Genomic DNA, 107,701 nt, shown 5'->3' with positions numbered 1-107,701 from the left:
TTACTTGTTACTTGTTACTTGTTACTTGTTACTTGTTACTTGTTACTTGTTACTTCTATTATCGGTAGGAATAGCTTTATTTTTTGATGTTAAGATATTTGAAATTAGGATATTACAGCTTATATATCATTAAACTAAAAAGCCTTCCATAACGCTGGAAGGCTGAGGTGATAGGGGATTATTTTGATTTTAGACTGTTAATACTTTTTCGATAGCTTCGATCACGTCGGATGTGAGTTGAATGCCGGATGCGCTTGCGTTTTGTTTGACTTGTTCAGGACGGCTGGCTCCGACTAGGGCGCTGGATACATTTTTTTGACGAAGAATCCATGCTAATGCTAGATGTGTCAACGAAATACCTGCTTCATCAGCGATGTTTTGTAATTGTCCGATTTGAGAAAGTTTTTCATCACTGAAGCGATCGTCGTCCCATTTCAGCTTCGCAGCGCGACTATCAGCCGGGATATCGGTTTTGGATGTGTATTTACCTGTTAATAGCCCTTGAGCAAGTGGTGAATAGACCACTTGTCCGATACCGTATTTTTCACCAAGTGGAATCACTTCTTCTTCAATATAACGGTTGAACATATTGTAGACCGGTTGATTAACGACAATCCGATCCAGCAAGTAACGATCAGCTACACCAACAGCAGCTTGCATCTGAGCAGCTGTCCATTGACTGACGCCTACATATAATACTTTGCCCTGACGCACCAGATCATCCAGTGCACGTAATGTTTCTTCGATTGGTGTCTCTGGTGAAAAGCGGTGGCAATAATAAAGATCAATATAATCATGTCCAAGACGCTTCAGACTAGCATGACATTGTTCAGTGATATGTTTGCGTGATAGCCCTTTATCGTTCGGCCCGTCTCCCATATCGCCAAATACTTTAGTCGCCAGCACATACGATTCACGGGGATAGTCTTTCAGTGTAGCACCGACTACTTTTTCCGCTTCTCCACGTTCATAGACATTAGCTGTATCAAAAAAGTTGATTCCCAAATCATAAGCTTCGCGAATCGATTGAACCGCATTTTCCTTTTCCACATATCCTCCGTAAGTTAGCCAACTGCCCAGACTAATTTCACTTACTTTCAGCCCACTACCACCTAATCTGCGATAATTCATTGTCATTATAGATACGCCTCCTTGGATATGTAGCTATTTAATAACGCTTACAAATGATTCCTTTTTTATTTTACCTCTCTACAAAGATTAAGCAAGCATCTTGAGGTTTATATAGTAACATAGACCCAAAGAAGAACTTTCACTACACTTCTATTGATGCATCCAACTCACTACTTTGTACGTATGAGTAAATAGGGAATATACCACATTTCTACATAATGACTATTTAAGATTTTGGAGGAGGATTTTTTTATGCTACAAAGACGTTTTTTTCGTATAGGTGCAGGGATTGCGCTTATACTCCTGATTGTCTACTTAGGGACATTGGTTGATTTTATTTTCACACCGATCGCTTCCTTAATTAGCCTCACGATTGTTCCACTTTTAATTACAGCTTTTCTCTACTATCCGCTACGTCCTGTTGTGAATTATATGGAAAAGAAGAAGTTGAAACGTTCTTATTCTATTTTACTGATGTACTTGATTGTCATTATTATTCTGGCGATTTTCTCTATTATCGGTTGGCCTACATTACGTGATCAGGTGACAAGCTTTATCGAAAATGCACCTAGATTTACACAAAGTATTATTACGCAGATTCAGCTATTACAACAGAACCCAACCATTCAACAATATATTCCTGCTGAAAACAATCAAGAAATGATTGCCAAATTAACTGAGTATTTAAATACAATCTTTGATTGGTTATCGGTTCATATTTCAAGTATGTTCTCCTTTATCTCGAACTTTGTACTGGTTGTTGCTACTGTGCCTATCATGTTGTACTACTTGCTAAAAGATGACAAACGTTTATCTCCTCAATTGCTCAAACTTTTCCCTGCTGGACACAAAGAAGATGGAAAAGCGATGCTAGATGAGATGGATGATTCATTAAGTAGCTTTATTGCAGGTCGAGTACTGGTTAACTTAGCACTATGCGTACTGCTTTATATTGGATTCTTGATTATCGATTTACCTTATTCGTTATTGCTTGTCTTTTTAGCTTTCTTCCTCAACTTTATTCCTTATATCGGAGCTATTTTATCAGCGGTTCCGGTAGCGATTGTAGGCTTAATTGAATCACCTGCAATGGGAATCTGGGCGATCGTGATCGTAATTATTGCACAAATGATCCAAAACAACTTGCTAGAACCTATTATTTTCGGAAAACAATTGGATATTCATCCATTTACAATCGTCGTCCTGCTACTGGTCGGTGGTGATATGGGCGGTATTCTCGGCATGTTACTTGTGATTCCATTGTATATGGTAGTGAAGATCGGAATTGTGCATATCTACGGTATGTATTTGAAAGATAAAATGAATCATAATTTTGATGATCATCAGAACAAACCCAACAATCCGAATAATCCTAATAACGATTCTATTTTCAAATTATAATAAAAGAATACAACTCAAAAACGAGCTCCCGATTCGAGGGATGCTCGTTTTTTTGTATTTCTACTATAATAAAGAGATTATTTTATGCGTTAAAAGCAGTAGTTACCGTTTCTTCAACTTGACGTAATACATTTTCAAGTTGAGCTTCATCTGCGTAAGGAGCACCACCAAAGATCAAATGCCCTACACTTTCAATACCTACAAATCCGAAAATACCAGTGGTAGATGTGATTTTTAGACCATCTGTCATACCAACTTGATCGTAAATCTCGTTAGTCTGACCATGTGTATTAATAATTAATCCTTTTTTACCTGTAAGCAATTGAGCAACCCCTGTTTCTCCATATCCATAAGCAAATCCGTAAGCAAACACGCGATCTACATATCCTTTCAAAATAGCAGGCAGACCTGTCCACCAAATTGGATAAACAAACGTTATCGCTTCAGCGGCTGTAATGTATTCTTGCTCGGCTTTGATATCTGCTGGTGTATTGCCAGCTTTCATTGCCTCTGTATCTGCTTCTGTAAGTACAGGTTGAAAATTCAAGGCATAGAGGTCACGAACAACAACTTCATGTCCTTGAGATTCTAAAGTCTGTACCATTCTTTTCAAAATAGCTTGATTGGTTCCTTCTTGATGCGGATGAGCAAATACGATTAGATGTTTCATGAATAACATTCTCCTCATTTAGATAGATATCTATATATTTTTATAAAAAAAGGCTCTCACTCACTCAAAGCCCGGAATACACACGTTCTAACAAATACTCAAATTGCTCTTGTTCTTGTTCATTCAGATGACCATAAACTTTTTGATTCACAGCTTCAGACACTTGATTAAAGATCGGCTCTAACTCCCAACCTTTATCGGTCAAATGAATCATTGTGATCCGCTGATCGACTTCGTCTTTGCTCCGCTTAACATAACCAAGCTTCTCTAATTTGTTGACTAATACTGTAACCGTTGGTTGGGTACGATGTACTTTTTGTGCTAACGTATTAACAGATAATCCACATTTTTCACTATACAAAAAGCAAAGAATGTCTCCATGAGAAGGAACAACTTCTGTAACATTGTTCTTTTCTAACTCTGTGATAATCAGTTTATTAACGTCATCACGTATCTTCGAGATAATGGAACACGCGTTGTAATTTAGCATATTTTTATAATACATAGATATCTATATATTTGCAAGTATTATATTTTTCTATTTTAGTAAAATGAATTATTATGAAGAAGGAGTGTAATATCCGTCAGACTGGGTAATAATACAGTAAATACTAAATTGCTAAGATGAGGGGTCGACTACAAATGGATAACGAATCTACAAAATCAATTATTACAGGTGCAATCGCTGGAGCATTAATTGGTGCAGGAGCAGCACTTTTGTTCTCTACTCCACAAGGTGACAAAATCCGTACTCGTGTAGCAGAATTGACTGATCTTGTTGTTGAGAACGCTCCAATGTTGAACGAACGTGGACATGTTCTTGCTGAAAAAGGTCAAGAAGTTGTAGGTATGGTCAAAGAATCCCTTGATGGTGTGAAAGATTTGAAAGACGAGGCACAATCCGCTACTAAAGAAGTTAAAGGTGAAATTCAAGGATTTAAAGACTCACATAATAATTAATTGTACTTTATACATTTCTTCAAAAGTAAAAGCTTTGCTGATATTCTGGCAAAGCTTTTACTTTTTTTAGTTTACTATCTACTATTTTGATCAAGAAAAAATATCTACAAGTTGTTCAATAAAAGATGTAGCGTATATTCCATCACGATCCAGATGAGGATCAAATACAGTAATTTCAAGCCCAACAACTTGAGGATGAGATACCAATGGTCGCAATAGCTGAATAAGTTCTACATAATCTAACCCGTCCGTTTGTCTGCTATCTACCGCAGGCATAATCAGATCATTTAACACATCTACATCGAAATGAATAAAAAATCCTTCTAATTGTTGATGCTCCACCATATCTAGAAATTGCTTCACAATATGTTCTATACCTGTCTTACGTAATGTAGGTAGATCTATATAACGAATAGCAGAATTCAATATAGGTTGAACATAAGAAGCATCAAATTCTCGATTACCTACACAAAATACATGTTCCTCAAGAACATAAGGTTTAAGATCATTTAGATTTGTTATGCGATCATCTCCTAACCCCGTTACAATAGCTAAATCAAGACCTGCAACTGCTCCACCTGTATGAGAAGATGAAGTAGGTAAATAATCGGTATGTCCATCCAAAAAGAACAGTCCGTAAGTACCTTTCTGCTTTAGAGCCATCATATTGCCAACCAAAATACTGCAATCTCCACCGATCATTAATTTAAAGGTCTTTTCTTCAAGTGCTGTTGCTAATAGTTCTGCTTGTTGTAACGCATAATGAGCAACAGCTTCTATATTAAGGATGCCTGATACTGCATCTTTCTTTATCTCATAAGGCGGAGCTAGTAACGTGTATCTATTTTGTATCGGTAGTTGATCATACAACCCATATGTTTTGAAATGTTCTGGCAATACATAAACACCTGGTTGTTCATCTTCTTCTTTCTTAGTTAGACCCAAATTCGTAGGAAATTCAAAAACATCTATCGGATAAATAGGCATATGTTCTGCTCCTTCTGCTCATCATGAGTATAAATTGAATATTATAGATCATTTATAAATGATTATGAGTCGATTTCTCTATTTTAACAAATAAAACCCCTTCTAATTATACAGAAGGGGAGTGAATGATATATGTTAAGTATTAGCCGTCATTAACGAAAATAATGCCCTTGTTCTAAATCCTCAAGTAAGGAAGGATGTACAGGTTGCCAGCCCAACTTTTGTTGAGTGGATTGACTGGATCGTGGAATATCTAAGGCTGCCAATGCTCCTAGAAAACCAAAGTGATCTTGTGCTTGATCCTGTGGGATGCTAACAACAGGTACATTCAGATGCTTACCGATTACGGTAGCGATATCACGAAATGCGATACCTTCGTCTGCGACCCCATCTAATCTTGAACCTGGTTCTGCTTTTTCTAAAGCAAGGCAATATAAATGAGCAGCATCTAAATGATGAACAGCAGGCCAGCGATTCATCCCTTCTTCTATATACGCTGCTACACCTTTTTCTTTAGCGATTGCAATTAATTTCGGGATAAAGCCGGTATCTCCTTCTCCATGTACAGACGGACAAAGTTCTATAATCGATGTACGCACTCCGCGCTGAGCTAACGATAATGCGACTTGCTCTGAAGCGACTCCGTTAAAATGAGCTGTCGTTATAAAAGGCTTATCCGAACCTTCCAGTACCGCTCCTATACTCTCCATCACCTGCAAATCAGTCGCAAGCGCCCCTTCAAAATCTGAAAAATCGTGTTTGAATGCTAAATGAATAACACCGTCTGCTTGAGCAACACCTTGCTGAAGACTAGTAACGTTATCTATATCACCTCGATAAGCTTCTGCTCCTAGCTTTTGCAACCATTCAGCACTGTGATCTGAGCGAGCCAACCCTACTACGGTGTGACCGGAATCTATAAGTTCACGAACGACAGCAGAACCGATATAACCTGTTGCTCCTGTTACAAATACACGCATAATAAAAGCCCACCTTATCATAGAAATGAATTTTAAAAAAAGTAGCTTATTACCAGGCTACCGTACCGTTCTCATCTGAAAATGTACCTGTTGGACCATCCGAACCAATCATAGCAAGGCGAACTGCTTCCCGAGCCCCTTCTTCTACACTACGTGTACCAGCAAAATTATTCAGAGCTGTCGAGGTAAATCCAGGACAAGCAATATTGACTTTGATCGGAGTGGATTCTAACGCAAATGCAAACGCAAGTGTAATCGCATGAAGTGCAGATTTGGAAGAAGAATATGTTCCGAACATAGCACGATGAGGATTATCGGGATTAGAATTCCAAGTTAATGATCCGCCAGAGCTTCCTATATTCACAATACGCCCTGCCGGAGATTGGTGTAGCAGTGGTAACATCGCTTGCGTAAGAGCAATCACACCGAATACATTCGTTTCAAAAACAACACGTATATCTTCCATAGGAGCTACAGTTAATAGACCGGATTGCACACTTTCTGGAAAATCCCCATCGGATCTGCCTGCATGTGAAATACCTGCATTATTGATCAGTACATCCAGACGACCATATTCTTGCTCAATATGTTGTGCTGCGGCTGTAATAGAATGTTGATCCGTTACATCCAGTTGTAGAGCATGAGCGCCTTCACCTATATCATTTACAGCTAGCTTGCCGTTTTCTAAATGTCGTGATCCTACAAGTACAGTAAATCCTTTGGCGACAAGATCTTTTGCAATCTGTAGACCTATGCCCTTATTCGCTCCACTAACCAAAGCAACCTGTTTGTTATCCATAATGATCTCCTTTGGAATAATAAATGTATTTTTCAGGTTGACGCGTCAACCTAGATACAATCTAACACGTTGAAGTTGACGTGTCAACCATGCTATTATATGTTTATGGATAATCATGAGATCAATCAAGAAGAAATGAAAATATGGCATATGTGGAAAGGTACATTCCACACGATTTTTGGTCGTATTGTCAAAGAAATGTCGGATCATACGGGATTATCAGAAAGCGATTTTGGCATATTGGATCGGTTGGTTCTTTTTGGAGAAGGAAAACTTCGTCAGCAGGAATTGGCAGACTATATGAATTGGGATAAAAGCCGACTTTCTCATCATCTCAAACGTATGGAAAAGCGTGGATTGGTGATGCGTACTCCTTTAGATACCGATCGCGGTGTTCAGGTAGGGATTACATCGGAAGGTCAATCAGCTTTAGATAATGCTCGCCCTATTATTTCTCAAGCGATGCGCAAACATTTTTTTGCACAATTGACTGAACAAGATATCGAATTAATTACACGATTAGCAGAAAGAACCAAATAACACTTGATGTAGTTCAAAAAAGTGTAGATCAAAAAAAGCGCAAGCCAAAGCACATTCAACCAGCCGCTTTTGCTTGCTCTTTTGATGTTATGATTGATTTCGATGAGCGCTAAATAGAGCACACAGAAAGGACTATATGATGAGTATTAATCCCAATATTGCTGAACTCGCTTCTTTGTTAGCCGAGCCTTCACGAGCTACTATTTTGACCAGTCTAATGGATGGACGTTTTCATACTGCTAGTGAACTGGCATTGATGACAGGCATTACACCGCAGACTGCTAGTTTTCATTTGTCCAAATTAATCGAAGGTCAACTCATCACGTTTGAGAAGCACGGTCGACATCGTTATTATCAGTTAGCTAATACAGATATCGCTTCTATGTTAGAGTCATTTCTAACGATCTCTGCTCCGCCCAAAGTACGGTCGTTACAACAATCGACTCAAGTTCAATTATTGCGTGAAGCACGTACATGTTACGATCATTTAGCTGGCAAATTAGGTGTAGATCTAACCGATTCGATGCTAGCTAACCAGTACATCACTACAGGCGATACTGAATTTGTAATCACTGCTAAAGGGGAGACCTTTTTTACTCATTTCGGGATCGACTTACCTGTCCTCAAGCGTAAACGCCGTTCTTTTTCCCATGCTTGTCTGGATTGGAGTGAACGTCGACATCATTTAGGTGGCGCATTAGGACAAGGGCTAATGAATCATTTGTTTGATATCGGCTGGATTGTACGAGTCCCTTCGATTCGAGCGGTTAAAGTGACTGAACTCGGAACAACCGGTTTGCACACTGTATTCGATCTTTGATCATATAGCTGTACGTTTTTCCTTTCCAGATGTTTATTCTTGATCTTCATGTATAGGAAATATTCACAACGTACAGTAATATGTCTGGATCGATTCTTAGGTGTTGATAGATTCCTTTTTAGACTGAAATTGACGATTGACCAGATAAATTCCTACTATAATACATAATCCTCCTACAATACTGGAAAGGTATAACGTTTCTCCAAGCAGTAACCAACCTGACAATACTCCGAAAAAAGGCGCTAAAAATAAAAATGAGCTCGTTTTCCCCGGATCACCATGTTGCAACACATAGTACCAGACAGCAAATTGAATAATAGAAGAAAAAATACTTAACCATAGCAAAATCAATATCGATTCATGGTTCCAGATAAAAAATGGCTGTTCTAAAGTCAGACTAAGTAATAATAAAATGATCCCTCCGCATAACATCTGATACGCAGACAATACCCATGTATCAAATAGCACACCCCATTTTTTCACTAACAAAGTAGCTGTCGCCCAGAATATCGCTGAACATAATCCCCATACGATACCTATTTTCCATTCTACCTGTGCGCCTACGGTGATAGAGACACCGATCACTCCCAATAACACACCAACCCACTGATACCATTTATAGCGTATCCCTGAAAAAATCGTCCCCAACACTACAACCAGTAATGGATTGGTAAATGTCAAAATCGAAGATTCGCTTGCTGTAATCGTACGTAGACTGATAAAAATACAGCCCATTACACCTGCTGTCTGTAAAGCACCGATCACCCCTATTTTCGCCCAATTCCGTTTTCCAGTTGGACGTGGTCTCCGTAAAACAATTACCACTATTAACATTACGACTCCTGCCACTATAAAACGTAAAGCTGCCAAATATAATGGCGAAGCATACGTTAGCCCTATTTTACCTACTGCAAAAGAAGAGCCCATCAAAAAAGTCGTTAACACAATCAACACGATAAACGTCCACTTCTTCATCTCAAATCTCCCTATTTTGTTCTTTTCGCTTTGCTGTTCTGATTATAATTGCAAAATAGTTCAATACTGATCGAAGTATGGAATACAATATTTCGTATAATTTTAATACAGAGTTTACAAAACTCGGACTTACACCTAACATTGCCCCCCTACAATAAGTGAGTAGTCAAAAATAAAACATAAACGTATGGTCCTTTAATTAGGGGGAGGAGATTTAAACGATGTCTAGAAAACTGCCAATTTTATTATTTACACTGACGATGATTCTTGTGCTTGCTGCTTGTGGGTCTAACACAGGTACTACAGGGTCAGGGTCAACAACTGGTACTACAGGAGAAGCTTCCACAGGTACAGAACTTAGCGGGTCCGTGCTTGCTGTAGGATCGACTGCATTACAACCATTGGTTGATCAAGTCGCTCAGAAATTCATGGCAGATTCAAAATATGCTAACATCTCCGTTCAAGTACAAGGCGGCGGTAGTGGTACAGGATTGACTCAAGTATCTGAAGGTCAAGCAAACATTGGTAACTCTGATGTATTTGCAGAAGAAAAATTAGATGCTGATAAAGCAAAAGAATTGGTTGATCATCAAGTAGCGGTTGTTGCGATTGCAACAGTAGCGAACGAAGCAGCTGGTGTTACAAACTTAACAAAACAACAATTAATCGATATTTTCACTGGTAAAGTGAAAAACTGGAAAGATGTTGGCGGTAAAGATCAAGCAATCGTTATCGTTAACCGTCCAAGCAGCTCAGGTACTCGTGCAACTTATGAGAAATTTGCTCTAGGACAAAAAGTAGAAGATTTGGCAGGTTCTATCCAAGAAGATTCTTCAGGAACAGTTAAGAAATTGGTAACTGAAACTCCAGGTGCTATTGGTTACTTGGCTCTTTCTTACCTTGATGATAGCCTTAAAGCGATTCAATACGATGGTGTTGATGCTAACGTAGAGAACGTTGAAAGTGGTAAATACCCTGTCTGGGCTTATGAGCACATGTATACAAAAGGCGAGCCTGATGCAGCAACAAAAGCTTTGCTTGATTACATGTTGACTGACGAAGTACAGAATGGTGATGTAAAAGATCTTGGGTATATCTCGATCTCTGGTATGCAAGTAAAACGTGATGTTGATGGTAAGATCACGAAGTAATGAATAACCATACTGTGAAAAGAGGAAACTCACGTTTCCAAGGCAATAGCTGGAAGAGGCGGACTATCCGCCTCTCTTTTCACGTTTACTATAGCTCGAAAATTTCTAATCATTACCATTTAAGTTGAAGAAAAGAGGTTTTAACGTATGGAGCAATCCAACACAACTCCAAGAGAAGCACGGAGGCGCGCCTGGCCTATGGAAAAGCATCGCGTAGAAGACTGGATCGGTAAAATTTACACGTCTATCTGTGTCGTATTTCTGATTGCTGTTATTATATCGATTGTTTATTTTGTAACATCTAAAGGTGTGGCTACCTTTGCGGTCAATGGCGTAAGTCTAAAAGAATTTTTCTTAGGCACGAATTGGAATCCTCAAGCAGATACGCCTTCTTTTGGAGCATTACCGTTTATTACAGGTTCATTTATGGTTACTGTGCTTGCAGCATTAATCGCTAGCCCGCTGAGTATCTCGGCAGCTTTATTTATGACAGAGATTGTACCTAGCTTTGGTAAACGTATCCTTCAACCAGCGATTGAATTGCTATCAGGTATTCCTTCGGTGGTGTACGGATTTATCGGTTTGAGTGTAATTGTACCGTTTCTACGTGAACATGTAGGCGGACAAGGAATTGGGATCGGCGCAGGAGCACTGGTATTGTCTATTATGATTTTGCCAACGATTACGAGTGTTGCTGCGGACGCTCTCGCTTCTCTTCCACGCGGATTACGTGAAGCTTCGTATGCGCTAGGTGCTACACGCTGGCAAACGATTTATCGTGTAGTGTTGCCAACAGTAATGCCTGCATTATTAACAGGTATCGTACTAGGTATGGCTCGTGCTTTTGGTGAAGCATTGGCTGTACAGATGGTTATTGGTAACTCACCACATATCCCTACATCCTTACTGGAATCTGCTTCGACTCTGACCAGCGTAATCACACTGGGTATGGGTAACACAGCGATGGGATCTATTCAGAATAATGCGTTGTGGAGTATGGCGCTTGTCTTGATGTTGATGACATTTGTCTTCGTCTTGATTATTCGTCTACTTGAAAGGAGAAACCGGTTATGAGCACAGTAAAAGTCAATCACAAAGCAAGAAAACGCGCGAAAGCCACTGATAAAGTGGCGACTGTGCTCATCGTTACTTTTGCAATGGCGATTGTAGCGATTCTAATTGGTTTACTTGGATTTATTTTATTTCGTGGACTTGGACATATCAGTTGGAGCTTTTTAACAACGGTTCCACAGACGATGCGAGCTGGCGGAGGAATTGGGCCTCAGTTGTTTAACTCCTTATTCTTATTATTCTTAACGATGTTGATTACTGTTCCACTTGGTCTTGGAGCAGGTATCTATATGTCTGAATATGCCAAACCGGGTAAGTTAACTAACTTTATTCGTTTGGTCGTAGAAGTATTATCTTCTTTCCCTTCTATCGTTATCGGTTTGTTCGGTTTGTTGTTAATCGTAAATACATTTAATCTTGGATTCTCTTTACTATCCGGTGCACTTGCCTTGACGATCTTTAACTTACCGTTAATGGTACGGATTACCGAGCAAGCTTTTGCAGGTGTTCCCAAAGAGCAAAAAGAAGCAGGTCTTGCACTCGGTCTATCCAAGTGGAAAATCATCACTTCGATTATGCTACCGGTTGCTATTCCTTCTTTAATTACAGGTACCATTTTGGCATCTGGTCGTGTATTTGGTGAAGCGGCAGCTCTATTATTTACAGCAGGTATGAGTACACCACCACTTGATTTCTCGAACTGGAATCCACTGAGTCCGCGTTCGCCAATCAATCCTCTTCGTCCGGCTGAGACATTAGCGGTCTATATTTGGAAAGTAAACAGTGAAGGTATTGCTCCAGATGCTACGCAGATTGCAGCAGGCGCTTCAGCTGTACTTGTAATTATGGTGTTAATCTTCAATCTATTAGCTCGTTTCTTAGGACGTACTCTTTATCGTTATATGACCGCTTCAAGACGAATGAATTAATAGTTGATCTGCTTTTGGAGTGAATTTAAGGAGGAATTTCTCAATGGCATTACCTTTTAGTACAGAAGATTTGAGCATCTATTATGGTGAGTATCAAGCCGTTAAAAATATAAGTATGTCTTTCCCGGCACAAAGTGTTACCGCACTGATCGGTCCTTCCGGTTGTGGTAAATCTACATTTCTTCGTTCTTTGAATCGGATGAATGATGAGATCGCGGGTTCTCGCACAACAGGCCATATCTGGATGGATGGCATTGATCTGACTGCCTCTTCTACAGATGTAATTAAGCTTCGTCAACGGATCGGTATGGTATGGCAACGTCCTAACCCATTTTTCAAATCGATCTATGAAAATATTGCGTTTGGCCCTCGTTATTATGGAACCAAAAATCGCAAACAACTGGATGAAATTGTAGAGTCTAGCTTACGTAAAGCCGCACTCTGGGACGAAGTCAAAGATCGATTAAAAGAATCGGCTTTGTCTTTGTCCGGTGGACAGCAACAACGTCTATGTATAGCGCGTGCGTTATCAGTAACACCACAGATTTTGCTACTAGATGAACCCGCTTCTGCACTTGATCCGGTGTCTACAGGTAAAGTCGAAGAATTGATCAGTGAACTGAAAGATGAACTACGCATCGTTATTGTTACCCACAACATGCAACAAGCAGCACGGGTATCGAATTATACAGCATACTTCTATTTGGGTAAATTGATGGAACATGGTGAAACCGATACAATTTTCACCAATCCAACTCAACAATCAACTCAAGATTATATTATGGGACGCTTCGGATGAAGCGTCTTTTTTTATGTCTATGGATATTAATACATACGAACAGAACCTTAAATGGCATGTAAGGAAAGTTTAAGGTAAATCGATAGTTACATCATACGCCTGTCCTTTATGCTTGAGCTATCTATTAAAGGACGGTGACTGATATTGTCTACACTAACACTTCATAAAGGAATTACACTCAATCATTTTCAACTTAAGTTACTAGGGATACTGTTGATGGTTTTTGATCATGTGCATCAATTTTTTTATATCGATGGAATACCGATGTGGTTTACATGGTTGGGTCGCATTGTTGCGCCTATCTTTTTATTTTTAAGTGCAGAAGGATTTCATTATACACGTAATCGATTCAAGTATTTATTACATTTGTATATTGGTTTTGTAGGGATGAATATTGTGAGCCAAATATTACAAACTACGTTTCCTTCAGATAATGTGATCATGAATAATATTTTTGGGACGTTATTTCTAGCTGTGCTTTATATGCTGTTTATTGATTATTTGGTGCAAAGTATTCGTCAACATCACTGGTGGCGGATGTTAGGGGCTATCGGTCTGATGATCGTTCCTGTTGTATTAAGCTTTGTCATGATAAGCCTGTTATCGCAAGAACATATTCCATCATGGAGCTTGTATATCATGTATGTATTACCTACACCTATATTGGTTGAAGGTGGTTACTTATTTATTTTGCTCGGTATTATGTTCTATCTATTGCGCAAATATCGTCTGGGGCAACTGATTGGTTTGATCTTATTTTCGCTAATGATTGGTGTATTATCCGGTTCTTCTCTACTTGATTTGGATACTAATTTTCAGTGGTTGATGATTCTGGCTGTTATTCCTATCTGGTTATATAACGGGGAAAAAGGACGTAGTCTGAAATATTTCTTTTATCTATTCTATCCTGCTCATATTTATTTTCTTTATCTACTCGCTTATTGGATACAACAGTAACAAAAGTCGATACAAAAAACAGATATCGTTCGTCTTATCAATAAGAACGATATCTGTTACATACATTGCTTGTCTGTATAATCAACGAATGGTGTTGCTATTTATAACGTAGGAGATGATCTTATGGCTGATCGCTTTATTTTTGCAGGTGTTATTATTGTAGTCGTTGTGATTGCACTTTTTGTGGTTGCTGAACTGCCTATTTATCAATTTAATCATGAGCCACGATAGTTATTGTTGTATAGCTTTGTCTGCGCACAATGAACCTCTATTGCCGATTATGATCCAAATTGAAATGTAGAGATTCGCACCCCTTTAGCAAGCTTGATATAGACATCATGCTTCCCTGTAACGCCTGTGATGGCTGTTTGCTCTGTGCTCCAGCTTTGCTCACCTGATGCAGTGTTAAGCACTATAGCGCCTACACTGGCTTGGTCTACTTGATCCAATACAATCTCGATCTTCGCTTGATCTTCGGTCGTAGCGATACGAGCCTCAAAATGCTCTACCCCTGTACCAAAATCTACATCTTGGAATAGTATCCATGCCCCGTCTGTAATAGCTTCTACGACAGCGCCACCTTCTTTGGATTCACCAAGCCATACTTGATGATAGTTATCATAATTTTCAGCTCGTGTGCTCACCGTCAGGTCACGCGCAGGAATAACTTCTCCATTGACTTTGATACCGATATGCTGAGTAATATCTGCTGAAGAACGCCCAATCATCAAAGTATACGTGCCCGACTCCACACAATATTGATCACGTGTGACATCCCAGAATGCTAATTCTTTCACAGGTATTGTAAAATGTACGATCTGTGATGCTCCTGCTGCTACATGAATACGGCGGAACGCTTGTAATGTTTTGAGCGGACGCTTTACACGAGAATGATCAGCACGAGTATACAATTGCACTACTTCTTCGCTATCAACCTCACCGATATTAGCGACATGTACAGATAATTCAATCACTTCATCTGCTTCTAATTCAGACGAGACTACTTGAATATTACTGTATTGGAAATTCCCATAAGTTAGACCATGACCGAAAGGATACAACACATCACCTTCAAAATACTGATATGTTCTACCTGTACGAATAATATCGTAATCTCGAATATCACTTAGCTGTTCTTCAGAACGATACCATGTCATATTCAGACGACCTGCTGGAGCATAATCTCCATATAATACATCAGCTACCGCATTGCCTAACTCTTGCCCTACATGAGAAAGATAAATAATCGCAGGAATATGTTCTTCGACCCACTCCATCGCAAATGGATAACTTCCGACAACCACTACCACTGTGTTCGGATTCACTTTGTATACTTCTTGTACCATTTGAAGTTGAGAAGCAGCTAATTCTAAACTAGGACGATCGATTTCTTCTTTACCATTAATCAAAGGGTTATTCCCTACAAATACGATAGCAGTATCTGCTGATTGAGCCGCAGCGATGACTTGCTCTAATCCATTTTCTATCACTTTTTTCTCAAAAGAAGACTGCTCATCGATCGATTCTGATGATTCTGTTACTGTTAATTGACCGGAAGTTGGATCTACTGAAACGATTTTGCCATTCCATGTGGTAATGGTTGTTTTACCATTTGCTTGAGATTGAAGTCCAAAGACTTCTTTTACAAACCAACCATACGCTTCATCAGCAGATGCGGTTACGATCGCTTGCTCATCATTAGTTGTCCAATATTTCTGCTCTGGAGAACGTAACGTATAACTGCCGAATCCCCAGTCAGACAATTCAAATACATGCTGCTCTGTAGTGGATTCACTCGATGCGCTCAGTATCCCTGTAATAGGTTTATTGAGATTTAATTCATTCGGATTGACTGATTTTTCTGGCTGACTGCCTGCTTCTATTACTGGATCAGGTTGGATCGACAATGGCGCTCCTGTTGCTGTAGAAGTGAATGTAATCCGATCATTACCATCTTGATATACTACTTTTCCAGCCGTTTTGCGCTGAATTCCTTCTACCGCTGTAACTGCATAAGGCAAAGTACCTGAATACCAATCTCGATACACTACATTACCAAGTTCTCCGATTACAGCTACATTTCCAGTAGTCGTTTTGGATAATGGTAAAGTCTGATTGTCATTTTTGAGCAATACTATTGATTTACGTGCGGCTTCTAGTGATAGCGCTTGAGCTTCTGGAGTCATCATCGCTTCTTCACCGATATGAGCATACGGATTCAGTTCCGCAGGATCGAATTCACCTAATAGAAAGCGAACACGAAACGTATTAAATAAAGCCCCATCAATATCTTCAAATGTAAGCTGACCATTAGCCAAAGCTTCACGCAAAGCTGTTTTGGATAATTCTGCATCATCGGTAATACTGTCTATTCCAGCTTTGACAGACTCCGCAACACCTGGTGTATGAGAATCGTAATAATGATGATCATTCATAATTCCCATAACATCGCCTGCATCGCTAACGATAAATCCATCCATTCCCCATTCGCCTTTGACGACTTCATTTACAAGCGGATGAAGAATAGCTGGCGTGCCATTGATCGAATTATATGCGGTCATCATCGACTTGGCTCCACCTTCTACAAAAGGCTGTTCAAACGCTTTTAAATAATATTCACGCATATTTCGCGGATCAATACTCGATGAACCACTACCCCGTTCCACCTCATTATTGTTACCAAGAAAATGTTTTAATGTCGCTACTGCTTTGAGGTATGTAGGATGATCGCCTTGAATCCCTTGTACAAGATGACTGGTCAACTCACCGGTCAATTTGGGATCTTCACCATATGCTTCTTCGTTACGTCCCCAACGCGGATCACGTTCCATATCTACTGTAGGCGCCCATAATGTTAATCCATTCACTTCTGGATTACGTTTGTACACTACCCGAGCTTCATCTGAAATGACATTACCGATTTTTTTCATCAAGTCAGCATCCCATGTACAAGCCAATCCTGTCGGTTGCGGGAAAAAAGTAGCTTCGCCTAGCCATGCTATACCATGTGCCGCTTCTGTACCATGCTTATATCCTGCCAGTCCCAGACGCTCGACAGCAGGCTGATACTGCAACATCGATTCGATCTTTTCTTCCTCTGTTAAATGCGATACCAAATCCTTTACACGAATGTCTATATCTACGGTATGATCTTGAAATACGTATTTTTGATTTTGTTCCATATTATTATATCTCCTTTAAGTTTATCGTTATTTTATGGATATGTAGAAGGTTATCGTTCTATCCACTTCTCTTACGCTTTATACCTCATTGTTATATTAAAACAATACATATTCAAAAGAAAGCCCTTACATACCAAATCACCCATCACTAATTAGCGTAATAATTAGTGATCAGAATAAACAAAAAAAGAACAGTCTCCCCTGTAAAGGAACACTGTTCTTGATGGTATTATTTTTATTTTAATAAATCGGCTAATGGATCGCGTGAAGGTGATGAGCTTGGTGCCGATGATGGCGCAGAACCAGTTGTAGAACCTGTAATTGATGCGATCGGATCATTCTTTGCATCTGCACTATCTAATCCAAGACGCTTGGTCATCATATCGTTGATACCGGATAATTTTACAGTATAGTCTTTACAACTAGCAATAATATCGCGGTTCGATTGTTCCGAGTTATCCAGGGCAGACATCAGATCATTGATTGCTTGATTGACCGATTCCAGAGACATCGCTGGCTTTTTAAGCAATTCTGCGGAACGTTCACTGTTTACTTTGAGCATTTCTGCATTACGTTTGAATTGATCTTCGATTGTCTGATTTACACTTTCAACGGCATTTGCTACACGTTCTTGATCTTCTATAGCAAGTGCAATCATCGCTGAAATTTTGATTAAATTCGCTGCTTTGTAGACAGAGTCGTTGACTGAATCGATCAACTTATCATTCGTATCATTGACGATATCAGTTGCCGCGATTGCTTGATTAAACAGCATAATATTTTCAGTCATTGATTGAATACGGGTGACCACTTTACGTAGACCACGTTCTAAGTATACTTTTCGGGGCGCATTCTCAGGCTTCTGAATTTCTTTTTCAAATAAATCTTTCAGCTTGTTGCCCATTTCGATCTTATATTGGAGTTGATAAATTTCTTCTAATGAATTGCGTTTGAGTGTACGCATACTAATCATATTTTCTTCGAGATTATCTTTCCCATCGCGAAGCCCGATCACGATCGCATCGACATTTGTTTTGACAGATTGATATTTGTAGACATAATTTTTGATCGGTGATTTACGTAACAATTTACCGAATAGTCCTACATTTTTACTTTGTTGTAATTCTTCACACTCATTACGAAGCGATAGGATTAGGTTAGACACTTCTTTGGATTTGCCACTCATAAGATCATTCACCGGACGGTCTAGCATCTGTAGCGTCTGTCCTGCGCGCTCTTGTGTCTGCATTCCAAGCTTACCAACTTCATCCATCAATGTATCTAACTGCATCTGATCTGCTTGCGATACCCGCTGAATGATCATCGATGCTTCCTGCATCACTTTGTGTTCATCTTCTTTTTTTAACGTAATTGGTTGACTTGCCATAAGTTCTTCCTCCTTATTATCAATAAACATCTTCTTCATACTGAAATAGATATTGTACCGTCAATCAGGAGTAGCGTTGGTGAAGAAGTTCTGCTCTTGTCTGTAACTCCATCAAGTCTTTATGTTCAATCGTTTTGACGATATGAGTAATCCGGCTATCTACATCTTTGATCCCATCCAACAATACACGTCTATTTTTGGATTTGGCTTCGCCACTCAGTCTTAGAAATGGATTGATAATACTATTCAAATCTTTGAGCACAAGACGCTTCACCGTATGATTGATCTCATCGTTATGAAGCTCGCCTAACATCGGCAATACCCGTTGTAATCGCAAAAACAACGAACAGGACTTTTCAACAATCTCGTTATCCAGATTATTCTTTTGTCCTTCAGAGATAACCATATCTTCCAATACAGCCAAATACTCAAGCACAGGCTGGAAAATAGGAGGTACAGCTTCTTGTTCTACAACAGGAGCAGGACTAGATGAAGAAAGACGATTGACAGGACGATCTTCGGTAAGGGTGGACGCAAGAGGTCGATCGGTTGCCATTGATTCTTGGATATGAACAGGTTCTGCCAGTGGTTTGTCTAGATTAGCGGTAGGATTGCTGCTGAGCTTTGCCCAGACCACACCGGATAACGTCCCCACCACCGGGAAGATCAATGTAATATAATCTTCTGTAAACCAAAATCCTGCTAATATGCCTGCCAGATATCCTACGATACCACCTACAGTCGATTTTCCAAACGTTTTCCAAAACGTCATTACGGTTCGCCTGCCTTTCGTCTAAAATCATACTACTCTATTCTAATAACATACGATCTATGATCAGGATTGTTCCAATTTACGAATCAATACCGGCTGTTCTACATAGCTTGCCAGAATACCAAACTCTGGATTTTGCTTTTCTACGGGATATCCTAATGCTAATTTTACAGCGAGGTAAGGGAAATCGACACCACTGAGACAAGAAATATGCAATCCGCCAGACATGCGAGGATTAATCTCTAATACTTTCGGAGTATCACCTTGATATTTCAGTTGTAAATTATAATTATACGGAATCTTATAGAACTGCGCCACTTCCTCCGCCAGCTTAATCAATTCCGGTACATTCTCAAGTAAACGGGCACGTCCACCATCGGCTTTGCGACGAGGAACTGCTGCTAACAATTCTCCGGTCGGTGAAGCCAGACAATCAATACTATATTCATGCCCTTCTAGTACTTCCATAACCATAAGCTCAGGGAAAGACTCAACTGACGACAAGATCTGAACCGTCTGCTCATACGAAATATTTACATTAGGCACATCCAGCAATTCTTGCAAAGCATTATAATTCGATTGGATCACCCGAAATCCAAGTCCACCTTCAGAGCGTGTCGGCTTAAAGCATACCCCTAATCCTTTGCTCATCAGATCATGATATGCTTGCTTGAATTGTTCGACATTGTGCACCAGGTGATACTCAGGTACAACCATTAGACCATTTTGCTCGACCGAACGGTAAAAGTTTCCTTTATCTTCGATAACATCAAGCAATTCTAGATTGGTACAAGCAACGACTTTAACTCCGATCGCTTCAAAAGAATGAATCGCTCGCACAATATTGATCATACGCCAGCGTGGAACAAATACATCGATCTTATGACGCTTACAAAAATCTAGACAATACGCCACATACTCATCACCCGGCAATGCCGGTTCAATCTCGGTGTAATCACATGCTTGAAACGAAACATGTTCAGCATCCCGATGTGTACCATAGATTTCAAATTCCAGTCCATCTGGGTTATGACGAATATTGTTCATATAATGATATCCGACAGCAAACCAACGATTGAACCAGACACGTACCTTATGACTCATAGCTGACTTTCCCTTCTTGATCTAACGTAGCTACCACATATTGCAGAATCTCATCTGCTGCCAAAATACCAGAAGTTGATGTAAACGAATAATGACGCAGTCTAGGTTCTGCTATCGATTCACGATACAGTTCACCATGTGCTGGTGCAATCGAATAGTCTGCTACATCAAGCAAGCCACGATCCAAAATCGAATCGCCAGACGCGATCACTTTTGAAGCGCCTACTCTTTGTTTCACTTCTGCCATTGCTCGATTTTTACTAACTGGAAAAGGAACCAGATACACTTTGCGACCTTGCACCGACATCCCCCAGCCTAACGCTTCTAATTGCGGTTGAAGAGCAAGTACTGTATCCAGTGGCATCAATGCACGATCCACCACAATCGAATAAAATGTACTTTCCCAGAAATGTTCAGCAACGATCCAGCTTGGATCAGATACCGTATGAAATAACGCTAATGCTTCTGCCGCAGGAGCTGACTTGGTATACACATCCGCCAAAATCTGCTTGTGCCACTCTTCATCCACTACACCGTTAACTAGAATATTTGCTCCATTACTGGTGATTGCGTATTGGGGAATGACTTTATTTTGAAAAATATGAATACGCGCATATTGATCCAGTGTACGGGTCGTTACCGGGACAAACGTAATCTGCTCGGCCACTTGTTGTAACTGTTGCAGTGTAGCTATCGAAATATAAGAAATAATACGTTCTTTATACGTTTCCGCAGGTTGCATCACCGATAGATCGATATCCATTCCCATCGAACGTACAGAATAAATTAACGTCTGATCCAGATCACTCGCATAGATCATTCGCTCTCCCCCTGCCTCGGCTTAATAATGCCACAGCAAGAATAGGTTAGATTCGGATAGACTTCTACAGGAACACCGCGATCTTGAGCCAACAGCAAGATATGACGCAGATTCGGATTGTCTTCACGATCCACAAGAATTTTCCAGGGTACACGACGTAACAACACACGTGTCGTCTCGCCTACACCTGGTTTGACCAGATTGATATCTTCAATCCCATAATGATCTTGAATCGAACGAATATCAGCTAACCCTTGCCAGCTTATCGCTACAGGAGAATCTAATAACTCCTGTGCTTGTCGCTTCGCTTCTTCCGCAATCGCCGGGAAATACGAAGATACCTGATCGACAAATACATTAGATAGATCGCTATCTAACCATTCTTTATAGAATTTGGCTCCATGAAAATCATGCTCACCGATTAGATCATCACGCAACACCGTTCTACTCATCAATCCAGATACTGTTGAATTTAGACAAGCACTTGGAATCAAAAAGTCTTCGCGTGTGCCATATGTGTCCGAGCAGAATCCCGGATCAGCTAATACTGCTAGATCATCATTTAGACGAATACCGTAATCTTTTTCAAATTGATCACAGGCTTGAATCAATACCTGACGGATCGCACCTTTACCTGTCCACCCATCGACAAATTGTAATTCTTGCTCTGCACCATGTTGTTGGAAAATGTATCTTAGTGCATTTTCGTCGATCCCTTTGCCACGAATAATCGAGATACTATAATGTGGCACATCTAATCCATATTGTTGCATCAAGTAACGCTTCATCAGAATTCCAATCGGCGTACCTGCTCTAGCTAGTGAAGCCAATACAAGATTCTTCCCACGTTTATGCAAAATCAGTTCACTCACTACACCCGCAGCCAGAGCCACTTTTTCAGCGGATTCTGCCAGCGTTTCGTGAAATAACTGAATATATTCAGGAGTCGGTTGGTATTCTACAGGCAACATTTCAGAATAATGCGTTCCCGTCTGGATCGCTTCTTCACGTTCTTCTGTGCCTCGCTCTAGATTCACATTGCTCAAATCTTTCAGTAGAAAAATCACATCAGATGGACTGTAGCTTCCAAGAGGTTCTGGATGTGGTAAGGGGAATGCTAGCAATTGCTCTTGTTTATGTTGATTCATGTTCTATCCCTTTCTCTTGCACCATTTGAGGACCACAGATTACGATATGAATCTGCTGGAACAGCTTGGAGCGCAATACATCGATTAATGGTTGGATACGTTCTTGAGGGACATCACGTTCTAGAAACACAAAGACATCATCATAATGCCCTTCCGGAATGTTATATACAAAGTTGGTCACACTACTATCTTCGGGAGAAGGGAAGGTATCTCCTGTTTGAATACTATAATGCGGCATATTCGAACGGTAAATTGGGCTACGAGTGGTTGAATGAAACTTGATTCCATCGCCCATTTCACTACTGATTCGCATCGGAATATACATAAATTCTTCAGTACCCAGACACAATGTGTGCTGACCGGTTCTATGCTTACTCAGTAATTGTGCCGCTATTTCGATACTAAGGTTATTACATAGATTATCATGTGCACTGATACCGAACCGACCTGTGCCTGTCATCAATGAAGCTTGATTCTGATGACCGTATCCATCGATAGAAGCGTATCCTTCTTGCTGTGCAAATAGATGATCCAGATAGATTGTATCTACAGGAATATCTGCTAATTGCTCATGCAACGTCATCGGATCATGTGTAAGACTGGGTTGTCCATGAACTGTAATCTGACCTTTGATCAGAGATAGCACTGTAATCGTTATATTTAATTCTTGTTCCAAATCTGCAAACCGCTGTACATGAGCGTCTTCTCGCCAATCGAGTAATGAAGCAACATAATACGTATCACGCGGATATTGAGCATGAATTTCACGAATAATATTAAGAGCTGTTTTGCCAGTTGTGATCTCATCGTCTACCAGAATAATAGGATCATTGCCTGTGATCATACCTTCTGATTGGGCATAACAGCGATGAGCTGTAGCATGGGAATGTTCTTCTTCAAATGTAATCGCCGAGGATAGACCGGCTATATCATGCCGTGTCGTATGTACATATTGAGCTCCCCGATCAAATACTTGATACATACTATGACCTAATGCTGTCGCGGTCTCGGCAAACCCGATAAACGATACAGGCATAGGTAAAACAAGCTTCAGATTCATCAATTCATGATAGGCTTCTGCCAAGCCTTCACCCGATGACATCGCTTGTAAAATGCGAGGAAGTAACGCTGTGATCTTCGGATCGGATTGTTCACGCATATCATTGTAAAGTAATAATGACAATACTGCTCCACTCAACAATGACAAATAAGGATCAACCGCCAGATGTTTGCCCAGTACTTTGCTGACAAATAAAAACGAGCGCTTGGGATTAATACGTGCTGCCATCGTAAATAAGTGATCTAACTCTAATTGAAAAGGATTTTGCTGCACTTCTACGTTTACCGTTAAATCTTCCAAAATCTTATACGTATATACGTTGTTCTTGTTCTGAGAGAAGAGAGATGAAATGTTGTTGTTCATGTAGCACCCCATAAATTTGTGATCTTGCTATAATTTTTTGCGCCCAATTTAAATGAGGTTTGATTTCATTCATTTTGTTAGCGTAGCCACTTTTAAATACACCGAGTTCGCCATTGTTGTTGCGAATAATACTTTCCGCATCTTCAAATTCTTCGCGAGTTACGGTATACAATGATTGTACCAGACCGATATGTGTAGGATGAATAATCGTTTTGCCTACAATCCCGTTTTCTTTATCCATAATCACTTCACGAATCAAGCCATCCACATGACGGTTAATATATTCTTTGCGCAATTTACGTCCATCATCACCCAATGCTTCTTCAAAAGGAGACTGACGCAACATCGGTTTGAGTACCCGTTCTCCATTAGCAAAGTATTCCCATACCGGCCCTGAGATCACATATGGTGAATCCATACGACCGAATAAGTTAATAATATCAGACATACAGTCCCGAATAGGCGCAATATCGTAAATCGTCATATCAGGACTACGACGTAATCCAAATAGACTTGAAAAATCAGTTGCGCCAATACGCACATTCAGTACATACGATTTGTACGTATCCAGTATTTTTTTGATTGCTAATAGATGTTCTACACGAGTTTCGCGGTAGATCACAGCAGCCGTTTCAAGTATAGGTAATCCGTATAAAATAGGAGCATTCAGATCTTTCTCCTGATTATAACGTGCAATCGCTTGGAAATACTGTAATCCCTGCTCCGGATCGAATTTGGGTAGCATAAAGCCTGTAATCAATATCATCATTTCGTCTAACTGATCAATCATTCGCTCCAACTGCCCGATACTGCGTACACGAATAAATAACAGTGGTAACTGATCCCGGTGCACTTGTTCTTGCTTTAGTTGAACATACAATTGGGTCAGTTGTTGGATTAATGATGCTTCAGCCATCTCTACCTGCTGATCTCCAACTGCATCTTCTAGATCCAATACCCATGAGGTCAGACCTTGATGTCGCTCTGTCAAAATATCTCTAGCAATTGTGGGACGTGTAGCAGGACAATAGAGTGCTGCGCCTACGGCATACGCCAATAGTTCCTGTTGGGAAGAGTTATTGTAATGAATCGGTGCCGAATAGAACAATTCTTGTTCTTCTTCAAGCGATAAATAGTTAAAGTAACGCATAAGTCTCCTCCTTTGATGCACCGAAACTTTGGCTTGCAAGCCGCCGTATAATAAATAAATCCCTCCTATTGTGCAGGCAGGAGGGATCATCCAATCTGTTGTAGCAACAATTCTGATTAAGACTGTTCTTTTTTACGACGAATCGAACTAATGACCATCGTTCCTACAAACACCACAATAAGAATTGCAAAAAATAACACTTGAGAAATTTCAAAACCAAATGCGCCGACAATCATTTTCACTGCAATAATCGCAATTAAAATAAATGCTGTTTTCTCTAGTTCAGGGAACTTATTAATCAGTTTCAAGAACAATTGAGCTACGCCACGCATCATCAAAATCCCAATAATACCACCCAGGAATAATACCCAGACTTCGTTACTGATACCAAAAGCCGCTACAACGCTATCAATACTGAAAGCAATATCCATCATTTCAACCATTAATACGGTTTTCCAGAAAGACATTGGCTTGTTCTGTACTTCGTCTTCGTCTCCGCCTTTGAATAATCCTTTGTACGCAATATAGAACAGATACAATCCGCCAATGACTTTGACTGCTGTAAATGTAACCAGATACGTTCCAAGACCAATCGCCAGAAAGCGGAAAAGATAAGCTCCAAGAATACCGTAGAACAAAGCTTTTTTCTGCTGTTTCGGTGGCAAATGTCTGACCATAACGGCTAACACAAGCGCATTGTCAGCGGACAATAATCCTTCTAATAGTACAAGACTTGCAATAACTCCCCAGCTCACTGGATCGGATAGAGTTGCAGCAATCTCACTCCATGAGAAGAAGTGACCGTAGTTATCAGCAATACTTTGAAAAAAATTACTGAACCAGTCCATACATCGTCCTCCATATACACTTCGTGTGTTAAGCGTGATGTCCACATTCTAATTATTTTAGAGGGGTATCAACACTTATAATACCGAGTTTTGTAAATTCTGTGTATGTTCAAGATCACCATATGCATCGGTAGCCTAATCTTTGCTACCGGCTTTCCAGCGCATGCCCCAATTGAAAGCACGATCCATATCGGAATGACCTTTGAAATACTGAACCAACTTTTCGATACTAAATGTTTCATTACCCACATTTTGGATCATTGCAATCGCGCACATCGGACTACGATTATCAGCTTCATCCAAACGCACGATAATATCAGGTCCATTTTGTTGCGAAATGGTTACTACACCATCCGCATCCGTCCAACGTGTAATGCCTTCGTAAATAAAAGAAAAGACCAGAATACGCTTGATTTCAGATATTTTGTTACCGTTAATCCGCATATTTTCGCCACCTGCGACAGCACCGGTACGATCATCACCGTCTAGTGCAACAAACGGCCAACTTGTCAAAGAACCAAATGAATTACCCAGTGCTTGAACAACACCTTTATCACCATCTTTTAATTCATACAGACAACCTAGATCCAGATCGACTCCTGAACTACGTTTAAATAATCCTTTTTTCTCCTGACGATTCCAGTTCAGATTAATCAATAGTTCACCTAGTGAACCACCTGATTTTTTCTGAAGATTAATCACATCGCCTTTTTTCTTCAACTCAATCTTGGATAGATTTAAGTTCACTGAAGGCGTAGGAGCCGGTGTTGGCGCTGGAGGAGCAGGAGGTGGAGTCGATGGACGGTTGAGATTCATCGGCTTCGCAGGGGTTGGTGCAGGCGTTGACGGCGGTGTTGGTGTTGGAGCAGGCTTAGGAGGTACTGGCGGCGCTGGGGTCGGTGTTGGCGCTGGTGTATCTTCTACCTCTACTCCATAACTACCACATAATTCTTTGAGTCCGCCAAAATAACCTGCCCCGACCGCAGCAAATTTCCATTCTGTCTGATAACGGTACAATTCCCCCACTACAATCGCAGTTTCTGATGAAAATTTAGAATCCAGATCATAACGGAAAATCTCTGCACCTGTAGCTTCATTTGCACAGCGTAAGTATGTGCGGTTCACCTGACTAAAATTTTCTGTCGGCTTCTCGCTATTGTAAATCGTAAGCGTGATCGCAATTTTTTGAATATCTTGCGGAATCGCGCCTACATTCACTTTGAATTGACGGGCATCGTTACCTGTCGCATTTTCAATATAAGTAATAAAAGCATTACCTGGATTACCATAAAAAATAAGATCGTTATCGCTTTTTACTTTTCCATTTTGCTGTAGTAAAAAAGCAGAAGTATCTAATTCTAAAGAAGCTGGTGCTTCCCATCCCAGTGAAATAATGAGTTGTTGAAGCCCTGGCGTTGTTTTGGTTACGTCTGTTTTTTGCCCTTTCACAATAGCTACACTCATAATTAATTAACCCCGTAATGTATGACGTAAAAGATCCACTGTTCTTCTCTATTTTAGCATTAAATCCCAACGACAAGTGAAAAAAAATAGGGCAGGAAACCCACCCTATTCATGTATAGTTCATGCTTTTGCCTTATTTGATATCACCGTAAAATTATACAGGTAAGCCGTAGTTCTGACACAATGCAGCTAACCCACCTGAGAATCCACTACCGATCGCCTGGAACTTCCAATCCGTGCCTTGACGGTAAAATTCACAGAATACGACTGCTGTTTCGGTAGAGAACTCTTCGCCTAGATCGAAGCGCAAAATTTCACTGCTGTTATCTTCATTTACTACACGTACAAAAGCAGCACTTACCTGTCCAAAATTCTGTCCACGTGCGTCTGCATCATGGATTGTTACTGTGATACCTATACGTGAAATGCTAGCAGGAACTTTGCTGAAATCGACAACGATCTGCTCGTCATCTCCATCGCCTTCACCTGTACGGTTATCTCCAGTATGCGTCACCGCGCCATTATATGTGGTCAGATTGTTATAGAATACAAAATCTGCTTCTGTTTTGGCTTTGCCATCTTCATGCAATAAAAATGCAGAAGCGTCCAAGTCAAAATCACTACCACCGCTGTATTTATTAGTATCCCAGCCTAGACCTACCACAACTCGTGTTAATCCCGGGTTTGTTTTCGTGAGGTCGATACGTTGCCCCTTGGATAAATTAATCGTCATCCTCTGTTCACTCCTTACCATCACTATATTTTGGTGATACCTATAACACTGAAACAAAACGGAGCTATGCGCTCCGCTTTGTTTACCACTTATTGATAATCAGTTTTTCATTGAACTTGCGTTTATGTTGCCAAACGCTTATTGTAAGATATTTTGCTTTGCAAAAATCACTTTTTTATTTAACTTTGTCGCGTTTATGTTGCCAAACGCTAATACCAAACGCTTATTGCAAGCCGTAGTCACGTGTCAAACCTGCAAGACCATCTTTGTAACCATTACCGATCGCGTTAAATTTCCACTCAGCGCCATGACGGTACAATTCGCCTACAACTACACCTGCTTCGATAGAGAAATCTTCTCCTAGATCGAAACGGATCAATTCTTCGTTGTTATCATCGTTTACGATACGAACGTAAGCGTTAGATACTTGACCGAAGTTTTGGTTACGAGCTGCTGCTTCATAGATTGTAATTGTAAATGCAATTTTGTCTACATCAGCAGGTACGTTAGGGATGTCTACTTTGACTTGCTCATCGTCGCCATCGCCTGCGCCTGTACGGTTGTCGCCTGTATGTACGACAGAACCATTTTCATTTTGAGGATTGTTGAAGAAAATAAAGTTTTTCTCGCTAGCTACTTTACCTTCAGCATTCGCGCAAAATACAGATACGTCCAAATCGAACTCTCCGCCGCCATCATATTTATTTGTATCCCAACCAAGACCTACTGTGATTTTAGATAATCCTGGATTACTTTTCGTCAAATCTACTTTTTGTCCTTTAGATAAGTTAATTCCCATGTTCAATTCCTTCTTTCCATGTGTATGATTTGAGTTGTGAATAACGTATAATTGACTCTTTTTCATTGTTGGAAGATAACGCTTACCGATTATGAATATTGGCGAGCCAAAATATCGATATGCGCAGCCTGTTTTCCTTGACCAATTGCGTTAAATTTCCATTCTGATCCATTACGGTAGATTTCACCTGTAATCAATGCTGTCATACCGGAATAATCATCTGTTAGATTAAAGCGAACCAATTCCTGTTGATTCTGTCCATTTACAATACGAATGTATGCAGACGAAATCATACCGAAATCTTGTTTGCGTTGTTCTGCTTGATAAATATTAACCACAACGAGCACTTTATGCACATCAGCAGGTACTTTAGAAAGATCGATATGGATTTGCTCATCGTCTCCTGCACCTTCACCTGTGAGGTTATCCCCGCTGTGTTTGACAGAACCGCAACCACTAGTCAAGTTATGAAAGCAGACCAAATTTGTAGCTTTGGTCAATTTATCATTTGCGTCCAAAAGAATCGCTGAAGCATCACAGTCGATATCTGCTTTGGCTTTTTTCATACCGAAGAATCCTTTAGATTGTGTCTCCGCGGGATCCCAACCCAAACCAACCACCAGTTGATTCAGACCGCTATTGCCTTTGGTTAAATCAATTTTTTGACCTTTGACTAAGCTGATACTCATAAAATGATATGACCTCCTTTGTAATACTGATATGTAATACTGTTATTACCGGAGAATCGTTTCAACTTTTTTTAAAATTGTCTTTATTCTTACCCGAATTACAGTCCAAACTCGGAAGCGTTCAAGCCCAATACAGTAGCAATCTCACGCACAACTGCTTGCTCTTGAGGATCAAAATCACCATCTGCTGAACCGATTGCACTACATACGCCGATCAACAATCGACCTTCTTCTGGTTTGCTTTTGAATTTGCTGATCGCTTTAAGCGCTTCTTGCTTACCGATGATCGCGTCAAATTCAAAATTTTCTACATAATGATTAAAGCGAGCGATAACCAGACTCATATCAAACACTTTTAATTGTTCATTGCGTCCGATATAACCTGCCATTTTTTGCTTCTCATCTGCACTGATATTTCCATCTGCTGCCGCTACAAGAGCACAACCTGCTACGATCGCTTCTAAAAAGTCCTTATTTTTGAACTTTTTCATCTGATCATTCAAGTTGTTTTTCGTACTGTTTAACCATGATTTGAATGCACTCATATCGATCACCTCCTATTTATCATAAACCAATTTGAAGCAGACCTCTAGTTTTGCAAATATACAGAGAGTACAGAGCTTTCTCTATGCCTATATTTTCCCACAAGTTATCAAAAAAACCAAATTTCCCTTTTGAGTTTGCAGGTCGATCTCAGTAGAAAAATACTCTCTCCTCTCATAATAAGCTACAGTGCACATACTGAAACAAAAAGCACCTCAATCCCGAGTTTTTCCGAGACAAAGGTGCTATCTGTAATCATTCATATGGATCGTTCCTAATCTTTACGGTGCACAGTTCTACGTGGGGCGCATAACCGAGCAGAGTAACAGGTTAACGTGCTACTCTTGCCCCTGATTATGACACATGTTTGTAAAACAGCGTTTTTTGCTTTTTTGTAAACAACGATTTATTTTAAATCTATTTGAAGATATCACATATCCAAGCGATTAATGAGTAGGATGATTAGAATTGGTGGCATTGAAGGTATCGCCAAAAAAGTAACTGGAAATCATATCACCAACAGTCAGTACAACCACTGCGATAACAGCAGATGCTACAGCTTCATACACACTTACATGAATACCATACATCCACACCAAAAAGATAATCATCGCCGGGATTAGATTCCAAATCATTTTCTTTTTGACACAATCCGTAAACACGATACTAACTCTGTTCATTCATAAGCCTCCATATTAGAGATATAAAATAACAACCTATAGAATATAACACAAAAATATCCAATATAAACCATTTTCGCGATGTTTTTTTGGAAATATTTTGAAAATGTAATAAACGATCAATAAACGCCAGAAAAGAGCGTGATCTGTAGGCGATCATGCTCTTTTCTGGTCTTCTCTATTCATTTAGGGAATGTTGGGTGTTCTATGATATAAACTAATTTACTACTTATGTGGTATGTTGCTAAAGAATTCTTCGGACTCACTACGTTTACTTGCTAGAGTGTTTCTATTTATTTCCATATTTCTATAGGACAGCTATTTACATCTACAAGCTACTTTACTATTGGGTATTACTATAAAGCTTATAAGCTATTGGTATATAGGATTGTAGTGAGATCCTGCCAGCCAACATTTGTACTTCTACGTGTCCGTTTATATGACAGTAGTGAAGTAACTTGTATCTTTATTATTACAGGAGTTTTCAAAAAACGGATTCTTTTATTTTGTAATCACAACCTTTTTTTGTAATCCGTGAGTGTTTACTCCCAAATTGTATAGGTCAATAGAACCCTTATACTAAGTTACTAAAAAAGCTACTCTGACATTTTAAGTAACTTATAGAATAATAAAAACTATCATTTTCTGGAATCGTATAAGGAATATTGTATTTTTCGGAGGTGCTTACCGTTTATGAGCACACTGGATACAGTCCGCTCTCATATTGAGCAAGAACTTCAACGCAGACAAATCAATTTAACACAGTTTGAAAAGATATCTGGTATTAATCGTGGAGTACTCAGTGCAACGCTCAACAGCAATCCACCTCGATCGATATCGATCAACCAGCTAGATCGTATGGCTGCCGCTCTCGATCGACCGGAAGGCTGGTTATATGAACAATATATAGAAGAATGTTTTGCAAGCAGCAAAGTCAACTGGCGACGTATTCGTGCTTTATTTCTGCGCTGTATTGAATTAGATCGAAACGTTTTGATTGAACATACGTTAAATTTGCTGATGGAAGATTATCGGTATGTCCCTCATGTGTTTGATTTAGCAGAAGAATTGGTGCTTAACGGTCAACTGGAACAAAGTGTTCCTTTCTATACCTGTGTGATCGAAAACGAACGTCAGCAACATGCAGAGCGTCTAGCGATCAGTCAATACCGGCTATTTCGTGCTCAATTGAGTGAAGATATAGAACGTAACAAATCAGCAGTAACTTTGTTCTATCCTTATCGTGATCGCATCCCTGATCATTTGAGATTAGATGCTTTATTACAAATGGCAAATGTGTATTACACCGTACAGGAATGGGATCTGATGGAACAAGTAACAGATGAAATGAGCGTATTGGTTCATCGGGTGTACAAGGAAGAATGCAAAAAAATGGATCAGCAAGGTGCGGATTATGTCCCCCTGTCAACCGAAAGACATTTGGTCTGGTATTACGGACAAAGTTACTTAATAAAATCCATTTTTTTCGAATATACAGGTAAATATAAAGAAGGCTTAAAGTACATTGACGGTTATAAAGATTTGAGTTGGTTCAAATCACTGAATGAAGTTGGACATCTTGAAGTTCATAAATTAAAAATAGCAGCTGAAGCCAATCTATATAATTTACAGCTAATGCTTGGCAATACAGAATGCTTAGAAAATTATATTACTTTTTTAAAAGAAAATCTGTTTGAACAATTACCTAGTTTATTAACTATTTTAAAAGCCGCTAACATTAATCATTTTTGTATCGATTCTGTTCTTAATACATTTGTACCTCATCCTGATAATAATATTAAATTTGAAATTGGCTATTACAAAAATAACATTACTTTTAATACAATGCTGACTGATTTTTACTATGAATTAGCTATTTATCAAGCAAAAAGAGGCTATCCTCTGGAAGAATTTAAAAATACATTGAATACATTTGATATGTCATTACGTAGATACAATATGAGCCGTACTATGGACTATACGTCTTTGATACAACATTTTATTCGTTCAATGCCTTAATACAATAGTCAAGAGGTGATCTGTATGGACAACCGAATAGCCTTATGTACGGAGTTAGAAAATGAGATTTCTAAGCAAGGTTATTCTCTTAGTCGTTTCAGTCAAATCTCTGGAATCAATCGTGGCATTTTAAGTGCCACTTTGAACGGAAATCCTCCCAAACCTATGTCAATTAATCAACTGGATACAATGACCACTGCTTTGGGGAAGCCAGAAGGTTGGCTATATGAACGGTTTGCAGAACAATGCTTTGACGAACAAGGTAAAACCAACTGGCGTCGTGTTAGAGCGCTTCTTCTGCGTTGTATTGAACTAAATCGAAACGTTTTGATTGAGCGTATTTTATGTTTGTTGCTTGAAGATATATCCTACTTAAATCAAGTGTTTGAACTGGCGGAAGAACTAATTGCAGACAATCCGAGTGAGAGTGTTATGCAGTTGTATGAATGCGTGGTGAGTAATGAACGCAACTACCAAGCAGAACGGCTTGCAATCAGTCATTACCGCATTTTCCGCTATGCGATTAAGCGAGATATTAAGCAAAATTTTATAGCCGCTGTCACTTTCCAACCTTTTTGCGAGCGTTTGCCTGATGACTTGAAATTAGAAGGTTGGACACAACTAGCAATTATTTATTACACCGTTCAGGAATGGAAAATGATGAGGCAATGTGCTGATCTTTTAATAGAATTAACTAAGAATTTATACAATTCTAAGCGCTATATTCATATCAAAGCAGAACGCCCTTTTATCAAATATTATGGACAAGGATATTTATTAAAAGCCACTTTTTATGAAAAAACAGAAGAATATGATACAGCGATCATGTATACATCAATCTACTCTGATTTAAGCTGGTTTATTTGCAATGATCCTCAATCTAAAATAGAAATCGAAAATTTCAAAATGTTTGCTGAAGGTAATATGTATTGTTTTGAATTATATAAAGGTAATCTTGAAGTAATAGAAGATTATGTCCTGTATCTTCAACATCATAAAGGAGAAATCATTTCAGGTATTTTGACTATTCTTACTGTAGCTAATAAGTTCGATATGAATATTGATCACATACTTAAAACATTTCATTCCTATATTACTAGCAATCCGTACGTTAATTCTTATCAAAATAAGTATGTTATGGATAATCAGTATACCAATGTGTGTTATCAACTTGCTTTGTATCAATCTAAACATCAAAAAGAGCCTTTAGAATTGCATAAAACAATTGAACACTTTAAAAATTCTTTACAAAAATGCAATATGAGCCTCAATTTAGACTATACCTCTTTACTTCAAAATGTCATTCGTTCGATGCCTTAAAACTACCCTACTATATCGAGGTGATCTGCATGAAACATCGAATAACCCTAATTACTGAACTAGAGTCCGAAATGCATAAGCAGGGTTATTCGCTTAGTCATTTTAGTAAGGTTTCTGGAATCAATCGGGGGATTTTGAGTGCTACATTGAACGGAAATCCTCCCAAACTCATGTCTATTACTCAATTGGATACTATGGTTAAAGCTCTTGGCAAACCTGAAAGCTGGCTATATGAATTATTTATAGAACAGTGCTTCTCAGAAGAAAACAAAGCCAATTGGCGACGTGTTCGTGCGCTGTTGCTTCGTTGTATAGAACTTAATCGTGATGATCTTATTGGCGATATTTTAAATTTGCTGATGGAAGATCCTATTCATGTCGCTCATGTGTTTAATCTAGCAGAAGAATTAGTAGAGCAGAATCAGACTGTAGTAGCTATGCCTTTTTATGAATGCGTTATTGAAAATGAGCGGAATTATCATTCTGAGCGATTAGCGATCAGTCATTATCGACTATTTAGAGCCAGGATTAGTCCAATTATTGAGAATAACCTTAGACTTGCGATGGTATTTCATCCTTTCCGTAATCGCTTACCCGATCATTTTCGGCTAGAAGCCCTATTAGAATTAGCTAATATCTATTACACGGTGCAGGACTGGAATATGGTTATAGCCTGTTCAGACGAACTGAATATATTATCTAATATCATTTACAAACAAGACTGTAAAAGAAGAAAAAAGAAAATAGCTGTGTCGACACCTAGCTTCACAAGACCTCTTGTTACTTATTATGCTCAAAGTCATTTGATGAAATTTGTAGCCTTAGAACATATGGAAAAGTACGATGAAGCTCGCCCTTATTTAAAAGAGTTCTCGGATTTAAGTTGGTTTGAAGGTCTAGATGATCTAGGAAAAGAACATGTCGAAAAATTTAAAATCTATGCGTTGTTTAATGAATTGAATTTAGAATTGTTAACTGGACATACAGACAAATTGGTAGATTATTTTGAATTATTAAAAACTCATCCCGGCGAAGCGTTACCTAGCTTACTGATTATTTCAAAAGCAGCCAACAAATATGATATGAAGATTGACCATATTCTTACGTATTTTGACGATATTATTTATCCGAACGATATTTTGGATTATATTCACCAAGCTAGATTTCTACGAGACCATTATAAAAATATTCCTATTGGAATTAGTCGTTATATTAATATTTACTATCAATTGGCTCTTTATCAATGTAATCGTAACGTCTATGATGAAAAGCTCGAAAAAATTCTATTGGCTCTAGAAACATCTGTAGAGAAATACAATCGTGGACGTATTATGGATTGTCTGGAGTTATTTAAAAAGTTACGCGAGATGCCTAGAGAACATAAAGACTAATCGACATATCATGCTAACTATTTAACTTCATATGGCTGACATATAAACAGAGGTGAAATCGATGAATCATCGAATAACTGTACGGGATGAATTAGAAAAAGAGATTACTGCTCAAGGACATTCTCTTAGCCATTTTAGCAAGATATCAGGAATCAACAGAGGGATATTAAGCGCTACGTTGAACGGCAACCCTCCTAAACCAATATCAATCAAACAGTTAGATCAAATGACTCATGCTTTGGAAAAAGAAGAAGGCTGGTTGTACGAGCAATTCATGAATGAATGTTTCGAGGATGGTAAAGCCAATTGGCGACGTGTTCGGTCTTTGCTAGTTCGTTGCGTAGAGTTGGGAAATCAACTATTAATCGCACAAACCCTACATCTTTTAATGGAAGACATTTCATATCTTACAAACATATTTGAATTTGCAGAAGATTTAACTCAAGAAGGAAAAACATTATCTGCGCTACCCTTTTACCAATGTATTATAGAACATGAACGACAATCGTATAGTGAAAGAATGGCGATTAGTCATTATCGTATATTTAGACAATCGATTAATAAAGATATTGAGAATAATTTACTTTTGGCTATACAATTTAGTCCTTATCGTGACAAGCTTCCTCTAGCTTTGACAATAGATGCACTATTACAACTTATTATTATTTGTTACGGTACTCAAGATTGGATACTAGGTGAACAATATGCTGATGAATTAATTTATTTAATCCAAATCACAATCGAACAACAAAAAAAGAAAAATACTTTCAACTCTTTAGATACTCCACTTACTTTAGTCTATTATTATGCTCATTCGTATTCTATGAAATTTGTTGCCAAAGAGTATACAGCAAAATATGATGAAGCTCTTCTATGTATAGATAAATTTGCTGATTTAAGTTGGTTTCCAGGGCTAGATGAAGCAGGTCTTCATGAAGTAGAGCGATTTAAGCTGTTCGCTATTTTCAATAGACATAATATTGAATTATTACAAGGAGACTTCTCAAGATTAGATCAATATATTGAGTTGACGGAGCAACATCCTAAGGAAATGCTAGCAAGCTTGCATATGGCACTCAAAGCCGCAAATATGCATAATTATAATGTTGATTTGGTCATTAATAAATTTAGCAATATTATTTATCCAGACGATCTGATTCAATATATTAATGAACATACTGAATATACAGAACAGACAGGAGTTAGTCGTTATATTAATCTTTATTACCAACTAGCACTTTATCAATGCAATAAAGGAACGTATGACGATAAGCTTGAAAAGATTCTGCTAGCCTTAGAATCGACTGTAACCAAATATAATAAAAGTCGAATATTAGATTGTCTTGAACTATTTAAAAAGCTTCGACTGATTTCTAAAAATGGAAACTGAGTACCCAATAAGACATAGAAACCATAACTTCCCTTGTATGGTAACTATGTCTTTTGTGATTCCTAAATTTTGAAGATTTGATTAAAAGTAATTGACCCCTGTTCAAAGCGTAATGTATAATGTAATAAATTTGAATTTCATGGTCTTACTGGGGCGCAACAACGGGAAACTTTCAACATAAAGGGGTGTGTTCGGTTATGATTACCAACACCACAACCATACGGCTTGAGATTGAAAAAGGAATTCGACAAAAAGGACATTCATTAAGCAGCTTCGGTAAACAGGCTGGAATCAACCGCGGGATCATCAGCGGAATCTTAAATGGTAATCCTCCAAAATCGATTTCTATTCGGCAGTTAGACTTAATGGCAGAAGCTTTGGGTCATGCAGAAGGCTGGATGTATGAGTATTATGTGGACGAATGTTTTATTAATGAAAAAGCAGACTGGCGTCGGATAAAGGCATTTTTATTGCGTTGTACAGAAATTGGTCGGTACGATTGTATTCAAGAAGTTCTTGATCGTTTGATGGAGGATTTGAATAATACAATATCGATCTTTGGTTTAGCAGAGGAACTATATGCTGAAGGCAAAGTACAAGAATCATTGCCATTCTATGAATGTGTGATTGAGAACGAAAAGCATCAACATTCTGAAAGATTAGCGATTTCGCATTATCGAGTGTTTAGAGCTTCGATTGGTGAGAATATAGAAAAAAGCTTTAGGGCAGCTATTAGATTTGAACCTTATCGTAATAGATTACCTGAAAATATAATGTTAGATGCGTTATTACAACTTTCAAATGTCTATTATACATTACAAGACTGGAAAATTATGGAATATTGCGCTGACGAATTACAATTATTGAGCAAAGCAATTTATGAGAGTAGCAAAGATAATATTAATATTAAGTCAGTAATAGGAGACACAGAGCGTCATTTAGTTGTGTATTATGGTCAAGGTTATCTCATAAAGTCTGTTGCTCTTGAATTTCAACAACGATATGAAGAAGCAAAAAATTATATTAAGTGTTATGAAGACCTAAGTTGGTTTGAAAATTTAAATGATCTAGGTATGTCTGAAGTTAATAAGTTCAAAATGTTTGCAATTGCAAATAAGCATACTTTGAATTTGCTTATGGGTAACTTTGGACATCTAAAAGAATATGTTTCTTTTGTAAAAGACAAACCTGATGAAATCTTACCTTGTCTTATAACGTTAACAGAAGCTGCTAATAAATATAATTTTGATATAAATGAAATTATTAATGGCTTCCCTGAATATGTTAATCAAGAAACTTTAAAAATTGATGATACAGAATCATTAAATATAAGTCGTTATTTAGTATTGTATTATCAATTATCTATTTATTATTTTCGTAATAATCAATATAAAGTAGGAATTAATTATATTCTAAAAAGCTTTAAAATTTCGATCCATATTTATAATAAAAATAGAATTATCGATTGTATTTCTTTGTTTGAAAGATTTAAATCCTATGCTTCTGAAGAACAAAAGAAAGATTATGAACTTACAGTTATGGAGGTGAATAAAGATGCAGAGATTTTTTCTCTCAATGGTACTAACTGTTAGTTTGTTAATTATCACTTTGCCAACTACTTTACCTGAAAATTCTAACATATATTCCACTATGGGACATGGTATAGGAGCGTAAATAAAAAAAGATGAGCTAAGCTCATCTTTTTTTATTTATAATATTATTTAATCAAACCTTCTCCTTCCACTCTCTCCAATCCTCATAATTCCCTATATTTACACTCAATTCTCCACCATTCAGACTCCAAATCTGATCTGCTATCCGATTAATAAAGTATCGATCATGCGATACAGTCAGTATCGTTCCTGGAAATTCTTCTAATGCTTCTTCCAGTGCTTCTCTGGCAGAAATGTCCAGATGATTGGTCGGTTCATCCAGAATCAGCAGATTCGGGCGTTCGTGCATGAGGATCGCTAGGCGGAGACGGCTCCATTCGCCACCGGATAGACCGGAGACTTTTTTGAATACGTCTGATCCGTAAAATAAGAACTTCGCTAACTGCCCTCTCGCTTCGCCTTCTTCCATCTTCGCCGCTAGCTTGAACCATTGTAGTACCGTTTCACCCAGATCAGGCGGAGCGGCTTCTTGTGCAAGATAGCCTACTTCGGTACGTGAACCTAGCGTGAGTGTACCACTGTCGATCGGTTCTTGTTGTAAGATCATGCGTAGTAAGGTCGTTTTTCCTGCTCCATTGCCACCAATAATCGCTGCATTTTCTCCATAACGTAATAGCGCTGAAGCTTGATCTAGCAGTACTTTATCTCCATAACGCTTATTCACTTGATCCAGAACCAATACACGATCTCCCGAACGATCTTTTTGCTTCAAATCCAGCTCCATCTGTGCGCGATCCATAATCGGACGCTTGACTTTTTCCATCCGATCTAATGCTTTCTGCATCGAAGCAGCTTTGCGGTGGAATGATGGGTTAGGCGGATTGGAGCGATTACCCCACTCGATTAGACGTTTGATTGATTCTTTGATCCGCTTAATCTCTTTTTGCTGATCTTTGTAATCTTCGAATTGTCTGACCAGACGACGCTGTTTCTCTTCGCGATACGCCGAATAGCTCATCGGGTAAGTGGTGGCTTCTCCGTCCTCTAGTTCTACAATTTGATGAACGACTTTATCCAAAAAGTAACGGTCATGCGAAATCACAATGACTGTCGCTGGCGATTGACTGATAAATTGCTCCAACCAGACCACTGCATCCATATCTAGATGGTTGGTCGGTTCATCTAATAGTAAGATATCTGGATCGGTCAGCAACAATCTTGCAAGACCGACCTTGGTCTTTTCTCCACCGGATAGTCCTTCGAACAAGCGATCATAATGTTCGGCAGGAATCCCTAGTCCATTTGCTATCCGATCGATTGTAGCAGACATTTCATAACCACCACCACGCTCGAATGTATCCAGTGCTTCCCCATACTGCTGAAGGACACGTTGCATCTGCTTTTCATCCAGATGTTCGTCTGCCATCTGTATACTCAGCTGCTCCATTCGTTCCTGTAATTGGGTCAAATGGGCAAAGCTTTCTTGCAACACTTCCAAAATCGTAATATGTGGATCATATACAGGCATCTGTTGTAGATAGCCGACTCTGGAACCTTTTTGAATATGGACTTCGCCTTGAAACGGTTTGTCTTGACCGGATAAAATACGGAACAATGTGGTTTTGCCGGCTCCATTCATTCCGATCAGCCCGACTTTGGCTCCACTATGAATTTCAAAAGTAACTTCGGTTAATACATGCTCGGCACCATAATATTGTTGAACCTGCTGACAGGCGATCATAATAGACATATTGTTCATTCTCCTCTGAGTGTATAAAGTAGAGGGAAATGCGCTTCTGCCTTGCGATCTCATCTGTGTGCGTAGTATAAAAAAGCACAAAAAAGCCGCAGGGAAATGTCCCTGCGACTTCTCTGTTTTTGCTTGCATCAGAGCAGACGCTTTATATGCCAGCAGGTATAGAGTGTTACATGTGGCTTGCTAAGAAGTACGAATTGATTGATCGGAATAGCTTTCCGTTGCACCGATTCATCGTAGCTTCGTTTCTTGTACAAGCTTACACTCTGTATCCGTCTGGAGATAAAGGCAGGAGCGGCATTTCGCCATAATAAAGATATTCATTTTTGGACAGACTTCTCCCGTTGTCGCCAAATGAATGAACAATACTACAGCTACCAAGCGGTCTGCGCTCAAGCGTAATTGATAATGGGAAATACAACATCCTGCCTCACCTCCTTCTCCATTTCAAGTCATTGAATCTTCCTGCTTCTATCCCGTAGATTACAGGTTCAACAGACTCGGGTATAATTAATATATTTTTAACATAAATAGGTAGTCGATAGCAAGATATTTTTTAAGTACCTTATTTGTTTGGTGTATACTCAGTATTTTTAATGATTTGATTTACGATATATATAAGATCATCATCATTAATCTGACTATCTTCTGTTTGGTCGGCATCATGAATATCTCGATTTGTTTCAGTTGAAGCCATACCAAAGTAATAAGCATCTAATGAAAGATCTAACAATGTATATTGTCCAGATCTATCTACGTCCAAAAAACGAGGTTTTTCAATCAACACTGTATCTTCAAGCACATTTTGTACTTCAAGATCGAATTCTTTATCTGTATCAGCAATACGAGCTTTTAAAGCATCTACTTTTGCAGAACCAGCAGCAATGGCTTTGAATTTTAATTTCACAATAACTGTGTCGTTTTTGATAGCAAATTCTTTACCTTTACTTGCAATAATAAAACGCAAATTGCCTATAGCATCTTTGTTTTCGTTATATACTTTATAACCAGTGACTTCATCATAACCAACATATTCAACTAATTTTGGATCATAATTAATAGTAAAATCTTCAGCATAAATATTTTGTACATTTTTCAAAGCAATATCAGCTGTAAACGTATCTCCTATTGTAACCTTCTCTGGTGCTATAACTACATCAAGCACTGGGATACGTGGTGCTTCAAACATCACACTAACTGTATTAGAAGCTACACTTACTCCTGATTCACTAACTGCTTTTACATTATAATAATAAGTATTACCGGCTGTAACAGAAGCATCAGAATAAGTTAATTCTTTAATGTTTTTAGCTACTTCTTCAAATGGACCATCTTGGTAAACAGAACGAGATACAGTATAGCTAGTGGCTGTATCTGAATTGTCCCATGATAATAATGCGCTGTTATCTTTAGCAACTGCTGTAACATTTGTTGGTGCTAAAGGAGCATTTGATATATTATCTGTAATACGTACATAATTTAATAATACAGATGAATTGTTTACAATGTTTTCAATATTAAAAGATTGGCTTTTTGGAAGTTCATTTACTGTTCCACTTTGCAGTACAATTCCATCTTTATATAAAGTATACGTTTTGTCTGCTTTATATGCTAATCTCCAAATATGTTTATTTGTTGTTGTAGTAGCTATTTTCTTCCACGTTGTACCATCTTTAATAAAAACACCTTTAGCAATCCAATTTGTAACATCATCTCTGATATGGGCAATTTTGAGGATACCAAGATCTAGCTGAGCAGCATAATCTCCTGCTATATAGTATTCTGTGCTAATATCGTAATCTCTAGTGTTATCATAATTCCATGCAGTTTTCCATGTAGAAGTAGAAGTTGAACCACTGGGTGCACTGTCTTTCCATTCACCTGATACAATACTACCTTTATCAAATGGATTGCTATTCATTTCGTTAATCAACACATCTTTTGCAGATGCTGTTTGGAGCGAAAGAATAGTACTAATTAATAACATACTCATCAAACCTAAAACTACTTTAATTTTCATACTAAATAAAACCCCTTTTTTATATTTGAGCCATGAATAAAATCATGGGAACTCACTTGCAAATAAAGATCAACAATTCCATATATATCTTTTTTAAGAATAGACTAATTTATAAGGATGTTACTGGGACTTTTATGTATATTTATACTATCGGCACATTATATATAAATTATTAATGCTTGCTTGCTAACTTTATATTAAAAATTACAATTTTAAATATTTTTTTAACATACATACTTAAAAGAAGAATACTTTAATAAATATACAATTATGTATAATATCGAGGAAGAAAGGATATGATTAATAATGAGCAATACTATATTATCAGAACTATTCAATGGACAGCACTTACAGTCCAAACAGCAATTAGCAATGCCCCTTCTTACTGTTAATGAAGATGGTTATCCGCATCAGGCAATGGTTAGTGTAGGAGAAGTGATCGCTACAGATCACAAGCATCTCCGCTTAGCTCTCTGGGAAGGCACAACAACAACTGGCAATATTATACGCACAGGTCAAGCATTATTAACGTTAGTCTGGCAAGGTGTATCGTATGCTTTGCGCTTATCGCTTACACCTTTGCCAGCGTTACCTGAAGCTACATATGCTAGAGCACGATTTGTAGCTACAATCGAACATATTCGTGAAGATACTGCCAAATACGCTGCCCTTACTTCCGGGATCACTATTGAGCTTCATCAAGCAGAGGACGTATTAGAACGCTGGCAACAGACATTACAGGAATTACTCCAATAATTGCGATGATTATACTGATCCTAATTGCATGCAAATGCAGGTTACGATGTATAATTTATGATTTGGTATTCATCACGATGTCCATCAAGTCTTTATTATTAAATGCATCGTAGCTCACTTTCCATGTATCTGCGGACGGTTGTAATTGTAATTCGCCTTCAACAGGAATACTTGGTTCTCCATTCGCAAAAGCGATCTTCATCGTATACGAAAGTTGCAGAACTCCTTGTTTCGTTTGGGGTTCTTTTTTGTGTATTTCTAGATCTTGAGGGCTTAATGTACTTTGCTTTGTAACAGCTAACTGCATAGGTAGAGTGAGCAGTCTTGAAGTAGTCTGAGATTGTAATTGTGTTTCTGTAAGATAAGGCTCGTTTTTCTTCATTGCTAGTTCGATCATTTCTTCTGGTGAAGTATTCTGCTTGTATTCCTCGCCTACGGTATATTGATCTTTTTTGTACTTAGAAGCGAATTGGATCCCTTGCTCTACTTGCTCTTCTGCGAATGTAGATGTATCTGCTGTTGTGGAACTTGTTGAGGTGCTGTTTGTATTATTATTGCTAGTATTGTCGGTGGTCTGTGTAGTGGTAGTTACAGGTTGTTCACTGGTTGCTGGTGCAGCAGAATTACTTTGTTGGCACCCTGTCATCATAGCTAATAATAAAGCGATACTTCCTAGTACAACTACGCGTGATGGTCTACTTTTCATTACTTTGGTCATATGTATCTCTCCTTTATAGTTGATGAAGTGTTCTATTTTACCATGAAATTCCTGCTATACATAATATCACCTGTAACCAGACGCTTAGCGTCATCCATACGGTGGTAATAATGGAAATGGAAAACTATTGATTACAAATTACTGAGTTCTGACTACAGAATCGGACGGAGGACAACGATGCAAGAACCATCTCATGAAGAAACAACTCCAAATCTATCACCTCAAAATCTACCTGAATACCCATCTTCCTTATGGCGAGCTACTGTGGACTTGCCTACTTTTCCTGCTTTACAAGGAGAATTAGACACAGAGATCGTGGTCGTGGGAGCAGGCATCACAGGTATTACAGCCGCTTATTTACTGGCGCAAGAAGGCAAAAAAGTAGTGTTAGTAGAAAGTGGGAAAGTGCTAGACGGAACAACAGGCTATACAACAGCAAAAGTGAGTTCACAGCATGGCATGATCTATGATGAACTCATCAGCAATTTTAGCGAAGAAGAAGCTATTCTTTATTATGAAGGTGCACAAGAAGCGCTCCATTACATGCGCCGTCTGGTGGAAGAACATAATATCGATTGCGATTGGCAACAAGAGACTTCTTATATCTATGTAGAGTCAGATGATTCCACATTCAAAAAGTTAGAAAAAGAAATGGATGCTTATCGCAAGCTGGGTATTCCTGGTGAATGGGTCGATTCATTACCGATTCCGCTCACTGTTAAAGGTGCTATTGCTTTACCGGATCAAGCGCGTTTCCATCCGCTTCAATATCTTGTATTCTTGTTACAACAATTTCTATTGCTTGGCGGTACTGTCTATGAAGATACGATCATTGAAGAAGTCGAATCAGGAGATCGTCCCCGTCTGTTGATACAAGATCAGTCATACGGGATTACCTGTGACAAAGTGGTATCTGCTTCTCATTATCCAGTCACCGATCAGAATGGTTTTTACTTTGCTCGTCTGCATGCAGAACGTTCCTATACATTAGCTGTTCGTGCCGAGACGACTTTTGCAGGTGGAATGTATCTAAGTGTGGATGAACCGAAGCATTCTCTACGTTCGGCTACAATCGATGGACAAGAGATGCTGATCGTTGGTGGAAACGGTCATAAAACAGGGCAAGAAGATGAAACGATTACGCATTATGAAGGTCTGGAGAAATTTGTAGGGATGTTGCTCGGGATCAAAGAAATTCCGTATCGCTGGTCTGCTCAAGATCTATTTTCGCTCGATAATATCCCTTGTATTGGTTATATCACTGAAGATGAGCCTAATATTCTGGTAGGTACAGCCTTTGCCAAATGGGGCATGACTTCAGGTACACTTGCTGCTCATATGATGACTGATATGATTATGGGTCGAGATAACCGATACGCAGAACTATTTAACCCTTCTCGCAAACAACCGCTTTTGACAAAAATTAAAACAGCAGTTGTGCAAAATGCGAATGTCGCTAAAGAAATGATTACCGGTAAGTTAGACTTTAACCGTCGCAAAGCCGATGATCTGGACAATGATGAAGGTGGAGTGATCTGGCATCATGGCAAGCGTACAGGTGCTTATCGTGATCCAGAGGGTGCACTGCATATGGTGGATACAACTTGCACCCATATGGGCTGTGAAGTTGGTTGGAATGAAGCTGAACGTTCATGGGATTGCCCTTGTCATGGCGCACGCTTTGCTTATGATGGCGAAGTGATCGAAGGCCCGGCAACCAAAGCTTTGAAAAAAGTAAATCGGTAATCTATATTTACTTAGGTAATAATATACGATTAGTGTTATGAAATAGACAAAAAACCTCAACCTTTATCGGTGAGGTTTTTTTGGTGTATTTTGGTATAGTCCTCAGCTTGAAGTCTGGCTAAGTCGCAGGAACAAACATAGCATATGCTATTGATTGGTCAGGCTGACATATTACGTATCTATTATTTAGAAGTCGAAAAATAATCTTTTTCTTCTTCGATCCATTCCATATGAACACGTTGAATAATCGAGATAATCGCTCGAAGTAACGTATTGGCGTTACCGATAATAAACATGATTGTTCCTGTTTTCGTTTCGCTAGTAAAAAAGAAATAACTCCCTTTCAAAAAGCAAAGTGTTGTAAAAATATCGTTCAATAGTCGAAATAATTCATACCGATTATTGGTAAAAATACGTCGATGTGTTAGATCAACAACAAGACTGGTCTCATCTGGTTTACGTATACGCATACGACGTGATTTTCATGGTAGATTTTTCTTTCTGGCTGTATCACGTTTTCGCATTAAATCACCCTCCTTTTTTGGTATTACCCTCCATAAAGCAGCGTAAACTTCCAAAATAGAAAATGGATGTGATCAAAAAGCGACATCTATAAGATCATACTAATTATACGATATATAAAATTCATACTATTTTTATAGGAATTATAAAATTAACATTGAATATTCCATAAGATCATGCGAAAATAGGTAAAATTGAGAATGAATAACACCTCTGATTCGACAGCCTCTATTCACCTATTCTATTTGATTAAAGGAGATTTGAGCTTATGTCTGAACATCAACCTTTTTCATTCGAAACGTTAGCTATTCATGCAGGACAAGAAATCGATCCCACTACTTTTTCAAGAGCAGTACCGTTATACCAGACGTCTTCGTATGGATTCCGCGATAGTGAACATGCGGCTGATCTGTTTGCTTTGAAAGAATTCGGCAATATTTATACTCGCCTGATGAACCCTACCACCGATGTATTTGAACAACGAATTGCTGCCTTAGAAGGTGGGGCAGGTGCACTGGCTACCGCATCAGGACAAGCAGCGATTACCTTTTCTATTCTTAATATTGCAAGCGCTGGCGATCATATTGTATCTGCCGCTAGCATATATGGAGGTACATATAATTTATTTGCTAATACATTACCGAAGCTTGGTATTCAAGTGACCTTTGTCGATTCAGACGATCCTGAGACGTTCCGCGCAGCGATTACAGATCAGACGAAAGCGCTCTATGCTGAGACCGTAGGTAATCCGCTTGGAAATGTACTGGATATTGAAGCTGTAGCGGCTATTGCACATGAACATGGGATTCCACTGATTGTCGATAATACGTTCCCAAGCCCTTATTTACTGCGTCCGATCGAACATGGAGCAGATATTGTCGTTCATTCAGCGACCAAGTTTATTGGAGGTCATGGTACTTCTATTGGTGGTGTGATTGTAGATAGTGGAAAGTTCGATTGGACAGCGCATGGTAAATTCCCGGGATTAACAGAGCCTGATCCTAGTTACCATGGATTGGTGTACACAGAAGCGGTAGGGGCGATTGCTTATATTATCAAAGCACGCGTACAGCTCATGCGTGATCTAGGCGCTCCTATTGCTCCATTTAACTCGTGGCTTTTGTTACAAGGATTAGAGACGCTCCATTTACGAATGGAACGTCATAGTGAAAATGCTACTAAAGTGGCTGCTTTTCTAGAACAACATCCACAGGTAGAATGGGTCAGTTATCCAGGTCTAGCCAGTCATCCTTCTTATCATTTGGCACAGAAATATTTACCCAAAGGGCAAGGCGCGATTCTAACATTCGGGATTCGTGGCGGAGCAGAAGCAGGACAGAAATTAATTGAGCAAGTCAAATTATTTTCGCATCTGGCTAATGTCGGGGATTCCAAGTCACTTATTATTCATCCAGCCAGTACGACGCACCAGCAGTTAACCGAAGAACAACAATTGGCTGCTGGTGTACGTCCAGAATTGATTCGTTTATCGGTAGGAACTGAACATATTAACGATATTATTAGTGATCTGGAGCAAGCGATTACAGCAAGTCAGGCTTAACGTAATGCAGTGTGGCTAATTGTCCATAGGAACGAGTTTCTTTAAGTACCCATGATGAGGTCGGGTATCCTGCTGGGAACAGTGGGATGCCTGAGCCTAACATCACAGGCGCAACTGTAATGATCATTTCATCGATCCAATCTTGTTGCAAAAACTCGTGTACAAGCTGACCGCCACCCATTAACCAGATATGCTTACCTGATTGTGTTAATTGCTGCGGTACCCATGAAGATAGTTCTTCCTCAACATAAGTGACATACTCATCTGCTGGATGAGAAGAACGAGAAAATACATAACATTGCTTATCTGGATATGGAAAAGGCATATCAAACCCTTGAACAACTTCATATGTCTGTCTACCCATAAAAATTGTATCGATCTGCTCTATAAAATTGCTATACCCATTATCGCCTTCGCCTTCTATCTGTTCTAACCACTCTACACTTCCTTGCTGATCTGCTATGTACCCATCTAAAGACATGGCGATAAACAAAATAATACGACGCTTGGATTGATCTTTGGACTTCATAAATGCACCTCCTAATTTGTATTGATTGTAACAAAAAAAGATAAACAAGTACACATGTTCGTGTCACTAATTTATCTTTTTACTATTGCGTATTGGTAGTTCTTTGAGCATAAGTTCATGCGATATTTCCTGTCTGATGAGCGGTTAACGCATCATAATAAGCTTCAAGCGAACGGTCTAGAATCGTCTGGAAAATAAAAGGTTCTACTTCTGGTAATAAATCACGTGCATATTCCCAGGCATTTTCTTCGATCCGTAGAGAAATACGGGCAGATTGCAAAGAATCTGAACACCGCTCCAGTTCATCCGCAAGCATCTCTAACATAGGATCATGCGCATGACCTAATTCGTGAGCAAATATAATTTGAAAATACTGTTCAATATACTGTAATGATCCAAATAATTCAGTGCACTGCTCTTCGATCTCATGAATATATAAAGTAATCGTACGGCTGTTCATTCCGAACTTGCCACCTACCGAACGATCTCCTGGAAAATGTTCTTGGGTCAGAACATGTACATTACTATGCGCGCGCTGTAACAACTTTTCGATCACAAGCTCATGGTATAGATTCAAAAGGCATCCCTTCACTTTCTAGGAATTAAATTCCACAATATATCAGTATATAGGAGTTGTCGGAATTTGTAACTGATTTTATTACATTTTCTCAAAAGTAATCTGTTTCATTTTGCCCGTATGGCTGTAGAAGAGTATAATAAGTACGCAATCTATCATACGATTACTTGGGAGGATTTCATCTATGGATATTCATCATAAAACAGCTATTATCACAGGAGCAGGTAAAGGAATCGGTAAAGCGATTGCTGAAGCTCTTGCAAAAGAAGGCGTGCAATTAGGATTACTAGCACGTACAGCTTCGGATTTAGAAAAGGTAAAAGCAGAACTCACTTCGACTTACGATATTCAAGTATTTACAGCAACCGCAGATATCGGTAACTCGGAAGAAGCACGCCAAGCTGTAGCTTCTCTTGCGGCTTCTTTGGGACGTGTAGATATTCTGATTAATAATGCAGGTATCGGTAGCTTTGGCAAAATGGTTGATATGGACCCGGCAGAATGGGAAAACATTCTACGCGTCAATCTAATGGGTACATATTATGTCACTCATGAATTGTTGCCTGCTATGATCGAACAACAAAGCGGAGATATTATCAATATCGCTTCAACTGCGGGTGAGCGTGGATTCGCTACAGGTTCAGCTTATTGCGCTTCTAAATTTGCTGTACTTGGTATGACAGAATCGTTGATGCAAGAAGTACGCAAATTCAATATTCGTGTAACTGCTTTAACACCAAGTACAGTAAACACACCACTTGCTGTCAATGCAGGTCTACCGATCGGTGACGAAGATCGAATGATGCAACCGGAAGACTTAGCTGAATTGGTTGTAGCTGCTCTTAAATTACCTTCTCGTGTATTGCTGAAAAGTGCAGGTCTGTGGACGAATAATCCGCAATAACTTGCATTTTACTAGGTAGAATTGAATAAGATATCTTTTGTAAAATAAAGCCTTGGATATATTCAAGGCTTTTTCTTATATTGCGCTGATAAAGGGTATATATAATAGACAGAGGTATACCTTGCATAAGGAGTGAAGAGTATGAGATCAATATGTGTATTTGCAGGTTCAGGTACAGGATACAATAGTGATTATTTGCAGTACGCATCATTGTTGGGTCAACGTATTGCTGAACATCAGATTCATTTAATTTATGGAGGTTCCCGATTGGGATTGATGGGCGCTATCGCAGATGCCGCTTTACAAGCCGGAGGCAAAGTCACTGGAATTATGCCTGCTGGCTTGCTACATAGCGAAAGAGGGCATCAAGGATTAAGCGAATTGATTCGAGTCGATAGTATGCATGAACGCAAAGCAATGATGCAAGAAATGGCAGATGCTTTTATCGCTTTACCTGGCGGGCTCGGTACACTGGAAGAATTGTTTGAAGTATTGTGCTGGTCACAGATTGGGATTCATCATAAGCCGTTAGGATTGTACAATGTGAATCAGTATTATGAACCACTATTACAGTTGATTCAACATACAGTACATGAAGGATTTTCAGGCACTTCTTCGTTAAGCCGTCTAGTCTATTCTGACGATGCTGATACATTGTTAGAACAAGTAAGTCATGATATGCCAATCACGTCTGATCTACGCTGGGATCCTTCCGCCTGGACATAACTAGCCTAAGAGTACATTATTATAGCCGTCAAAAAAGGGAGACGATAATCTGTCTTTTTTGACGGCTATTGGTTGTGTCTCTATATTGTACTACTCTGAATGTTCTAGCAGATAATAGTATATTAAGCACATCTGATATACAAACTGTTCATGAGGATCATTGAGATCGAATCCGGTAATATCGCGAATACGTTCTAACCGATATTTGACGGAGTTGCGATGAATAGATAATTGACGGGCCGTTTCGATTAAGCTACTTCTACTTTCAAGATAGAAAAAAAGAGTACGTAATAAATCAGTCGTATGTTCTTCATCGTACTGTTTGAGCTTACCGAGCTTACGGTCGAACAATAGACCAAATCCTTTTTCATCCATTGTGCCACGTAGTAAATGATACACTTCGATATCTTTATAAGCAGTCAACGCTGTCTCTCCACTTAATCGACGTGAAATTGTCAGTGCATTACGTGCTTCACTAAATCCTTCATGAATATCCCACAACGCTTTGGGACGACCAATCCCCGAGCGATAACCTGCTAATTTGCCTTCCTGATCATTTAACCAGGATAAGACAATCGTTGCCCATGGAATCGAAGACTGTCCTGCATCAATAGCTGGAGTAGCTTTTACTTGAGGGGTAGGTAAAAACAAAATGGCTCGATTGCTACGAAATTCAATATGAGGACGAATATTATATTTTGCTGCTTCTTGATATAGTAACCTTGTCATCCATTCTTCATCCGGGGCTACACTGCCTTCAATAACAGCCACTTCCCATAAATGCAAAGGGTTCATACCTAATTGCTGTCCACGTTGTTCTACTTCATGACGGGGTGGTGCAGGCGGAGTCATCAATTCATCTATAAAATTGCCACGTAATCGATTTTCAGTGTCTTCGATAATTTTATTACGCATCAATTCAAGAGCTAATACCAATCGTGCTTGTTCGATACCTACTTCTTCCATCGCATTCCATTGTTCTTTATCGATTAATAAATAAGCTACACTTCGCTGATCGATATTGATATTGCGACGCACAGGATAACGCGCCTGACGAAAATCCCAACCGATTGGAGAGGAGACAATCAACGTTTCGCTATGATCAATAATAGCTACAGGTGCTTTTAACAAACCTGCTACATGATCACTTACCGCTTGAATACCGATATTTTCAAGAACCATTGCTGTTAATGTGCGATAAGTTTCATCTGATCGTTGTCGTAACTTTTCCTGTCGATATAATGTCTGTTCTATAGCGGCATAAGTGATATCCATATATGAAATATGTTCGGGTAACGAGATGATTGGTAATTCATATAAGTCACTTTGTAATATTGCTTCTGTGAGAATAGGATGTATCTTCTGTGCAGATCTGATCATCAATCCTACAGCTTCACTTGTATGCAGTTGCTCTATCATATGGATCAGCACTTCAGGCTGTTGTTGAATAGGATACGCATCGATAAAGATCAATGTTCCTTTGGGATAATCTTTTATAGTATAAGGCTGTTCGAGCATATCGATTTGCTTTACGAATCGCTCCAGACCTTTGGCTCCACTCATCACTTGTGCCTCTTGCAATAAAGGCATATTTAGCAACTCTTTTATAGTTAGTTCTACTGATCTCATTTTGCTCACCGCCGTATTTATCATGGTTGCTATGCTGTGCATTTTCAATATAGGGGCTATATTGTACTTTCTATTATAAGATATTATCTCACATAAAAAAGCGCACCCTTGTCTAACTTAGATCAGGATCACGCTTTTGAGCAATATGATGGTATGTTATCATTTATCCTTTGATGCTGAGAGTCACATTCATAATTGGCTTGTACAGCAATAAAAAAGAGCCATATTTCTTTGTATAGATCAAAGAAATATGACTCTTGAAGATAAGTTATGCTAACAATTCACCAGCACGCATAATCAGTACATCATCTAGATATACATCTGGCTTTTGAACAACAGCATCAATATGTACTCCTGCGGCAACTGTTCCACCAAATGTATTATTACTACCGAAAGCTACATGGATAGTGCCATATACTTTTTCATCTTCTAATACGATTCCTGTAATACGTGCTTTGTCGTTAGTACCAATTCCGAACTCTCCTAATAGGCGTCCATCTCCATCCCCTAGCATGAGCAACAATTCAGCGCCTGTATCCCCTTCTGCCGCTACCAGACGGCCTTCACTAATATTAAGCAACAATGGAGAATCTAAAGCACCTATTCCAGCGATAGAACCATCAATTACGATCTGCCCTTGAGCTGTTCCTTCCATTGGAGCAATATAAGCTTCACCAGAAGGTAAATTACCTGATTCTCCAGGATTGAGATACAGTCCAGTGCTCGGTACACCTTCACGTTCTTCTATCGAAAAGGATAGGCTATATCCTTCTTTTTCTATCCGTACGGTTGATGCTTTTGTAAGTAAAGCAGTCACATGTTCTGTTAATTCTTTGACTTTGGAATATTCTGCTGTAATCGCACCATGGGTAAACATATCTTCTGTAATACCAGGCATAGTTGCTACACGTGTACCTGCCGCAGCCGCTTGTTTGCGTGCAGCTGTATGAGTTAACGAATAGCGTGTCACACAGATCGCTACAGAAGCATTCATCATCGCTGTAGCGATAGAGGCTGGTGGTTCTTCTCCTGATTTGCTACGCTCTTGCATCACCATTAACATCGATTCTGCGCCTAATCGCTTGCCTGCTTCATATAGAGATTCAGCAAGATATTTACGACTATCGTCTGCTACAACGACCAGTGATTCGCCTGCTTTTAGTCCAAGACAATCGATCAATACATTTTTGCTAATTTCAATACGTTCTTCACTCATCCCTATATCCACCCTTTGATTACTAGATTATAAATAAGATCATTCACTTGCTGTATGTATTATATTGTTCCACAACTCTGTATAAAATACCAATCATATGTGTACGAGATCCATACTTTTCAAGGTATACTATAGATGCAAATAATACATAACCGAGCGGAGGAATCTGAATGAAGCAAGCGTTACTTATTATTGATATGCAAGAAATCTTTTTCGATCTGCCTGAAAATGCGCTTTATCAGCGTGATCAATTAACCGAAGATGTTAACCAACTGATCGCTCAAGCTCGCGCTGTTAATTGCCCGGTGATCTTTATTCAACACACCAGTTATACTCCCGGTGAAGAGTTATATGTCGATAAACCTGAGTGGGAAATACATCATAAGATCAATCGTCAGGCAGAAGATCCAGTGTTCAGCAAAACCAAATGGGATGCTTTTTACAAGACAGATCTATTGGCATGGTTACAAGATAATCAGATAGAACAGATTATTTTTGCCGGTGCACAGACTGAATTTTGTATCGATACTTCATTACGTGCGGCATACAGTCTAGGCTATCAATCCAATATTGTTATCCAAAACGGGACAAGTACACTGGATAGTCAGGTACTACGTGCAGATCAGATTATTGCTCACCATGAGAACGTCTGGAATGGGCGTTTTGCTACTGTGCAATCAGTAGAAGAATTATTATTTCAGCCGATAATAAGTAGCTAATTAGCAGATATATGAGTTTGTCGTTTATCCTTTTCATTTACCGATAACAAAGTACTACACTATATGATAGTGATGTAATCTATTCTTTATTTTTAGGAAATATTTGTATTTTCTAAAAAGTAAAGAGTAGATTTTTTTATTCTTATGTAACTTTATCTAACAAATAATGATTTATTTATTGAGCTATTTTGTTATTATTGGTAATATACTTATCATATAAAGTAAATTAATAGGGGGTTATGATTTGAAAAAGACTCATTTTTTACCGTTTATCGCATTGATTATGGTTATTATGTTATCTGCTTGTGGTACACCACCTGCGAAAGATCCTGTACCTGCGGCTTCAACCGATGCAGGCACAGCCTCAACTACTACAGGTGATGAGACGATCAAAGTCGCTACAGATGCTTCATATGCTCCTATGGAATTTATGGATTTGGATAAAGTCTCAGGATTTGATATTGATTTTCTAGCGGCTGTTATGGCAGAAGCTGGCTTGAAATACGAGGTTACTAATATTGGATGGGACACGTTACTAGAAAGTGTTAAACAAGGTACCGAGTACAAAGCAGGGATCTCTGCTGTCTCGATCACCGATGAGCGTAAAGAAACTTATTCGTTCTCTATCCCTTATTTTGAATCCACTAATATGATTATGGTTAAAGAAGGAAGCCCGATCAAAAGTGCAACTGACCTGAAAGACAAAACGGTCGCTGTGCAAAACGGAACAACTGCGGATATTTTGATGTCCAAAATTATGGGACAAAACAGTACTAATCTTAAAAAATTCGATAGTAATACGTTAGCTCTGCTCGAACTGGATAATGGTGGTGCAGATGCAGTAGTCGCAGATATTGCCGTAGTACGCGAATATATCAAAAACAATCCGAATAACAAATTAGTCGGCATCACCGATAATACGAATTTCAATTCAGAATACTATGGGTTGATCTATCCTAAAGACAGCGATCTTAAAGCCAAAATCGATCCTGCTATTCAAACTGTGATCGACAATGGAAAATATGCTGAAATCTATCAAAAATGGTTCGGTACAGCGCCTGATCTCACTAATTTAAAAGCCGAAATCACCAAAGCAGGCACATCTTAATTCTGCTGCGTCTAGCCATATTCGCTTAGTCCATGTATCACTCTACAAAGAAAGTATGCGTTATACAGCAATCACGCATACTTTCTTTGGTCTAAAAACCTTTTTGAATAGGAAGGGACTCTTCATGACAGACTTTAGATTCGATATTATTGCTTACTATCTCCCGATCTTATTAAAAGGCACTTTATTAACGATTGGTATTTCATTTGCAGGGATTATTTTCGGTTCAATGCTTGGGCTGATTATGGGATTTGGACGTATGTCCTCCAAAGCGTACTTTCATTTACCGACAGCGTGTTATATCAACTTTTTCCGTGGAACGCCGTTGCTCGTGCAAGTACTTATGGTGCATTTTGGATTGATTCCATTGCTGTTAGACCGAAGCGATCCGATTCTAGCCGCTATCGTAGCATTGACCCTTAATTCAGCCGCGTACACTGCCGAGATTTTTCGTGCGGGTATTCAATCGGTAGAAAAAGGGCAAACAGAAGCGGCGTTATCTTTAGGGATGACACGCCGCCAGACGATGCGTTATATTATTTTGCCTCAAGCAATCAAGCGAATGATTCCTGCATTTGGTAATGAATTTATTGTATTGATTAAAGACTCTTCCTTAGTCGCTATTATTGCGGTTCCTGAACTCATGTACTATGCCAACAGCATGCGTGGACAATATATGCGTGTATGGGAACCATATATCACCGCGTCAATTATCTACTTTATTCTTACCTATTCGTTAAGTAAATTATTGAATTGGTTCGAAAAAAGAATCAATTAGTCTACACTGAATGACTAATCAGTATATAAGCTGCGAATAAAACAATATAAGATGCAAAAGAAACGGCCATCATTTTTATAGGTTTACGAGTTAAATCGAGTACTCCTTTTATACCGGTATTCAAAAATATACTGATTAATATGCCTAAAGTTGTTGCTAATGCCAACATCGCCATACAGAACAAAATTGCTTCCATGTTTAGTCCTCCCTATCTATTTTGTATTCATATCTTAATAATTTCATCTTAATAGGTAGAGTTTAAAAAACAGCTTCTTTTGGTTTAAATTTGGTTTAAATTTGGTTTAAATATTTCAAAGCTATTCAAATCAAAAAGTCGTAAAATCATTAAGATTTTACGACTTTTGTTATATGTATCATATTTTATATTCATTTATTTAGTAATCATAATGACTGTTCCTTGTTCGTTACTGTTCATCGTATACCATAAATTCATTTGCTTACACATCATCTCAATAATAGAAAGCCCTATTCCTGCACCTTTATGATCTGACATACTATCCAATCCAGGACCATGATCTTGGATTCTAATTCCAGTATGCAGACTTTGTTGATACGTTTCTACTGAAATGTATTTTCCTACAGAAGCATGACGCAAAGTATTTTGAAAAATATTATCTAAAATTCGTTTAAACCACAATTCATCAATTTCCCAATGGAGCTGATGTTGAAGATCAATATGAATCTCAAAATGTTCTTTTTCAAATAGAGGATACCACGATGTAAGAGATGAACGAATAACTTTGACAACATCTGTCGACTGTATATGGATTGGTAATTTGCCTGCAGCCAGTAAAGAAAATGAAGATAAGTTGTCGATTAATTCGCCCATATGCGTGATTTTTTCGTTAATGATCTGGACAGAATGGCTTCCCTTTTCGCTTAATAGTTCATGATCTAATATAAACGCATGACTACGAATGACGGTTAATGGAGTTCTCAGGTCATGAGACAAATCAGCAACTAATTTTTTGCGAAGTTCTGTTTCTTCTTGTTCTTTATATTTACTTTGCTTAAGCTTATTTACCATCTGATTAAAAGAATGTTCTACTTGCCCTATTTCATCTTCATGACGAACGTTCATAATATTAGGAATACCATCTTGATCCACTTTCTGCATATGATCTTGCAGACGAACCAATCGTTTTTGAATTTTGGAAAAGAAGATCCAAGAATTAAAAAGAAAAAGTAAACAGATAAATAGAAAGCCAAGAAACCAAAATGGAGCATACTTTTTGCGCATAATCTCCCATTGAGATCCTACGATAGAATAAGGCGTTTCGAGAAAGCCATATCCTTGATGCTGACTTCCTTTGATATATCCACTAATGATAAGATTTTGTTGGCTCGCTTTTTGAGTCCACTCTGTAACTTCAGTCACATTAAGTGGCGACTTAGGAAGTGTTGTTGCTTTGGCAGACATATATAATACTTCACCATTATCACTAATCCAGATAATATTGGAATGTTTATATTGCTGATTATTTTGAAAATCTGTTAAAATCTCAGCATCTGATTGTCCACTCCAGCGATTCGCATCTTGTCGCCATACCGTTTCTAACTTTTCTTTTTCATAATAAATATGATTCTGCTGATCGATAATATACGTTAACGTAACATAATAAACAAAATTAACAACGATAAAAGCTAAAGGAAAAAACAACACAGACACAATAATATTAATGACATATTTAGTCGATAACTTCATTGCTTGATCCTATAACCTATTCCACGAATCGTTTCCAAAATAACAGGTTTATTTGGATTTTCCTCTATTTTTTGACGCAAATATCTGATATGTACCATCAATGTTTTATCCCCTTCCATATAATGTTGATTCCAGATATTTTCGTAGATCTGTTCTTTAGTCAAAATTTGATTAGGATGATTTAATAAAAGGATAAAGATTTTAAATTGCTTATCTGTTAAAAAGATTTCTTCTGCTGTATATCGATTAATAATTCTTTTTTCTTGCAAATGAATCTGTAAATGATGTAATACAAGTGCGTGCATAGGGTGTTTATTGAACCGCCTTAACAGCACTTCGATACGTGCTATTAATTCTTCGGGATGAAATGGTTTGGTTATATAGTCATCTGCAAACTCTAATCCTTTTAACTTATCTTCCATTGCTGTACGAGCCGTTAAAAGCAGAATCGGAATGTCTATATGCATTTCCTTGATTCGTTGCCCTACAGTAAACCCATCTAATCCTGGCATCATCACATCTAAGATTACGATATCTTTTGCTTCAATATGTTGCTCATACTGGTACGATGAAGTAAGCCATGTTACTCTATGCCCTTTTTGTTCTAATATGTCATAAACAAATTCGCCAATTTCGTGATCATCTTCAATATACAAAATATTGCTCATGACTGCTTTCACCACCTGCCCATAAATTGTAATTCAAGTCAAAAAAAGCTTATACCAAAAAAGTTTTAGTTGCAAATACATGCAAATTTCTTTTCGATATAAGCTTAATTATGATAGATCTATCTGTTAACCAATCAGTACCTTTTCTTCCGGGTAACTGAACTTGGCTTCTTTGTTTTTCTGTGCAAGGGCATAGGCTAGAGCCAGCGGGCCCAGACGGCCGATATACATCGTAATAATAATGATGATTTTGCCCGCAGGTGTGAGATGAGGGGTTAAGCCCATCGACGAACCTACTGTACCAAACGCAGAAACGGTTTCATAAAAAATGCTTAAAAATTGAGCGCCTGTTCCACTTTCCGTCAGTGTCAGTAAAATGGTCATCGTAAACACAATTCCAAGCGAGATCATAATAACAGCCAGTGCGCGAAATGCGGTATCAAAGCTAATTCTGCGATGGAACGCACGAATCTCACTACGACCACGTACCACACTGTATAGAGCCAGCATTAGAATCGCAAATGTATTCGTTTTGATCCCACCACCGGTTGAACCGCTGGCAGCTCCAATAAACATTAAAATAATAAAGACAAATTGTGTTGCCGCCATCAGACCACCGATATCGACAGTATTATAACCGGATGAACGGGGCATAACACCCTGAAATAGCGACGCCCATATTTTCTCAGTTATACTCAAATGTCCAAGTGTAGCTGGATTCCCCCACTCTACTACAAGGACAAATAATACACCGAACACTGTCGCTATCGCTGAAGTCATCAGTACCAATTTCGTATTTAACGAGAACCGACGCCATCTGCGCTTTTGCAATATATCGGTCACGACAATAAATCCAAGTCCACCGATGACAAATAGTGAAATAACGACCGTATTGACTACCGGATCACCAACATGACTGGACAAGCTATCTGGAGACAACGAGAATCCTGCATTATTAAAAGAAGATATGGCGTAAAAAGCACCTTGATACAGAGCAGGTGCCCAACCCATCGTTGGTCCCCAATGTAGCGTCAATGTGATCATTGCCACAAATTCCAATACAAAAGCGATCAGGAAAATATTAAGCGATAATTTCACTAATCCCTGTGTGGAAAAAGCATTGGTCGCTTGCTGAATCATTAAGCGATGCTTGAGTCCAATCTGTTTGCCCAGTAATACAGCAAACAGCACCCCGAATGTCATAAATCCCAATCCACCAATCTGGATCAGAACCATAATGACGAGTTCACCAAATAGTGAAAAGCTCGCTCCAGTATCAATAACTGCAAGTCCTGTCACACAGACAGCCGAAGTCGAAGTAAAAAAAGCATTCAGTAATCCTACACTGTGACCATTTGTGCCAGCTATCGGGAGACTCAGTAGTATCGTCCCGATCAATATCATCCCTGCAAATCCCAGTGGAATCAAGCGTGCCGGATGCACAAATCCTTTCATATGCCTTGCCATTTTATTCAAAATAATATTCCTTTCGTGTTAATGAAACGGACAGCCTCCTTGCGAAACAGAAGCTTTCGGTTCATATGCTTTATCCTGATAAAAGAAATTAGGGGTTACTACCCGATTATCATACGATTGATGAAAAATATGCGTAGTCGCAGGTGACATCGGCGGAATCAGCCATGTCCAGTTGCCTGTTACTGCTCGTCCTGCTTCCGCTTCCCGTTGTTCAAAACGCTGAAATTGTGAAGCTGCTGTATGATGATCTACTATACTCACACCTGCTTCTTTGAACGAATGCAATACGGCCAAATTCAGTTCAACTAATGCACGATCTTTCCATAATGTCGCTTTACTGCTGGTATCCAATCCCATGATTTTTGCCATTTGTGGTAACAAGTTATATCGATGTTCATCTGCAAAGTTACGTGCACCGATCTCTGTACCCATATACCAGCCGTTAAAAGGTGCTGCTGTGTAATGAATACCGCCAATCGTTAAGCGCATTTCAGATACGATGGGAACAGCGTACCACTTTAATTCCAATTCTGTAAATCCCGGAAAATCTGGATGGATCATCGGCACTTCCATTACATCTGCTTGCGGAATCTCAAACCAACGTGGAGTCCCATTGTGTTCACTAATCACTAAAGGAAGAACATCAAACGAAGTTCCTGCTCCTGTCCAACCTAACTTTTCACAAAATTGCGTAAAATCAAGTGAAGCGGGATCACCAATAATCCCTTGCTCTGTCTGATAACCTGCATAACGAATCAATTGATGATTCCAAATTCTCATCTCCGATCCGTCGATCGCACGTGGTCTAAAAATAGTGATCGTTGGACGAACTTTACCTCCATTTGTAGCATATCGGATATGCTCAAGTAAAGAGTCTGCAATCTGCTCTGTCCCCTGAATATGGCGCTCATCGCGCACTTGTAGATTGTCCCAAAATAGTCGTCCAATACAGCGATTACTATTGCGCCACGCCATTTTAGCTCCATGTTCTAATTCTTCAAATGTATGTTCATAACTTCCATTGTTTTGAATATCATGCTCCACCTGTTGCAAGCGTGCTTCTAACTCATCTTCACTTTTTCCAAGTTCTTGATAACATTGACGCAAAAATAATGTTGCTTCCTGCATTAACGGATGTGTAACGGCCATATATTCCACCTCATTTTATCTTATCCATTAGAATCCACTTCTACCACAATATAAAAACAGGCGACGCTCTGGTGGGAGCCCGCCTGATTGGTCTGCTTATCGTTATTAGGATTGTCCATATTATACGTTACAAAACAGCGCTTCGGCAGTGTTATGATACAATTGTCACAGAACGTGCACATCCTTGCTGTATAAGGGCTGAGAGACTTTCCATATCGTTCCATAAATAGAGGGCACACTCTAAAATACGCATCAATATTGCATTTGGATGACTACATTATATAATCCATTTTATTGTTTCAAAGGAACGCTATGATCGACTTCCGTCTATACTCACCACTTTCTATCTTATCGACAACAAAAGCCCTCCAGATGATACTCTGAAGGGCTTTACTATGAATAACTCATATGAACAAGATCGCTTGGATAGTTATTAGCTAGAAAACTTAATCTTAGCGACCAAGATAAGCGTTCAACATCCATGCTGCTTTTTCAATCTCACCACGAATACCGATCAATAGATCAGCAGTTGGTTGGTCACTAACTTGCTCTGCAAGAACAATCGTTTCTGTTAACTCTGTAGATACGGTTGCAATATCTTCTACAAGTGAACTTACCATTTGATTTGCTTGCTCTGTACCTGTTGCTTCAAGCAATGTAGACAATTCCAATTGCTCACGAAGTGTAGCTACAGGTTGACCACCGATTGCGAGCAAACGCTCAGCAATATCATCCATATACACAGTAGCTTGATCGTACAATTCTTCGAATTTAGCATGTAGTGTAAAGAAGTTTTCACCTTTGACGTACCAGTGGAAATTGTGAAGTTTAGTATAAAGCAAAGACCAGTTCGCAATTTGAACATTCAAAGCGTTATATAATGCAGTTGTTTGTGTAGTCTCAGTTGTAGTAGAAGTGTTTTGTAGAGATGTCATAGATAATTCCTCTTTTCGTTTTGTATTTTTAAATTTAGACTTATTCTAATTCCTGAATTAATCATAACAGATAGACTACCATTTGGCTAGTGTTATCTGCAAAAAATATTTTTTCGTATCGACAAATTGTGAGTTAATATTTCACTTCTTCTTCCTATTACGTACCAAGCAAACGCTTACTTTATTCATAACCTTTACATCTCTAGTTCTTTTCGTTCAGTTTTCTTTATATTGTCTTGAGGAGCAGAAATAACATAGGCTATCTAGCAAATTGACGGAGTGCTGTCTTATCTCATACTATGGAGTAAGCGTAAATTACATTTATAACTATGCTCACATTAAAAGGAGGTCCATTCGTGGATATTATTTCAGCGATTATTATGGGTATTATTGAAGGCTTGACTGAGTTCTTGCCTGTATCCAGTACCGGGCATATGATTTTGACCAGTTATCTACTGGGACTCGATCAGAATGCAGAACAGGTCAAAACGTTTGAGATTGTGGTACAGCTAGGAGCCGTACTTGCTGTGGTTGTATTGTACTGGCGTAAGTTTATTGATATTTTGATGACGATTCCTGATCTATTTAACGGGCGGCTCAAAAGTAAAAATGGAATAGCTCCTCAACGTCGGTTGAACATTTTGCATATTATTTTGGCAATGTTACCGGCGGTTGTCGTTGGACTGGTGTTGCATGACTTCATTAAAGAACATCTTTTTGGGCCTATGACGGTAGTCTACAGCCTTGTTGTCGGTGGTTTGCTGATGATCTATGCAGAATGGCGTAAAGGTCGCTCAGCGGGTAATATGACGGTTGATGATATTACATACAAGCAGGCGTTTGGTGTAGGGTTGTTCCAGTGTCTTGCTCTATGGCCAGGATTCTCTCGTTCAGGTTCTACGATCTCTGGTGGACTGTTACTTGGAATATCCCATACAGCCGCTGCTGAATTTACATTCCTTGTGTCTGTACCTGTTATGTTTGGAGCGACAGGACTGGATCTTGTCAAAAGTGCTCAGTACCTAAGTATGGATGACTTTGGATTTTTTGCTGCTGGATTTATCGCTGCTTTCCTTGTAGCTCTTGTCGCGATCAAAACATTCTTAAATCTGCTTAAACGTCTTCCATTGTATGTATTTGCGTACTATCGTTTTGCACTTGCTATTATCTTCTTTATTTTGCTTACTCGCTAAACGAAAAACGTTGTCTGTCACAGAACCTTGTTCTGATTCAATATTCGATATTCAGAGTTAATATATTTGTAATAATATGAATATATATAACTATAAATAATGGCGGCTTGCCGTCTTATTCAAATGGGAGATGCTACTTGGATACTTTACCCGCGCGAAGGCGAATGATGAGTGCTGTACTGATGAGTCTAATCATGCTGTTGTTCTGTATGCCATTTCAATCAGCTGATGAAGAAGATTATGACTTTGCCGTCACAACTGGAATCTATCCAGGTAAAATGACATATGGATCATCACGATATGCTAATAATGTAGATGGCGGTTGTAGTGTGCGGACATTACCACCAGTGATGACACTGGCTGCTTACTTTGCGATTCTGATTCGGTATGTGAATAGATCGTTCAGTCCCACTCATCTTCTCTCTTTTATCCCTCTCTTGCTCAAGCGCTTGTTGCTTGAAGCGCTCAAGTACCGGTCCAATTATATGGATATGGCTTCCGTACGACCTTAATCGTGTATAACACATCTGGTTATCGCCAGTGTGCATCATTTCAATTAATGGATCGCGGATGCTGACCACTATAGGATCGGCACGCATGAAGGGAGAGAGTTTGTTGTCTGACAGTATTAATATAGGACTTAATTTAACGTTATTTGTCATTTTAATTATCTTTACTGCTTTTTTTGTTGTGGTGGAGTTTGCAATTGTGAAAGTACGGGGTAGTCGGATTGATCAGCTTATCGCTGAAGGAAATAAAAATGCTCGCTATGCCAAAGAAGTCATTTCAAATCTGGATGGTTATTTATCAACCTGCCAATTAGGGATTACGATTACTGCATTAGGACTGGGTATGTTAGGAGAACCGACGGTTGAATATATGTTATCTCCTTTGTTCGCTAATGTAGGCGTACCTGCATCATTAAGTCATATTTTGTCTTATGCGATTGCATTGATTTTGGTTACTTATTTCCACGTAGTTGTTGGTGAATTAACACCGAAGACAGTTGCTTTGCGTAAAGCAGAATTAGTGACTTTGTATACCGCTCGTCCGATTATCTGGTTTAACCGCATTATGTATCCTTTTATTTTTATTTTAAATGGATCGGCTACCTTCTTAACCCGCTTGATTGGTCTACAACCTGCAAGTGAACATGAAGAAGCTCACTCGGAAGAAGAATTGCATATTATTTTGAATGAAAGCTATGAAAGTGGCAAAATCAATCAAAGTGAATATGGTTATGTCAGTCGTATTTTTGCTTTTGATGAAATGTTAGCGAAAGAATTAATGGTGCCTCGTACCGATATGGTGTGCTTATTTACCGAAAAGTCTCCTGAAGAAAACCGGATGATTATTCGTAAAGAGCAATATACCCGCTTCCCTGTTGCAGAAGGAAGCAAAGATAATATTATCGGGATGATCAATACGAAGCAATTCTTTCTAGCTGCTGAAGAGACACCAGATTTGAATGTGGCTCCTTTGATCCATCCGGTTATGTCTTTATCTGAGACTACCCCTGTTAAGCATCTGCTCAAGCGCATGCAGCGTGAAGGCACTCATATTGCGATTCTGGTCGATGAATACGGTGGTACATCCGGGATGATCACGATCGAAGACATTTTGGAAGAAATCGTAGGCGAGATTCGTGATGAGTTCGATGCCGATGAAGAAGACGAAATTCAACAGATTGCTCCGAATCATCTTATTGTCGATGGTAAAGTATTTATCAATCGTGTAAACGATCTATTAGGTACCGATCTAGACGATGAAGAGTTGGATACGATCAGCGGTTGGTTATACGGTCAACGTCCTGATCTAGCGATTGGAGCTACGTATGAATTCGAGGATCTAACATTCAAAGTATTACGTCGTAGTGCGCGTCGTTATCGCAAGCTGGAGATTGTCAAAAAAGTAGTCGAAACCGATGAGAATGAAGATACAGAATCATAAGTGAGTTCGATCTAGATAGTGAAGATCAGATGATTGGCTAAAAACATGAAAACCGCTTTTTCCTCAAAAGGAGAAGCGGTTTTTTTGTGGATTGATATGGGTGGCTACTGCAAATAATGATGATCTACAAACGACTACAACCTATTCCCGATCAACATATTAGGTTGTTCTCCACGCATTAACTGACCCCAATGTTGGTACACTTGATACGCCTTGCCACTTTCAAGTATCGATTTGGCGGTATAAACGCCTTCTTCGATTGAACCTGTTTTGCCTGTCAAAGCAAGCCGGTACGCACTATTCAGTAAGACTTGATTGGTAAACGCAAGATCGGCTTGTCCGCGTAACACCTGCTCGGTCACTTCAATCTGCGTAGACGCTGTCCACGACATTTCCGGTAAAGAGATATCCAATCCATAGACTTCCGGGTCTATAATCTCCATATGAGCTTCACCGCGCTCTACCCGATATGTACGTGTAGGACGATCGATAAATAAATCTTCTGATCCTTCTGCTCCCTGAATAATCGCTGCTCGCTGATAATCCAATCGTTGTAACACTTTAGAAATCCGTTCAAAAAACGTATTATGGAACACGCCATACACCAGATAAGGAGAATGACTATAATTCATTAGTTTTTCAGCGCTATTCAGTATCGTACGCACACCTATTTCTTCACGCAATGTACGCAAAGCACCTAATGGTGGACACCACTGCTCTGCCGCTACAAATAATAATCCTGTTTCCTGAGCAGCATATAAAGATTGATCTCTAGTTAGATGCTCGGTATTGACGCCCATTTCGCGCAACAATAGTGGTAACGTCACACCCCATTTAGGAGGCAAAGGTTCACTACCATGCAAGGTGACTTTCTGCCCTGTCGCTGCCAAAACAAATGAAGTTGCAAAGCTCGCTATAAATGAAGCTGTCCGTCCATCATAAGGAGCAGCACAATCCAGACTATTGATAGAGGAAGTACGTAACGCATATTTACGGCAGATATCGACAAAAGCATGCATCTCTTCTATATTTTCCATCTTCATTCGTTCTGCCATAAAAAAAGCACCGATCTGTACGTCAGACGCTTCTCGATTCAAAATCAGTTCGCCTACAGCTAGCGCTTCATCATACGTAAGATCTCTGGAACCTCTTTTGCCTCGACCTACTTCTTTCAGTATGTCTGTCATGTTCACGTCAGGTTCCTCCTTTGACTATTAAGATTGTAACAACTGATGTGCTTTGACAATAGCTGTAGCGACATCAACCAGGCGTTTACGATCATTCATCGCTTTTTTACGTAAAATATCATAGGCTTCCGCTTCTGATATTTTTTTCATATCTGCTAAAATACCTTTTGCCATATCGATCCATTTGCGATCTTCCAAACGGGATACTAATTGCTGACGCTCACTATGCCATTGTTGCCGTTCTACACATAATTTGGCTGCAAAATGAAGTGCCCAGTGAAGTTCTTGCTCTTTCATTGTGGGTGTCAAAATCCCATCTATCGCACTTTCCATTTCACAAGCTTGTACAGAAGAAGTAGCTGTATACGGGCTACACCACCACAACATCGGGATACTACGTGAATGCGTAAGAATGTGCTCTAATGCTGTAATCTCTTCTATCGGTAGATCAAGCACTACAGCATCGGCTTTGTTTAACAAAGGTTTGACATCATCAGCCCCAACTGAAATCGACGCCTGATACCCGTTATCTTCCAGCAAAGTCTCAGGTAACACAACAGACTCTAACTGATCCGGACCACAGATGATATTCTCCATACGGATAATCAGTAAAGAACGCATTGAGAGGTACTCCCTCCTCATAGACTTAATACTTACAATGAAATATATAATAGAAAATATCACATGAACAACTAGATTTAAAAGTGGATAAGCAGATTTTAGCTCTTTTTTAAGACAATCAAGATAATCGAGGGTGTTTTGATATTTATCATGTAAACATAATTAACTTCTAATTTCAAATAAAATTTTTATGTTATTTATATTGACATGTAATTATACATCTTTTATAGTTGGTTTATCGAAAAACACATATGATCAATTATCGCATCATCAACATATTATCTATCTGTTAGCGAAATGATAACTAGATACAATGGAGTATCTATTTTATAGACGGCAATGAAGCCTGTCTCAACTCTATATCAGAGCACCAAGCGTCTGGCACGCTTATCTCTGGTTGGAATGAGACAGGCTTTTTATATGTAGATCGAGATTATAGGAGGAGAGATCATCATGACAACAACCAAAAAATTAGTATTAATCGGAAACGGAATGGCAGGCGTATGGACGATAGAACATTTATTGAAGCTCGCACCACATGCATATGAAATTACTATTTTTGGAGCAGAACCTCATCCTAACTATAATCGTATCTTATTATCGACTGTACTTGCCGGTGGGGCTTCGATCAATGACATCATTATTAATGATCATGATTGGTATCGTGATAATCATATTACGCTGTACACCGGTGATCCTGTTATTCGTATTGATGCTGATCAGCGTCAGGTCATCTCTGCTTCTGGATTACATGTAGACTATGATGAAGTGATTATTGCAACCGGTTCGCGCGCCTTTATCCCACCTATTCCAGGTTCAGACAAAGACGGTGTGATCGGTTTTCGAGATATTAAAGATTGCGAGACGATGATAGCAACGGCTCAAACGCATCGCAAAGCGGCAGTGGTCGGTGGTGGACTGTTAGGGCTTGAAGCAGCTCGCGGACTATTAAACCTCGGTATGGATGTTACTGTGATTCATATCAATGAACATTTGATGGATCGTCAGCTTGATCTTCCAGCAGGTCTGATGCTACAAGAGCAGTTAGAAGCACAGGGTATGAAGTTCCTACTTGGCAAGCGTACAGTCGAATTAACAGGCAAGCGCAGAGTGACAGGGCTTCGATTCACTGATGGGGAATCGTTAGACGCTGATCTTGTCGTGATGGCGGTTGGGATTCGCCCTAATATCGATGTTGCTCAGTCCTCAGGACTAACAATCAATCGGGGAATCGTGGTTGATGATCATTTACACACCAATATTCCTCATATTTCAGCTGTAGGCGAATGTGCAGAACATCGAGGGATTGGATACGGGCTAGTGGCTCCTTTATATGAACAAGGGGCTGTGCTTGCCAAGCGTCTTGCAGGACTGGACACTGCCGGATATGAAGGCTCAGTCACTTCAACCAAACTTAAAGTAGCAGGTGTAGATGTATTTTCAGCAGGGCAATTTGCAGATACTCCACAGACCAAGTCGTTACGGATGCAAGATGATATCGACAGCATTTACAAAAAATTAGTGATTCAAGATGGGAAATTGATCGGAGCGGTATTGTTTGGCGATACGTCGGAAGGCAGTTCATTATTCTCACTGATCAAAAGTGGCGAATCGATTGTTGGACGTGAAAAAGAACTATTGACTGGCTATGCTGGTGGGGCGACAGCCGTTTCTCCACTACAACGATTAGAAAGTATGGCAGATGATGAGATTGTCTGTGGTTGTAATGGTGTGAGCAAAGCGGCAATTGGCGATGCAGTACTTCAACAAGGCTGTCATACAATGGGGTCGCTCAAAGCTTGCACCAAAGCATCTGCATCATGCGGAGGCTGTGCTCCACTGGTCGAAGGATTGCTTCAACTATATGCTGGAGATTCCGCTCAAGTGACTGTCAAAGAAGGCATGTGTGGATGTACTTCGCTACAACGGGATGAGATTGTAGAACAGATCAAAACGATGGGTCTCAAAACTGTCAAAGAAGTGATGAATGTACTGGAATGGCGCGAACCTGAAGGTTGTTCCAAATGCCGTCCTGCCCTCAATTATTATCTAGGCATGTTGTTCCCGGCTGAATATGAAGATGAAAAAGAATCCCGTTTCACCAATGAACGTTATCACGCTAATATTCAAAAAGACGGCACCTATTCAGTGGTTCCCCGTATCTATGGCGGAGTCACCTCCCCTGCTGATCTCAAAAAAATCGCCAATGTGGCTGAAAAATATAATGTCCCACTCGTCAAATTTACCGGTGGGCAACGATTGGATCTACTGGGGATTCGAAAAGAAGACTTGCCTAAAATCTGGGAAGAATTAGATATGCCTTCCGGTCATGCTTATGGCAAAACATTACGCACCGTCAAAACATGTGTCGGAAATACATTTTGTCGCTTCGGTACACAGGATGCGATGGCGATGGGAATCAAAATGGAAAAAGCGTATGAACGCTTAACCGGCCCTGCCAAAATTAAACTGGCTGTGTCTGGATGTCCCCGTAACTGTGCAGAAGCAACGATCAAAGATTTGGGGTTAGTCGCTATTGATGGCGGTTGGGAACTGCATGTAGGAGGCAACGGTGGGGTCAAAGTACGTGCGGCTGAACTGCTTTGTACGGTCAAAACAGAAGAAGAAGTGATGGAATGGTCTAGCGCGTATTTACAATATTATCGTGAACATGCTCGCTTTAATGAACGCACCGCAGCATGGATCGAACGTGTAGGCTTAGATCATGTGAAAGAAGCACTTGCTGATCAACAGACTCGCTTGGAACTGGTGAGCCGTATTGAAGAAACGCTTAGTTACACTTCTGATCCATGGAAAGAAATTATCGCCAAAGATGAATTACGCAAAAACTTTGAACCGCTACACCAAGCACCATTAACCGGATCGACCACATCTATCTATTAAGGGGGAACTGCGATGACGATGACTAAATTACATGTAGGGCATATTCAAGATATCGATAAAAAAGGATCACGTACATTTCTATTAGGCGAGACTGAGATTGCTCTATTCCATCTGAGCGATGGTAGTATTCATGCAGTCGAAAATAGTTGCCCCCACAAACAAGGGCGATTATCGGAAGGGATGGTGTGCGGAACAGCGATTCATTGTCCTTTACATGATTGGAAAATAGATTTGCGGAGTGGAAAAGTACAAGACCCTGATGAAGGCTGTGTGCATACGTACAACACCGAAGTTGATCCTGCGAGTGGAGCGATCTATATTACATTTTGAGCAAAGGAGTGGTGAAGATGAATAGAGCATATGGTACAGTCAGCATTATCGGTGCAGGCCCGGGCGATCCTGAATTGATTACCGTCAAAGCATTACGACGGATTCAGCAAGCCGATGTGATTATGTATGATCGTCTGGTGAATGATGAGTTGTTAACGTATGCCCGCCCAGATGCACAGAGACTATTTTGCGGTAAAGCGCCTGGATTGCATCATATGAATCAAGCCACTATTAATCGGATGCTTCTCTCTTATGCCGTAGCAGGTCATACGGTTGTTCGGCTCAAAGGCGGCGATCCCCTTGTTTTTGGACGTGGTGCAGAAGAAGCTCTATTTCTAGCAGAACATCATATTCCTTACGAAATAGTACCGGGTATCACGTCAGCAATCGGAACGGCTGCCAGTGCTTCTATTCCACTGACTCATCGCGGTGTAGCGACATCATTTGCTTGTATTACCGTATGCCGGGCTAATCCAGCGATTGAGCCAGCAACTATCGAAGCAGTATCTTCTGTGCCATCGATCTCGCCAGCTCCTGTGCGGTGGGATCTGCTTGCACATAGTGTAGATACTCTGGCGATCTATATGGGTGTCAGTCAGTTGGACGAAATCTGTAGTCAATTGATCCTGTGCGGTAAACCTTCTGTAACCCCTGTCGCTCTGATCGAAAATGGCACAACCGAAGCAGAACGGATAGTTACGGGTACACTGGCTGATATCACTCAGATAGCGACAGCCGCTCATATCAGTAATCCAGCGATGATTATTATCGGTGAAGTGGTTCATATACGGGAACAATTAATACAGATGAAGCATCAAGCTCACCAAATGATCGGATAATGCTTGTCTATATGTACAGCAATTGTTGGCAATCCGGCAAATTTTCCAATATTACGATCACGTATATAAAGACACCTCTTGAATAGGTATAATCGTATGATCTATTTGCACCCTCTCCAATAGATTCTATAAGCGTAGATACGAATCTAAAAAAAGCCATTTCCCTTCATATAGAGGAGAAACGGCTTTTTTGATATCACTATTTTTAACAATTATGATTTTTAGTATGTCATATAGAGAGCGTTTTAAAAATGATCTATTTTTGGTCTGAATTATTTATTTGATCTCGAGTAACTCCTGTTAGTAAAGGTACTACTTCTCCTTTATTCACATCTATTAGACCATAATCCGTAATTTTGAGTGCAGGGCTAACAGGTAACGAATGCGTACTGATCGACATAATCGGATTGTAATGCTTGTATCCTAACTCGCGCATAGCTGTAACCAGTTGATCGACAGCAATTGCTGTTTCTTCCAGAGGGGCTTCTGTTAAGATACCGCCTACAGGTAAGTGCAGTGAAGCAATCACTTTTCCGTCTAACACAACACAGAAGCCGCCTTGCTTGCTAATGACTTCATTCGCTGCTATTGCCATATCTTGTGGATTACGACCGACAACAAGTAAATTATGATTGTCATGTGAATAGGTTGTCGCTATCGCACCATGTGTAATCGTATCCCCACCGATCAGACCATACGCATGATTGCCATTTTTTCCATACCGTTCAAATGTAGCGATCAATCCATACCCACTCTGTTCCCACATCAACTGCTGATTACGCACACTTACATCGGTAAGACGTTCTTCGGTAAATGTTGATCCGTCTTTGACCATCATGACCCGACATTCATAAAGACCATCATTGTTAGGAACTGAAACTTGAAAATGTTGTTCGTTCAGCAATTCTAACTTCACACTGTTATAAAAGTGAGCTGGGAATTGCGGTTCGGAAGAAGGCTGTACATACGGCTGATCTTGCTGATACACACATAATCCTTTTTTATACACTTCATCAATCTGGAACTGCTCGATATCGGATAGTAAAATAAAATCGGCTAACTTACCGGGTGCTATAGCTCCACGATCACTCATTTTCATCCGTTTTGCAGGTGTAAAAGTAGCCGCATAGATCGCCGCTTCAGGTGTCATACCCATCTGAATCGCTTTACGCACGATATAATCGAGATGCCCACGCCACGCTAGACTATCTGTCATTACATCATCGGTCACAAAGCAGAAATGCTCTGCCACATCGTGATTGATCATATAATCGATGATTTCCGGTGTCATCGATTTCTCTTGCAGTTCAATAAACATCCCTGCTGCTATACGTTCTGTCATCCCTTCTATACTCTGGTGGGTATGATCAGAATCGATGCCTGCTGTAATCAATTGATGAAGATCCAGATCAAGTAACTTAGGGGTATGCCCTTCAATAACAAGATGCGGATAATGAGTCTTCATATGACGTAAAATCTGATTGGTTTTGCATTCAGGATCACGTATCACATCGACATAGTTCATAATTTCACCGAGACAAATAATAGACTCGGTGCGCATCAACTCGTCAATATCCGCAATTTCGATAGAACCGCCTGTTGTTTCAAGCGGTGTTGCGGGTACAGAGCTAGGAATACTGTACATCATATCGCATATCACATCTTGACTGGCGGCGATCATTTCTTTGACCCCTTCAAGCCCGAATACATTGGCCATCTCATGCGGTTCCGGTACGATTGTGGTGACTCCGCGACGTAAAATGCCATGAGAGAATGTCGCTGGCGTGACCATCGAACTTTCAATATGCAAATGAATATCGATCAGCCCGGGAATCATATACCGTCTATGACCTTCGATCACTTGTGTAGCTACAAAACGATCACTGCTTTGCTGACCGATATATAAAAATTGTTCGCCCTTAACAGCTACATCGCCTGTACGAAATTCTTTATAGTAACTATTGTACACTTGCACATTTGTGATCAACAGATCAACAGCGATTGGAGCTAATGTAGATGTGTTAGCTTCATGACTGTGGGTCGTGGATGTATTTACACTACTCATTGTCCCACCATCACAATCTTATCCGCTGGAAAAGTAATCATCACCTGTTGACCGGGTGCGATCGGGATATCCATTTCTTGATTAACTGTGAATGCTCCTAACGCTGTCTGTACTTCAAATTGATAACTACGTCCTAGATACGTACTGACTTTGACTGTGCCTGGTACTTGATTAGACAAAGACTTTTGCAGATCAGTCAATTCATCTAACCGAGTAATGCGTAAGTCTTCTGGACGGATTGCGCCTTTATACGTCTCAGCTGTCGATTGCCCTGCTTGTAACTGCACAGCAAATCCATACTCACCAATCGTCCACTCTACCCCTGTATTTCCTTGACGTGTACCATCAAAAGCCAAAAAGTTATTAAACCCGATAAAACGAGCTACATATTCGGTTTTGGGATATTGATAAATATCGGTCGGTGCGCCTAATTGCTCGATTTTGCCAGCGTTCATAATCGCTACTTGGTCGGAGATCGAAAAACATTCTTCCTGATCATGAGACACATAGACCGCAGTCATGCCTAATTCTTGTTGTAAACGACGAATCTCCACACGCATCGTTACTCTTAGATTGGCATCCAGATTACTTAGTGGCTCATCGAATAGTAGTAGATCAGGCTCAATCACAAGTGCACGCGCAATCGCTACACGTTGACGTTGTCCACCGGATAATTCTTGCGGGAACCGCTTTTCAAAGCCATTCAGACTCACAATATCAAGCATTCGCAACAATTTTTCTTTCACCTGTGCTTCTTTCACTTTGCGTAGACGTAAGCCGAACGCTACATTATCATAGACCGACAAATGTGGAAATAACGCATAACTTTGAAATACAAATCCAAAATTGCGTTTGTTGACTGGCAGATTCGTATAATCTCGCCCATCGAACATAAATTTGCCACCTTTAGCCTCTAAAAAGCCTGCAATCAGACGCAACGTGGTTGTTTTGCCACAGCCGCTTGGTCCGAGTAATGAAAGTAATTTGCCTTCTTCTAATTTGAGATCGAAATTCTCCAAAATCAGGTGGTTATCATACGCCACCGATACCTGTTCTAAGCTGAGTAATGTCATCGTCGTATGCCTCCCCTTATCGTTTGGTAAAGTAAGCCAGCCCACCCATGAGACGTTCAATCACGAACATCAACAGACCGGTTAATATCATCAATACGACCGAAATCGCTGCTATCGTTGGATCGAAATAATTCTGTACATACGTCAACATCTGGATCGGTAATGTACTAATTCCCGGCCCTGTCATAAATACCGAGATATCGACATTATTGAATGACTCCAGAAAAGCAATTAATACCGCCGCCATAATGCCTGAGCGGATATTCGGTAATACCACTCTGAAAAATGCTTGTAATCGTCCTGCGCCAAGACTAACTGCCGCTTCTTCAATAGAGAAGTCAAAGTTCGATAGACTGGAACCAATCACTCGAATAATAAACGGCAACATGATCACTGTATGTCCAACCAATAGACCGGTATAAATCGGTAAATGGTACATCACTAACACATATTTGAGCATCGTAAAACCAAGTACAATCCCTGGAATCAGTACCGGTGATAAAAAGATGGCATTCAGTAAATCACGTCCGCGAAAGTGATATCGACTTAGCGCATATGCCGCAGGTACACCAAGAATCAAAGCAAGCAGATTCCCTAGTAACGAGATCACAATCGATGTGACAAACGTCTTCGGAAACATATCGACTGCCCATATATTTTGATACCATTTGAGTGAAAATCCATCCGGTGGGAATTTCAATACCGTACCCGGCCCGAATGAGGTGACCGAGATGATCACCAGTGGTCCTAGCAGAAAAATAAAGACTAACGTGCTAAATATCGCCAGCCCGTAATGTTTTTCTTTCATCTTCGTCTCACCCCTTCGGATTCAATTTGGTCGCTACTTTGTTCATCAATCCTACAACAACCAGTGTAATCACAATCATAATCGTCGCAATCACAGAAGCTAGATACCAATCATTCAATGTCATCGCATTCTGATACAGGAATGTAGAGATTACCCGTTCCTTACCTCCAAGCAAGGCTGGCGTTGTATATGCAGTTAGACTACCGACAAATACAAGTACACTTCCGATAATCAGACCCGGAATCGTGAGCGGGAATAATACTTTACGCAACGCAGTAAACCGAGAAGCGCCCAAACTTTCTGCTGCCCGAATCAGTTCACTATCTACATTTTCCATCACACCGACAAGCGTAATAATGATCAATGGTAAAAATAGATGTACCAGTCCGATAATCATCGCTGTTGGTGTATACAAAATTTCGATCGGCTTATCGACAATACCTGTAGCGACTAGAGCATTATTCACCAGACCTTTACGTCCGAGAATAATCATCCAGCTAAACGAGCGCACCACAGGGCTCGTGAGTAGTGGGAAAATAGATAAGGCTAGCAAAATCCCTTTTTTCCTTGTACCCAAGCGAGAAATATAGTAAGCCACTGGATAACCCAGAGCGATACAGATCACTGTTGTAAATACACTGACTCGTAGTGTAGTCAGTAGAATTCGATTGAAATACGCATCTCTGAAAAAGTACAGATACCCTTCCAAAGTCGGTTTGCCTTCTTGCACAAACGTTGAGCCAATCGTCAATATAATCGGGATCAGCATAAATACGGTAAGGAACAGCAGCCCGGGTAGGAGCAGCCAGTACATCTTATTGATTTTCATAGGTGGGATACGCTCCTATCTGAGCAGAATTAAGGTGGTTCTTTGGGACGGCGTAATTGGTGTTACTTTTAAAAGAATATTTAAAAGATAAAAAATGATTAGCTAGTTGAGATTAGAGTTGCTCTAGTAAGTGTCGCTACGAAAACAGGATATTCTTACCGTCGCTTGTTGTAATCGGCTCCTTTGATTAACCGCTTTGCGGTAAGGAGTCGATTACAAAGGCGAGCGCTTCGCTCTTTCAGAATATTCTGTTTCCTCCGCTTAGAGGAGACAGCAACGATCGGATTGGTCTAGTGTAATCAAAAACTTAAATACGTATTATTTATCACTCGATTACGAAAATTAAAATTGTAGTTTTATTAAATAAAGCTAACTTTTTAGTAAGAAAATAACTTAATTACAAAATGACCAAGCACGATTTTAGATCATGCGAGGGATACAGAATAGTCGCGTTAAGGGTTGGAGTAGCAGTCTAAAAGCAATGTTACTTTTAAAAGAGTAAGTTCGATGTTATTAGTTGCTGTGTTTCTTTCAAGCTTCTAAATTTTTTAGTTTTTTTGATACTTTTAGTGCTTTTTGCAAATCTACCTACCTTCAATGGTACGGAGCGTAGGGAAAGACATTGTTCTGAAAGAGCTACAAGTTTTCGTAAGAAAACTACTTCGGAAGCTTATACTTGATCGCCTTTGAAGTTGAATCCCGACTGCTAAGGCAGATTCAGCTTCAACAGCGACGGTAAGAACAAAGTCTTTCCTGAAGCAGACTCACTCCTTCACACATAGCATAATCTTTTACTACAATATTATTTTAAGGAAATCTGCTCTGCATTTTCGATCAGTTCTATTTCTACACTTGCTACAGGTTGAATTGCTTTGAGATTACTCAGGGATTCCAAAAAGATTTTGAAAAAGGCGATATGGTTGACCTTTAGAGCGACTTGGACGTTGGGTTGTTTGCCCAAACGATTTTGAAAATCACATACAGTTTGTCCGTCGCATAAGTCGCTGTTGGTTTCGATATCGACATGGTATAACGTGGTACTGATTACACCGGGATACAGAGCGGCGGCTACTGCAAGTGGGTCGTGCATTGCGCATGCTTTGACTCCATTGCGTTGTTCGTAGCGCTCCATATAAGCGGATGTGCTCTGACCTACATATACTGCGATTTCAGGTTGAGCGGTTCGGTTGAGCGCACCGAGATGGTTGTTGTTTAGCAATACTTTGCGTGTCACATCTAACGGTACAAGTACTAGATTGGCAAAGCCTGCATTTAGGACTTGCTTGGCGGCTTCAGGATCGACGTACATATTGTATTCAGCCGTTGGTGTGATATTGCCGTATTCATTAACGGCTCCACCCATAATAACGATTTCTTTGACGTTAGCGATAATCTCTGGTTGTTGTTGAATCGCTAATGCGACATTGGTCAGTGGTGCGGTGAGAATCAATGTGATCTCACCGGGATGATTCATAATTTGCTCAATCATAAATTCGTGAGCGGCTTGAGGTTGAACCTGTTGCTCCACCTTCATCTCAGTTAATGCGCCACCGATCCCATCATTGCCATGAACCGAATGTTCAAATCTCGGCTTCCGTACTAACGGAGTATCTGCTCCTGCAAAAACAGGGATATCCGTACGATCGATCAACTGTAGAATTTTGAATGTATTCGTCGTCGCCTGTTGCATCGATACATTACCGTTAACCGTCGTAATGCCTAAAATATCACAACTGCCGCTACCGACAGCTAGCATGATACCGAGCGCATCATCGATTCCTGTATCTACATCCATAATGACTTTCCGTTGCACTAGACTCAAAGTACATCCTCCTTCAATCTTCAAAATATGGTTGTAACAGTCGTACTTTCTTTGAGCTTAACCACCGATTTCACGGTTCCAACGATCTGTCCATGCTGGCATATTTTTATTAACAAATTCCATATCTAGCTTACGTAGATTCTCAATAATATCTGCACCGTACGTAATCCCTTGTGCTTCTTCGTCTGTCAGTACCACATCTTTATTTACAGGAGAATCAACTTTGGCTTTTGCCGATTTCTCTTGTACGTCTTTGCTCAATTGCCAGTCGATAAATTCTTCAGCCAGCTCTTTGTTATCGCTACCTTTGACGATGTTCACTGTATTGATGACTGCATAAGCCCCTTCAGATGGAGTGACAAACTTCGCACCCGGTACAGCAGCTTGAATATCTTTGAAATACATTTCCATAATCGGGCCACCTGCAATCTCTTCTTGTCCGATCATATTCACGTATTCTGAGGTTTGACTATAGTATTTGACCACACTCGGGTCTAAAGCTTTCAGTTGTGTAAATGCTGCATCTTCGTTGAATTCTTTATTACCTGCTACGCGCGACGCGGCATCGATCATCATCGGACCTGCGGTTGCTGTAATCGCCGGCATCGTTACATTATTAGCAAATTCCGGCTTCCATAGATCGCTCCATGATGTCACTTCACCACTAACCAAAGCTGGATTGTATGCAATACCGAGCTGAGCTACCGTATAAGCAGGGCCATATTTTTCGCCATTGGGAGCTTTGGCAATATCATAAATGTGATCTAAATTCGTCAATTTAGTACGATCAATCGGTTCGAGTAAATTATCGTCTATCGCTTGTTGTGCATAATAATCCGAGAGGTAGATCAGATCCACATTCGTACTGCCCTGACGGATTTTGTTTAACCGCTCTGCATTGTTGCCTGTTTCGAGTACGATTTTGACATTATGTTCTTTTTCAAACGGTTGGAAGACCGATTCTTGTAGAAAATCTTCCGAAAATCCCCATGTCGAGATGACCAGCTCTTTTTGTCCGTCTGCACTGCCACCTGTACTTGCATTACCGTTCTGATCAATCGTTGTTCCACAACCTGCAAGCCCTACACCTGCTAATGTTAATGCCAGTAATCCACTCATCCACTTTTTACTCATGTTTGGTTTCCCCTCTCAAATGGTTGATTCTGAATAACAATGTTGCAACAATTACTTATAAACAAACAAAAAAGAAAAGTATCCTTGTAAGAACAAGAACACTTTTCTTCGATAAACAAAGCAAAGCGGTACCCGTTACAAACTGATCTGTATCCGGTCACCTTTTAAGATAGATCAAAAAAGGAAATCCGCCAGTCAGGTTGGCGTGTCAGTTGAAACCAGCTTGCGTTATTGATTCTCCGCCAGTACCACATTGGTAAAAGCCCATTGGGTAGACGCATCATAATCGCGCAATATAGCTTCAATATTCAATTGCAATTCTTGTTCTAACTTTTCACGAAATTTACGCTTATAGACGGTCGATAAACGAAAATCGACTTCCTGCTTGAGTGCAGGATCTTCGCCTTCAAGTGCAGCCGACCGTGGAGAACGTCGGTGTCTGGCTTGAAACGTAATAATATGATCTTCGACCGAAACTCGTAACAAAGTGGTTCCATAACCAAATAGTTCTTTGGATACTTCGTTATATAACTGTGCCATTTTCTTTTTGGACTCATTGTGATCTAGAAGATTCATCTTATCACCTTCACTGGTAAATGTCGTACATTGAGTTCGTCCGACCTCGTTATTATACATAAATTAATAGAATGGAGCAACATAATTACGACTTTTAAAATAAATATTGTTCTATAAGCGAACATTGCGTGTAAGTATATTCCAAATCGTCCGTTTTATCGGGACTCGATTTCTGCTCGTTTGCCTGTCTCATGCCACCACTGTGCATATATGCCGCCAATCGCATCAAATATCTGGGTCTGCTCATTTTTCCATTCCTGAATCAGATCATCATCATAGGTTAAAAAAGACGTTTTGTTATCGACTTTGTATTTGCGTAATAACCGAATATGAGTCACCAGTTCTATCGTATAGGCTAATATCCAGTACAGCATCGCTTCTTCATCATAGATCATTTTGGTAAAAACTGTTTGACCCCGTTCATACATTTTCAATCGATATCCGGTAGCAGTCAGCTCTACAAAAGGAGCAAAATCATCTAAAAAAGATTGTACAAATGGATTGGTGATATAGTCTCGATACTCTGCTTCCTGTAATGAAGTACGTTGTAATAACGAACGTAATTGTTCTATATATTGCGCTTCTGTTTTCATAAGCAAGCTCCTTGATGTTCTATACTAATAACTCCATAAACTTGCCGGGATCATCACTAAAATCTGACCATGTACCCAAAGCGGTATATGTTAAATGCTCTTCATCATAGCAACCGATGACTTTTTTAGTCGGATTCCAGACGATACATAGATCTGAATACAGACTGATCTCTGCGGACAATCGTAGATAGCGCTGTCGCCCTACTTTCATCTCAACCGTATCCAGTAAAGACAAAAATTCAATCTGCTGTGTTTGCTGGTCAGAATCTTCCCACTGCAATACCCGCTCGTCTGTACTTAAAAATTCAATTAATGTTTTAGGAAGTTTGTAACTTTGCAAAGTATATAATTTATTTTGCTCATTATGAAATGCAGCAGGCTCTAGACTTTTTAACAGTTGTGCTAAGTACTCATTTTTATTGATAACCGCTATAGTGTATGGACGTTCTCCATTTTTTTCGGCTATCGTGACATCTGCTCCACGTTGAATCAAATACTCTACCATTGCTACATTTTCATTACGGGTAGCTACAGTAAGTGGAGTCGCATGATACGGATAGACCATGTCTGGCTTATTGTAATTGATATCTACTCCATGATCTAGTAAGAAATCGATCGTTTGTAGATCATGATTCGCTACTGCTTTACGCAAAACAGACCCTCCATATTTTTGGATATCTAATCCCAATTCATAGATCAGCGCTATATTCTTTTTTTTGCCAAAATAAGCGGTATCATAAGCACTGGATTGGACTCGATTCAATCGATTGATCTGCGCACCATGCTCGTATAAGTATCGAATCAACGGTTCTTCTCCGTATCGTACCGCTAACAAAAAAGCAGGATTGTCTTTGGCATTCAAATTCACGCCATGCTTCACTAACCAATGCACTACTTTATCGTGTTCTAACGTTATTGCCATATCTAATGGAGTAATCGTAGTATATTCACTCAAAACAAACGGTTCTTCAATATCCCAACCTTCTATAAATGATTGCTCTAAAGCAGCTATATCTTTATTGTATATATGTAATGCAATCGGTGGCAATTGGGCAAACTTCCCGATATTTGCAATCACGTACATAAAAACACCTCCTGAATAATCATGATTGTATGATTTATTTTCGCTCTATCGGATATATCCTACACCTTTTTGGAATATCGTCAAAAATCCGTCTGTCGTTGACCTAGTATATAGGTTTGGACAGACGGATCATATATTGTTTTTATTTATTTGATCTGAATATAAGTTTCTTTCTATACGGAATAACTACTTTATAGAATTAATAACGAGCCGGTGCTGATTTTTTTGCGAGTTCTATCATATAATCAAAAAAGGCAGTCGGATTCGTATCATATACAAAATTCACCGGACGACCATCGGCTTGTTCTACCGTTCTACCTTGTGATGGGCCATCTGGAATCACAACACAATTGACTACTTTTTTCTGTACAATATCTGGACGACCAATCGACAATGTGGTTAATACATCCCAGAAATAATACGTTGAATTGTTCTCCATATGTACAAGCGGTGGACAACAAGCATAACAGTTACCTAAGAAATCGACACCTTCATAACGACGGTCTGTTGACCAGCGTTTACGGATATTTAAGTCTAAAGGCACTTTAATGGTACTTTCTAAAGCAACCAGATCGATCACGATCTTACTTTGCCATACCCGATGTGCCGCTTCAGGATCCCAGAATACATTCCATTCTGCACTTCCATCATGTTCAGGCTCATCGACATTCCCATGTGCAAATCCGCCACCCATCCAGACTAATTTTTCAATTTTGTCTTCGATCTCTGGAGCTTCATCAAGCGCACGAGCTAGATCGGTAAGAGGGCCGGTAAATAGTAAGGTTGTTTTTCCTTCTGTTTGTAACAACTGTTGAATCATATGACGGTGAGCTGGTAATTCAGCCAGTGGAGCTTCCATTTTTCCGGATTCATTTAGAATAGGTAACGCATCTACATAAAATGTATGCATCCGCCATGCCGCTGGAAAAGGATTTTTACCGCGTGAATTGGAACGAGCTACTTCTGGTGCATATGTGCCAAAACGATCAATAATTTTGCGACTAGCTGCTGCACCGGGTTCCAAATATCCGTCTGCTGGAATAACCGATACCCCTGTTAATTTTACATTTTCCATCTGCAATAACATAAATAGAGATACTAGATCATCGACTCCAGCATCATGGTTAAAATAAACCGATTGAACTTGTGACATGATTACTTGTTCCCCCTGTAATGCATCTGTATATCACGATGCTTGAATTTCACGTTCTCTCTATTCATATCATAATGCCTTCAAGAATACCAGACAGCTCTTATCCAGATCACCGTCAATTGTTAGGCTGATTATGCTTACTTTTCATCATAAGTTCCACTTCGATTTATTGTATATCTGCTACGGGTTCTCCGATCAGAAATGTTAATTTCCCTGATAATACACCTAGCTCTGCGGGTGTCTCCAAATAAATTTCGCCATCCATATCCGCAGGCATCGGTTGAGCAGTAGTTAATGTTGCTTTTGTAGTGCGAATATAATCAATATTGCTATATTGTGGATTCCAGACTTCTTCTGTTTTGCGACTTACCAATTCACGTAGTAAAGGTAATCCTGCTTCACGAATAATCAGCACATCTAACAGACCATCTTCAAGCGAGCTTGCTGGAAAGGGTAACGGATTCGTTCCCAAAAAGCGTCCATTGGCTACATAGATCATAATCGCTTCCCCGTCGATTTCTCCTTCATCATGAGTCAAATGAAACGTAAACGGTTCAGCAGTACGTACAGTCTGTAATGTACTAAGGAAATAACTGATTTTACCGAAAGCGCCTTTCAGATCAGGATTGATATTTTGCGACGTTTCCGCGATCAATCCAATACCATAAAAGTTCGTAAAGTATTGTCCATTCACCGTTCCAATATCAATCGTACGTGTATAGCGTTCATTCAATACTTCTGCCGCTTTGGCCATTTGTTGAGGCATCATCAGTGCGCGCGAGAAATCATTACATGTACCACCTGGCAATACACCTATAACCGGCGGATGATCCAGTAATGCTAATCCATTAATACATTCATGCACTGTACCATCTCCACCTAGAATATAGACAACATCGTATTGTTCTCCTAATTCTTTGCATAGCTGTTGTGCTTCACCCGGTTGATCTGTTCGACGTACATTCAATTCAGGTAATGCTAATGACAAAATACTCAAAGCCGTTCCTAGTAATTCTGGAGTTAGCGAACCTGCATGTCCATTATAAATAAGTAGCCCTTTGTTATACATAAAAGTACCCCCATGATTGGAGCATAAGATACTTATTCATACCCTTGTTTGACTACCTTTTAAACGATTAACAGACAAATACGTACATTTCTCTTGCTTGGCTACGATAACATACGAAAAGCTTGAGAATTCTGCCTTTTTTGAAGTTTATTGATTAAATTTTACGTTTTATTAGGATTGAAAAGAAATGTATGATATTATTTATATAGGTAACTTATCTTTTTTAGTACAATTGTGCTCTTTAGATATTGTTGAATAGTTCGATCGGTTCGCTTGTTTATGAAATAATATTCATAACGTGTAGCGCTTATGGAATTACTCAATAATCTTACCTAATAATTTGAGAAAGAGGATTGTGTATGCCGAGAAAACACCGCAAATTAACTCCCGTCCAATTGCTCGCCAAATTCATTTTCATTACAACTGGTGCTGTAATGATGGCAGTAGCCCTCGAAATTTTCCTTATTCCGAATACTGTGATTGACGGAGGAATAACAGGGATTTCAATTATTTTGTCTGAAGTGACTCCTGTTCCATTAGGTCTTTTTATCTTTATTATTAACGTTCCCTTTCTGATTATCGGTTATAAACAGATCGGTAAAACGTTTGCCTTTTCTACTTTATACGGAATTACAGTCATGTCGTTGATGACTGCATATTTACATCATATACCTGCACTGACAGATGATAAAATTCTAGCCAGTATGTTTGGTGGTGTGATTCTTGGATTCGGGATTGGTCTGGTTATCCGCTTTGGGGGATCGCTGGATGGTACAGAGATTGTAGCGATTTTGCTTTCCAAACGTTTCCATATGCCTGTAGGGCAAATCGTTATGATTATTAACGTATTTATCTTTGCCGTTGCTGGTTTTGTATTCGGTTGGGATTCAGCAATGTTCTCGATCTTTACGTATTATATCGCAGCCAAAGTTATGGATATTGTTGTCGAAGGTTTGGAAGAATCCAAATCGGTTACGATCATTTCTTCAGAGTACGAAGAAATCTCGCAAGCGATTGTGGACCGTCTGGGAAGAAGTACAACTTTTATGTACGCTAAAGGCGGCTATTCCAAAGAAGATACACAAATGATCTATTGCGTTGTAACTCGTCTCGAACTTGCCAAGTTACGTACGATTGTACAAGATATCGATCCTTCTGCTTTCCTTGCCATTGAGCATGTGTCAGAAGTTATCGGTGGTAACTTTGAGAAGAAAAATATTCACTAATTGATGATATCAAAAGCCTCTCTGCACTACGACAGAGAGGCTTTTTTTGTTATTTCTAACTTATCTACTATTGTATCCCAACTTAAAAAGAACGATCTATATCCCTACAAATAGGAATGCAGATCGTTCTTTTATGTTAATTATTTCTTTGTTGTTCTAATTGCTGAACTTTATCTTCTAATATACGGATTCGCTTGTGATGACGATAAGCAATCGGAGTAACTGCTACAATACAGATCAAAATCACGCCTAAGATCATAACAATATCCTCCATACCATTAAAATTAATTCGCTATTTTAACCTGTCCGGTAAATTGGCTATTATACAAGTCTGCATAGAATCCTTCTTGTGCTAACAATTCAATATGCGTTCCAGTCTCAATCACTTTACCATGATTCATCACTAGAATCAGATCGGCTTCACGAATCGTAGACAAACGGTGGGCAATTACAAAGTTCGTACGCCCTTCCATCAATGTATTCATCGCTTGTTGAATCAATACTTCTGTCCGCGTATCCACACTACTGGTCGCTTCATCTAGAATCAGAATCGCAGGATCAGCCAGAATAGCACGCGCGATCGTCAGCAATTGCTTTTGACCTTGTGAAATATTAGAGGCTTCTTCATTCAGCACCGTATCATACCCCTCCGGCAAAGTACGGATAAAGTGATCAGCACGCGCGGCTTCAGAAGCTCGCATAATCTCTTCTTCTGTGGCATCTTCACGTCCATACGCAATATTATCCCGAATACTTCCACCAAACAGCCAGGTGTCCTGTAATACCATTCCAAATAGACTGTGTAGTTCAGCACGCGATAATTCGCGGATATTTTGACCATCTATCGTAATCTGACCGTTATTCAATTCATAGAAGCGCATTAACAGATTGATCAGTGTTGTTTTCCCTGCTCCTGTCGGCCCTACAATCGCAACCGTCTGTCCGGCACGCACATGAATATTCATATCGTCTATAAGCAGTTCATCTTTTTTATAACCAAAAGCGACATGCTCGAATGTTACATCACCACGTACAGGGCGAGCAATCGTAGTTATCGCTTGATCTTCTTCTTCCTGCTCATCCATAATTTCAAATACGCGCTCTGCTGAAGCAATCGTCGATTGAATAATATTTGAAATGTTAGCAAGCTGGGTGATCGGTTGCGAGAATTGACGCGCATACTGGATAAATGCTTGTACTCCACCGATACCGACTGTACCGCGAGTCACCATAATACCACCCACTACACAGATAAGCACATAACCGATATTACTGATAAACGACATCAACGGCATAATCGTACCGGAAATATATTGCGCTTTCCATCCTGATTCATACAGTTTTTCATTAAGCTCATCGAATTGAGCTAAAGACTGCTTTTCCCGTCCAAAAGCTTTGACAACACGATGTCCGGTATACATTTCTTCGACATGTCCATTCAGATCACCAAGCGATGCTTGTTGTCCGGCAAAATGTTTTTGCGAACGCTTCGCCACTACAATTGTAACGAGTAGACTCAGTGGAATCGTCAAAATAGTAATCAATGTTAGCAATGGACTGATAGTAAGCATCATTACAATAACACCGACCAGTGTTACGATCGAAGTAATCAACTGGGTTAGACTTTGTTGTAACGTATTACTGATATTATCTACATCATTCGTTACCCGGCTTAGCACTTCACCATGAGACTGTTGATCATAGTAACGAAGCGGTAGACGGGATAATTTGCTTTTAACATCTTTACGCATCTCATAGACTGTATTCTGTGCTACGCCTGACATAAAGTATTGCTGAAAATAAGCAAATAACGAACTGAACAAATACAATCCAGCCAAAATCATCAATAAATCTATAATATATCTGAAATTAATAGCAGTTCCGCCGGTGACGCTGTTAAATAATTCATCTGTCGCCATTCCCATAATACGCGGAGCCACAATACTAAATAACGTACTGAGTACCGCAGCAATTAGCACAACAAGTAATTGCATCCGATAAGGGCGAAGATATGATAATAATCGTCTTAATGTACCTTTAAAATCTTTAGGCTTTTCACCTGGTAAAGACATCCGTGGTGGGCCACCCATCTGCCCGGCTTGTGGTCGTTGTGGAGGTTTTGGTTTTTGCTCTTCACTCATGCGATCTCCTCCTCCGACAGTTGCGAAGATACAATCTCACGATAGACTTCACTACTTTCTAACAATTCACGATGTGTGCCTCTACCGACAATTTTGCCATCTTCCAGCACAAGAATTTGATCTGCATCCATTACTGTACTGACACGCTGAGCGATCATCAATACCGCTGCATCGGTTGTTTCGGCTTTGAGCGCTGCGCGTAATTTAGAATCCGTTTTGAAATCAAGTGCTGAGAAACTATCATCAAAAATATACAATTCAGGCTTACGTACCAATGCACGAGCGATCGACAACCGTTGCTTCTGTCCACCCGATACATTCGATCCACCCTGTGCAATCACAGAATTATATCCATTTTTCATTTCGCTAATAAAATCAGATGCTTGCGCAATCGTAGCCGCATGCTTCATTTCTTCATCGGTTGCCTGTTCATATCCATAACGAATATTTTCAGCTATTGTTCCTGTAAAAAGTAATGCTTTTTGTGGCACATAGCCGATTTTCGCACGCAGTGACGCTTGATCACGCTCACGGATATCAATCCCATCGACTAGAATTTGTCCACTTTCTACATCGTAAAAGCGCGGGATTAGATTCACCAGTGTTGATTTGCCTGAGCCAGTTCCACCGATAATCGCTGTCACTTCACCGCTTTTGGCTTGAAATGAAATCTGTTCTAGCGCAGGCTGTTCTGCTCCTGGATAACGGAAAGTCACATTATCAAAAATCACACTTCCCCGTCGTTCCTGAATAGTAGAACTTACAGGATGCTCCGGATCTTCAATCTCTGGTTTCATTTGCAATACTTCATTAATACGTGTTGCAGAAGCAGAAGCTCTCGGCACCATAACGAAGATCACAGATAACATTAGGAATGAAAATAAAATCTGAGTCGCATACTGAATAAATGCCATCAGATCACCGACTTGCATATCTCCATAGCTGATCCGTACACTACCGAATCCAATAATCGCGATAATCGAGAAATTTAAGACAAGCATCATTACAGGCATCATCAATGCCATTAATTTATTAACCGAAATAGCAGTATCCGCTAGATCACGACTAGCTCCATCAAACCGTTTGCTTTCATACGTATCTCGATTAAATGCACGAATAACACGCAATCCGGTTAAATTTTCACGCATAACCATATTTAAGCGATCCAATTTACTTTGCAATGCTTTGAACAGTGGCATTCCTTTGCGGGCAATACTGAAAATAGCTAGCCCTAACAATGGAATCACAATAACGAAAATAAGCGATAACTCTGCATCTTTGGAGATTGCCATAATCAGACCGCCAAGCATCATAAGCGGTGCCATGACCATCATCCGTAACATCATCGTTAGCACTTGTTGAAGTTGTGTAATATCATTGGTCGTACGGGTAATTAACGAAGCTGTACCGATACGATCAAATTCTTGTAACGAAAAATTTTCGACATGCGAAAACACACGACTGCGTAGATCGCGACCAAATCCGATCGAAATTTTGGCTGAAAAGTAACTAGCCGCGATGGAACATAACATTCCACCTGCGGCAAAGAGTAACATATATAAGCCAATCCGCAAAATATAAGCTGTGTCCCCTGCCGCAATACCTGTATCTACAATATCAGCCATCAATGTAGGCAGGAACAATTCTGACATCGTTTGCAAAAATACCAACAGCAGAACCAGACCGATTCCACCGTAATACGGTCGAAGCTGTCCTAGCAGTTTGGTCATTACTCTGCATCCCCTTTATGTTCTGGTTCCGCAGGTTCAAATACTCGTTCTTGGAAATAAGAAAAGACGCGACCTAATAATTCAGTCAATTTTCGACTATCTTCTTCTCCTAGATAATCGACCAATCCTTCAAATGACGTTTTGAAAACAGCAAGGGACTGCTCCATAATCGCTGCACCTTTATCCGTCAATGTCACACGTACAGCACGACGATCGCTTTGATCCATATTGCGCTCGACCAATCCATCGTTTTCCATTCCTTTGATCAATTGAGTAACCGTTGGAGAAGTTACTCGAAGTAGACGACTCAGTTCAGAAACTTGCATCCCGCAACTAATCGAGTCTGCTTTGTTACCTATACAGATCAAAGCCATAATTTCACTTGGTTTATATCCCGCTACTGGCTTTTGACGCCAATCTGCTTTGCGAAAAAGACGAAATGCACGTAATAACTCTTCACCCATCGGTGATATTCCTTCAAACTTCAAATCTTCTTCCACCATTTATTCACCTCAACGTAAAATCCTATTATTTAGCCATACTAATTATTAGGTTAACTAATTTTAAATCTGTATGCAAACCTTGTCAATGTTTATAACCCCATATACTTTTAATTATATACACTTTTCGTAATAATCCTACATTTAATTCTTTATTTTAAGGTAATCTATCCTATTTATATTTATATGGTAAATAATGTTATATTTCTAATTGACTGCTGACTTCAAAGCCTGCTCGTAATTTGGAGATCAATTCCTGCATTTTCACAAAATCTTCTTCCTCGAACTTGGAAGTCAGCGCAATCATAAGCCCTACATATCCTTCTACATTTTGCTCCACAAATCGCATTCCTTTTTCAGTCAGTTGTACCGAAGTACGGCGGCGATCTTTGGCATCATGAATACGTTTGACCCAACCTTCAGATTCTAGTCCATCAACCAGTCCTGTAATCGTTCCACGAGTCACCTGTGCTCGATCTGCTAATTCCGAAGGCAACAGACTATGATTCGTATCCGCATACAAAATACATAACATCATAATTTTGCCCCGCGATAATCCCATTCCTGCAAAACGTGCATCCATACTTTTAAAAATTTCTTCAGCTGTACGAATAAATTGAATTGTTGTTTTCACCGATTGAGCAGCTGGTGTATGTTCAGGTATTCCTGTTAATTTCATAAAAGTCTGACTTAATACCTCTGAAATCTCCAACTTCACACCTATCACTCCTTATTCTTAACAATTTTTTAATCTTTTTTGCATAAAAATGTAAAGTTAAATCATTTGATTACGATAAACAGTAGTATAGGTTTGCAAATACTTGCGAACTATTCATATATAAAGGAGGACTCTAACTGATGAGCAGTAATCCGTTTGACCAACGCCGTCTGCTACAAACTGGGATCTGTAGTTTGATGGCTGTCTTGTTACTACTACCACCGCTTCCTACACACGCATCTGAATTAGCAAGACATGCGCAGAACGGTCAGGATACATTTCTAGGTGGAACATATATCGAACTAGGCGTTTCAAGTAGCGGTACACTTGGCACAGCTAGCGATAGCCCATCTGGTTTTCATCCCGGGACAATAAGACGTAATATCGGTATGAATGTAGACAAAGACGGTTATGATTTTGGCAAAGATATGACCAGTGGTGATTATGTCTTGCCTGGAAGCCCTTCAGAAGGTTTTGTAGTAGGTTACAAACCATCTGTAACTTCCAAATCTCCGTTGACGTTTGTGAATGAAGAACAAAGTGGAAGTATTGATATTCCAAGTACCACTCAAGATTTATCTACAGATGAACAATTAATCGCTCAAACATCTGGTAACACATCTGATCAAGCTATCGCCGTACAACAAAACATTTCTTTTAAACCAGGAGATGCTTTCTTCAAAACAACGATCACACTCAAAAATAACAGCGTTACAGATTCCGTATACGATGTTCATTATATGCGCTTTCTTGATCCCGATATTGATGCTGATCTTCATGAAGACAACAGCACGATTAACTGGGTGCCTTCTAACCCACCTCAAGATGCCGAGGCGATCGCTGCGGCAATTGGTAATGCTAGCGATAATATATTCATGTATGTGGCACAAGATCCACGTGCTCAAGCTTCTGTTGGATTCAGCCGTAATCCCTATATCGAACCTGCATTTCAAACAGATGGTGGGAAGCATATTGCAGCCAATCTAACCGATGATTGGTTAACGCTGACATTCAATGCAGGCGATCTAGAGCCCGGTGGTACTACCGAGTTAGTATTTTATAGTAGTCTGGATTCTGATATGAATGGTGCACTAGCACAGATCAGAGAAGATTATGCAGCCGATACACTGGCTGTGCCTTCTGAAATTACTTTGACAGGCGATACGATTGCATGGAATGTCGCTGAAGGTACTACAGCAGGTGTATTAACCACTTCTACTCAAAATCCAAAAGTACAAGATACGTTTACGTACAGTCTGGTTAGTGGCGAGGGAAGTAGTACTAATGATTATTTTACAATTCAAGATAATCAGGTCAAAACAACTAAAGCACTTACACGTGGAGTGACCAGTTATCCGATTCGTGTACTAGCAACAGGAAGTAATGGAAGCACGTTAGAGCAAGCATTTGTAATCCAAGCTACTGCACCTGATATGGGCACAGATCTTGCTTCATTATCTATTGAAAATGGAGCCTTAACACCTTCATTCTCACCTGAAAATACAGCTTATGCTGTAACGTTGCCTGATGGAACCACGCAGACTACAGTCAAAGCAAGTGTGTATGATCCAGATGCGTCACTTATCATTAATGGCGTAACCGTCACAGACAGTGTATATGCAGAAGAACCGGTGACACTTGATCCAGGTCTGACTACTATTACACTTGAAGTGCATGGCAAAAATGGAATTTCCAAATTTTATAAGGTTCAGGTATCTTCTAATTCGACACTTCCACCTGTAGTACCTGTTGACTCTACTCAACCTGTTCAACCTGTACCACAAGTGCCAACACCATCTCCAACAACAGATACGTATGAAGGGTTACCTGTATCTCCACCACTGGTGATTACAGCACCATTTGTACCTGTGGCTCCGACAGAACCGTTACCGGATCCGAATATGGTGACTGGTGGAGGCGGTGGCGGTGGAGCAAGTGGCGCATCGGCTTTGGATGATAATCCGATCTACGATGAATTAGCTAATGCAGCTACCGGCACAGCAACGAATAAAAATACAGATTCAGCTACCAAAACGCCGACCAAGTCGACAACTAATGTCAAAGCAAGTAGTTATATTCAAGGTTATCCTGATGGCACATTCCGTCCCGATCAGAAAGTCACTCGTGCGGAATTATCTGTTATGCTAGAACGTGCACTTGCGATCCAAAATGCAACCACGCCAACAGCAACAAGCAGTACAGACTTTAAAGATGTACCAGCTTCATACTGGGCAGCTTCCAGTATCCAAAGTATTGAAGGAAGCGGTTGGTTACAAGGGTATCCAGGTGGCAATTTCAAACCTGCTCAACCGATGACACGTGCAGAGCTAGCAACTTTAATTGCTCGCTGGCAAGGACTGAATACAACGTCTACAGCATCTTTACCAGCAGATGTACAAGGACATTGGGCAGCAAATACGATCAGCGAAGTGATTCAATCGGGATGGATGAAAGGTTATCCTGACGGTCAATTTTACCCGAATCAAGCAGTGAGTCGGGCTGAGATCGTAACTGTATTGAATCGTGTACTTGGTGAAAATACGTCTTCTACAGATTCCATCGCAAGTAGCTGGAAAGATGTAACCCCTGGACACTGGGCGTATAGTGAAATTACCAAAGCTTCACAGAAATAAAAAGATAAGGCTATGATATAAAGTTGTACGCTAATACCCCTGCACAGTTGCGAAATCCACTGTACAGGGGTATTTTTTTGAACTCTTTTCTCTTTGATTATGTTATTGGTGATATATGCTTACAGAGAATCATTACGCCATTCTGTCGGTAGCAATTGATAATAAGGGCGTTGCAAAAAGCGATCATCCACTAGCATCAACAATCCTCGATCTTCTTCTGTCCGAATCAGCCGTCCACCCGCTTGGAGTACTTTGTTCATTCCCGGATAGACATACGCATAATCGAATCCATTGAATCCTGCCTGACTGAAATGCTCACGAATCAATTCTCGCTCCGGCCCAATCTGCGGTAACCCGACACCGACAATAATAACGCCTGTCAGTCGATCCCCTGCTAGATCGATCCCTTCACTAAATATTCCACCCATTACAGCAAACCCTGTTAATGTACGTGGATTATCACTTTGAAAAGCTTGAAGAAAACGATCCCGTTCGTCTTCTGCCATACCGGACTGCTGAATCAACACATCTGTATCTACATGTAAAGTCTCAAAAATATCAATCACATCTTGCATATACTGATACGAAGGGAAAAAAGCTAAATAATTACCCGGGCGATCATTAATCAATTGAGCAAGGACATTCGCCAGTTCAGTTCGGGTACGCTCCCGATCCCGATAACGTGTCGATAACGGCACAATCTGTACTTCCAATTGTTCGCGTGAAAAAGGAGAAGCAATCGAAATATTATAATCTTCTTCCTCTGCTCCTAACATATCGCGATAATACCGAATCGGAGATAAGGTCGCAGAAAAGTGAATCACCGAGCGATATCCTTTGGCTGTCTGACGAAGTTGTAATGAAGGATCAATACAGAACATCCGTAAATACACATCACTACCCTGTACTTCTGCATAGGTCATATGACTTTCCATATCATACAATCGTCCAATCCGTAGAAAAGCTTGTACCGCAAAATACGTTTCAAGCAACAATTGGATATCTCCCTGATCGCCTTGCTCTAACAATGTCACTTCTGCTCGAATCACAAACTCTTCTAATAGAGGGAAAATTTCTTCCGGTGCTTGTTGTCGCTGGATCAACTTGCCATCTTCACCTTGTTTGCGTAAGCGAATAAAATACGCATTGATCGCACTGGCAATTTTGGCTAACGATTCCGCCGAGTCTTTATAATCTCTTTTCAAATCCAGAAAAGCTGATTTATTTAATGCCGCTGAAAACATATTTCGTCCACGATCAACCAGATTATGGGCTTCATCGACTAATAAAATCGTTTTTTTGCGCATGTCATCAGAGAGACGCTTGAATGATACTTTCGGATCAAATACATAGTTATAATCGCAAATAACAGCATCTGACGCATACGAAGCATCGATCGATAATTCAAACGGACATAGATGATGCTTTTGTGCATATTGTTCAATCACAGAGCGAGTCATCAATGTCTCATTGCTCATCATATCGAGAATCGCACCATTGATCCGGTCATAATACCCTTCGGTATATTCGCAGTTATCCCGTCCACCTGTGCTATTTGCAGAGCAGAAACACACTTTGTCTTTGGCGGTAATCGTCACGCCATGTAGATTCAAGCCACTGTTTTCCATCCGTTGCAATGCTTCTTCGGCATTGGCTCTGGTGACTGTTTTGGCGGTCACATACATAAGTCGTTCTGCTTGCTCGGTACCGATCGATTTAATCGCTGGAAATAAAGTCGAAATCGTTTTCCCAGTTCCTGTCGGCGCTTCCGCAAATAAATTCAGCTTTTCACCGATCGTTTTGTAGACAGCTCCTGCAAATTTACGCTGACCGGATCGATACCCGGCAAAAGGAAACGCTAACTGCTCAATACTATCGTTACGCTTCTGACGATGCTTGGCGATCATTTCTGCATAAGGTGCATATTCAGCTACCGTATATTGTGCAAACTGTTGTAGTTGTTCGCGGGTCTGGATGCGTTCTAGCTTGGTCTCTTTCCCACTGCTTTTGTGTACATATGTTAATTGAACCCTCACCTGATCTAAATGCCGATCTTCTGCAAGAATATATCCATACATCTGCGCTTGCGCCCAGTGGACTTCCCGCCCGTCTCCAATATCTTCTGCTGAGATCGAAGTCGACTTGATCTCATCGACAGTAAGCAGTCCTTGTTCATCGACCCATAATCCATCACAACGTCCTTCGATTCGAAATAGCAGATCATGATAAGGAATTTCTGTTTTGAGATGAACTTCTTTTTCCCCGTGTTCACCATATCCTTCTTGAATCTGCTTATGGATACGTGTCCCTTCTTGCATCGACTGGGCTACGCGGAAGCCTGATTCAATACTGCCTGTCCGATACACATATTCCACCAAAGTCCGTACTGAAATATCGATAACGGTCGTCATCTTCCGCACCTTCTCTCTCTATTTGTTGTTTCTTTGATTGTTGGGTAAGCATCATTTCTATTGTACTGTAAACTTATTTATCAAACCAAAACATTACAAAATAAAAAGTATGCCTTCTATTTATCTGCTACCTCAATTGTGATTTGTGTAACATATTGTTCTGGACTCTGTACTGATACTTCATCAATTAAATATTCTTCATATGCAAATATACCCGGCGTTTGTTGTTGTTCTTCAATAAAGTGTAATATTCGTTTATAACTTTTATCTATTTCTTCATGTCTTCCATGATGAAATCCAATAGCATACTTTCCTTTACGCTTAGCAAAAGTTGAAAGACTGGTATCTATACTATTAGCTTTGACAAAAAAATAAGTCTCTTTTTTACTTTTTTGGGATAACAAATGTTCTATAGTTGTCATTGTGCCTACAAAAGAGGTCGCAATAGATTGCGTAAGATGCTCGAATTGTCGAAAAGCTTCTATCCATTCTAAATAACCACTTCTTGGATCTTCTTCTGTAATAGCATTGCTTCGGATCAGCCATTCTTGTTCTTGATGTTCAAAGTGTATGTGTTGAGGTTCAGCACTTAGTCCTTTTTCAGTCATAATCAGCGTATCTTCTAGCATACGCTTAATTTGATGAAGCGTATCTATTTGCTGATCAATATGTAAAATTTCTCTTTTGGATAAATCAATCATCTGTTGTGCTGTTCTATTTTCCAAATAACTAGCAATTTCTTTTAATGGAATATTCAGTTCTTTCAAAATGCGAATAATTAAAAACATATCTAATTGATGATACGAATAATAGCGATAGCCTCTTTCATCTATACGTATAGGTCTTAATAAGCCAATCTCATCATAGTGAAAAAGAGTACGTTTGTTCACTTTACATAGCCGCGCGAACTCTCCTGTAGTCAGATAAACTTTTGTCTGTTGGTTCATAAATCCTCCTTGACTATCTGGTTACGGTATACCTTACCATAGAATAAATACTATTCAAAACAAGCGGAATAATAACGATTGTATTCCTCAGAAAACAGGTGAAAACATGAAAGTTGAAATTAAAAACATAACTCCCGAAAATCTAGAGAGCATTTTACATTTACATGTTGCTACTGAACAGGCTTCTTATGTCGAAACGCCCGCACAATGTTTAGCAGATGCTTCAGAATGTGATTCTTACGTACCTGTAGGTTTATATGCAGATAATATATTGGTGGGATTTGCTATGTATGGATTATTTCTTAATGAATGTGAAGGTAGCAAAGTATGGCTAGATCGTTTTTTGATTGATGAACATTTTCAAGGAAAAGGGTTAGGACAAATCATGTTACGCGCATTGATTGATCATCTACGTCATATTTACCATTCTCAAACGATTTATCTGAGCCTTTTTGAAAATAATCAAGGTGCTTTGTATCTTTATCAAAAATTCGGCTTTGAATTTAATGGTGAACTAGATATAAATGGTGAAAAAGTTATGATACTTCAAGAAAAAAAATGAATAAGAGCACTAAAAGCAGTGACTTTACTCAATAAAACGATCTATTTCCTATTTAATTTTGTAGGCAAAATGATCGTTTTGTTTTTTTATGTACTAAAACTTATTCGATCTACATGCTGTTCTTATATAATAGTAAAATAGGAATAAATTGGTATGTGTTCATGTGGATTATCATACTGCATTCTAGCTAAGAGCTCTTTACAATAAATACGATAGACCACCTAGCAACAATAAGGAAGGATGAATGACTGTTTATGCTTCGACTCAAATTAAAATTCCTGCTCCAAAATAAACAAACCCGGCTGATGTTGCTGTTAACGATAGTATTGTCTGTCTTGATTACTACGATTGCTTTATTTTCCTATTCCCGTTATCGGCAAGAATTAGATACCGAATTGAATACACCGAATATTGAATTATTGCAAATTAATCTAGATGTGACCAACAGAGCTTTTCGCGAATCCGATAACAAAGCTGTCGATGCTTCATTTCATCCAGATATTCTGAATTACATACAGGCTAATCCGGCAGGAACGAAATATAGTGCACAGGTGAATCAAGCACAACGTTATTTGAGAACGCTCGCATCTGATCAAGATATCTATTCGATTGATATTATCACATTGGATCAGCAACATATTTTATCCAGTCAGTACGGTTATCGTGCAGATTGGCAACAATCCCCGGATAACACATGGACAAGTTGGATTCAACAGATCAAGCAAAAGCCTTTACTGATTCAGCGACGGTGGTATGGAAAAAGTGCTACAGATGGTCAGATCGAACTGCTTTCTCTAGCCAGACCGATTGTGATCCACGAGAAAGTGATCGGTGCTGTTATGATTAATCTGGATTATGATCGCTTTTTCTCAAAATTTTATGTGCATTTATCGAATGAACAGATTGTGTACGATCTGGATGGTCATCTTATTTATCCTAAGCTTAGTGCTTCTGTGCCTATCAACGAAATGGATCAAGTGATCACTGAATTAGGTGTACAGCCTTTCGCTTATGTAGATATCCATGGACAAGATTATATGGCAAATCAGACTTTCTCGGATGTAACCGGCTGGCGACTCGTTTCGCTAGTTCCGATGGAGCAATTACTCAAGCATGTCAAATTAGCCCGTAATATGATGCTCCTTCTTTCCCTGATTTCGATAGCGATCGGATGTGCAGCAGTCTATTCCTACAGCTATGCGGCTTTTCGTCCACTTAAACGAATTAACAAACTGCTTCATCCCACAGATCAACAACAGCCGCCTCATAATCTATACGATCTAGAACCTGCGATTAGCAAATTAATCGGTGATCTGCATAGTACTTCTTTTCTTGCGGAACGCAGTCTACCTGAATTGCGCTCCAAGTATATTCAGGATGTGCTTCATCAACATATTGGATTGCAAGAATTGGATACGAAATGGAATTATTATTTTCAAGATTGGGAATCAGATCTGCTTGTCGTGACTGTCATTTCGATTGATCGGTACCGAGCATGGACAACTTCATACAGTAGTGAAGATCAGATGCTACTAAAATACGCATTACATAATATCATGCTCGAAACTCTAGACTCTCATTGGCGTGTCGTCAGCATTAATGCGGATAAAGACTATTTTACCTTTCTATTGCAACCCAAAAGTGCCTATACGATAACATGGACAGATCAGTGGGCTATCGATATGGAGCGTTGTATTCAAATTGTAAAAGAACATCTGAATGTATCTATTTCTGTCGGTGGTGGAAATTCTGTAGATACGATTGCTCAGACTCCATCTTCTTATACAGAAGCTATTACAGCGCTATCTTATCGGTTGTACAATGGCTACGGACGTATACAACATATGCCGCAAGACTATCCTTCTACTACAACCTTTCCTTTAGAACAGCAACTATGGATTCAAGAAATGGTAGATCGCTGTGAACAAGCAGATCAGCAAACAGCTTTATTATGGATGGACAAAGGATTAAACGATATTCAAGAACATTCCATCACTCCTACTGAAGCTTATAAAATGTTAGATCAAGGTGTGCACTCATTATTACAATGGGCACAATCACATGAACATACCCTTCCTGTAGAACTGGCTAATTACTACAGCGGACAATTGAACACGTTAACATTAGAAGAAATTAAGACATTGTTACGGACTCTGATTACTGAATTAGTAGATGAGCATATGATCTATCGTGTGTCACGTGAACATCTTTTGGTACAAAATATGCAATCGTATCTGAGCGAACATTTACATGAAAATATCGGGTTACCGGATGTAGCCCATCATGTACAGATGAGTGTCTCGTCTGTCAGTGCGATTTTCAAAGAGGAAACAGGAAGTACATTATACGATTATCTGACTCACTTGCGGATGTCTAGAGCCTGTCAATTGCTATTAGATACCGAGCTGAAAGTCAGTGAAATTGCAGGGCAAGTAGGCTATCAGAATGAGAATAGCTTTATCCGCACATTCCGTAAACACAAAGCTACAACACCGGGCAAATTTAGAGAAATCCACAAATCAACCAATAGACATGCAGATCCGCCAAACCGTTGATATTTCAGCTTTTTGGCATATATATTGTGCAATTATCCGATAGAATCGCCACCTCTGCTGGGCTACACTCAAATTGTTAAAAGCAAATTATGCGTTGAGTGAATATGCGCTATCTGTGGAGGTGAGCTTGACGATATGATTCCTACGTTATTCTGTTTCTTAATTATTGAAGACTCTGCTTCTTCATTGGTAAAGAATAATGTAAGCGAAATCATATGGTGAGAAGAGGGATAGGAGATGAAAGATTGGCTTCTTGTGCAACTATTCAAAACATCCAAATGGAAAACAGCAGTTAGCCTACTGGCAACTGTCATTGTTGTATTGGGATTGATCAGCTTTTTCACTGGAAAGTGGAGCGGTATTTCTTTGTACTATAATACTCCTTCTTCTTTTCCCACCAAGCCGATTACACTGGTTGTTCCTTATGCTGTTGGTGGAGGCACAGATATTACAGCCCGCGCACTGGTACAATCCACTCAAAAGTATATCAATCAACCGATCACTGTCGTCAATCGTACAGGTGGAGGCGGTTCGATCGGACTGATGGAAGGCGCCAATGCCAAGCCAGATGGCTATACTATCACCTATCTCGTTGCTGAGTTAACGACATTGCCCCATATGGGACTATTACCGATTACGTATGAGAAATATAAACCTATTATCCAGACCAATAACGATCCGTCTGCGATTACTGTACGAGCCGATGCACCCTGGAAAACAGCACAACAATTTCTCGATTATGCTCGTACTCATCCCGGTCAGATCAAAATGGGCAATGCCGGCACAGGAAGTATCTGGCATCTAGCCGCGGCAATGTTAGAGCAAGCCACTCATGTGACGTTTACCCATATTCCTTACGAAGGTGCAGGACCTGCCGTCTCTGCCCTAATGAGTGGATTTGTCGATGCTGTACCGGTTAGTCCTGCTGAGGTCAAAGAAGAAGTCGATCAAGGCAAGTTACGGATACTGATGATCAATGGCAGCGCACGTTCCGAAGCATTTCCAGATGTGCCTACTTTGCAAGAAGCGACAGGATATACAGTGAATTTTAGTGGAACATGGCGCGGTCTAGCCGTTCCTCAAGATACACCGGATGAAATTGTACACTTATTAGCCGAAGCGTTCACCAAAGGAACGAAGGAACAGGAATTTCGAGAAGATATGTCTGCACATGGACTGGGATTACTCGTCAAAGATAAAGACGGATTCCGGCAACAGATGCAACAAAGTCATGATCTGTATGCACGCTTAATTCCTGAACTTGGTTTGAGTCGAAAATGAAACCGCTTTAGTGGAACTTCGGTACTCACGAAAGGGTTGTGTCTGTATGCAAATCAAAAAAACAATCGATAAAATTCCCGGCGGGATGATGTTAATCCCTTTGTTATTAGGTGCTGTTGTTCATACATTCTGGGCAGGATCAGGTGAATATTTTGGATCATTTACCAAAGGATTGATGACAGGAACGATCCCTATTCTGGCTGTATGGTTTTTCTGTATGGGAGCTTCGATCGATGTCCGAGCGACAGGAACGGTGCTACGTAAATCAGGTACGCTGGTATTAACAAAGATTGCGGTCGCATGGGTGGTAGCGATGATCGCGATGCAATTCCTGCCTATTGGTGGCGTACAAAGTGGCTTTTTTGCAGGATTATCTGTACTGGCTCTGATTGCGGCGATGGATATGACCAATGGGGGTCTGTATGCGTCGGTGATGCAACAGTATGGAACCAAAGAAGAAGCCGGAGCTTTTGTGCTGATGTCGCTCGAATCCGGCCCTCTGGTGACGATGCTAATTCTAGGTAGTACCGGGCTTGCTGTGTTTGAACCCCATACATTTGTGGGAGCAGTGTTACCTTTTCTAGTCGGGTTCTTATTAGGTAATCTCGATCACGATTTACGTAGTTATTTTGGCAAAGCGACGCAGACGTTGATTCCTTTTTTCGGATTTGCTTTAGGAAGTTCGATTAATCTAGGTGTTATTATTCAGACAGGCATGCTTGGCATCTTACTGGGTGTGATCGTTATTATTATCACCGGTATCCCTCTCATGCTAGCCGACCGCTGGATCGGTGGCGGAAACGGAACCGCAGGTCTTGCCGCTTCCAGTGCAGCAGGCGCAGCGGTAGCCAACCCGATGATCGTAGCGACGATGAAGCCTGAATTTATGCCTGCCGCACAGTCTGCTACCGCTTTAGTTGCCGCGGCAGTGATTGTGACAGCGATTCTAGTGCCGATTTTGACGGCGTATTGGTCGAATTATATGAAGTCGAAAGGTAAAGTGGTGGAGCAGGTGCAGAGTGATGAGGATGTGCAAGGGTCTGAGATGAAGTTGAAGCATGTGAAAGGGCATTAAGATAAAAAACAAAAAGGAAGATTCAAAGTAAAGTTTTGCTTTGAATCTTCCTTTTCAATTTTATATATTTAAGTCTTTAAAATAGTATTATCACTAAAATTAGTTCGATATATATTTTATTTTTATACCATTACTGTATATACTAGCGATTTTTATATTAATGTTTATAAAATATCAATCACATTCCATACTTCTTTAAAACTTTTACCCTCTATTTCACCTAAGTCAAATAACTCTTTTGAAGTGTGAAATGATTGACTAAAACTATCTTTCTCTCTAGTTAAATAGTAACCATCATTATTACTACTTATCCAATATCTATTATCTTGATAATAAAATGAAAACTCTTCTCCCCATCCTACTCTTTTTATTAAATCTTCATAAATCATTTTTGACCTCCTTATCTACTTTTAACGCTACCATCAGAATTGTATTTCCATCAGCTCCAAATCATCTTCTTATTTTAATTTCTCCAGCTTTAGGATCTGAAATATCAATACTTGAATTAAGCATTGCTTATAAAATGAGGATTTTCAATAACAGATTCATTTTCAGATTAAAGTGTTGAGAATGTACAAGGGGAAGAGATAAAATTGAAGTATGTGAAAGGGCATTAAAATGTAGTATATAAAAATTAAAACCTTGAATAAGTATCTAAGTATATGCCTAATTACCGAGGTACTATTTAAGGATTTACTAAGATATAAATCATAAAATCGAGCAATTATGTACTTTAAACTTTTAGTTTGTACATGAACTCTTGTATTGGAAGAATTTCTCCAAGATCATTATCAATATAGATATTTTGCATTTTCTAAAAAGAAGTCTCTCATTATTTGGTTAGATGTATACAACATCGCTATAAAACGAGGCGATTGGAAAGGTAAATGTAGTAATTCATCTTTTTCATAATCTAGTATACCTTCTGGCAAGTAGTCATAATAGATTCGATCATTTACATATTCTAAAACGTACCTTAAATCATTCGGCTCATATGAACGTGTATCTACTGATTTAGGAAGGTTTTTAATAAAATCAAGATTGAATGGCTCATCTCCAATCAAAATAATAGATTGCACAGTCATCACCTCTTTATTTTGATTTAATAAATTTTAAAATATCGGTAACATTTTTAAAAACTTTAAACCCAGCTTCATTAGAACTTTTCATTACAGAAGGTTTAATTTTAGGAACATATCCTACTACTACTTTACTAGTTGAATCTACGATATTTTTCAACTACCTTGTTAAACCGCTCCTGCTAATTGATTTGGCCTAAATTACCATCTAATGAAATGATTTAAATTCTATTTCTTCTAACTCCCGTGGTGGTTTGTCAAAGTCATAGCAAACAGCAAATATACTTTTGTTACCAAAAGCTCGCGTCGTTCATCTCAATACGTTTTTTCTATATTTATTTCTTTTGAATAGTTTCTTATTCTAGCAAAGAAAGTCCTGTGTATTGTTGGATCTTCTCCATAGCTAATCCATCCTGAATCATTGCTTCAGCTACAAATATCTTAGTATATTTTTCACCAAGAGCTATACCTATACTTCCTCCATCATCTCTAGCCTTGTACACTTCTGGAGTGATTATCGTTTCTATACATGTGTTTAAATCAAGATAGAATCGATACCATTCTGGTAAATTAGATTGAGATTCTATAGTTCCTTCCCATTCTTGTTCATCTTGATATCCAATAATTCGATCACCACTAGTCATACCAAAATATTGAATCTTATTTAATGAAATCATAGGTTTATCCATTCCTAGATAATTTAAATTTGTATCTATTGATATTTTTAATATGTCTTTTCGAGCTTCTTGAATATAAGGTCGATATTTGTTTTTTAATGCTTCCATAGCAAAATTTAAATATTGTTGAATAGTATATGGATTCATATTGTTATCAGTCATAGCTTGTAGTAGTTCTCTTTTACTAAAGCTGTACCCGACCGGCAATCCTGAATCCAATCCCTCTTTTCTACCTAGATTTATATCAGGCGCAATGTGTCGTTGTACACTTTTATTTAAATCAATATAGTACCTGAATTCCATAGCCCAATCAGGTTGATACTCTACCATTCCTTCCCATTCCCGATCATCTTGATAAGCAATCACCCGACCACCCACTGAAATATTAAAATATTCAATCAATGCTGAATCAATGGTTACTTTATATGGTTCTAAGTAAAAAATACTCGTATCTATTAGTAATTTATATGTATTCACTTTTTTCCCTCTTTTACTTTAGCTATTTTCTAATATTAAAAATAAAAAATGATCCTAATTGCTTTGTAGAATCTGTTCTTTTATAATCAACAAATTTTGAAAGTATTCTTCACGATCTTCATGTGAAAAGCGATCTTCATCTTCTGGAAATGTTAATTGATTGGCACAAAACAACGCTATACACTCTTCTAAGAATACAAGAACAGTATGCTTGACTTCAGAAGCCTCTTTCCATGTATCACTTTTTACACTCACTAGTGATTCTAATAATTCTCCATCCCCTAAATACCCTGCGATAGGATTTACTTTTAGCCTTTTCAATGCCTCTGGAGTAACTGATTTTATGTATATTTGTTGCCTGATCATTTTAGCTAAATCTCCGTTACTCAAATCCTTTAACTTGGTAGCTAGAACAGTCTCAAACCAAATAGAAAGAGGGATTTATAGAACCTCATGAGGTTCTATAAATCCCTCTAAAGTACCTATCTCTTCAATAGTCAGTTCGCTTACGTTAGATATCATATGTCCTACTTAGTTGTTAACAATCGATACGAAATCTGTTTTGCTACAATCAAAAGTTCTATCTCTTCAGAATATTCTTCAGCTACAAACTTAAAAATGAAATGCGAACGTTCTACTTTTAATTTCAAATTCATTTGTGTTGCTTCTTCTCCATCAAGTACATATAGAGATCCATTTCTTGTATCTGTATTCCAATCCATTAATAAAGACGTAAAGAAAATATCCTTGAATCTAATCTCAATTTCTGGATAAGTGAGACTAAGTCCACCTTGAATAATAATTTCATTTTTTATTAAGCTTATGACTGTAAAATCAAACCACAACTCTTTCTCAATATATTTATTAATTTCTTTAACGATTTGTTCAACTTCATGCTTTTCCATAGTTAAAGTTCCTTTAGTATTTATTTTTGGATAATATTATATCTATTTTCAAATGTATAAATTTACATATATCATTTCTCTTTATCTTAGACGGTGATGTTTTAACTTTGTACTCTATAATTTTAAAAAAATATTATAGTTTTTTATTATTTATTCATATCAATATTTCAATTTTATTTAAGATGTTTATATGAATATTTTTGAGGAGATTTAGTATAGTCATTTAAGCTGATACAATCTTCTATATCAAAATTCATAATGACTTTCCCTGTAGCGTATAATTGTAATTCGTACCATCCATTTGGCCAATCTAATTCGCCACCAAAATAATATAAACGCCTTTTCCTTCACCTCTATCATAGTAGCTCATAACCCAATATTTTCAATTGATCTAAAGGGGCATTATACAACTCTTTGAAATAAGGGTTTGATTTTGATCGAAGCATTCCATTCTTTCAAATCTACATCTACAGGTGGTGCAACTGGAGTGCTAGAAGAGGGAGTTTCAACATTTGCATAAGAAGGAGAATATATAACATTTAAAATAATGCTGTTGTAATCACCTTTGGTTACCTGTTTACTGAGTAGATTTCCGTTACCATCATAGCTAAAGACTTTTTTCTCTGTAGTAGTTGTTGTAGAAATGAGTCTTCCATTACTATCATATTCATATAGTTTGTTAGCATCGGCTAATGCTATAGATGTAGCACTAACAAATAAAACAGTTTCTATATATGAAAAAGTTAATAAGTTAGCTATTTTCGAACTAAAAATTTTCTTATTTTTTTCTCATATAAGCTTTTATTTTCTCTTCTATGCTTAATTACAAGTTAATTTACACAAAATTTATCCATTCACTCTTGATATATGTATCTACCTCCAATATCCTCCATATTAATTTCTGATACCTTAATATTAATATATAAATTTTAGAAATCTATATTACAATTTTGATATATATTTTCAATCATTTTGATATTTACTTTTTTACATATATGTGGATAATTATTAGCGCAAATTTGCACAATTAAATTCTTATAACATCTAATTAATAACATTCAATTTTTTATCTAATATTTATAAAAATTATATTAAAAATCTATATATGGATTTATTTATTTCAATAATATAAGAGTATCCTAATTTAAAATAGATAAGATCATCTAGTTCATATATCACTAGTTAGAGAATAAATTCAAACAAAAAAGGATACACCCTGATACAGGTATATCCTTTCATATTTATTCAGCATAGCTAATCTGAATCTGACCGAGCAGTTCTTCTACTTTGTGCTTGGCGGCTATGGGGGTAGCGGCTTCGACGATAATGTAGCCGAGACGGTCGTCTGAACTGCGGGCGATATCGACATCGCTTCCTGCTTGCACATCAATCTGATAACGCTTGACGTCTTCGTGATGTAGATGCTCTAGTCCAGTGATGGTACGCACCGTTCCTTTGCGATCTGCGACGAGGTAACCTATAGCGGAGGCTTGATACTTTTTCTTATCAATATCTAATGGCTGGGCGAGATATTTCAAAATCGTTTCTTTAAATATATTGATCCCATACGCATTAACGATCAGATCAGACGTGATATTGTCTCCACCGGGTCTACCGTTCACTTCAATAATCTTAGGGCCATCCTGAGTGTATTTGAGTTCGACATGAGTAGGGCCGTTTTGGATACCGATCGACAATACCGCTTGCTTCGCTACATCAATAATCTGGTCACGTTGTTCTTGATAAATCGATGACGGGAATACATGCAACGTCTCCACAAAATAAGGCAAATCCGATGTATGCTTTTCTGTGATTTCCGCAAAAGCAATTTCACCCTGACTGAGAAAGATTTCTACGCTAAATTCAGGGCCGGTCAGATACTCTTCGATCAGGTACTCTTCTCTGACTTTGAAGTCCATATACGTTGTTTTGAAATCGATAATCTCACGGAAAGCATCGCGTAAGACGCTCTCATTTTCAACAAAATATACACTCTGACTGCTTGCCGCATTGGTCGGCTTGAGCACCACCGGATAACCGATCCGTGCTGCGGCGATAACCGCTTCTTCACTATCTCGCACGACAGCGAACTTAGCACTAGGTACGTTATCTCTGAGAAAAGCTTGTCTGGCTAGATCTTTATTCCGTGCATTCGATGCGGCTACAAAAGATGTTCCGTGTATGCCCAGACGCTCCCCTGCTTCAGCCGTCACCGCAGACGCATAATCTGTAGCTGGAATCAGGGCATCGAATTGACCGTGATATGGACTATTGACGATCGCTTGATAAATCGATTCTGCATCTCGAATATCTGCCATAAGCAGATCGTCGTATAGTCCTTCATAGCCGTATAATTGTGGATTATCTGCGGATGAAGCGATCACGACCACTTCACATCCTAATGCTTTGGCTTCTTTTACAAAACTGACTCCGTAGAAGCTAGGTTCTACAAATATTATTCGTTGGTTTGCCATGATGGATTCTCCTCATTTGCTAACATATGAACTTGCGTGGAAATAAATATAAACCCGATCAGCCCTGCAACCATTAGCATACTCATACATAAGAATCCGTATCCTGCTCCAAAACGGTCGATCACAAATCCCATACCAGATGAACCGCCTGCTTGAATCAATAGTGATATCCCTGTCCAGACTGCCATCGCCCGTCCCATAAAGGCTTTTTGTACATTTTCCATTAAGATGGTATTCATCACAATTCGAAGCGAAGAATTACATAATCCTAAGAAAAGGCTTCCTAAATACAGTAAAACAATCGTCGTATTCAGATATAACGAAAATAAGTCGATCGTAGCGATGAAGAAGAACAACAATACCATCTGTTTATTCGATATTTTGGGAATCATCAGCGATACAAGAAATCCAGATACCAGTCCGCCGATTCCATAAAACATATCTGATAATCCAAAAGTAATACTGTCACTTTGTAGCGTTACATTCACGTAAGCAGGCAATACCACGTTATACAGCATCGTTACTGCTAACGGCACAATCGAGATAATACCTAGAAAAAAGATCGTTTTGCGCTGACGCAAAAAGCCAAGCCCTGCGCGAAAACTTTTGAGAAAGCCTTCTTTGTGTGAAGGATTCACAATAGATGTATATTTAATACCGGATAACACTATACTGCTAATCAGGAATACCACAATATTGATAAACAAAATCACTTCAAATCCATAATATTTGTAAATGATCCCTGATACCGCTCCTGCGGAAAACATCCCGACCTGTAAGCTAATCTCGATAAAAGAGTTCCCATTAATCAGTACATCTTCCGGCAAAATCTCTTGAATCAAGCTACGAGAAGCCGCCATATAGATCGTCCATCCAACACCATTGATCACTGCAAATAAATACATTAATGGCATACTAAATCCTTGTACAAAAAATAAAACAGCTAACAAAATCAATAAAAAAGCACGCAATAGATACGTCCACAAAATCACTTTTTTACGATCAAAACGGTCGGTAATAATTCCAGCCAGTGGTGACACCAGAAATCCGGCAAGCACATTAAAAGTAAGCAAAAAGCCGACATATTGATTCGAGCCTGTCTGTGCTAATACATACCAGTTGGCTCCAATTGTAGCCATCCCAACGCCAAAACCCGAAATCACATCTGAGATTAGAAATTTACGAAATTGTGCATTTTTTAATATGGATAAGAACA

99 protein-coding genes (2 of these 99 only partly in view) are annotated in these 107,701 nt (G+C 39.3%); 34 read left to right on the top strand and 65 right to left on the bottom strand.

Annotation, left to right across the window (positions count from 1 at the left end):
* Window positions 1-189: 189 nt before the first annotated feature.
* Window positions 190-1,131, bottom strand: a complete 942-nt coding sequence (locus tag QCD85_RS19185) for an aldo/keto reductase family protein (protein ID WP_273616370.1) — start codon at window positions 1,129-1,131, stop codon at window positions 190-192.
* Between the two features lie 252 nt (window positions 1,132-1,383).
* Between QCD85_RS19185 and QCD85_RS19180 the strand changes: the two genes are divergently transcribed.
* Window positions 1,384-2,532 carry an AI-2E family transporter gene (locus tag QCD85_RS19180; RefSeq protein WP_301263592.1) on the top strand — a complete coding sequence of 383 codons (1,149 nt, stop codon included), beginning with the start codon at window positions 1,384-1,386 and terminating at the stop codon, window positions 2,530-2,532.
* 82 nt (window positions 2,533-2,614) lie between these two features.
* Here QCD85_RS19180 and QCD85_RS19175 read toward each other — a convergent pair whose 3' ends face one another.
* Both QCD85_RS19175 and QCD85_RS19170 read right to left on the bottom strand, forming a co-directional pair.
* The gene (locus QCD85_RS19175) at window positions 2,615-3,202 is read right to left on the bottom strand and encodes an NAD(P)H-dependent oxidoreductase (RefSeq protein ID WP_301263591.1); all 588 of its coding nucleotides are present in this window, start codon (window positions 3,200-3,202) and stop codon (window positions 2,615-2,617) included.
* A 64-nt stretch (window positions 3,203-3,266) separates the two neighbouring features.
* Complete coding sequence (locus tag QCD85_RS19170; protein ID WP_273613858.1) at window positions 3,267-3,692, bottom strand: MarR family winged helix-turn-helix transcriptional regulator; 426 nt, start codon at window positions 3,690-3,692, stop codon at window positions 3,267-3,269.
* Between the two features lie 152 nt (window positions 3,693-3,844).
* On the opposite strand from QCD85_RS19170, the gene QCD85_RS19165 reads away from it, so the two are divergent.
* Entirely contained in the window at window positions 3,845-4,162 is a 318-nt protein-coding gene (locus QCD85_RS19165) for a YtxH domain-containing protein (RefSeq protein WP_273613859.1), read from the top strand.
* A 90-nt stretch (window positions 4,163-4,252) separates the two neighbouring features.
* Here the strand turns inward: QCD85_RS19165 and QCD85_RS19160 are convergent, their stop codons facing one another.
* The 3 genes from QCD85_RS19160 to QCD85_RS19150 all read right to left on the bottom strand — a co-directional run bounded on the left by QCD85_RS19160 (window position 4,253) and on the right by QCD85_RS19150 (window position 6,928).
* Window positions 4,253-5,149: an arginase family protein gene (locus tag QCD85_RS19160; protein ID WP_301263590.1), complete on the bottom strand. Its 897-nt coding sequence runs from the start codon at window positions 5,147-5,149 to the stop codon at window positions 4,253-4,255.
* Window positions 5,150-5,301: 152 nt separating this feature from the next.
* Window positions 5,302-6,129 carry an SDR family oxidoreductase gene (locus QCD85_RS19155; RefSeq protein ID WP_301263589.1) on the bottom strand — a complete coding sequence of 276 codons (828 nt, stop codon included), beginning with the start codon at window positions 6,127-6,129 and terminating at the stop codon, window positions 5,302-5,304.
* Window positions 6,130-6,178: 49 nt separating this feature from the next.
* Window positions 6,179-6,928, bottom strand: a complete 750-nt coding sequence (locus tag QCD85_RS19150) for an SDR family NAD(P)-dependent oxidoreductase (RefSeq protein WP_301263588.1) — start codon at window positions 6,926-6,928, stop codon at window positions 6,179-6,181.
* 99 nt (window positions 6,929-7,027) lie between these two features.
* Here QCD85_RS19150 and QCD85_RS19145 point away from each other — a divergent pair, with 99 nt between their 5' ends.
* Together QCD85_RS19145 and QCD85_RS19140 are read left to right on the top strand one after the other, a co-directional pair.
* The gene (locus tag QCD85_RS19145; protein WP_301263587.1) at window positions 7,028-7,468 is read left to right on the top strand and encodes a MarR family winged helix-turn-helix transcriptional regulator; all 441 of its coding nucleotides are present in this window, start codon (window positions 7,028-7,030) and stop codon (window positions 7,466-7,468) included.
* A 139-nt stretch (window positions 7,469-7,607) separates the two neighbouring features.
* On the top strand, window positions 7,608-8,288 hold the full coding sequence (locus QCD85_RS19140) for an ArsR/SmtB family transcription factor (RefSeq protein ID WP_301263586.1): 681 nt from the start codon (window positions 7,608-7,610) through the stop codon (window positions 8,286-8,288).
* Window positions 8,289-8,384: 96 nt separating this feature from the next.
* Here the strand turns inward: QCD85_RS19140 and QCD85_RS19135 are convergent, their stop codons facing one another.
* A complete protein-coding gene (locus tag QCD85_RS19135) occupies window positions 8,385-9,263 on the bottom strand; it encodes a DMT family transporter (RefSeq protein ID WP_301263585.1) in 879 nt (292 codons plus the stop codon).
* Window positions 9,264-9,484: 221 nt separating this feature from the next.
* Here QCD85_RS19135 and QCD85_RS19130 point away from each other — a divergent pair, with 221 nt between their 5' ends.
* From QCD85_RS19130 to QCD85_RS19110, 5 genes are all read left to right on the top strand, one after another.
* Entirely contained in the window at window positions 9,485-10,414 is a 930-nt protein-coding gene (locus QCD85_RS19130) for a phosphate ABC transporter substrate-binding protein (RefSeq protein WP_274171681.1), read from the top strand.
* 147 nt (window positions 10,415-10,561) lie between these two features.
* On the top strand, window positions 10,562-11,488 hold the full coding sequence (gene pstC, locus QCD85_RS19125) for a phosphate ABC transporter permease subunit PstC (RefSeq protein ID WP_373461997.1): 927 nt from the start codon (window positions 10,562-10,564) through the stop codon (window positions 11,486-11,488).
* Window positions 11,485-12,414 carry a phosphate ABC transporter permease PstA gene (pstA, locus tag QCD85_RS19120; RefSeq protein WP_273613868.1) on the top strand — a complete coding sequence of 310 codons (930 nt, stop codon included), beginning with the start codon at window positions 11,485-11,487 and terminating at the stop codon, window positions 12,412-12,414. Before pstC ends, pstA begins: the two co-directional genes overlap by 4 nt.
* 43 nt (window positions 12,415-12,457) lie before the next feature.
* The gene (gene pstB / locus QCD85_RS19115) at window positions 12,458-13,213 is read left to right on the top strand and encodes a phosphate ABC transporter ATP-binding protein PstB (protein ID WP_069327717.1); all 756 of its coding nucleotides are present in this window, start codon (window positions 12,458-12,460) and stop codon (window positions 13,211-13,213) included.
* 144 nt (window positions 13,214-13,357) lie between these two features.
* The gene (locus QCD85_RS19110; RefSeq protein WP_301263584.1) at window positions 13,358-14,170 is read left to right on the top strand and encodes a TraX family protein; all 813 of its coding nucleotides are present in this window, start codon (window positions 13,358-13,360) and stop codon (window positions 14,168-14,170) included.
* A 278-nt stretch (window positions 14,171-14,448) separates the two neighbouring features.
* Here QCD85_RS19110 and QCD85_RS19105 read toward each other — a convergent pair whose 3' ends face one another.
* The 15 genes from QCD85_RS19105 to QCD85_RS19035 all read right to left on the bottom strand — a co-directional run bounded on the left by QCD85_RS19105 (window position 14,449) and on the right by QCD85_RS19035 (window position 30,912).
* Entirely contained in the window at window positions 14,449-17,352 is a 2,904-nt protein-coding gene (locus QCD85_RS19105) for a glycoside hydrolase family 3 protein (protein WP_301263583.1), read from the bottom strand.
* Window positions 17,353-17,587: 235 nt separating this feature from the next.
* The gene (locus tag QCD85_RS19100; RefSeq protein ID WP_274171677.1) at window positions 17,588-18,739 is read right to left on the bottom strand and encodes a toxic anion resistance protein; all 1,152 of its coding nucleotides are present in this window, start codon (window positions 18,737-18,739) and stop codon (window positions 17,588-17,590) included.
* Between the two features lie 64 nt (window positions 18,740-18,803).
* Window positions 18,804-19,511: a hypothetical protein gene (locus tag QCD85_RS19095; protein WP_273613872.1), complete on the bottom strand. Its 708-nt coding sequence runs from the start codon at window positions 19,509-19,511 to the stop codon at window positions 18,804-18,806.
* A 63-nt stretch (window positions 19,512-19,574) separates the two neighbouring features.
* The gene (locus QCD85_RS19090) at window positions 19,575-20,615 is read right to left on the bottom strand and encodes an ATP-grasp domain-containing protein (RefSeq protein ID WP_273613873.1); all 1,041 of its coding nucleotides are present in this window, start codon (window positions 20,613-20,615) and stop codon (window positions 19,575-19,577) included.
* Window positions 20,605-21,435 (bottom strand): HAD family hydrolase, encoded by an 831-nt coding sequence (locus QCD85_RS19085; protein WP_301263582.1) that lies wholly within the window; start codon window positions 21,433-21,435, stop codon window positions 20,605-20,607. The genes QCD85_RS19090 and QCD85_RS19085 overlap by 11 nt, the downstream gene beginning before the upstream one ends.
* The gene (locus tag QCD85_RS19080; protein WP_301263581.1) at window positions 21,432-22,583 is read right to left on the bottom strand and encodes a cysteine protease StiP family protein; all 1,152 of its coding nucleotides are present in this window, start codon (window positions 22,581-22,583) and stop codon (window positions 21,432-21,434) included. The genes QCD85_RS19085 and QCD85_RS19080 overlap by 4 nt, the downstream gene beginning before the upstream one ends.
* Window positions 22,570-24,006, bottom strand: coding sequence for a phosphoribosyltransferase family protein (locus QCD85_RS19075; RefSeq protein ID WP_301263580.1), 1,437 nt, complete (start codon window positions 24,004-24,006; stop codon window positions 22,570-22,572). The genes QCD85_RS19080 and QCD85_RS19075 overlap by 14 nt, the downstream gene beginning before the upstream one ends.
* On the bottom strand, window positions 23,948-25,156 hold the full coding sequence (locus tag QCD85_RS19070) for an HpcH/HpaI aldolase/citrate lyase family protein (RefSeq protein WP_301263579.1): 1,209 nt from the start codon (window positions 25,154-25,156) through the stop codon (window positions 23,948-23,950). Before QCD85_RS19070 ends, QCD85_RS19075 begins: the two co-directional genes overlap by 59 nt.
* Before the next feature lie 116 nt (window positions 25,157-25,272).
* Window positions 25,273-26,004, bottom strand: coding sequence for a TerC family protein (locus QCD85_RS19065; RefSeq protein ID WP_069327709.1), 732 nt, complete (start codon window positions 26,002-26,004; stop codon window positions 25,273-25,275).
* A gap of 135 nt (window positions 26,005-26,139) precedes the next feature.
* Complete coding sequence (locus QCD85_RS19060) at window positions 26,140-27,468, bottom strand: TerD family protein (RefSeq protein WP_301263578.1); 1,329 nt, start codon at window positions 27,466-27,468, stop codon at window positions 26,140-26,142.
* Between the two features lie 154 nt (window positions 27,469-27,622).
* Window positions 27,623-28,201, bottom strand: a complete 579-nt coding sequence (locus QCD85_RS19055) for a TerD family protein (protein ID WP_273613879.1) — start codon at window positions 28,199-28,201, stop codon at window positions 27,623-27,625.
* Window positions 28,202-28,424: 223 nt separating this feature from the next.
* Window positions 28,425-29,000 carry a TerD family protein gene (locus QCD85_RS19050; RefSeq protein ID WP_301263577.1) on the bottom strand — a complete coding sequence of 192 codons (576 nt, stop codon included), beginning with the start codon at window positions 28,998-29,000 and terminating at the stop codon, window positions 28,425-28,427.
* 89 nt (window positions 29,001-29,089) lie between these two features.
* On the bottom strand, window positions 29,090-29,689 hold the full coding sequence (locus tag QCD85_RS19045) for a TerD family protein (RefSeq protein WP_273613880.1): 600 nt from the start codon (window positions 29,687-29,689) through the stop codon (window positions 29,090-29,092).
* A 98-nt stretch (window positions 29,690-29,787) separates the two neighbouring features.
* Complete coding sequence (locus tag QCD85_RS19040) at window positions 29,788-30,234, bottom strand: tellurite resistance TerB family protein (protein WP_204826156.1); 447 nt, start codon at window positions 30,232-30,234, stop codon at window positions 29,788-29,790.
* A gap of 444 nt (window positions 30,235-30,678) precedes the next feature.
* Window positions 30,679-30,912 carry a hypothetical protein gene (locus tag QCD85_RS19035; protein WP_273613881.1) on the bottom strand — a complete coding sequence of 78 codons (234 nt, stop codon included), beginning with the start codon at window positions 30,910-30,912 and terminating at the stop codon, window positions 30,679-30,681.
* Between the two features lie 693 nt (window positions 30,913-31,605).
* On the opposite strand from QCD85_RS19035, the gene QCD85_RS19030 reads away from it, so the two are divergent.
* The 5 genes from QCD85_RS19030 (at window position 31,606) to QCD85_RS19010 (ending at window position 38,624) form a co-directional block, all read left to right on the top strand.
* Window positions 31,606-32,931, top strand: a complete 1,326-nt coding sequence (locus QCD85_RS19030; protein ID WP_301263576.1) for a helix-turn-helix domain-containing protein — start codon at window positions 31,606-31,608, stop codon at window positions 32,929-32,931.
* Window positions 32,932-32,955: 24 nt separating this feature from the next.
* Window positions 32,956-34,251, top strand: a complete 1,296-nt coding sequence (locus QCD85_RS19025) for a hypothetical protein (RefSeq protein ID WP_301263575.1) — start codon at window positions 32,956-32,958, stop codon at window positions 34,249-34,251.
* 29 nt (window positions 34,252-34,280) lie between these two features.
* A complete protein-coding gene (locus tag QCD85_RS19020; protein WP_301263574.1) occupies window positions 34,281-35,642 on the top strand; it encodes a DNA-binding protein in 1,362 nt (453 codons plus the stop codon).
* 61 nt (window positions 35,643-35,703) lie between these two features.
* Complete coding sequence (locus QCD85_RS19015; protein WP_301263573.1) at window positions 35,704-37,032, top strand: DNA-binding protein; 1,329 nt, start codon at window positions 35,704-35,706, stop codon at window positions 37,030-37,032.
* A 197-nt stretch (window positions 37,033-37,229) separates the two neighbouring features.
* On the top strand, window positions 37,230-38,624 hold the full coding sequence (locus QCD85_RS19010; protein ID WP_301263572.1) for a DNA-binding protein: 1,395 nt from the start codon (window positions 37,230-37,232) through the stop codon (window positions 38,622-38,624).
* A gap of 133 nt (window positions 38,625-38,757) precedes the next feature.
* Here the strand turns inward: QCD85_RS19010 and abc-f are convergent, their stop codons facing one another.
* The 3 genes from abc-f to QCD85_RS18995 all read right to left on the bottom strand — a co-directional run bounded on the left by abc-f (window position 38,758) and on the right by QCD85_RS18995 (window position 42,421).
* The gene (abc-f, locus tag QCD85_RS19005) at window positions 38,758-40,395 is read right to left on the bottom strand and encodes a ribosomal protection-like ABC-F family protein (protein ID WP_301263571.1); all 1,638 of its coding nucleotides are present in this window, start codon (window positions 40,393-40,395) and stop codon (window positions 38,758-38,760) included.
* Window positions 40,396-40,660: 265 nt separating this feature from the next.
* Window positions 40,661-40,825, bottom strand: coding sequence for a hypothetical protein (locus tag QCD85_RS19000; RefSeq protein WP_273613888.1), 165 nt, complete (start codon window positions 40,823-40,825; stop codon window positions 40,661-40,663).
* 141 nt (window positions 40,826-40,966) lie between these two features.
* On the bottom strand, window positions 40,967-42,421 hold the full coding sequence (locus QCD85_RS18995) for a cohesin domain-containing protein (protein WP_301263570.1): 1,455 nt from the start codon (window positions 42,419-42,421) through the stop codon (window positions 40,967-40,969).
* A gap of 306 nt (window positions 42,422-42,727) precedes the next feature.
* Between QCD85_RS18995 and QCD85_RS18990 the strand changes: the two genes are divergently transcribed.
* Window positions 42,728-43,177 (top strand): pyridoxamine 5'-phosphate oxidase family protein, encoded by a 450-nt coding sequence (locus QCD85_RS18990; RefSeq protein ID WP_301263569.1) that lies wholly within the window; start codon window positions 42,728-42,730, stop codon window positions 43,175-43,177.
* Window positions 43,178-43,232: 55 nt separating this feature from the next.
* Here QCD85_RS18990 and QCD85_RS18985 read toward each other — a convergent pair whose 3' ends face one another.
* A complete protein-coding gene (locus QCD85_RS18985) occupies window positions 43,233-43,895 on the bottom strand; it encodes a hypothetical protein (protein WP_301263568.1) in 663 nt (220 codons plus the stop codon).
* A 177-nt stretch (window positions 43,896-44,072) separates the two neighbouring features.
* Between QCD85_RS18985 and QCD85_RS18980 the strand changes: the two genes are divergently transcribed.
* Window positions 44,073-45,641, top strand: coding sequence for an FAD-dependent oxidoreductase (locus QCD85_RS18980; protein ID WP_301263567.1), 1,569 nt, complete (start codon window positions 44,073-44,075; stop codon window positions 45,639-45,641).
* 182 nt (window positions 45,642-45,823) lie between these two features.
* On the opposite strand, the gene QCD85_RS18975 is transcribed toward QCD85_RS18980, so the two are convergent.
* The gene (locus tag QCD85_RS18975) at window positions 45,824-46,111 is read right to left on the bottom strand and encodes a YrhK family protein (RefSeq protein WP_301263566.1); all 288 of its coding nucleotides are present in this window, start codon (window positions 46,109-46,111) and stop codon (window positions 45,824-45,826) included.
* Window positions 46,112-46,431: 320 nt separating this feature from the next.
* On the opposite strand from QCD85_RS18975, the gene QCD85_RS18970 reads away from it, so the two are divergent.
* A complete protein-coding gene (locus QCD85_RS18970; RefSeq protein WP_273613893.1) occupies window positions 46,432-47,724 on the top strand; it encodes a homocysteine synthase in 1,293 nt (430 codons plus the stop codon).
* Here the strand turns inward: QCD85_RS18970 and QCD85_RS18965 are convergent.
* The gene (locus tag QCD85_RS18965) at window positions 47,705-48,253 is read right to left on the bottom strand and encodes a dihydrofolate reductase family protein (protein ID WP_301263565.1); all 549 of its coding nucleotides are present in this window, start codon (window positions 48,251-48,253) and stop codon (window positions 47,705-47,707) included. The two genes, QCD85_RS18970 and QCD85_RS18965, sit on opposite strands and share 20 nt — an antisense overlap.
* A 115-nt stretch (window positions 48,254-48,368) precedes the next feature.
* On the bottom strand, window positions 48,369-48,830 hold the full coding sequence (locus QCD85_RS18960) for a hypothetical protein (RefSeq protein WP_273613895.1): 462 nt from the start codon (window positions 48,828-48,830) through the stop codon (window positions 48,369-48,371).
* A 184-nt stretch (window positions 48,831-49,014) separates the two neighbouring features.
* Between QCD85_RS18960 and QCD85_RS18955 the strand changes: the two genes are divergently transcribed.
* Complete coding sequence (locus tag QCD85_RS18955) at window positions 49,015-49,734, top strand: 3-ketoacyl-ACP reductase (protein WP_273613896.1); 720 nt, start codon at window positions 49,015-49,017, stop codon at window positions 49,732-49,734.
* Between the two features lie 141 nt (window positions 49,735-49,875).
* Window positions 49,876-50,460: a TIGR00730 family Rossman fold protein gene (locus QCD85_RS18950; protein WP_274171659.1), complete on the top strand. Its 585-nt coding sequence runs from the start codon at window positions 49,876-49,878 to the stop codon at window positions 50,458-50,460.
* A gap of 90 nt (window positions 50,461-50,550) precedes the next feature.
* Here QCD85_RS18950 and QCD85_RS18945 read toward each other — a convergent pair whose 3' ends face one another.
* On the bottom strand, window positions 50,551-52,089 hold the full coding sequence (locus tag QCD85_RS18945; protein ID WP_301263564.1) for a PucR family transcriptional regulator: 1,539 nt from the start codon (window positions 52,087-52,089) through the stop codon (window positions 50,551-50,553).
* A gap of 268 nt (window positions 52,090-52,357) precedes the next feature.
* Window positions 52,358-53,305, bottom strand: coding sequence for an aminopeptidase (locus QCD85_RS18940; RefSeq protein WP_301263563.1), 948 nt, complete (start codon window positions 53,303-53,305; stop codon window positions 52,358-52,360).
* Between the two features lie 170 nt (window positions 53,306-53,475).
* Between QCD85_RS18940 and QCD85_RS18935 the strand changes: the two genes are divergently transcribed.
* The 3 genes from QCD85_RS18935 (at window position 53,476) to QCD85_RS18925 (ending at window position 55,910) form a co-directional block, all read left to right on the top strand.
* On the top strand, window positions 53,476-54,024 hold the full coding sequence (locus QCD85_RS18935; RefSeq protein WP_301263562.1) for a cysteine hydrolase family protein: 549 nt from the start codon (window positions 53,476-53,478) through the stop codon (window positions 54,022-54,024).
* Window positions 54,025-54,268: 244 nt separating this feature from the next.
* Window positions 54,269-55,132: a basic amino acid ABC transporter substrate-binding protein gene (locus QCD85_RS18930; RefSeq protein ID WP_301263561.1), complete on the top strand. Its 864-nt coding sequence runs from the start codon at window positions 54,269-54,271 to the stop codon at window positions 55,130-55,132.
* Between the two features lie 124 nt (window positions 55,133-55,256).
* Window positions 55,257-55,910 (top strand): amino acid ABC transporter permease, encoded by a 654-nt coding sequence (locus QCD85_RS18925; protein ID WP_301263560.1) that lies wholly within the window; start codon window positions 55,257-55,259, stop codon window positions 55,908-55,910.
* Window position 55,911: 1 nt separating this feature from the next.
* On the opposite strand, the gene QCD85_RS18920 is transcribed toward QCD85_RS18925, so the two are convergent.
* The 6 genes from QCD85_RS18920 to QCD85_RS18895 form a co-directional block, all read right to left on the bottom strand.
* Window positions 55,912-56,106 carry a Mas-related G-protein coupled receptor member D gene (locus tag QCD85_RS18920; protein ID WP_301263559.1) on the bottom strand — a complete coding sequence of 65 codons (195 nt, stop codon included), beginning with the start codon at window positions 56,104-56,106 and terminating at the stop codon, window positions 55,912-55,914.
* A 195-nt stretch (window positions 56,107-56,301) separates the two neighbouring features.
* Window positions 56,302-57,636, bottom strand: coding sequence for a HAMP domain-containing sensor histidine kinase (locus QCD85_RS18915; protein ID WP_301263558.1), 1,335 nt, complete (start codon window positions 57,634-57,636; stop codon window positions 56,302-56,304).
* A complete protein-coding gene (locus QCD85_RS18910) occupies window positions 57,633-58,304 on the bottom strand; it encodes a response regulator transcription factor (protein ID WP_301263557.1) in 672 nt (223 codons plus the stop codon). Before QCD85_RS18910 ends, QCD85_RS18915 begins: the two co-directional genes overlap by 4 nt.
* A 126-nt stretch (window positions 58,305-58,430) precedes the next feature.
* Entirely contained in the window at window positions 58,431-59,771 is a 1,341-nt protein-coding gene (locus QCD85_RS18905; RefSeq protein ID WP_301263598.1) for a TrkH family potassium uptake protein, read from the bottom strand.
* Window positions 59,772-59,798: 27 nt separating this feature from the next.
* Window positions 59,799-60,929, bottom strand: a complete 1,131-nt coding sequence (locus tag QCD85_RS18900) for a nitric oxide synthase oxygenase (RefSeq protein ID WP_301263556.1) — start codon at window positions 60,927-60,929, stop codon at window positions 59,799-59,801.
* Between the two features lie 452 nt (window positions 60,930-61,381).
* Window positions 61,382-61,864, bottom strand: coding sequence for a Dps family protein (locus QCD85_RS18895; RefSeq protein ID WP_069327677.1), 483 nt, complete (start codon window positions 61,862-61,864; stop codon window positions 61,382-61,384).
* 356 nt (window positions 61,865-62,220) lie between these two features.
* On the opposite strand from QCD85_RS18895, the gene bacA reads away from it, so the two are divergent.
* The 3 genes from bacA (at window position 62,221) to QCD85_RS18880 (ending at window position 65,007) form a co-directional block, all read left to right on the top strand.
* Window positions 62,221-63,057, top strand: a complete 837-nt coding sequence (gene bacA, locus QCD85_RS18890; protein ID WP_273613910.1) for an undecaprenyl-diphosphate phosphatase — start codon at window positions 62,221-62,223, stop codon at window positions 63,055-63,057.
* A 137-nt stretch (window positions 63,058-63,194) separates the two neighbouring features.
* Window positions 63,195-63,569, top strand: a complete 375-nt coding sequence (locus QCD85_RS18885; protein ID WP_301263555.1) for a hypothetical protein — start codon at window positions 63,195-63,197, stop codon at window positions 63,567-63,569.
* A gap of 103 nt (window positions 63,570-63,672) precedes the next feature.
* Window positions 63,673-65,007 (top strand): hemolysin family protein, encoded by a 1,335-nt coding sequence (locus tag QCD85_RS18880; RefSeq protein WP_441005634.1) that lies wholly within the window; start codon window positions 63,673-63,675, stop codon window positions 65,005-65,007.
* Window positions 65,008-65,141: 134 nt separating this feature from the next.
* On the opposite strand, the gene QCD85_RS18875 is transcribed toward QCD85_RS18880, so the two are convergent.
* Window positions 65,142-66,200, bottom strand: a complete 1,059-nt coding sequence (locus tag QCD85_RS18875) for an anthranilate phosphoribosyltransferase (protein WP_420540626.1) — start codon at window positions 66,198-66,200, stop codon at window positions 65,142-65,144.
* Between the two features lie 21 nt (window positions 66,201-66,221).
* The gene (locus QCD85_RS18870) at window positions 66,222-66,815 is read right to left on the bottom strand and encodes an ANTAR domain-containing response regulator (RefSeq protein ID WP_301263554.1); all 594 of its coding nucleotides are present in this window, start codon (window positions 66,813-66,815) and stop codon (window positions 66,222-66,224) included.
* A 453-nt stretch (window positions 66,816-67,268) separates the two neighbouring features.
* Here QCD85_RS18870 and nirB point away from each other — a divergent pair, with 453 nt between their 5' ends.
* The 3 genes from nirB to cobA are packed head-to-tail and all read left to right on the top strand — an operon-like array spanning window position 67,269 to window position 70,888.
* Window positions 67,269-69,719, top strand: a complete 2,451-nt coding sequence (nirB, locus tag QCD85_RS18865; RefSeq protein WP_301263553.1) for a nitrite reductase large subunit NirB — start codon at window positions 67,269-67,271, stop codon at window positions 69,717-69,719.
* An 18-nt stretch (window positions 69,720-69,737) separates the two neighbouring features.
* Entirely contained in the window at window positions 69,738-70,049 is a 312-nt protein-coding gene (gene nirD, locus QCD85_RS18860) for a nitrite reductase small subunit NirD (protein WP_301263597.1), read from the top strand.
* A gap of 17 nt (window positions 70,050-70,066) precedes the next feature.
* Window positions 70,067-70,888 (top strand): uroporphyrinogen-III C-methyltransferase, encoded by an 822-nt coding sequence (gene cobA, locus QCD85_RS18855; protein ID WP_301263552.1) that lies wholly within the window; start codon window positions 70,067-70,069, stop codon window positions 70,886-70,888.
* A gap of 256 nt (window positions 70,889-71,144) precedes the next feature.
* Here cobA and QCD85_RS18850 read toward each other — a convergent pair whose 3' ends face one another.
* The 11 genes from QCD85_RS18850 to QCD85_RS18800 form a co-directional block, all read right to left on the bottom strand.
* Window positions 71,145-72,890, bottom strand: a complete 1,746-nt coding sequence (locus QCD85_RS18850) for an adenine deaminase (protein ID WP_301263596.1) — start codon at window positions 72,888-72,890, stop codon at window positions 71,145-71,147.
* A 59-nt stretch (window positions 72,891-72,949) separates the two neighbouring features.
* The gene (locus QCD85_RS18845) at window positions 72,950-74,026 is read right to left on the bottom strand and encodes an ABC transporter ATP-binding protein (RefSeq protein WP_301263551.1); all 1,077 of its coding nucleotides are present in this window, start codon (window positions 74,024-74,026) and stop codon (window positions 72,950-72,952) included.
* A gap of 16 nt (window positions 74,027-74,042) precedes the next feature.
* Window positions 74,043-74,834 carry an ABC transporter permease gene (locus QCD85_RS18840; protein WP_273613917.1) on the bottom strand — a complete coding sequence of 264 codons (792 nt, stop codon included), beginning with the start codon at window positions 74,832-74,834 and terminating at the stop codon, window positions 74,043-74,045.
* Window positions 74,835-74,841: 7 nt separating this feature from the next.
* Window positions 74,842-75,663: an ABC transporter permease gene (locus tag QCD85_RS18835; RefSeq protein WP_273613918.1), complete on the bottom strand. Its 822-nt coding sequence runs from the start codon at window positions 75,661-75,663 to the stop codon at window positions 74,842-74,844.
* An 802-nt stretch (window positions 75,664-76,465) separates the two neighbouring features.
* Window positions 76,466-77,458 (bottom strand): nucleoside hydrolase, encoded by a 993-nt coding sequence (locus tag QCD85_RS18830; protein WP_301263595.1) that lies wholly within the window; start codon window positions 77,456-77,458, stop codon window positions 76,466-76,468.
* An 84-nt stretch (window positions 77,459-77,542) separates the two neighbouring features.
* The gene (locus QCD85_RS18825) at window positions 77,543-78,619 is read right to left on the bottom strand and encodes an ABC transporter substrate-binding protein (RefSeq protein WP_273613919.1); all 1,077 of its coding nucleotides are present in this window, start codon (window positions 78,617-78,619) and stop codon (window positions 77,543-77,545) included.
* Between the two features lie 228 nt (window positions 78,620-78,847).
* Window positions 78,848-79,195, bottom strand: a complete 348-nt coding sequence (locus QCD85_RS18820) for a DUF2294 domain-containing protein (RefSeq protein ID WP_273613920.1) — start codon at window positions 79,193-79,195, stop codon at window positions 78,848-78,850.
* 155 nt (window positions 79,196-79,350) lie between these two features.
* On the bottom strand, window positions 79,351-79,788 hold the full coding sequence (locus QCD85_RS18815; RefSeq protein ID WP_301263550.1) for an Imm63 family immunity protein: 438 nt from the start codon (window positions 79,786-79,788) through the stop codon (window positions 79,351-79,353).
* A gap of 19 nt (window positions 79,789-79,807) precedes the next feature.
* Window positions 79,808-80,872: an ankyrin repeat domain-containing protein gene (locus QCD85_RS18810; RefSeq protein ID WP_301263549.1), complete on the bottom strand. Its 1,065-nt coding sequence runs from the start codon at window positions 80,870-80,872 to the stop codon at window positions 79,808-79,810.
* Between the two features lie 199 nt (window positions 80,873-81,071).
* Entirely contained in the window at window positions 81,072-82,025 is a 954-nt protein-coding gene (locus QCD85_RS18805) for a nucleoside hydrolase (protein WP_273613923.1), read from the bottom strand.
* A 166-nt stretch (window positions 82,026-82,191) separates the two neighbouring features.
* A complete protein-coding gene (locus QCD85_RS18800; RefSeq protein ID WP_301263548.1) occupies window positions 82,192-83,094 on the bottom strand; it encodes a diacylglycerol/lipid kinase family protein in 903 nt (300 codons plus the stop codon).
* Window positions 83,095-83,453: 359 nt separating this feature from the next.
* On the opposite strand from QCD85_RS18800, the gene QCD85_RS18795 reads away from it, so the two are divergent.
* Complete coding sequence (locus QCD85_RS18795; protein WP_273613925.1) at window positions 83,454-84,320, top strand: YitT family protein; 867 nt, start codon at window positions 83,454-83,456, stop codon at window positions 84,318-84,320.
* Window positions 84,321-84,456: 136 nt separating this feature from the next.
* Here QCD85_RS18795 and QCD85_RS18790 read toward each other — a convergent pair whose 3' ends face one another.
* From QCD85_RS18790 to QCD85_RS18770, 5 genes are all read right to left on the bottom strand, one after another.
* Window positions 84,457-84,579, bottom strand: a complete 123-nt coding sequence (locus QCD85_RS18790) for a hypothetical protein (protein ID WP_273613926.1) — start codon at window positions 84,577-84,579, stop codon at window positions 84,457-84,459.
* A 25-nt stretch (window positions 84,580-84,604) separates the two neighbouring features.
* A complete protein-coding gene (locus QCD85_RS18785) occupies window positions 84,605-86,461 on the bottom strand; it encodes an ABC transporter ATP-binding protein (protein ID WP_301263547.1) in 1,857 nt (618 codons plus the stop codon).
* Window positions 86,458-88,191 (bottom strand): ABC transporter ATP-binding protein, encoded by a 1,734-nt coding sequence (locus QCD85_RS18780; RefSeq protein WP_301263546.1) that lies wholly within the window; start codon window positions 88,189-88,191, stop codon window positions 86,458-86,460. Before QCD85_RS18780 ends, QCD85_RS18785 begins: the two co-directional genes overlap by 4 nt.
* Window positions 88,191-88,691 (bottom strand): MarR family winged helix-turn-helix transcriptional regulator, encoded by a 501-nt coding sequence (locus QCD85_RS18775; protein ID WP_273613929.1) that lies wholly within the window; start codon window positions 88,689-88,691, stop codon window positions 88,191-88,193. Before QCD85_RS18775 ends, QCD85_RS18780 begins: the two co-directional genes overlap by 1 nt.
* 199 nt (window positions 88,692-88,890) lie before the next feature.
* Complete coding sequence (locus tag QCD85_RS18770) at window positions 88,891-89,409, bottom strand: MarR family winged helix-turn-helix transcriptional regulator (RefSeq protein ID WP_273613930.1); 519 nt, start codon at window positions 89,407-89,409, stop codon at window positions 88,891-88,893.
* 140 nt (window positions 89,410-89,549) lie between these two features.
* Here QCD85_RS18770 and QCD85_RS18765 point away from each other — a divergent pair, with 140 nt between their 5' ends.
* Complete coding sequence (locus tag QCD85_RS18765) at window positions 89,550-92,042, top strand: S-layer homology domain-containing protein (RefSeq protein WP_301263545.1); 2,493 nt, start codon at window positions 89,550-89,552, stop codon at window positions 92,040-92,042.
* Between the two features lie 119 nt (window positions 92,043-92,161).
* On the opposite strand, the gene QCD85_RS18760 is transcribed toward QCD85_RS18765, so the two are convergent.
* Together QCD85_RS18760 and QCD85_RS18755 are read right to left on the bottom strand one after the other, a co-directional pair.
* The gene (locus QCD85_RS18760; RefSeq protein WP_301263544.1) at window positions 92,162-94,453 is read right to left on the bottom strand and encodes a helicase C-terminal domain-containing protein; all 2,292 of its coding nucleotides are present in this window, start codon (window positions 94,451-94,453) and stop codon (window positions 92,162-92,164) included.
* A 116-nt stretch (window positions 94,454-94,569) separates the two neighbouring features.
* On the bottom strand, window positions 94,570-95,400 hold the full coding sequence (locus tag QCD85_RS18755) for a MerR family transcriptional regulator (RefSeq protein ID WP_301263543.1): 831 nt from the start codon (window positions 95,398-95,400) through the stop codon (window positions 94,570-94,572).
* A gap of 106 nt (window positions 95,401-95,506) precedes the next feature.
* Here QCD85_RS18755 and QCD85_RS18750 point away from each other — a divergent pair, with 106 nt between their 5' ends.
* The 4 genes from QCD85_RS18750 to kdgT all read left to right on the top strand — a co-directional run bounded on the left by QCD85_RS18750 (window position 95,507) and on the right by kdgT (window position 100,873).
* Window positions 95,507-95,962 carry a GNAT family N-acetyltransferase gene (locus tag QCD85_RS18750; RefSeq protein WP_301263542.1) on the top strand — a complete coding sequence of 152 codons (456 nt, stop codon included), beginning with the start codon at window positions 95,507-95,509 and terminating at the stop codon, window positions 95,960-95,962.
* Between the two features lie 254 nt (window positions 95,963-96,216).
* Window positions 96,217-98,517, top strand: coding sequence for an AraC family transcriptional regulator (locus QCD85_RS18745; RefSeq protein WP_301263541.1), 2,301 nt, complete (start codon window positions 96,217-96,219; stop codon window positions 98,515-98,517).
* 237 nt (window positions 98,518-98,754) lie between these two features.
* The gene (locus QCD85_RS18740; protein ID WP_301263540.1) at window positions 98,755-99,798 is read left to right on the top strand and encodes a tripartite tricarboxylate transporter substrate binding protein; all 1,044 of its coding nucleotides are present in this window, start codon (window positions 98,755-98,757) and stop codon (window positions 99,796-99,798) included.
* 46 nt (window positions 99,799-99,844) lie between these two features.
* Complete coding sequence (gene kdgT, locus QCD85_RS18735; RefSeq protein WP_301263539.1) at window positions 99,845-100,873, top strand: 2-keto-3-deoxygluconate transporter; 1,029 nt, start codon at window positions 99,845-99,847, stop codon at window positions 100,871-100,873.
* A 164-nt stretch (window positions 100,874-101,037) separates the two neighbouring features.
* Here kdgT and QCD85_RS18730 read toward each other — a convergent pair whose 3' ends face one another.
* On the bottom strand, window positions 101,038-101,262 hold the full coding sequence (locus QCD85_RS18730; RefSeq protein ID WP_273613936.1) for a hypothetical protein: 225 nt from the start codon (window positions 101,260-101,262) through the stop codon (window positions 101,038-101,040).
* Between the two features lie 402 nt (window positions 101,263-101,664).
* A complete protein-coding gene (locus QCD85_RS18725) occupies window positions 101,665-101,952 on the bottom strand; it encodes a hypothetical protein (RefSeq protein WP_301263538.1) in 288 nt (95 codons plus the stop codon).
* 356 nt (window positions 101,953-102,308) lie between these two features.
* Complete coding sequence (locus QCD85_RS18720; RefSeq protein ID WP_301263537.1) at window positions 102,309-103,106, bottom strand: hypothetical protein; 798 nt, start codon at window positions 103,104-103,106, stop codon at window positions 102,309-102,311.
* A 54-nt stretch (window positions 103,107-103,160) separates the two neighbouring features.
* Window positions 103,161-103,535 (bottom strand): contact-dependent growth inhibition system immunity protein, encoded by a 375-nt coding sequence (locus QCD85_RS18715; RefSeq protein ID WP_301263594.1) that lies wholly within the window; start codon window positions 103,533-103,535, stop codon window positions 103,161-103,163.
* 98 nt (window positions 103,536-103,633) lie between these two features.
* Complete coding sequence (locus QCD85_RS18710; protein ID WP_301263536.1) at window positions 103,634-104,011, bottom strand: hypothetical protein; 378 nt, start codon at window positions 104,009-104,011, stop codon at window positions 103,634-103,636.
* Window positions 104,012-105,252: 1,241 nt separating this feature from the next.
* Window positions 105,253-106,485, bottom strand: a complete 1,233-nt coding sequence (locus QCD85_RS18705; RefSeq protein WP_301263535.1) for an ATP-grasp domain-containing protein — start codon at window positions 106,483-106,485, stop codon at window positions 105,253-105,255.
* Window positions 106,467-107,701, bottom strand: partial view of an MFS transporter gene (locus QCD85_RS18700; protein ID WP_301263534.1) — the 3' portion only. Its footprint extends 1 nt past the window's final position; only the last 1,235 of its 1,236 coding nucleotides appear in the window; the start codon is cut by the window's right edge — 2 of its three bases fall inside, at window positions 107,700-107,701; its stop codon occupies window positions 106,467-106,469. The genes QCD85_RS18705 and QCD85_RS18700 overlap by 19 nt, the downstream gene beginning before the upstream one ends.
* Window positions 107,684-107,701: the end of a transketolase family protein gene (locus QCD85_RS18695; protein WP_301263533.1), read on the bottom strand. Its footprint extends 921 nt past the window's final position; only the last 18 of its 939 coding nucleotides appear in the window; the start codon falls outside the window, past its right edge; it ends in the stop codon at window positions 107,684-107,686. The genes QCD85_RS18700 and QCD85_RS18695 overlap by 19 nt, the downstream gene beginning before the upstream one ends.

Origin of the sequence: Paenibacillus sp. PsM32 (genome assembly GCF_030433815.1) — a bacterium.
GTDB classification, from domain to species: Bacteria; Bacillota; Bacilli; order Paenibacillales; family Paenibacillaceae; genus Saccharibacillus; species Saccharibacillus kyungheensis.
The sequence above is the reverse complement of the archived record's forward strand: the minus strand, read 5'-3'. Positions and strand labels throughout refer to the sequence as shown.

Coding starts and splice junctions, on each gene's coding strand:
- QCD85_RS19185 (WP_273616370.1), bottom strand. CDS start 1,131: ATGAATTATCGCAGATTAGGTGGTAGTGGGCTGAAAGTAAGTGAAATT.
- QCD85_RS19180 (WP_301263592.1), top strand. CDS start 1,384: ATGCTACAAAGACGTTTTTTTCGTATAGGTGCAGGGATTGCGCTTATA.
- QCD85_RS19175 (WP_301263591.1), bottom strand. CDS start 3,202: ATGAAACATCTAATCGTATTTGCTCATCCGCATCAAGAAGGAACCAAT.
- QCD85_RS19170 (WP_273613858.1), bottom strand. CDS start 3,692: ATGCTAAATTACAACGCGTGTTCCATTATCTCGAAGATACGTGATGAC.
- QCD85_RS19165 (WP_273613859.1), top strand. CDS start 3,845: ATGGATAACGAATCTACAAAATCAATTATTACAGGTGCAATCGCTGGA.
- QCD85_RS19160 (WP_301263590.1), bottom strand. CDS start 5,149: ATGCCTATTTATCCGATAGATGTTTTTGAATTTCCTACGAATTTGGGT.
- QCD85_RS19155 (WP_301263589.1), bottom strand. CDS start 6,129: ATGCGTGTATTTGTAACAGGAGCAACAGGTTATATCGGTTCTGCTGTC.
- QCD85_RS19150 (WP_301263588.1), bottom strand. CDS start 6,928: ATGGATAACAAACAGGTTGCTTTGGTTAGTGGAGCGAATAAGGGCATA.
- QCD85_RS19145 (WP_301263587.1), top strand. CDS start 7,028: ATGTTTATGGATAATCATGAGATCAATCAAGAAGAAATGAAAATATGG.
- QCD85_RS19140 (WP_301263586.1), top strand. CDS start 7,608: ATGAGTATTAATCCCAATATTGCTGAACTCGCTTCTTTGTTAGCCGAG.
- QCD85_RS19135 (WP_301263585.1), bottom strand. CDS start 9,263: ATGAAGAAGTGGACGTTTATCGTGTTGATTGTGTTAACGACTTTTTTG.
- QCD85_RS19130 (WP_274171681.1), top strand. CDS start 9,485: ATGTCTAGAAAACTGCCAATTTTATTATTTACACTGACGATGATTCTT.
- pstC (WP_373461997.1), top strand. CDS start 10,562: ATGGAGCAATCCAACACAACTCCAAGAGAAGCACGGAGGCGCGCCTGG.
- pstA (WP_273613868.1), top strand. CDS start 11,485: ATGAGCACAGTAAAAGTCAATCACAAAGCAAGAAAACGCGCGAAAGCC.
- pstB (WP_069327717.1), top strand. CDS start 12,458: ATGGCATTACCTTTTAGTACAGAAGATTTGAGCATCTATTATGGTGAG.
- QCD85_RS19105 (WP_301263583.1), bottom strand. CDS start 17,352: ATGGAACAAAATCAAAAATACGTATTTCAAGATCATACCGTAGATATA.
- QCD85_RS19100 (WP_274171677.1), bottom strand. CDS start 18,739: ATGGCAAGTCAACCAATTACGTTAAAAAAAGAAGATGAACACAAAGTG.
- QCD85_RS19095 (WP_273613872.1), bottom strand. CDS start 19,511: ATGACGTTTTGGAAAACGTTTGGAAAATCGACTGTAGGTGGTATCGTA.
- QCD85_RS19090 (WP_273613873.1), bottom strand. CDS start 20,615: ATGAGTCATAAGGTACGTGTCTGGTTCAATCGTTGGTTTGCTGTCGGA.
- QCD85_RS19085 (WP_301263582.1), bottom strand. CDS start 21,435: ATGATCTATGCGAGTGATCTGGATCAGACGTTAATTTATTCTGTACGT.
- QCD85_RS19080 (WP_301263581.1), bottom strand. CDS start 22,583: ATGAATCAACATAAACAAGAGCAATTGCTAGCATTCCCCTTACCACAT.
- QCD85_RS19075 (WP_301263580.1), bottom strand. CDS start 24,006: ATGAACAACAACATTTCATCTCTCTTCTCTCAGAACAAGAACAACGTA.
- QCD85_RS19070 (WP_301263579.1), bottom strand. CDS start 25,156: ATGCGTTACTTTAACTATTTATCGCTTGAAGAAGAACAAGAATTGTTC.
- QCD85_RS19065 (WP_069327709.1), bottom strand. CDS start 26,004: ATGGACTGGTTCAGTAATTTTTTTCAAAGTATTGCTGATAACTACGGT.
- QCD85_RS19060 (WP_301263578.1), bottom strand. CDS start 27,468: ATGAGTGTAGCTATTGTGAAAGGGCAAAAAACAGACGTAACCAAAACA.
- QCD85_RS19055 (WP_273613879.1), bottom strand. CDS start 28,201: ATGACGATTAATTTATCCAAGGGGCAACGTATCGACCTCACGAAAACA.
- QCD85_RS19050 (WP_301263577.1), bottom strand. CDS start 29,000: ATGGGAATTAACTTATCTAAAGGACAAAAAGTAGATTTGACGAAAAGT.
- QCD85_RS19045 (WP_273613880.1), bottom strand. CDS start 29,689: ATGAGTATCAGCTTAGTCAAAGGTCAAAAAATTGATTTAACCAAAGGC.
- QCD85_RS19040 (WP_204826156.1), bottom strand. CDS start 30,234: ATGAGTGCATTCAAATCATGGTTAAACAGTACGAAAAACAACTTGAAT.
- QCD85_RS19035 (WP_273613881.1), bottom strand. CDS start 30,912: ATGAACAGAGTTAGTATCGTGTTTACGGATTGTGTCAAAAAGAAAATG.
- QCD85_RS19030 (WP_301263576.1), top strand. CDS start 31,606: ATGAGCACACTGGATACAGTCCGCTCTCATATTGAGCAAGAACTTCAA.
- QCD85_RS19025 (WP_301263575.1), top strand. CDS start 32,956: ATGGACAACCGAATAGCCTTATGTACGGAGTTAGAAAATGAGATTTCT.
- QCD85_RS19020 (WP_301263574.1), top strand. CDS start 34,281: ATGAAACATCGAATAACCCTAATTACTGAACTAGAGTCCGAAATGCAT.
- QCD85_RS19015 (WP_301263573.1), top strand. CDS start 35,704: ATGAATCATCGAATAACTGTACGGGATGAATTAGAAAAAGAGATTACT.
- QCD85_RS19010 (WP_301263572.1), top strand. CDS start 37,230: ATGATTACCAACACCACAACCATACGGCTTGAGATTGAAAAAGGAATT.
- abc-f (WP_301263571.1), bottom strand. CDS start 40,395: ATGTCTATTATGATCGCCTGTCAGCAGGTTCAACAATATTATGGTGCC.
- QCD85_RS19000 (WP_273613888.1), bottom strand. CDS start 40,825: ATGTTGTATTTCCCATTATCAATTACGCTTGAGCGCAGACCGCTTGGT.
- QCD85_RS18995 (WP_301263570.1), bottom strand. CDS start 42,421: ATGAAAATTAAAGTAGTTTTAGGTTTGATGAGTATGTTATTAATTAGT.
- QCD85_RS18990 (WP_301263569.1), top strand. CDS start 42,728: ATGAGCAATACTATATTATCAGAACTATTCAATGGACAGCACTTACAG.
- QCD85_RS18985 (WP_301263568.1), bottom strand. CDS start 43,895: ATGACCAAAGTAATGAAAAGTAGACCATCACGCGTAGTTGTACTAGGA.
- QCD85_RS18980 (WP_301263567.1), top strand. CDS start 44,073: ATGCAAGAACCATCTCATGAAGAAACAACTCCAAATCTATCACCTCAA.
- QCD85_RS18975 (WP_301263566.1), bottom strand. CDS start 46,111: ATGCGTATACGTAAACCAGATGAGACCAGTCTTGTTGTTGATCTAACA.
- QCD85_RS18970 (WP_273613893.1), top strand. CDS start 46,432: ATGTCTGAACATCAACCTTTTTCATTCGAAACGTTAGCTATTCATGCA.
- QCD85_RS18965 (WP_301263565.1), bottom strand. CDS start 48,253: ATGAAGTCCAAAGATCAATCCAAGCGTCGTATTATTTTGTTTATCGCC.
- QCD85_RS18955 (WP_273613896.1), top strand. CDS start 49,015: ATGGATATTCATCATAAAACAGCTATTATCACAGGAGCAGGTAAAGGA.
- QCD85_RS18950 (WP_274171659.1), top strand. CDS start 49,876: ATGAGATCAATATGTGTATTTGCAGGTTCAGGTACAGGATACAATAGT.
- QCD85_RS18945 (WP_301263564.1), bottom strand. CDS start 52,089: ATGAGATCAGTAGAACTAACTATAAAAGAGTTGCTAAATATGCCTTTA.
- QCD85_RS18940 (WP_301263563.1), bottom strand. CDS start 53,305: ATGAGTGAAGAACGTATTGAAATTAGCAAAAATGTATTGATCGATTGT.
- QCD85_RS18935 (WP_301263562.1), top strand. CDS start 53,476: ATGAAGCAAGCGTTACTTATTATTGATATGCAAGAAATCTTTTTCGAT.
- QCD85_RS18925 (WP_301263560.1), top strand. CDS start 55,257: ATGACAGACTTTAGATTCGATATTATTGCTTACTATCTCCCGATCTTA.
- QCD85_RS18920 (WP_301263559.1), bottom strand. CDS start 56,106: ATGGAAGCAATTTTGTTCTGTATGGCGATGTTGGCATTAGCAACAACT.
- QCD85_RS18915 (WP_301263558.1), bottom strand. CDS start 57,636: ATGAAGTTATCGACTAAATATGTCATTAATATTATTGTGTCTGTGTTG.
- QCD85_RS18910 (WP_301263557.1), bottom strand. CDS start 58,304: ATGAGCAATATTTTGTATATTGAAGATGATCACGAAATTGGCGAATTT.
- QCD85_RS18905 (WP_301263598.1), bottom strand. CDS start 59,771: ATGGCAAGGCATATGAAAGGATTTGTGCATCCGGCACGCTTGATTCCA.
- QCD85_RS18900 (WP_301263556.1), bottom strand. CDS start 60,929: ATGGCCGTTACACATCCGTTAATGCAGGAAGCAACATTATTTTTGCGT.
- QCD85_RS18895 (WP_069327677.1), bottom strand. CDS start 61,864: ATGACATCTCTACAAAACACTTCTACTACAACTGAGACTACACAAACA.
- QCD85_RS18870 (WP_301263554.1), bottom strand. CDS start 66,815: ATGCGTTCTTTACTGATTATCCGTATGGAGAATATCATCTGTGGTCCG.
- nirB (WP_301263553.1), top strand. CDS start 67,269: ATGACAACAACCAAAAAATTAGTATTAATCGGAAACGGAATGGCAGGC.
- nirD (WP_301263597.1), top strand. CDS start 69,738: ATGACTAAATTACATGTAGGGCATATTCAAGATATCGATAAAAAAGGA.
- cobA (WP_301263552.1), top strand. CDS start 70,067: ATGAATAGAGCATATGGTACAGTCAGCATTATCGGTGCAGGCCCGGGC.
- QCD85_RS18845 (WP_301263551.1), bottom strand. CDS start 74,026: ATGACATTACTCAGCTTAGAACAGGTATCGGTGGCGTATGATAACCAC.
- QCD85_RS18840 (WP_273613917.1), bottom strand. CDS start 74,834: ATGAAAGAAAAACATTACGGGCTGGCGATATTTAGCACGTTAGTCTTT.
- QCD85_RS18835 (WP_273613918.1), bottom strand. CDS start 75,663: ATGAAAATCAATAAGATGTACTGGCTGCTCCTACCCGGGCTGCTGTTC.
- QCD85_RS18830 (WP_301263595.1), bottom strand. CDS start 77,458: ATGGATGTAGATACAGGAATCGATGATGCGCTCGGTATCATGCTAGCT.
- QCD85_RS18825 (WP_273613919.1), bottom strand. CDS start 78,619: ATGAGTAAAAAGTGGATGAGTGGATTACTGGCATTAACATTAGCAGGT.
- QCD85_RS18820 (WP_273613920.1), bottom strand. CDS start 79,195: ATGAATCTTCTAGATCACAATGAGTCCAAAAAGAAAATGGCACAGTTA.
- QCD85_RS18815 (WP_301263550.1), bottom strand. CDS start 79,788: ATGAAAACAGAAGCGCAATATATAGAACAATTACGTTCGTTATTACAA.
- QCD85_RS18810 (WP_301263549.1), bottom strand. CDS start 80,872: ATGTACGTGATTGCAAATATCGGGAAGTTTGCCCAATTGCCACCGATT.
- QCD85_RS18805 (WP_273613923.1), bottom strand. CDS start 82,025: ATGTCACAAGTTCAATCGGTTTATTTTAACCATGATGCTGGAGTCGAT.
- QCD85_RS18800 (WP_301263548.1), bottom strand. CDS start 83,094: ATGTATAACAAAGGGCTACTTATTTATAATGGACATGCAGGTTCGCTA.
- QCD85_RS18795 (WP_273613925.1), top strand. CDS start 83,454: ATGCCGAGAAAACACCGCAAATTAACTCCCGTCCAATTGCTCGCCAAA.
- QCD85_RS18790 (WP_273613926.1), bottom strand. CDS start 84,579: ATGATCTTAGGCGTGATTTTGATCTGTATTGTAGCAGTTACTCCGATT.
- QCD85_RS18785 (WP_301263547.1), bottom strand. CDS start 86,461: ATGAGTGAAGAGCAAAAACCAAAACCTCCACAACGACCACAAGCCGGG.
- QCD85_RS18780 (WP_301263546.1), bottom strand. CDS start 88,191: ATGACCAAACTGCTAGGACAGCTTCGACCGTATTACGGTGGAATCGGT.
- QCD85_RS18765 (WP_301263545.1), top strand. CDS start 89,550: ATGAGCAGTAATCCGTTTGACCAACGCCGTCTGCTACAAACTGGGATC.
- QCD85_RS18760 (WP_301263544.1), bottom strand. CDS start 94,453: ATGACGACCGTTATCGATATTTCAGTACGGACTTTGGTGGAATATGTG.
- QCD85_RS18755 (WP_301263543.1), bottom strand. CDS start 95,400: ATGAACCAACAGACAAAAGTTTATCTGACTACAGGAGAGTTCGCGCGG.
- QCD85_RS18750 (WP_301263542.1), top strand. CDS start 95,507: ATGAAAGTTGAAATTAAAAACATAACTCCCGAAAATCTAGAGAGCATT.
- QCD85_RS18745 (WP_301263541.1), top strand. CDS start 96,217: ATGCTTCGACTCAAATTAAAATTCCTGCTCCAAAATAAACAAACCCGG.
- QCD85_RS18740 (WP_301263540.1), top strand. CDS start 98,755: ATGAAAGATTGGCTTCTTGTGCAACTATTCAAAACATCCAAATGGAAA.
- kdgT (WP_301263539.1), top strand. CDS start 99,845: ATGCAAATCAAAAAAACAATCGATAAAATTCCCGGCGGGATGATGTTA.
- QCD85_RS18730 (WP_273613936.1), bottom strand. CDS start 101,262: ATGATTTATGAAGATTTAATAAAAAGAGTAGGATGGGGAGAAGAGTTT.
- QCD85_RS18710 (WP_301263536.1), bottom strand. CDS start 104,011: ATGGAAAAGCATGAAGTTGAACAAATCGTTAAAGAAATTAATAAATAT.
- QCD85_RS18705 (WP_301263535.1), bottom strand. CDS start 106,485: ATGGCAAACCAACGAATAATATTTGTAGAACCTAGCTTCTACGGAGTC.